The sequence below is a fragment of the Caulobacter sp. AP07 genome (assembly GCF_000281955.1).
Classification (GTDB): Bacteria; Pseudomonadota; Alphaproteobacteria; order Caulobacterales; family Caulobacteraceae; genus Caulobacter.
In genome coordinates this window covers 1-90687 of record NZ_AKKF01000008.1, presented here as the reverse complement: position 1 = coordinate 90687, position 90687 = coordinate 1, and the positions used below count along the sequence as shown (strand labels likewise).

The following is a 90687-nucleotide window of genomic DNA, read 5'->3' as shown; positions in this document are numbered from 1 at the left end:
CGGGCGCCGTGGCCGCCGCTGCCGCCGCCGCGATGGGGGCGAAGGCGCAGACGTTGCCGATCAGCGCGAGCCCGAGAACGGCTACAAAGGCGCGCGAGCCTCGGGGGCGCGTCGTCGCGCCGCGTTTCGAAACAGGATTACCCGCCAATACTTTGGTCGTCGTCACTCTAAACTCCCTTCTGACGGTACGTATCGCGGAGCCGGAGGCTTTCGATCCCCAAGGCCGCGTCATTTTCGCGTCTAGGTGGCAGATATGGGTGAGCGAACGGCCCAATTCGTTAACAAACAACTAACGAAAACACCTGGAACAGGGCGTTGATAGCGATAACACCTCCAAAAATCGGTCAATCTTCAGAATGTCTATACTATATATTTAGTATACTTCAAAAGTACACACAATATATACTTCAATAATATTCAGCACCACTTCGACACCGCCGAAACTCGAAGGACAATTTTCCTTTCAAATCCCTACTGAGGGGCTCCATGGGAGACTATCTTCGCGAAACAGAAATGAACGTTTCTCGAAAATTACAAATCCCAGGCCGCCGACAAGCTAAACCGCTTCTGTAGAATTTACGGCTGCACTCGCGATACAATCGCTCCGATATACATAATGTATATGAATAATATCGGCATGAATCGATATAACGTACCGAGCCTTACATTCTTACATTTCTAAATTTATAGATATTGATGATAATTCAAATGGAATTCGCAGATTTTCATCGCTTTAAGCTGAAACTATGCTCGTAACTTTGAGCGCATCATCTGCCGATCGACGCTAGCCGAGGCGATATAATTAACCGACATGCTCCAGTGACCCCAAAATGCCGAAGCTTAAGCGGAAATGTAAAATTTCGTATATATTTCACGCCGCGTCACGCGGGAATGTCGCCAACAAAATATGAAATCAACTGTACAAATTTGAATATACAAACAATACACGACAATCAAGATAAAATGCTTTAGGTAATAGATTTGTTTTTACATAGAATTCGGCCAAATTTCCTCTGAATGAGCCAAATCAATTTCCGATCAACTCGGCGCCACCAAATTTTTTCGGCCAAAGATCTTTTTTGAACGCAAGCCGGACTCGGCGCAACCTGTAGGCAAGACAGGGGCAAAACAATCAATCAAGGCGCGTGTCACGTGGGGCGGGCGAATCCGCCGCCCCTTCAGTTCAGAACCCGAACCTTTCGCGCGATCTGGTCGTCACCGCCGAGGCGTCGGTCCGATCATTTCGGCCGCCATGGCGGGCGCCGTCGAAGACGGACCCGCTGGCGCCATGTGGTCGAAGTCAACTGTCCTTCGTGCCGGCCACCTGGAACTTCGGTGCCGGCAGGCTGAGCCGGGTGTCGGCCACGGCCTCGCCGCGGAAGAACCGCACCAGCAGGGCCTGCACGTCTGGATGGGCCTCGAAGACGTTGTGGCCAGCGTTCTCGACGATCACCCGGGACTTGCGCCGGAACTGGGCCGCCACCTCGTCCTGTTCGGGCATCGGCGTGCGGCCGTCCAGCGTCCCGGCGACCAGCAGGGCGGGATGGTCAATGCGGAGCGGCGCCCGGAAACCTTCGCCCAGGTCGACGCCCGGGACCACGCCCAGCAGCTGCGGCATCGGGAAGTTCAGCGCCTCGCCCAGCACGGCGGTCCTGGCCTCGCGCCGCACCAGGGCCAGGCGAGCGGGCGAGATCCCCGACGCCAGGTCCGTGGCCTCGGGCATGCCGGCGATGCCGAGCGTGTTCGCGAATTCGCCCATGAAGGGCGCCAGAACCTCCGTCTTGCCGGCGTCGAGCGCCAGGTAGAGGCCCGGCAGCATGACCAGGGTCTGCGGATTGGCGATCAGCCCGCCCGCCATGAGCTGGATCGCGAAGCCGCCCAGCCGCAGCTCGACCGGCGCGCCGTTCAGCTTGGCGGTCATCCTCACCGGCGCCGCCTCCAGCTTGGCGTGCACCCGCCGCATCAGGGCCGGCAGGTCGGGGATCGCCGCGCGGACGGCGGGGTCGGCGGCCAGCAGGCCGTCCACCTGGCGCAGGAGGGCGTCGATCGCCGCCGGCCGCTTCACCGTCTGGTCCTGGCCCTCCAGGCTGGCCAAGGCCACCCGATTGACCCTGTCGCCATGCCGCTTGAGCATGCTGAGCGCCAGGTGCGTGCCGTAGCTGATCCCCCAGAGGTCGACCTTTTCCGCGCCCAGGTGACGGCGCAGGTCGTCGATGTCGTCGGCGTTCTGTTCGGTGTTGTAGCCGGTCATGGCCACGCCGGCCTTCGTCCAGTCGGCCCAGGCGCTCTGGAAGTCCTCGCGGAAGTAGGACGTCAGCCCGGCCTCCGTGAACACCGGCGGCGGGCGCGTCGAGGCCGGCCGCTCCGGGATGTGGTTGGACAGGCCCGTGCCTCGCTGGTCGAAGGCGATGACGTCGGCCACCTCGCGCAGGGCCATGAAGATCGGAAAGCGCGGTCCGCCCGCCGCCCGCGTCGCCATGCCGCCCGGTCCGCCGGCCAGGTAAACGATCGGCGGACCCGGCCTGGCCGCCGTCGAGGCGAACCGGACATAGCTCAGCCGGATCTTCCGCGAGCCGGGATCGCGGCGATCCTCGGGGACCTCGAAGAAGCCCCGCTCGGCGTCGGTCTCCTGGCCCTGCCAGCCCTTGAAGCGGAAGGGGCCGGCCTGCGGCGGAGACGTCGCCGGAGCGGGAGCCTGGGGAGCGGAGGCCTGGGCGAACGCCAGGGCCGGAAGGGCGAGGCCGGCGGCGGCGAGCACGGCGCGGCGATGGAGCGAGGTGTGGGTCATGGCGACAGCTGAGCCGTCCGCGGCGCCGTCCGCCACCCCGCTTCGGTCAATGGCGCCCGGTCATCGGCGAATGGCGGCGCATCTCGGCGAGCGGCGTCCTATAGGGTGACGCCATGTGGCGAATCTTGCTTCTCGGCCTGCTCCTGACAGGCCTCACGACCCTGGCCAGAGCCCAGGATACGCCGTGGCAGGCCTGCCATGGCGTGATCGGTCCGCGCGGTCCCGTGCTCAGCGACTGCCGCCCGATCCAGGGTTTCGTCGATCCCCAGGGCCGGGAGCTCTGGATCCGTTCCACGATCGGCGCCCCGAGTGACACTCGGCCGCGCGCCCTCTATGTGGCGGGCGTCGCCGCGTCCGAGGCCTGGCTCAACGGCCAGCGCCTGGGCGTCAACGGCCGTCCCGGCGCCATGGCGCGGGAAGAGGTTCCCGGGCGATACCAGGCGGTTCTTCCGATCCGCGAGACCGTCTGGCGGCCCGGCGAGAACATGCTGGTGCTGCACCTGTCGTCCTTCCATGGCGGCCTGCGTTTCGCCCGCCCGATGAGCGCGATGGTCGTCCTGCCCTATCCCTATCCGTCGCGCGTCGCGCTGCTGGCGGTCACCTTCGTGGCGGCCGGCGCCCTGCTGGCGGCGGCGTTCGGTTTCGGCGTCATCCATGCCATGCGCCGCACGGGATCCAGCCTGGTCCTGGCCGCCGTGGCCGGGGTCGCGGCCCTGCAGGCCACCGTCGAGACCCTGCGGTCGATGTTCGACTACCCCTATCCCCTGCACGCCTGGCGGATGGGCGCGATCTGGCTGTTGGCGGCCGCCTTCGCGGTGCTGCTGGTAAGCTATGTCGCCACCCGGTTCCTGCCCGGGGCGCGCCGCCTGATGATCGGCGTGGCCTTTGGTGTGGTCGGAGCCACCGTCCTGTTGCCCGGCTTCGACATAAAGACGGTGTGGGCGCTGATCCTGGGGGTGGCGCTGGCCGCCCTGCCGGCCGCGGCGGGGGTGCGTGACAGACGGCCTGGCGCGCGGCTGACCCTGGCCTATCTGGCGCTGTTCCTCACAATCGCCGTCGGGTTCCCCGAATGGCTGGCCGACCTCTCCTACTTCCTGCTCGCCGCCGGTCTGGTGCTGCCGCTGCTGATGGTCGAGGTGGTGCGGCTGGGCCGCGACGACCGCGGCCGCGAGGCCGCCCTGACCCGCGCCGCCAGCCGCCCCGATCGCCTGACGGTGGCTTCGGCGCGCGGGGTCGAGCTGGCGCCCATCGCCGAGATCCTGGCCGTGGTGGGGGCCGACGACTATGTCGAGCTCCGAATGGTGGGGGGCCGCAACTTGCTGCACGCCGCTCGCCTGGACGGTCTGACGACCCAATTGCCGGCGAACTTCCTGCGCATCCACCGGTCGGTGATCGCCAACCTGGCCCACGCGCAGCGCCTGGAGCGCGATGGCGACCGCTGGCGGCTGCACCTGAGCGAGGGCGCGCCCCTGCCCGTCAGCCGCTCCCGCCAGCCCGCCCTGCGCGAGGCCCTGGACGTTCCTCCCCCCGTGGGAGCGGTGTCGGCCTAGCGGTCGTTCTCGCCGTCGGCCTCGCTCGCGTTCCGCGAGCGGACGAACTCGGCGCCCGGCCGGTTCCAGACGGGCCGGGTCGAGAAGCGCCGGGCGACGGCGCCGCCCGCGCGTCAGGGCGCCAGGGGGCGCCCCCGCCAGCCCGCCGCCCAGCGGGAGGGCTTGGGTCCCATCACGAAGGCCAGCTCGCCGCCGGCGACGATCTGCTCGTAGGTGACCAGCGGCGCGTCCAGCCGCTTGCCGTTCAGGGTCGCGGACTGGATGTAGGGGTTGGCCTCGCTGTTGTTCGCGGCCTTCACCGAGAAGCGCTTGCCGTTGGGCAGGTTGAGCGTCGCGCCGGCATAGAGCGGGCCGCCGATCATGTAGTCCTTCGACACCGGATTGACCGGATAGAACCCCAGGGCCGCGAAGATATACCAGGCGGACATCTGTCCGCAGTCCTCGTTGCCCAGCACGCCGGTCGGCGTGTTGCTGTAGGCGTCTCGCGCGATCTGGCGAACCCGGGCCTGGGTTTTCCACGGCTGGCCGCCGAAGTCGTAGAGGTAGCTGTAGTGGTGGCTCGGCTCGTTGTCGTGCCGGTTGTGGCCTCCGGCGAAATGCTCGTCGAGCTTGGCGTTGAACGCCGCCTCACCGCCCAGCAGCCGGATCGTGCCCGGAATGTCGTGCAGGGCGGAGAACAGGTAGACCCACTGGTCGCCCTCTGTCCAACCCTCCTGAGGAGACGCCCAGCTCCCGTCGAGATTGCGGGCCTGCATGAAGCCCCGGGCCGAATTGAACAAGGTCTTGTAGCCGAGCGCGCGCGCGGTGAAGCGGCGATAGCCCGCCTCGTCGCCGGCGGCCTTGGCGACCAGCGCCACGGCGTGGTCGTCATAAGCCTCCTCCAGCGTGCTGGAGGCGGATTCCGAAACCTTGTCGGCCGGGATGTAGCCCAGCGTGCTGGACCAGGTAAGGCCAGCGCGGGCCTCGTAGGGAACGCCCGGCTCGCGGTCCAACCAACGGCGCGTGGTGTCGCCCTCGGGCGGAACCGTCGCGTCCTTGAGGACGGCGGCGTAGGCCAGCTTGAGGTCGAAGCCCTTGAAGCCCTTGGCGACCGCCTCGGCCACAAGGGAGTCCGCGTGCGTGCCGATCATGATGTTGGTGTAGGAGGGGTTGGGCCATTTGGGCATGTACCCGCCCTCCTGGTAGTCCTGCAGCAGCGCCCGGACCATGCCGTCGATCCGCTCGGGCGCGATCAGGGTCAGCAGACTGTTCTCGGCGCGGAAGGTGTCCCAGATCGAAAAGGCGGTGTAGGCCTCGCCGGCGTGCACCTTGTCGTCGAAGCCGCTGTAGTAGCGCCCCTGCTCGGAGAAGAGCTTGGGATACAGCAGCGCGTGGTAGAGGCCGGTATAGAGAATACGCCGCTGGTCGTCGCTGGCGCCGTCGACGGTGATCTGGCCCAGCTTGCCGTTCCAGGTGGCCTTGAGCGCGGCCACGGTGGCCTCGAAGTCCCATCGCGGCAGCTCGGCGTCGAGGTTGGCGCGGGCCTGCTCGATGCTGATGAAGGACGTGCCGACCTGGGCCTCGACCACCGGATCGTCGCCGTCGTCGAAGCGCGCGAAGGCTCCGACATTGTCGCCCTCGATCTCCGTTCCCGGCGCCGAAAGCGGGCCTTGGTAGACGCCGGCCTCCGACATCGCGCGCCGGAAGCGAACGACGAAATAGCCCCTGAAGTTGGGCAGCTTGATCGTGCTCAGATGGGCGTCCATCCGGTCGGGGTTGTAGCCGACGATTTCGCCCCGGGCGGCGTCCGCCTTGACCCAGCCGCGCGTGCCGGCGCGCGTCGCCTCGATCAGGACGGACCGCTTGGTTCCGGCGGGGAAGGTGAAGCGCAGATAGCCGGCGTGGTCGGTGGCGGTCATCTCGGCGAAGATGCGCTTGCCGGTCGCGACGTCGCCCATGCGGATGGAATAGTAGTAGGGCGTGACGACTTCATCGGCATGGCTGAAGCGCAGCCGGCGATATTCGGGGCTGGGCTGCAGCGAGCCCATCTCGGGCATCAGCGTGACGTAGCCATAGTCCCCCATCCAGACGGCGGGCTGGTGGGTGCCGATGAAGCCGGTGATCCATTGATCTTCGTAGGCGTAGGAACTGACGCTGATGCGGTTCTGGCGGGTCTGGGCTGTCCAGTTGGTCATCCCGAAGGGGGTGGTGACCAGGGGCATCGTCCCGGCGTATTCGGGCCCGGCTTCCGTTCCGCCCGTGCCGATATAGGGGTTCACCCAGTCCACCGGGTCTGGCTGGGCCCGCACGGCCGTGCCGCCCGCCATCGCCGCCGTGGCCAGGAAAAGCAGGCACGCCGTTCGGATCCACGGCGCCGCATGGCTGCGCGCCGGAACCATCCTCGTGTTCTTGGTCATGTTCATGCCTCTTGCGCGCCCTTCGCCAAATCACCGCCAAACGAGAGCGCTGAATCCACCGAGCGAGGATCACCGGTGAGTCACTCGCTGAGGAACATGACGGTGTCGGGCCAGGCTTTGTTTCGCAAGCTCGACTTGACGCGCCCGTCGATCTTGGGCCGCCCGCTGCTGGCGTGTCGTCAATCCGTCACTCAAGCCGATTAGTCACACCAGGATCGGTTCGCGTCGGCGAAGCCGGAGATCCTCGCGCGCAGCATGCAACGCAAATTCGATGGTCGCACCGGGCTGCTCACGATCATCGCGGCGGCGACCGCTGCGTTCCCGGCGCAAGGCCATGCACAGGTTCGCCGGGACCTGGGCGCGGCCCTGACCCAACTGGCTGTTGAACGTGACATACAGATTCTTTTTCAACCTCGTCTTGTCGAGGGCAGGCAGGCCGGACAGGTCCGTCGCGGGGCCGATCTGGCCCAGAGCTTGGCCGACCTTCTGGCCGGACAGGGCCTGGCGGTGCGCAAGGTGCGCCCTGGAATCTATGCCCTCGAACCCGCCGTGGCGACGCCGCCCGCGCGACGCCCGGTCCAGCCGGAGCCGGAAGGCGCCGCGCCGGTGGACGCCATCGTCGTCACCGCGCCCTACGCCGCCAGCCTTGGTCGCGCCATCACGCTCAAGCGTCAGGCGGCCTACAGCCTGGACGCCGTCAGCGCCGAGGACATCGCACGCCTGCCCGCCGTCAACGCCGCCGAGGCCCTGCAACTGGCGCCCGGGGTCAGCCTCGAACGCCATCGCGGAGTGGGGCTCTATGTCAGCGTTCGAGGCCTCGGCCCGCAGTTCCAGAATGTGCTGCTCAACGGTCGCTCGGTGGCCATGAACGACCTAGTGGAGAACGGCGGGTTTCGCGGCCGGCAGTTTCGCTTCGAGATGCTGCCGGCCGACGCCATCGACCGGATCGAGGTGGCCAAGACCACGACGGCCGACATGGACGAAGGCGCGCTGGGCGGAAACATCGACGTGCGCACCTTCAGGCCGCTGGACCAGGGCCGGCGCGCGGCGATCTCGGTTCGCGCTTCCGTGGGTCAGGGCGACAGGGCTGATCCCTCCGCCTCCGGAGTCTGGAGCTGGATCGACGACAGCGGCCGCCTGGGCCTGCTGGCCGCCGCTGTCGTCGATCGTCGACGCATCCGCAACGACCGCCTCTACCAGACCGGCTGGAACCTGGATCGCTTCACGGCGGTCCTGGGTCCGGGGCTCTACACCCCATCGCGCACGCGGCCGACGATCGAGCTGGAGGACCGTCGCCTGATCTCCGGCGACTTCGCGCTGCAGTGGCGCCCCTCCGCGGCATGGCAGACCGACGTGGACCTGCTGCTGACCCGCCTGAACGCCCACTACGACGAGTTCGGCCTCGATATCTATCCGGACGACGCCACCGTCTCGGCGCCCAGGTTCGTTCCGGGAAGCCAGACCGTGGTCGGCGACACCGTTCAGGCCGGAACGATCGACAATGTGCGGTGGATGGCCTCGCGCGAGACCAGCCTCAACCGCCATGACCTGGTCGCGTTCGGGGTGCATCAGCGTTGGAGCCAGGGCCCCTGGGCCTTGGAGGGCGACTACGCCTATTCGCGGGCCCGCAGCTACCACCCGGACGGCCGCGGCACGGTGCGCGCCCGCGTGGCCTTCTTCGCCCCCCTGCGTTACGACTTTGGCGGCGGCCGCCACGCTGGGCCGACCCTGGCCACACCGGTCGACTACGCCGATCCCGGCCAGTTCGTCGGCCAGGCGTTCGACTACACGTGGAAGGATTCCCGCGACACCGACGAGGCGCTGAAGCTGGATGTCACGCGGACCTTCGGCGGCGAGCTGGGAAAACTCAGCGCCGGGGTCGAGCAGCGCCGGCGGGTGCGCGACTATCGCCGCCGCGACTGGATCCTGAACACCGTGGTCGGCGCGCCGCTGACCGGCCTGGGATCGAGCTATTACGGCCATTCGCCCTTCTCGGACTTCCTGGCGGGAACCGCCGGCGACCTGCCGCGCCGTTGGGTCGCGCCGAACGCCAGGGTCTTCTACGATCGCCTGTTCACCTCCGACGTCGCCGTCCGGCCGCCGTCGGTGTCGGATCTGCGCAACTCGTTCGTTGTCGAAGAGAAGATCTATTCGGCCTATCTGCGCGCCGATTTCTCCAGCCGGTGGTTCGGACGGACCGTCGATGGCGACCTGGGCGTCCGCTACGCCCAGACGGACCAGATCTCCAAGGGCGTGCTGTCCAGCGGGGTCGATCCGATCCCCGCCGAATGGCGCAAATCCTATGGGAACTGGCTGCCCAGCGCCAATCTGCGCATCGCCCTGGCCCCTGACCTGCTGCTGCGCCTGGGCGCCTCGCGGGTGGTCAACCGGCCCAACGTCGTCGACAACGCGCCGCGCATCACCCTGGCCCGCGACACCCCGACCGCCAATGGCGGCAATCCGGACCTGGACCCGTTCCTGGCCACCCAGCTGGACGTCTCGCTGGAATGGTATTTCGCATCAGGCGGCGCCTTGACCGGCGCGGTGTTCGACCGCCGGCTCGACAACTACATCACCGCCCAGAACACCTTCATCCAGGCGCCCGGTCGCGGCGAGATTCTGCTGTCGACCAACGTCAACGGCGGCGATGCGCGGATCCAGGGCGTCGAGGTGGCCTACAGCCAGACCTTCAAGGCCCTGCCCTCTCCGTTCGACGGCCTGGGGGTGCAGGGGTCGCTGACCCTGGTGCGCAGCCGCGCCAACTATTTCGCCGGCGACCGGGTGATCCGCAATGCGCTCCTGGGCCTGTCTCGCACCAACTACAGCCTGCTGGCCTTCTATGAGCACGGCCGGGCTTCGGTCCGTCTCGGCTACGCCTGGCGCGGCCCATACCTCGCGACGATCGGCAGCTCGATCACCGCCCCGTCACACGTGGAGGCCTTCGGCTCGCTCGACGGCGCGGCGTCATGGCGGATCGATCGTCAACTGACCCTGTCGCTGGAGGGCGTCAACCTGACGGACGCACGCAAGTACGTCTATGGCGAGACCCGAGACCAGCCGATGGAAACCCATCACTGGGGCCGATACCTGTCCGCGAGGCTGAGATGGGCGTTCTGACCTTCCCCACGCCGACCCCGGACGGCGCCCTCCAGGGGCCGGCGCCAGACGCGGTCCAGCCGGCGGTAAGCGCGCCGCGGTTCGACACGCTCGTCTCACGCTATCGTCGTCCCCTGCTGAGCTTCTTCCAACGCCGCGCGGTCGGCGTCGAGGACGCCGAGGACCTGACCCAGGAGGTTTTCATGCGCCTGTCACGGCGATTTTCCCGCCTGCACTGGGGCAATCCCGACGGCCTGGTCTTCACGGTGGCGGCCAACGCCCTGGTCGATCACGAACGCCACGAACGCTCGCGGCGGCGCGGCCATCACGTGGAGGTCGACCCCGCCCTCCCGGCCGACGAGCCCTCCGCCGAGGCCGCGCTCAGCGGCCGCGAGCGCCTGCGCACCCTGGTCGCGGCCCTCGACACCCTGCACCCCAACGTCAAGGCGGTCTTCGTGCTGTGCCGGTTCGAAAACCTCAGCCAGGCCGAGGCCGCCATGCGCCTGGGCCTGTCGGTGAGCGCGGTGGAAAAACACATGATGACGGCCATGGCGCGGCTGCGCCAGGCGATCGGATCCAAGCATGACCTCTAACGACACCCCCACCGGAGCGCCTGGTCCCGATCCGCGCCAACTGCTCGCCGCCAGCCTGTCGCGACCGTTGACCGAGATGGAGCAGCTCAGCCTCGACGCCTGGGCCGCCAGTTCGGTCGCGGCGCGCGACGAGATCGCCCAGACCCGCGAAATCTGGCTGGCCGCCGGCCTGGCCGCGGAGGATCCGACGGTGCGCCAGTTGCGACGCTCGGCGCGCCTGGCCGCCGGCCTCGATCAGTCCGTCCATCGTCGCCGCCCGCCCGTCGCCCGTCGCTGGCTGGCCGGCGGCCTTGGGCTGGCCGCCGCTGGCCTGGTCGCCGGCGTGGTGCTGGTCGATCACCCCCACACGGAGCGGTTCGTCGCGCCCGAGCACGCTATCGCCCACCTGGCGCTTGAGGATGGAAGCCATGTCGCGCTCAGCCCCGGCGGCGTCCTGGCGGTCCGACTGTCGCGGCGCGAACGCGCTGTGGCGCTGGTCGATGGCGACGCCTTCTTCGAGGTCAGCCATGACGCTCGCCGCCCCTTCACCGTCGCAACGGCCGGCAGGACGCTCAAGGTGCTGGGCACCCGCTTCAACGTCACCGGCGGTCAACGCCTGACCGTGTCCCTGGTGCAGGGATCCCTGCGGGTCAGCGCGCCCGGCGCGCCCGATGTGTTGCTCAAACCGGGTGAACGCTATGTGGGGGCCCAAACGGGCGGCCGGATGGAGAGGGCCGACGTCGTCAATGACGCGGCGTGGAAAGACGGCCGGTTGGTGTTCGCCGACACCAGCCTCGCCGAGGCCGTCGAGCGACTGTCACGCGCGGCGGGCCGACGCTTCGTCCTTGGCGATCCGGCGCTGGGCGCCTTGCGGCTTTCCGGATCGATGAAGGTGGGTCGGATCGAGGATGCGCGCGCGGTGCTGGAGGCCAGCCTGCCGGTGGCCACGCGTATCGCGGCCAATGGCGACCTGATCATCACCGGGACCGGCGAAACTCGTCCTTGAACGGATAAAAGTCCCGACTTTTCAACAGGCTGTCGCAAATATTTCACCGCCGCGCGACTGAGGGCGCGCCCTCGAGCTTTCGTTCTTCCTCCCCGACCCGCCTCCCTGCGGGCCCAAATTCCATCGGGGGATAAATGATCCGCTCCAAGTTCAAGCCGGCGCGCTGCGCGGGCGCCGTCGCCATTCTCGCCTTCGCCGCCCAGGGCGTCTGGCTCGCCCAGGCGCACGCCGCCGAGCCCGCCGCGGCCCCGGCCGCCGAACCCGCCGCCGACGCGTCGGCCGTCGAAGAGATCGTCGTCACCTCCTACGGCAAGAGCCTGCAGGCGGCGGCGGCGCTCAAGCGCTCGGCGGCCTATGACCTGGACGCCATCAACGCCGAGGACATCGGCAAATTCCCGACCCGCAACGCCGCCGAGGCCCTGCAACTGGTCACCGGCGTGACCATCGACCGCCAGCGCGGCGCGGGCCTCTATGTCAGCGTCCGGGGCTTGGGCCCGCAGTTCCAGTATGTCGAGCTCAACGGCCGCTCGATCGCGGTCAACGAGCTGATCGAGAACGGCGGCGCCAAGGGCCGCCAGTTCCGCTTCGAGGTGCTGCCGTCCGAGCTGATCTCGCAGATCGAGGTGGTTAAGACCCCGACGGCCGACATGGACGAAGGCGCCCTGGGCGGCAACATCAACATCAAGACCTTCAAGCCGCTGGACGTCGGCCACAAGGCCGCCTTCTCGATCCGCGAGACCTATGGCGACGTGCGCAAGAAGGCCGATCCGTCGGCCTCGGCCCTGCTCTCCTGGACCAACGCCGACAACACCCTGGGCCTGCTGGCCTCGGGCCTGTACGACGAGCGCCACGTGCGCAACGACCGCCTGTACCAGGTCGGCTGGAACCTCGATAAGTTCAAGTCGGTGCTTGGAACGGGCCTCTACACCCCCGCGCGCACCCGCCCGACCATCGAGACCGAGCATCGCAAGCTCTATTCCGGCGCGGTGACCGGCCAATGGCGGCCCAACGGCGACTTCCAGACCGACGTCGATGTGCTGGTGACCCGCCTGGACGTCGACTACGACGAGTTCGGCCTCGATATCTACCCGGACGACACCACCTTCCGAACCCCGGTCTTCGTGGCCGGCAGCCAGAAGGTCGTCGGCGACACGGTGGTCGGCGGCACGATCAACAACGTGCGCTGGATGGCCTCGCGCGAGGCCAGCCTCAACCGCCACGACCTGACCGCCGTCGGCCTCAAGCAGGCCTGGACGCCCGGCGCTTGGAACTTCAACGCCGAGTACGCCTTCTCGCGCGCCCGCAGCTATCACCCGGACGGCCAGGCCACCAAGCGCAACCGCATGGCCTTCTTCGGCCCGCTGACCTACGATTTCTCGCGCGGCTACAAGTCGATCCCGCAGTTGACCACCACGGTCGACTACACCAACCCGGCCAATTTCGTCGGCCAGGCCTTCGACTACACGTGGAAGGATTCGCGCGATACCGACGAGACCATCCGCCTGGACGGCGGGCGCACCTTCGATGGCTGGCTCACCAAGATCGCGGCCGGCGTCGAGCGGCACAACCTGAAGCGCGACTATCGGCGTCGCGACTGGATCTTGAACGGCGCCCTGAACGTCCCGGTCACCACCCTGGGCTCGGCCTACTACGAGGCCCTGCCCTATTCGGGCTTCCTGTCGGACTTTGACGGCGCCACCCCGCGTAACTGGGTCACGCCGACCACCACGGCCTTCTACAACAGCCTGTTCACGCCGGCCGTCGCCGCCCAGCCGATCTCGGCCGCCGACGCGCGCAACTCGTTCGTCGTCGACCAGAAGATCTCCAGCGCCTATGTCCGCGGCGATTTCGCGTTCCAGGTCGGCGGCCTGCCGGTCAGCGGCAATCTGGGCGTGCGCTACGCCAAGACCGAGCAGGTGGCGAGCGGCACCCTGACCAGCACCGACACCAACAACAATCCCGTGCTGACGCCGGTGTCCTATCCGCAGGACTACGGCAACTGGCTGCCCAGCCTGAACGTCAAGGTCGAACTGCGCGACGACCTGATCGCCCGCTTCGCCGCCTCGCGGGTGATCAACCGGCCCAACGTCGTCGACAGCGCGCCGCGCATCAGCATCTCGCGCGACTCGCCCAACGGCTCCGGCGGCAACCCCGCCCTGAAGCCGTTCCTGGCCGACCAGTTGGACGCTTCGCTGGAATGGTACCCGGCCCCGACCACGGCCCTGACCGGCGCGGTGTTCTACAAGAAGATGGACGACTACATCACCCAGCAGAACACCACGATCCAGGCGCCCGGCCGCGGCGACATCCTGCTGTCGACCAGCGTCAACGGCGGCGACGCCAAGCTGACCGGCGTCGAAGTGGCCTACAACCAGAGCCTGGCCTTCCTGCCGGGACCGTTCGATGGCCTGGGCGTCCAGGCCTCGCTGACCCTGGTGGACAGCAAGGCCAACTACTTCGCCGGCAATCGCGCGATCAAGGACGACCTGATCGGCCTGTCCAAGACCAGCTACAACCTGGTCGGCTACTACGAAAAAGGCCCGCTGGCCGCCCGCCTCGGCTGGTTCTGGCGCTCGCGTTACCTGTCGGGCACCGGCAGCGTCACGACCGCCGAGTCCTATATCGACGCCTACGGCTCGCTGGACGGCTCGATCTCCTACGACCTGACCAAGAACTACGCCCTGACCTTGGAAGGCTCGAACCTCACTGACGAGATCCGCTACGTCTACGGCAAGACCAAGGACCAGCCGATGGAGATCTATCACTGGGGCCGCACCGTCTCGCTGACCCTGCGCGGCAAGTTCTAACCCTCCCCCTGGGCGGCCTCCGCGGGCCGCCCGACCTCCCGGATCGGTGCGCGGCGACGCGCGCCGATCCGTCCTTCCTCCCGAGCGACGAGACCGTCCATGCGCCTGCCTGCCCTGCTGCTTTCGATCGCCCTGCTGACGCCGGCGGGCGCGAGCGCGGCCGACGCGCCCAGGCTCAACGCCATGCGCGTGCTGGGCTCGCACAACAGCTATCGTCCCGAGCTCGACCCCGTCGCCCTGGCCCATCAGCGCCAGGTCATGGGCGAGCGCTCGACCGGCGTGGAATACGGCCATCCGCCGATCAAGACGCAGTTGGACCTGGGTCTGCGGCAAGTCGAGTTTGATCCCTATGCCGACAGCGCCGGCGGCCTCTACGCCGCGCCCTACGCCCAGGACCCCGCCAAGCTGGCGGTGATGAGCCGCCCTGGCGCCAAGGTCCTTCACGCGCCGGTGCTGGACGCCCGCACCCACTGCCTGACCCTGGCGAACTGCTTCGGCGAGGTGGCCCAATGGTCACGGGCCCACCCTGGCCATGATCTGATCGTGATCTTCGTCAACACCAAGGAAGAACCGTTCAACACGCCGGCCATGCCCGATCCGCCTCTCTATACCGAAGCGGACCTAGCGGGCGTCGACGCCGACGCTGTCGCCGCCTTCGGCCGCGACCATATCGTCACGCCCGATGACGTGCGCGGCGACGCCGCCAGCCTGCGCCAGGCGGTCGTCGCCGGCCGTTGGCCCACCTTGGAAGCCTCACGCGGCAAGGTCCTGCTGGTGCTGGATTCCAACCCACGCGTCTCGCAGCTCTACCGCCAGGATCATGCATCGCTGAAAGGTCGGGTGATGTTCGGGCTCTACGACGCCGCCGAGCCCGAGGCCGCGGTGTTCAACATCCAGGATCCCAAGGCCGAAGAGATGCGGATCAAGGCCCTGGTCAGTCAGGGCTTCCTGGTGCGCACGCGCAGCGATGCGGACACCAGGGAGGCGCGCGCTCATGACCAGAGTCGCCTGCAGGCGGCGCTACGCTCCGGCGCCCAGGTGATCAGCAGCGACTACTATCCTGGGGCGCCCGATCCGCTCGGTCTGGGGTTTGTCGTCGCGCCGCCATGGTTCAGGCCTGCTCCCCGCCCGTGATCCATCGCAATCCGGCGACGAGTTGACCTGGAAGACGAGGAACTGGCTGCGCGCCTTGTCGTCGAAATTGTCGTCCGCCGCCAGGACCAGGGTGCGCGAACCGTCCGCCACGAAAAAAGGGGCGGACCTTTCGGTCCGCCCCAGCGGGAAAACAGATCACACGTGGGCGACAGGCCCTAGAACTGCGCGCGTACTCCGACCGCATAGCGCGCCCCGGTATCGACGTAGCTCAGGAACTGGTTGGCGTACTTGCCCACGGTCTGGGTCTTTGTGTCGCCGACATTGGTGCCCTCGAAGAAGACCGAGAACTTTTCGGAGACCGCATAGCGCGCTTGCAGATCGATCTGCCCCTGCCCCTTGGTGTAGATGGGGTCGCCGCCGGTGCCGTTGGATGCGGTGCTGATGAAGCGGTCACGGTGATTGTAGGCCACGCGCACCTCGATCGGCCCCTTGGCGTAGAAGCCCACGAGGTTCTGGCTGTCACCCAGGCCTTCCAGCACGAACGGCGTTCCGGTCGCGGTCTGGTTGGCCTTGCTGTCCACGATGGTCGCGTTGGCGGTGATCCCCAGACCGTCGAACGGCGCGGGCAGGTAGTCGAAGGTGTGCTGGAAGCCGATTTCCACGCCGTAGACGTCCGCGCTCTGGGAGTTGCGCGGCCGCAGGACCTGCACCGGCAGGATGCCCCCGGGATAGAGACCGGCGGAGTTGGCGATGGTGAAGTTCTCGGTGGCCAACGAGTTGAGGATGAAGTCGTCGATGCGCTTGTAGAACGTGCCAACCGTCAGGAAGCCGGCCTTCTGATAGTACCACTCCAGCGACGCGTCGAAGTTGGTCGACTTGAACGGCCGCAGATCCGGGTTGCCGCCCGCCGCCGTGAGATTGCCGGGTCGCAGGGTGGTGAAGGCGATACGCGGCGCGACATCGGTGAGATTGGCGCGAGACAGGGTCTTGGTGGCGGCGAAACGACCGACCAGTTCCGGCGTGAGGTCGACCTTGACGTTCAGGCTGGGCAGGAAGTCGTTGTAGGTCGTGGTCTTGGAAACCGGCGCATTGGCGTCGGCATAGACCGCCGTGTAGGACGTGCTGTCGCCCGCGATCGGCAGGACGTCCAGCAAGGTCTGCTGGGTGCCGCGCGACGTCAGCTCGGTATGGACGTAACGGACGCCCAAGGTGGCGGTCCAAGGCAAGCCGCCGATGTCGGCCGCGAAGTCACCTTGGATATAGCCGCCCGAGATCTTCTCCTTGACCGAATAGGCCGAGGGTTGCAGATGGCCAACATAGCCGCCCTTGGAGGCGATATAGGCCGCGGTCGAGCCCACAGGGCGATCGGGATCGTTGCCCGCATTGTACGCCACGTCCTGGGCGTTCCCGGCCGCCGGAGTCTCGAGGAATTTGAAATAGTCCTCGGCGTTGAACGAGAGCCATTGGCGCGGGAAGTCGCCGCTTTCGCCGTCGAGGAAGGAGCCCGGGTTGAAGGGTTTCAGCAGTCCAGCCGGCACGGCGATGCCGTAGCCGCAATAGGAGCAGCCGACGTTATTGTCGGTCCGCACCGAAGCGTTGTCCTTGGTGCGGTCCGTGTAGATGGCGCCCATGCGCAAGGCGGTGAAGACCTCGTAGTCGGTCTTGAACACGCCATCCAACCGCGTCTCATAGACCGTCTCCGAAACGTTCGAGCCCTCGCGGGTCGCGAAGTGCGCCCGACCGACGCTCGGATCGGTGAAGCCTTTCGCGGCCGTCAGGCTGGGCAGACCATTGCCGGTATTGCTGTACTGAACCGCGTTGGGAAAACCGATCACGGCGAAGATCTCGTTGCCGCCGTTGTTCGACGCCGCCTTGGAGTAGGACGTGTCGAACTTCACGTTGATCTTGTCGGTGGGGTTCCAATCGGCGTTGAAGCCCAGGGACCGCAACTTGGTCGGTCGATTGAAGGTGCGGCTGATGTAGTCGGTGTGGCCGTTGGCGTTTTGCGAGAAGCTGGTCACGGTCCGGTTGCCGTCCAGGACGGCGTTGCTGATATCGGCCGGCGAGAACCAGTGGCCGATGCTGTTGGCCTGGGAGGTGACGGTGAACTTGTTGTAGAGGCCATCGACCGTCAGGGTCAGGTCGTCCGTCGCCCGAAACTGGACCGTGCCGGTGACGCCAATGCGTTCGCGATCCTCCCGGTCCGAGATCTGGTCGTAGTTCTGGGGCACGGTCGCAACGATGGCGCCGGCGCCCGAGCCCACCGTGGTGGAATAGTAGCCGTTGGTGGCGGCCGTGTTGATCAGCGCCTTGCGTTTTTGATACGACAACGAGGCCAGAACGCCGATGCGATCATCGGCCAGGCGGGTGGAGAACAGCGCGAAGGCGTCGGGCGAGGTCTTTTCCGAAAGATCCTCGTAGTTGGCCTTGGCGCTGAGGATGACCTTGCTGCCACGGATATCGAAAGGCCGTGCGGTCTTGACGTTGATCGTGGAGCCGATGCCACCTTCCTGCAGCGTGGCGTTGTTGCTCTTGTAGACGTCCGCGCCCGAGATCAATTCAGCGGCCAGAAGGTCGAAGCTGAACTGACGGCCGGCGTTTTCGGTGGCCAGGGTGCGGCCGTTGACCAGCACGTTGTTGAACGAGGGACCAAAGCCCCGAACCGTCACGAAGCGCCCTTCGCCGCCGCTACGGTCGATCGAAACCCCCGTGATGCGTTGCAGGGACTCCGCGACGTTGCTGTCTGGAAACTTGCCCAGATCTTCCGACGCGATGGAATCGACGATCACGGCGGCGTTGCGCTTGACGTCAATGGCGCGGCTCAGGCTGGCGCGCAGTCCGGTGACCAGGATCTCCTCGACCGTGTCGGTGGCGGGGGTGTCGCTGGCGGGCGCCTCCTGAGCGTTCGCCGCGGAGGCGATCATGCAAAGGCCAAGCGCACCCATGCCGGCGCTGATCATCAATCGACGCGCGAACGCGCGACCCCGACTAACTGTCGTTGCCTCGGTCATACTTCCCTCCTGGTGTGAGGGCCGCCGCGCTGAAAGCCGGGCGACCTCGTTATTCTTCAACCGACCTCGCCGGCATTAAGATGATAAATCATAAGAATGATGAGTGGTCAAACCAAACCCATAAGGAAATCCACATGTTAGCGCTATCAAGTTGCTGGAAAATTTCATTTTCCTGAACAAGTTCTGGCGGTTGCCATTCCGAAATAAAACAGTCGCACGCCGCCACGACAGGCGGACCACATCGCTTACGGGCCTTCCGACTCGGATCGTCGGGTCCCCGCCTAGACCCGCTCCGCGAGTCGTATGGACGCTGAACAGCGATCAACTATCTGTTGCGACGGACGGGCAAATTTGACAGCAGTGATTCATGAGCGCCAGCGACCCTTCGGACGTCCGCACCTCTTTGGGTCGCAACCTGACCTATGGCCTGCTCGACGTCCTGGGCAGGATGATCGTCACGGGCGCCTATGACGGAAGACCCTTCCCGATCGAAGCCGAACTCTCCAAGGAGCACGGCGTCAGCCGGTCGGTGACGCGGGAGGCGGTCAAGATGCTGGGCGCCAAGGGCCTGCTCACCGCCCGGCCACGCCAGGGCACGATCATCACCCCGCCGACCAGCTGGAACTGGTTCGATACGGATGTCCTGAGATGGCTTCTGGAGCGCAAGTTCTCACTCGCGCTCCTGCGGCAGTTCACCGAATTGCGCCTGACGATAGAACCCGGCGCGGCGGCCTTGGCCGCGCAGTACGGGAATGCGGAGGGCCTGGCGCTCATACAGGACGGCTACGCGCGGATGGAAGCGGCCGAAGCGGGTCATGGCGACCCCTTGATCTCGGATATCGCCTTTCACGTGGCGATCCTGGAAGCTTCGGGCAATCCCTTCTACGCCCAGTTCCGCGACGTCGTGGCCACCGCCTTGCAAACCTCGATCCAGTTCACGAACCGGTACCGAGGCCGCAACGCCAGCCTGCCGGGACACAGGGCCGTCGTGGACGCCATCATAGCGCGCGATCCCGACGGCGCGGCCGAGGCCATGCGGGCGCTGATCGCTGATGTCATGAGCCTTATCAGGGAGGCGACCGAGCGCCAGAACGCCGGGCAGCCTCTCATCCAGACCTCGGTTGAGCAGGCCTAGGCCCTGGTCCGAGGCGTGGCCAACGCCGCCGATACTTGCCGCATTCGGGCGAGGCCAAGCCCCCTCGCCCGCTGAACCGAACCCTTTTCGGTCAAACCCGAATTGACAACGCGCCGAAAAAATCGATTTATCAGATAAATAATAGGATGAGGAAACGCCGATGCCACCACTCATGATGGATCGCAGACTCGCGTGCCTGAGCCTTCTGGGCGGCGCGATCGGGTGGACGAGTCAGGCCGGCGCGGCAGGGTTGTATGACGAGAAGACCAAGGTCTTCCGGCTGGATGGCGGCGACGTCACCTACGCCTTCGGGATCAACGCCAAGGGGCAGGCCCAGGCGCTCTACTGGGGCGGCCGGCTAGCGCCCGGCGACGCGCTCGCCGCCGCCACCGCCCTCCCCGACCACTCCTCTTTCGAACTCTCCACATCGATCACGCCGCAGGAATTCCCGGCTCAAGGCGGTGGGATGTTCGTCGAACCGGCGCTGAAGGTGGCCTATCCCGACGGCGTTCGGGACGTGGTCCTGAAATATGCCTCGCACCGCCTGACCGACGCCGGCGTCACGGTTCGCATGAAGGACATCGACCGCGAACTCTATGTCGAACTCCGCTACGTCATGGATGGCGAGACCGGCATTCTGGGCCGCTCGGCGGTCGTCGAGAACCGTACGCGTGCGCCCGTCCGGATCGACCAGTTCGCGGCCGGCGCCCTGACCCTGCCGATCGAGACCGACTACCGCCTGCAATATCTGACGGGCCGCTGGGCGGGCGAGTGGACCCTGCAGAGCCGGCCAGTGACCGCGGGCTCGACCGTCCTGGAAAGCCGTCGCGGCTCTACCGGCCACCAGAACAATCCCTGGTTCGCGATCGACCGCACCGGCGCCTCCGACGAGGAGTTTGGCCCGGTGTGGTTCGGGGCCCTGGCCTGGAGCGGCTCGTGGCGGATCAGCGTCGACACCGATTCGATGGGCAAGGTCCGCATCGTCGGCGGCTACAATCCCTACGACTTCGCCTACCGGCTGCAGCCCGGCGAAACCTTGGAATCACCCGTGCTCTACGCCGGTTATTCCGGTCAGGGCATGGGCGGCGCCTCGCGCCTGATGCACCGCTTCCAACGCCAGAACATCCTGCCGGGCGGCGCCAAGGCCCGGTTGCGGCCGGTGCTCTACAATTCCTGGGAAGCCACCGAGTTCGCGGTCACCGAGCCTGGCCAGATCGCGCTGGCGGAAAAGGCGGCGACGATCGGCGTCGAGCGGTTCGTCATGGACGACGGCTGGTTCGGCGCGCGCAACAACGACAAGGCCGGCCTGGGCGACTGGACGGTCAATCGCGCCAAGTTCCCCAATGGCCTCAAGCCCTTGATCGACAAGGTCCGCGGCCTGGGCATGGAGTTTGGCCTGTGGGTCGAGCCCGAGATGGTCAATGCCGACAGCGACCTCTACCGCGCCCATCCCGACTGGGTGATCAACTTCCCGACCCGGCCTCGCACCGAGGGCCGCAACCAGATGATGCTGAACCTGGCGCGCAAGGATGTGCGCGATCACCTGCTCAAAGTGCTCGACGACCTGGTCAGCCAGAACGACATCGCCTTCCTGAAATGGGACCACAACCGCAACTGGTCCGAGCCCGGCTGGTCGGAGCAATCCCCCGACGACGAGCAGAAGATCTATGTCGCGGCGGTCCGCAACCTCTACTGGATCCTGGCCGAGCTGCGCCGGCGCCACCCCAAGCTGGAGATCGAATCCTGCGCCGGCGGCGGCGGTCGGGTCGACATGGGCGTCATGGCCCTGACCGACCAGGTCTGGCCGTCGGACAACACCGATCCCTATGACCGCCTCACGATCCAGGACGGCTTCACCCACGCCTATACCCCCGCGGTGATGATGGCCTGGGTCACCGACTCGCCCAATTGGGTCAACCAGCGGACCACCTCGCTGGAATACCGCTTCCTGGTTTCGATGCAGGGCGGCCTGGGGATCGGCGCCAATCTCAACCACTGGAAGGACGAGGACTTCGCCACGGCCAAGCGGCTGATCGCCGAGTACAAGACGATCCGCGCCACGGTGCAGCGCGGCGATCTCTATCGCCTGGTCTCGCCCCGTGATGGCTCCGAGCGCTCGGTCACCCTGTCCGTATCGCCCGATCGCAAGCAGGCGGCGCTGTTCGCCTTCGTCCACTCGACCAGCAAGCTGCAGCCGCCGCCGCTGATCCAGCTTCGCGGCCTGGATCCCAAGGCGACCTACAGGCTGCGAGCCATCGCGGGCGTGAACGATCCTTCCAATCCCGCCCAGGCCAGCGGCGCCTTCTGGATGGAATACGGCCTCAAGACGTTCCTCAGGGGCGATTTCCAGGCGGCGGGCTTCGTGCTCGAGGCGACGGCCTAGGCCCCTTTCCTGATCTTCGGGCGGCGACGCAGGAGCGCGCCGCCCACGCTCTCTTTGCTATCGGAACCCCTTCGATGACCGGTCTTTCCACGCGCCTGATGCTGAGCTCGGCGCTGATCCTGGCGCTCGGCGCCGTCGGCGCCCAGGCCCAGACTCCCAGCCCGCCGCCCAAGCCCATTCAACCGCAGATCTCGGCCGATCGACCCGACTGGGAAAACCCGGCCGTCTTCGCCCGCAACAAGCAACCCGCCCGTTCCACAGGCTTTCCCTTCGAGTCCAGGGACCTGGCTCTGGCCGGCGACATGTCGGCCTCGAAACGGTTCAGCTCGCTGAACGGCGACTGGAAGTTCGCCTTCTCGCCCGGCGTCGATCAGCGCCCCAAGGATTTCTGGCGCGACGACTTCGACGTCTCCGGCTGGAAGTCGATCAAGGTCCCGGCCGACTGGCAGGCGGAAGGCTATGACCAACCCCGCTACAACAACATCGTCTATCCGTTCGCGGCCAACCGTCCGCTGATCCCCCACGCCACCAACCCCGTCGGCTCCTATCGCCGTGATTTCACCGTTCCCGCCGACTGGAACGGCAAGGACGTCATCCTGCATATCGGCGCGGCCAACTCGGCCTTCTACGTCTGGGTCAACGGCAAGTCCGTGGGCTATTCCGAAGACTCCAAGCTGCCCTCGGAGTTCGACGTCACGCCCTATCTGCGGGCCGGCGCCAACAACGTCTCGATCGAGGTCTATCGCTGGTCCGACGGCAGCTACATCGAGGATCAGGACTTCTGGCGGGTCAGCGGCATCGAGCGCGACGTCTGGCTGATGGCCGCGCCCGCGACCCGGGCCCGCGACGTCTTCGCCAAAGCCTCGCTCGACAAGACCTACCGCAACGGCCAGTTGTCGGTCGACGTCGACATCGCCCGGCCCAAGCCCGGCACGAAGGTCCGCGCCACGCTCCTCGACGGCGATCGCGTGGTCCTGACCCGCGACGCCAAACCCGCGACGGACGGCAAGGCCTCGATCACGGCCACCGTGCCCGACGTGCGCACCTGGAGCGCCGAGACGCCCAATCTCTACACCCTGCTGATCGAGACGGTCGGCGCCGACGGCGCGGTCCTGCCGGCCACCTCCAACAAGGTCGGCTTCCGCACCGTGGAGATCAAGGACGGCCAGGTGATGGTCAATGGCCACCCCATCATCATCCGGGGGGTCAATCGTCACGAGCACGATCCAGACACCTTCCACGTCATCTCCGAAGCCTCGATGCGCAAGGACATGGAGTTGATGAAGCGCAACAACATCAACGCCGTACGCACCTCGCACTACCCCAATGACGAGCGCTGGTACGCGCTGGCCGACGAGTACGGCCTCTATGTGATGGACGAGGCCAACATCGAGTCCCACGAATATCTGTCGATGGGGGAGGACAAGCCCGCCGAGCGCGAGATCTACGAGCTGGGCTTCGATCCGGCCTGGGAAGCCGCCCATGTCAGCCGCGTGGCCAACATGGTCGAGCGCGACAAGAACCACCCCTCGATCATCTTCTGGTCGCTGGGCAACGAGGCGGGCACCGGTCCGACGTTCGAAAAGGCGGCGGCCTGGATCCGCAAACGCGACCCCAGCCGGCTGATCAGCTTCCTGGGCTGGAGCGTGCTGGACGACACCCACTCTCCCAACGCCTATGCCGACATCTACGCGCCCATGTACGACCAGTTCGACAAGCTGATCGACTACGCCAACGACCCACGCTTCACCCAGCCGTTGATCCAGTGCGAATACGCCCACATGCAGGGCAACAGCGGCGGGGTGCTGAAGGACTATTGGGACGTCATCTACGCCCATCCGAAGAAACTGCAGGGCGGCTTCGTCTGGGACTGGGTCGACCAGGGCATGAACGGCAAGGACGCCGAAGGCCGACCGTTCTGGAAGACCGGCGGCGACTACGGCCCCAACCCCGGCGGCGACATCGAGTTCGGCGACGGCCTCAACCAGCCCGACCGTACGCCCAACCCGCAACTGCATGAACTGAAGAAGGTCTATGCCCCGGTCGCCTTCGAGGCGGTGGACGCCGCCGCGGGCCGCTTCAAGCTGACCAACCGCCACGACTTTCGCGACCTGTCGGGCTTCGATCTTCAATGGGAGCTGCTGGAAGACGGCAAGCCCGTCGCCCATGGCCAGCTCCCTCCTCTGAAGACGGCGGCCCGGGCGACGGAAGATCTGACCATCACCCTACCCGCTCCCAGCGCACCGGGCGTGGAGCGCATCGTGACCCTTCGCGCGCGCGCCAAGGCCGACAGCATTCCGCTGGTGCCGGCGGACGAAGTCGTCGCCTGGGATCAGTTCGTGTTGCCGACAACGACATCCCGCCCAACGCCGCTCGCGCCCAAGGGCCAGGTCGTCGCGACACAGGACGCGCAAGGCGTTCGGCTCGCGACCAAGGACGCCGAATTGGTGATCGACCCCAAGACGGGCCTGGTCACCCGCTACGTCCTGGCCGGCAAGACGGTGCTGACCGGCGGCGCGCCCAACTTCTATCGTGCGCTGACCGATAACGACCTGGGCGCCGGCGTCGACAAGACCCACGCCGCCTGGCGCCGCTATTCGGAGGAGCGCGACGTGCGTAGCGTCACCGTCCAGCCGCTGCCTGGCGGGGGTCAAGCCGTCGCGATCGAATATGTCCTTGGCGCCGGCGCGGTGCGCTTCCTGAGCACCTACGCCATGGCGAACGACGGCGCCGTCACCGTCACGGGCCGCTTCACACCCGCCAAGGAGGACCTTCCCGATCCCCTGAGGGTGGGCCTGGCGTTCAGCATGCCGACGACCATGACCGACGTCGCCTGGTACGGCCGCGGCCCGCACGAGACCTATTCGGATCGCAAATGGAGCGGCGCCTTCGGTCTCTGGCACGGCAAGATCGCCAACCAGAACCACGACTACATGCGCCCCCAGGAAACCGGCAACAAGGTGGACGTCCGCTGGATGGACATCGGCAACGGCCAGGCTCCGGGCGTGAGGATCACCGGCGCCGCGCCCCTGTCGATGAACGTGCTGGCCTTCCCCTACGAGGACCTGCAACGTCACCCGCCGGGAACCTGGCGCTCCTCGGACATCCGCCCCCATGACCATGTCAGCCTGTTGGTCGATGCGGCCCAGGTCGGGATCGGCGGCGACGACACCTGGAGCCTGAAGGCGCGGGCCCACATGAAGTACCGCATTCCACTCGCGCCCCAGACCTTCAGCTTCACCCTGTCAGCCTCGACGATCGATAGAACCGCGACGGGACAGGGCGGCGGCGCGGATTGAGGATAAGACCGCCGTCGTTCGCCGCCCACGAAGCGGCGAGCGACGGGACGCCAGGGGGATCAGCCTGTAGTCCAGTCGCGACCCTTGGAGGCCGCGACATCGACAGTCGACCAGGAAAATATTCCTTCCTCCACGATCCGCGAGCCTGGCTCGCGGATCGTGGCGCCCGTTAGAAGGACCAGCGCAGGCCGACCAGCGCGCCTTGCCGTCCTCCGTCGCCGAACTCGCCGGCATAGGTCGCCGACACGGTCAGGCCACGGGAGATGTCGTAGCCCAGCCCGGCGCCGACGGTCGCCAGGGTTCCGTCGCGGTTCAGGCCCGAGACGGTCAGCGGCGTGGGCAGCCCGGCCAGCGACGCGGAGGCCGTGGCGTCGTCACCGCCCGCCCGCGTGCGGAAGCCCACCGAGGCGTAGGGGTGCAGGCGCTCGTCGGCCGCCTGCCCGCCCAGCACTTCCACCTGCCCGTCGACGAACCAGCTGGTGGTCTTTTCGCTCTGGACGGTCAGGCTGAAGGCGCCGCCGCCCCGTTCGACGAAGCCGTCCCGGTTGGCGTGGACATAGCTGACCCCCAGGCGCGGCTGGACGGCCCAGTCGGCGTTCAGCTTGGCGCGGTAGGTCAGGTTGACGTCGCCAACCCAGCTCTTGAGCTTGTAGCCGCCGAACGCCGTCGCCCCGCCCGGCGCGGCGCGGCGGGTGTCGGCGTCGGCGGCGTCATGGGCCGCCATCACGCCCAGCGCGAAGCCGCCGAACCGGACCTGGCCCTGGGCCCCGACCACGAAGCTGTCGGTGTCGGTGCGCGCGTCCAGGGCGTCGATCCGCTGGCGGCCGCTGAGATAGCCGGCGAAGGCCCCGATCCAGGCGTTCTTGGCGCCGTAGCCGACACCGCTCAGCCCGCCCGTGCTGTTGATCTTGCCTTCGGCCACGCCGCCGGCGGCGTCGCCGTCGAGGGTGCGGCGGCTGGCGATCACCTGGCCGAAGCCGAACGGGCCTGGCGTGTCCGGCGCGAACCGGGCCTGGCCGCGCGAGGCGTCTACGATCGACAGACCGTCCTCCGTCGCCAACTGCGAGGCCGAGGCGTAGGCCTGCGGGGTGAGCCGGGCCAGGGCCTTCGGAGCGCTCTTGCCTGTCGTCGCATCGACCAGAAGCGGCAGGGCGGCGATCAGCGGCGCGCCGACCTTGTCGCCGATCAGGGCGGCGTTCAGCGTGGCGACCACGCCCGACACCTGGGACGAGAAGGTTGTGTCGGTCGAGAACAGCCCCAGAACCCGCAGGCGCGTGGGCGACTGCCGAACGTGAAGGTTCAGGGCCTGGGCGCCGTCGATGGTCGAGAACGACCCGGTGATCCCGCCGGCCACGATCAGGTCGCGCGTCTGACCCGGGACCAGGACCGCGGAGCTTATCAATTTCAGGGTCGCCCCCGGGGCGATGCTCACCGTTCCCGAGACCACCAGCTGGTCGCTGACCGTCGGGGTGAGTTCGAACAGGGTCGTCGAACCCGAGGCCAGGGCGACGTTGCCCACCACCGTCATCGTGCCCGGCGAGGCGCCCGGGCTGAGCGTGCCGGCCACGGTGATGTCGCCGGTCACCAGGCCGGCCGACCCGAAGGTCGCGCCCTGGGCGACGGTGATGGTCCGCGCGGCCAGACGCGAGCCGGCCAGGCCGATCAGGCGTCCGTTCGAAACCTGGATGGTGTCGAAGCCGTAGTCGCCGGCCAGGCTGACGACGCCCGATTGCAGGCTGAGCGTCTCGAAACCCGAGAACGGCGTGGCGCCCAGGGCGATCGGCGCGGCGTCGGCGCCGCCCAGCGCCAGTTCGAGCCGGTCGTTCCCGGTCCCGCCATTGGCCGAGCCCGTGAGGGTTCCGCCGGTGGTCAGGCGCAGGACGTCGTCGCCGCCTCCCAGGTTCAGCGCGCCCGAGAACGCGCCGCTGACGATCATGATGTTCGCCGCGCCGTCGAACGTCAGGTCCCCGGCGTCCAGGCTGGAGCCCGCCGCGACGACGAGGTTCTGGCTGGCGGTGAGCAGGTGGTCGAACTTGGCCGCGCCGCCCGTGAAGTTAAGCGCGCCCGTGCCCGTGACCTGCAGGGTCTCGAACTGCCGTAGCTGGTCGCCGCGTAGCGACAGGTCGGAGATCAGATCGATGGCGACGAGGTCGTTTCCAGTCCCGCCCAGCACGACGCCGAGCAGTTGGCCGCCCGCGGCGAGCCTGAACACGTCGTCGCCGGCGCCGAGGTCGACCGTGCCGTCCAGCTTGCCGCCGGACAGCACCGACAGCGTCTGGCCGCCGCCCGTGAAGGCGAACGCGTCGCCGCTGGCGCCAAGGACGCCCGAGACGTTTAGCTGATTGCCGCCGGCCAGGGAGATCGTCTCGAAGCCCGTGATCGAACCGCTGACGGTCACCGTGTTGGCGGTCGTGAAGGCGAGAGCGTCAGTCCCTGTCCCGCCGGCATAGGCGCCGGCGAAGGCGTCGCCGCCCAGGGTCAGGGCGTCGTCGCCGCCCGCCAGGTCGACCTTGGCGACGTCACGATCCAGGGTCACGATTTCGGCCGTGTCGCCACCCGACACGCCGCCGACCGTGAAGGTTCCCTGCTGCAGGGTCAGGCCCGTGCCGGCCAGGCTGATCGCGTCCCAATTCTGGTCCAGCGCCAGGGTCAGCCTTCCCGTGCCGATAACGCCCAGGCGCTCGAAACCGGTGCGAGTGTGAAGGCCCGTGCGGTCGCCATCCAGTTCGGCGATGTAGCTGTCGCCACCCGCGCCGCCGTCGATGGCGCCGGCCACGGTCGAGCCCGCGCCCTCGGTATAGACGTCGTCGCCCGCGCCCAGCAGCACGGCCGCGCCGATGGCGCCGCGGTTGGTCACCGTGTCGGCGCCGCCGCCCAGCGACACGCCGCCCGAGATCGTTCCGCCGATGGTCACTTGCTCGGAGCCGCTCGTGCCCAGGAATGTCGTCGCGCCCGGCGCGGTGAGGCTGGTTCCGGCCAGCACCTCGGCCCCGCCGCCGGCGATGACGATGGGCCCGCCCAGGAACACGCCCGAATAGCTCAGACTGCCGCCGCCGGTCTGGCGGAAGGCTTCGAAGTTGACGAACTGGCTGGAAGAGACACTGCCGCCCTTGCTGGAGTCGAGGGTCAGGATGTCCAGACCGTAACCGCCGTCGACGACGCCCTTGATCACGCCGTTGACGCTCAGGGTGAAGCTGTCGTTGCCGTCGCCCAACGCCACGTCGCCGATGATCGTGCCGTTGTTGATCACCACGTCGTCGCCATAGCCGGTGGCGATGTCGCCGGTAATCGTTCCGGTGTTCTCGATCTTGTCGGCGCTGAAGCCCCGCAGGCCGATGTCGCCGGTGATCGTTCCGGCGTTGACGATGTGGACGGCGTCGCCCGAGCTCGTGAACGCGTAGCCGGTCGTGCTCTCGATGACGCCAGTGACGCTATTGGTCAGCTCCAGCTTGGAATAGCCGCCGCTGACGGCGTCCGCGCCGGTGCTGCGGATCACGCCGCTATTGGCGACCGTGAGAGGGGCGTTGCCGAAGCCGTAGAGGCCCACGGCCAGGCCGCCGGTCTCGATCGTTCCGCTGTTGACGACGGCCGCCACGTTCTGGACTCCGATCGAGAGTCCCGGTCCGGGTGTCTGTTTCAGGGTTCCGGTGTTGGTGAAGCTCGTCGCGCCGCTAATGCCGATAGCGCTCGACAGGTTGATGACGCCGGAATTGATCACCGCCGCGCCGCCATAGATTCCGACGGGCATGGAATAGGTGCTCGGATCGCCGCTGATCGTCAGGCTGCCGGCGTTCTCGAACGTTGAGTCGGCCGCCAGAGTGACGCCCGAGGCGTAGTAGTACGGGGCTTGGGTGATGGTCAGGGCGCCGCGGCTGATCACCGACAGTTTCCCCGGGTTCGAACCATAGCCGAACTGCTCCGCCGAAGCCGCCGACGGACCGAACAGACTGATTGCGTAGCTTCCCTTGCTGACCGAAATGTCCGCGGTCAGATCCAGGCTGCCCTCGCCCGTTAGGGACAGCGTGCTGGTCAGTGGCCGGTCGAGGGTCAGCTTGAGCGCCGCGCCGCCGGCGAGGTCGAGAGCGAGCTGCTCGAAGCTGTCGGGCATGGTCAAGGTGCGGGTGGCGTCTTCCGTGACGGTGAGCAGCAGGGTGTCGACCCCCGCGCCGCCGCCGGCGTTGACCGTGCCGGTGACGCCCGTGAACTTGCCGTTCACCAGGCGCGACAGATCGGTGATCACCGTGTCCCAGCCGGTTCCCATGGAAAGCGAGCCGTTCAGCGTGCCGCCCTTGTCGGCATAGAGGTTCGGGCTATCGGACGGCGTGAAGGCGTTGCGCAGGTCGACGTCGCCGTTCAGGACGCCGGCGTTGAGCACGGCGGTATAGAAGCCGTCGCCGCCGTCACGTGACACCGACGCCTTGGTCCCGGTGATCACACCGCCGGCCTGGTTGTCGATCCTGGCGTAGCTGCCGCTCTTGACCCCGACCCCGTTGCTGGCCCGGATCGTTCCGGTATTGGCCAGGATCGTGCTGTTGACGGCCGCGCCGATGGTGACGCCTTCGATCGTGCCGGTGTTGGTCGAGATCGCGGAGCCGCTCCACACGGTCAGGCCCGCGCCCTGGGTCGAACGGATCAGGCCGGTGTTGTTCAGGCCGCCGTTCAGGTTCAGGCCCATGCCCGTGGCGATGATCGAGCCGCTGTTCTTCAGCACCCCGGTATAGTCCATGTAGGCGGTGACGCCGTTGCCGCCCTCCGAGGTGATCGTGCCCTCATTGCTGAAGGATTTGATGCTGCGGACATCCAGGGCGTAGTCGTTGGCCGTGGGAGGATTGAAGGTCGCGACGATGCTGCCGGTGTTGGTGAAGTTCAGGGGCGACGGGTAGTAGAAGCCCAGCTTGAGGGCCGTGCCGTTGGTGGTCACCACGCCGCTGGTCGTGAAGCTGCCGGTCCCGTTGACCATCAGGCCAGACGGCGCGTCGCCAGTCAGGCTGACCTTGGCGTCATTGCTCAGATTCAAGGCCAGGTTCTGGAAGTTGGTCGGCAGCGCGACCGCCCCGAGCAGGGCGTCGACATTGGCGTCCTGCGCCAGGTCGAACCGCAGGGTGTTGACCCCGCCGCCGCCGTCGACGCGGCCCGCGATCCCGGCCAACCGGCCGCTGGCGCTGTCCCAGCCGGCGACCAGGGTGTCGTCAGAGGCGCCGAACAACAGGTCACCGTTCAGGGTTCCGCCCATCGTGTCGAAGGTCGCCTGGTCCGACAGGACGACCGAGCCGTCGATCGCGCCGCGGTTGACGAAGGTTCCACCGCCCGCGCGGATGGCGACGCCGCCAGCCGATCGGATCAGACCGCCCGCCGCGTTGGTCAGGTTCAGGCGGTTGGCCGCGTCGATGGCCTCGCCGGGCCCGGTGTTGACGATCTGGCCGCTGTTGGTGACCGTCAGCCAGCCGCCCTTCAGATCAAGCGTAGCCTCGTTGTAGCTGGCGGTCATCACGCCGGAATTGTTGACCGACTGCGGGATGATGGCGTAGCTGCCCGAGCTGGGCAGCTCGTAGGCGGCGTCGATGCCGCCATCGATCAGGCCGGCGTTGGTCAGGTACATCACCGAACCGAAGATCGCGCCGTACGCGCCCCGGATCACGCCGGTCGCCCGGTTGTTGACCGACAGGAAGCCGCTGTGCTGCGCGTCGGAGCTCGTAAGCCCCTCGTCGGACCCCTGCACCAGGCCGCTGTTGTCGAGCGTCGCACCCGCCGTGTTGTAGCCGGGCGCGCCTTGCCAATGGGTCAAGACACCGACGCGCCCGACGATCACGCCGCCCTGCCCCACCTTGATGTCCAGGCGGGTGGACGGATAGTTGAAGTTGGGAACCGTGCCGCTCAGCACCACCACGCCGCCCTGCCCCAGACCATTGACCAGGCCATCGACCTGCAGGCTGGCGACCGTGCCGACCGTGCCCAGCGAAGTGAAGGTCATCGCGTGCTCGTAGAGCGCGCCCGCGACGCTGGCTCCGGCCTGAACCGTGACGTTGGTGCTGGTCGAGATCGCCACGCCGCCGACGGTAGCGCCGGAGCAGAGGATCGGCCCCGCGGGCGCCGGGGTGGGAAGGCAATCGGCCTGTGCGGCGCCAGCGACGGCGGCGGCAAGCGCCACCAGGCTGCAACCGAGCAGTCGCAGCCGCAGCGACCGCGATGGCCGCTGGTTCAAATTCGTACGCATGACGCCCCCAGGAACAACTTATGGGTGCCTAGCTTGACCTTGACGACCGTGTCGAGACTTTTTGTCGGAACCCGCGACCGGACGGCGACCTGATCAAAAAGCCCGCTCCAGGACGCCGCGTCGCATCCCGCCTGGTCCGGTGCGGATACCCGCGAATGGTCGCCTCCCTCCGCGCCCTAGGAGAATATTCCCCCCATCGCGCCAAGCGAGATCATCTCGCTGAGCGGCATCGACGCGGCGGGATTTCCGCCCCCGGCGGCGACCTGGCGGCAGACCGAAATCTCCTTCAGACCGTCTGAGCCGCCACCAGATCCATGACCGCGCGCCCCAGGACCCCGATGGAGACGGGTTTACGCAGGAGCACCGCGCCCTCCACCTTCTCGAGTTGGGCCGTGTCGGAGTAGCCGCTGCAGAACACGATCGGCAATCCGGGCCTCAGGGCCCGGGCGCGCCCGCCGACCTCGGCGCCATTCATGCCCGGCATCGCGAAGTCCACCACCAGGGCGTCCGGCGACCGGCTCTGCAGCGCGGCCAGGCCGTCGACGCCGCCCGCGGCTTCGATGACGTCGAAACCTTCGACGCGCAGGCCGTCGACCAGGACCTGGCGAACGGCGTCGTCGTCATCGACGACCAGCACCTTGATCCGTCCCGGATCGACCCGGCCGCCGCGCGCGACGGATATGTCGGCGGGCCGCTCCTTGACCTCGGCCGCCGGAGCCTCGATGCGCGGCAGGACGATCCGCACCGTCGCGCCCGCGCCGGGCGCGCTTTCGATCGAGACCTCACCCTTGCACTGATGGGCGAAGCCATAGACCTGGGTCAGGCCCAGGCCCGTGCCCTTGCCGCGTTCCTTGGTGGTGAAGAACGGCTCCAGCGCCCGGGTCGCCGTTTCCGGCGTCATGCCGCAGCCGTCGTCACGCAGCCAGATGACCGCGGCCGGCCCATCCCCGGGCGCGACGCCCAGCACGACCTCGCCGCCGTCGGGCATGGCGTCACGCGCATTCACCGCCAGGTTCACCACGGCGAGCTCCAGCTGGTCCCGATGCGTCTTGGTCCAGATCTCGCCGGGCGCGAAGTCGAGCCTCAACGAAATGGTCGGCCCCAGCGCGTGGGCGATGATCGGCGCGGCCTCCCGCAACGCCGCGCAGGCGTCGATCGGCTGCAGCTCGATGCGCTGGGTGCGCGAAAAGGCGAGAAGCTGGTTTGTCACCCGCGCGCCCCGCCGCGTCGCCTCGCGCGCACCCTCGATATATTTGCGACCGACATGGTCGGGCTCCAGGCGCTTGTCGAGGAGGTGCAAGGCGCCGTCGATGGCCATGAGCAGGTTGTTGAAGTCGTGGGCGACGCCGCCGGTCAGTTGCCCGAGCGCTTCCATCTTCTGAATCTGCATCATGGCCTGCTCGGCCCGCAGACGCTCGGTCGTCTGGTTCTCGACTTCCCGAAGCGCCTTCTCCCGTTCCGCCGTGCGCTCGCGGACGCTGCGTTCCAGCGCGGCGTTCTCCAGCCGGAGTGTGCGCATGGTCAGCGCGCGCGACAGCACGGGCAGGATGGCGCCAAGCTTGAGGGGCTTGAGGATGTAGTCCAGCGCGCCGGTCTTCATCGCCTCCACGGCGGAGGCGATGCTGCCCTCGCCGGTCATGATCACACCGACTAGGTTCGGATCAAGCGCCTGGGCCCGCTGCAGCAGCTCCACGCCACCCATGTCCGGCATCCTGAGGTCGGTCAGCAGCAGGTCGAACCCGCCCTGCTTGAGCGCCGCCAGCGCGGCGGTCGGATCGGTGAACCCCTCGGTCTCGTAGCCCTGGTGGCCCAGGGTGACGCGCAGCGCCGTCAGGTTCGCGGCCTCGTCGTCGACGATGAGGATGCGGGGCGGAGGTGGCTCGGTCGCGGCGCGGTTCGTCAAGGCGTGGCCTCCGGACACAGGTTCGCCAGGGCTTCCCGAATTTCCCTGAGCTTCGGCGGCTTGCTCAGGAGTTGATCGACATGTCGCGGCATGTCGGCGTCCGCGAGCAGGCCCTGCCCCCAGCCTGTCAGCAGGATGACAGGCGTGGACGGGGACAAGGCCTTGATCTCGGCGGCCACCTTCCACCCATCGATCTTGGGCATGCCAAGATCGGTGATGACCGCGGCGAATCGAGTCTCGCCGTCGTTCGCCGCCGCGAAGGCGTCGATCCCGGCGCGGCCATCGTGGGCCGTGGTGACGACGTGACCGTCAGCGCTCAGCGTGTCGCCCAGCGCCTTGAGGAGCACCGGATCGTCATCGACGAGCAGCAGGCGCAACCGCTGTGGCATGATGTCCTGGTCGCCCTTGGCGGCCGCGATCGTGACTTCAGCCGGCGCCGGAAAACTCAGGCGAACCGTCGTCCCCTCGCCGGGAGCCGACCTGACATCCAGCTCGGCGCCATGGCGCTGCGCGACGCCGTACACCATCGCCAGGCCAAGCCCCGTCCCGCGTTCGCCCTTGGTCGTATAGAACGGCTCCAGGCAACGGCGGCGCGTCTCATCGTCCATGCCGGAGCCTGTGTCCTCGATCTCGACCTCGGCCACGCGACGCGCCCGCCCCTTCCCGCCCACCGCCGGCTTGATCCGCAGCGTCAGGGTTCCGCCGTCAGGCATGGCGTCGATGGCGTTGAAGACGAGGTTGATCAGCGCCTCGCGGATTTCGCTCTCCACGCCCAGGGTCGGCGGCAGGTCGTCCGCGAGCTCGGTCCGGACGTCGATGACGGCGCCCCGCCGCATGGCCATGTCGCTCCAGCGCGCCTTGGTCAGATCCAGCACCTGTTGGACCAGTTCGTGCAGCCTGACCGGCGCGAGGATGAGCTGGGGCTCGCGCTGCCGGTAGAACTCCTTCATTCGCGCGATGGTGTGGCTCACGTCCTCGACCGCGCGCTGGATGACCTGGAGATTGCCCCGGGCCTCCGCCGAAAGGCCCGTTTCGGTTTCTAGCATCGACTCCGTATAGAGCGCGACCGGCGACAGGGCGTTGTTGATGTCGTGGGCGATACCGCTGGCCATCTGGCCCAGCGCGCGCAGGCGCTCCTGCTGCAGGATCGTCTGCTGCGATAGGCGCAGATCGTCGTAGGCGTCCTGCAGCGCCTGATGCAGTTGGGCCTGGTGTACGGCCAGCGCCACATGCTCGCTGAGCTGCCGCAGGAACTCGCATTCGCCGCTGACGAAGCTCTCGGCCGCGAAACGCGCCACGATCATCACGCCGAAGACCTTGCTCTCGGCTTGAAGCGGCGCGGCGACTAGGGCGCGCAACCCGCCGCGCGCGAGGCGTTGGGGGAACGGGAAAGGGATGTCCGCGATGTCGGCTTCGTAGACGAGCTGGCCCTTGACGCAGCGCGAGAGGCCGTTCTCGTCGATTTCGATGCGCGCGCGCTCGGGCATGGCCAGCTCGAGCGCCAAGGCCTGGCTGTTGACGCCCACCGCCGCGACCGTCAGCGTCCGATCGAGGCCGTCGTACAGACAGAGACATGCGAAGTCGGCCGGAAGCTGGCTTTCGATGCTGCGCACGACCACCTGGAAGATGCTCTCGATGTCCTGGCGCAGACCGATGGCGCGGGTGATCTCGTCCAGCAGCGCCAGCCGTTCAAGTTGGGTCTGGACCCGGATTTCCGCCTGCTTGCGTTCCGTGATGTCGGTCGAAATCCCGAAGACGGCGTACGGCTGGCCGGCATCGTCCCGGAGCGGCGACTTCACCGAGAGGTAGGTGTGAAGGCCGTCGTCGTGAGGGGCGACCTCCTCTTCCAGGAGCGGCTGCCCCGCCTCGGCGACGCGCTCGTCCATGGCGCGAAACGCGTCGGCCGTGTCCTGCGGGAAGATGTCGTAGTCGGTCCTTCCGACCATCCCATCGGCGTCGACGTGAAAGATATCGCCGTAGCGGCGGTTGACGAGCAGGTAGCGCCCTTCGAGGTCCTTGACATAGATGACGGCCGGAGAATTCTCGACAATGGCTTCAAGCAGGCGCTGGCTTTCACGGCGGGCCTTGATCTCCTGCTCGAGCGTGCTGTTGGCCGCCATGAGTTCGCCGGTCCGCTCGCTCACCCGCTGATCGAGTTCAGCGTTGAGCCGGGACAGCCCCGCTTCCGCGCGGATGCGCGCCTGCAGGTCGCTCGAAGCCATCCGCAGGAGAAACAGGAGCAGCGTCATGTCGCCGGCGATCTTCCCGAGATGGGCGACCATCGCCGGTCCGTCGGCCGGCGCCCGCGAATAGAGCATTATGATGTTGGCGACCGTCAGCACCGCGGCCGTGGTCGGAAGCGCCGAGGCGACCTGGTCTCGTCCTCTCAGACGCCAGGCGACACCGCCGGCCGCGATCCACAGGACCGGCGCGAACACCAGCGCGGGACGCGTGACGCCAAGGAAACCGGGAGCCGCGTAGGTCGGCGCGTAGTGAAAGACGGCGAACAACGCCGCCGCGATCACGGCGACGCTGGCGGCGAACGACAACAGCGCCAGCCTTCCCCGCAGGGGCCAGAGCAGGGCGCCGAGCACCGAAAGCGGCAGGAGATGCGACGGTGGCGGCCAGGTGGAGGGCCGCAGCGTCCCCTTGGCGGCGGAAACCGCCGCGAACGCGCCGGACCACTCGATGGCCACCAGCACATGCACGAGTTCCATCACGCCGGTGACGGCGAAGCCGATCGCCAATCGGCGGGCGACCTCGCTTTGCAGATGCTCTCCCGTGTCCCAGAGCATCAGCGCCAGCACCACCGACAGCAGCGCCATGCCGGTGTCCAGAACCGTATGGAGCTCGGGATAGCTCCCCGGCCCGATGGTCAGAAGCGCCACGCCGATCAGGGCGCATGCGATCAGCATGACCGGAGCCGTCCTGGGCAGCCTCACGCTGACCGCTGTTTCATCCATCGTGGCCTGCCCCGCTCGTTCGGCGCCCGCTAGGGCGTTGGTTCGGTCACCTCGGCTGAACGTCCGTCGCAAGCCAGCCGCTCGCGCCTCGGTGATCGCGCCAACACCTCACAATCTTAGCCTATCGCGATGGCTTCACCAGCGGGCATGATCCGCGAACGCTCAAGCGGCTTGAACGGGTCGTGACAAGGGCGTCAACCGCGCCTACACATGGCTCTCGTTATCGATCTTCGATTTCGTGGAGCCGGCAACGGAATGACCCTGCGTGCTGGAGCACCACGATCTTCTCGCCGGCCTGATCCGGCTGCACGTTCTGCACCATGCCGCCGACGGCGAGATCTATGGACAATGGATGATCGAGGAGCTTGGCCATCACGGCTACAAGCTCAGCCCCGGCACGCTCTATCCGATGCTGCACGGGATGGAGCGCAACGGCTACCTCTCGTCGCGCAAGGAACAGATCGGGCGGACGTTCCGCCGGCTCTACCGCGCCACGCCCTTGGGGCTGGAAGCGCTGGCCGTCGCCAAGGCGCGGGTGCGCGAACTGGTGCGCGAGGTTCACGACCCGGCGCCGGTCGACCAGCCGTGACCCGCGCGTGACGGCGGCGCCTCCGGTCCCGCCGAGTCCGCGCCGACCATCAGCCTTGGAAGTCCTGGGGGTCTCGCTGGGCCTGGGGCTGACGTCATTTGGCGGCCCCATCGCCCACCTCGCCTATTTCGAACGGGCCTATGTCCAACGCCGCCAATGGCTGTCGGCGGACGAATACGCCGGCCTGGTCGCGCTGTGCCAGATGCTGCCCGGACCGGCCAGCAGCCAGGTCGGCGCCTTGATCGGTCTCAAGCGCGCCGGATGGCTGGGCGCCCTCGCGGCCTGGATCGGCTTCACCCTGCCATCGGCCCTGGCGCTCTATCTGTTCGCCCTGGCCGCCCCAGGCCTGAAGGATCCGCTGACGCTGGCGGGCTTGCACGGCCTCAAGCTGGTCGCCGTCGCGGTCGTCGCCCAGGCGGTGTGGAGCATGGGACGCAAGCTGTGCCCGGACCTGCCCCGCGCCGGCCTGGCGCTCGCGGCCACGGCCCTGTTGCTCGTGGTCGGCGGCTCGGCCATGCAGCTGGGCGCGCTGGCGCTCGGCGCCGTCGGCGGCGCCGTGTTCTGCCGCGGCGTGGACCTGCCCCCGTCGCCGCCCGCCCTGCCCGTGCGCCGACGCGTCGGGGTCGGCGCATTCGCGGCCTTTGTCGCGCTTCTCGTCGGACTGCCATGGCTGGGCAGCCTGGCGCCCGGTTCGACGACCGACCTGATGGGGGTCTTCTACCGGGCCGGCGCTCTGGTGTTCGGCGGCGGACACGTGGTCCTGCCGCTGCTGCACGACGCGCTGGTTCCCCAGGGGTGGCTGACCGAAGACCGGTTCCTGGCCGGCTATGGCGCGGCCCAGGCCGTCCCTGGCCCGCTGTTCACCTTCGCGACCTATCTCGGCGCGGCGGCCGGTTCCCCGCATGGCGCCGCGGTGGCGGCGCTGTGGGCTCTGATCGCCACCCTCTTCATCTTTCTCCCGGGCATGCTGATCGTGCTGGCGGGGGTGCCGCTCTGGAGCTGGATCAGCCGGCGCCCGGGGGCAAGGGGAGCCTTGGCCGGGATCAACGCCGCCGTGGTCGGCGTCCTGGCGGCGGCGCTCTACGACCCCGTCTGGACCAGTTCCATCCGCGATGGGCGCGACGTCGCCATAGCGGCGACCGCATACCTGCTCCTGGAGCGCTGGAAAGTCCCGCCGCTGGGGGTCGTGATCTTCTGCGTCGCCAGCTCGGTGTTCGTCGGGATCATGAGCTGATCCCGGCCCTCCGCCTTGGTCACGACAAATCGGCCGTTCGCGGAACCGGTCGCGCTGGAGCCCCGTCGGCGCGACCTCCGCGATGGGTCAGCAGTTGTCGGGCCAGGCACACTCCCACCAGTCCGAGTACGGACGTGACATAGGCGGCGGCGCTGAGAAAGCCGCTCCAGGCCAGGTCCAGGCTGGCGAACGAGCGCACCAGCAGCAGGACGACGCTGCCGACATAGCCGCTGGAATCGGCGACATAGATCAGGAACCCCGCCGTGCCGACACTGCCGGTCGCGGCGATCATCCGGTCGAACAGCACGCCGTTGAAGGGGGTGTAGGCCATGTAGAGGCCCGCCCCCACCGCGATCATCCAGGCGACCGGCCCCAGCAGGCCCAACTGGTGGCCCAGGGTTGAAACGCCGAGCAGCCCCAGGCCCAAGGCGACGAAGCCGAGATTGAAGCCGACGGCCCGCTGGTTGTCGCGCACCCGCATCAACAGGGACAGGCCGACCAGCACGATGACCGCCACGGGGATTTCCGACAGGGCGAAGATCGAGGCCGCGTCCTTGTAGCCGAGCTCGGTCCAGATCTCGGCCGAGAAGTTGTCGCGGAAATCCCGCAGCGCGGTCAGCAGCACATAGACCGCCACCAGCAGGATCAGCGCCGGGGCGTGGGCGGCGAAGAGCGCGGCGCGGGCCTTGGCGGTCATCGGGGCGCGCCTGACGCGGGCGGCTTCGTCGGCGGCGTCGGGCGGCGGCAATTGCGCGAGGCCTGCCACGGCGACCAGCAGCAGCGGCGCGAAGATCAGGCCGGTCAGGGCCGGCATCCAGCGGTCGTCGACGCCGTGCAGGAGCAAAGCCTTGCCCACCGACTTCACCACCCCGGAGGCCAGGATGAAGCTGGCGCAGAGCATGGCGCCCAGGACTTCCGACAGCCTCCGCCCTTCGAGGAAGCCGAACACCAGGCCCCAGATCATGCCAAGGCCGAGGCCATTGGCGAACAAGGCTAGAGGTCCGAACACCGGAGGCGCGAGCGCGAACGCCAGCAGCGACAGTTCAGCGCCGCCGATCAACAGAAGAATGCCGAGGGGCCGCCGTTCCGGCCGCATCTCCGAGATCACCTTGACACCGATGATCTTGGAAGCCGCGTAGCCGACGACCTGGGCGATCACCAGCACCACCTTGAAATCGATGGCGAAGGGCCAACCGGCCACGTGCGCGTAGCTCGCCGCCGTGAACGGCTTGCGATAGGCGTACATGGCGAAATAGGCCGCGAAGGCCGCCAGCCCGCCGTAGAGGGCGAAGACCCAGGACGGCGCCCGGCTCAGCCAACGGGTGACAGGACCCGCACCGACGGTCATCGCGCGCCACGCCCGTCCGGCGTCTCGCCCGCCGCGATCCGGGCGCCGATGTCTTCCAGCACCGGCCCCAGGTCCGCGACGGTTTCCACCACGTAGTGCGCGCCGGCCTCGCGCAGCGCCTCGGTCGCGGCGGCGATGCGCTGCTCGCGATCGGGAGCCGGCAGAAGGTTCAGCGCCTCCCACGACAGCCCGACTCCGTTCCCCGAAGCCGACAGCCCGACGGTCCAGGCTCCGGCGGCCAGGCCCTCGCCGATCCCGACCACGGCGTCGTCCACTTTGACGCAGGCGCCGGCCGGCCAGGCGCCCAGCTCGACCAGGGCCTTCCACATCATCAATGGCGAAGGCCGTCCCTCCAGCGTCTCGCCGGCGCAGACCACCACCTGGGGCGCGTAGCCCTGTTCGGCGGCCAGCGGCAGGATGTCGGCCATCATGGCGCGGGTGTAGCCGGTGGACGAGCCGACCTTGACGCCCGCCGCGCCCAGTCGTTCGGCCAAGTCGGCCGCGCCAGGGATCAGCCGCGCGCAGTCCTTGGCCGCCGCGCGCATCATCGGCTCAACCGCGTCGTGCAGGCGCGAGACGTCCGCTTCGCCGGCCGCGCCATGAACCGCGCGCCAGGCGTCGGCGACGCGCGGCAGGGCCAGGAGCGCGCGGATATGGTCGCGCTTGGCCTTGCCCATGTCGAGCCGGGCCTCGGCCTCGGTAATCTCCACCCCGGCGTCGGCGAAGACCCGGCGCAAGGCGACAACCGGGGCGCGGCAGCCAAAATCGATCATCGTGCCGGCCCAGTCGAAGACGACGGCCCTGATGGCTTGCAGGCTCATGCGGCGACTCCCGACTTCAGGTCATAAAGCCCGGCGATGACGTCTTCAGCCAGGGCGAAGGCGGTCGAGGCGCCCGAGCCGCTGGTCACCGTCACCAGACGGACGTGGCGCATCGGCGCCTCCACCAGGCTGTGGCCGCGCGCCGAGGCGTAGGTCCCGGTCCAGCGCTCGACCACCGGCGGCGGGGCCTGGCCGAACACCGCGGCGAACTCGTCGAGGATCAGCTGGTCGACGTGCTCATGAGCGAAGGGATCGGGCGTGGCGGCATAGTGGTGGCTGTCGCCGACCACCAGCGAACCGTCGGCGCTCTGCACCACGATCAGGTGGACGCCGTGCTCCAGGTGTTCGGGCTGCTCGGCCTCAAGCCGCCGCAACAGCGGCCCGGCCTGCGGCAGGTCGGCATAGCCCAGGTAGCGCACCAGGCTCAGATCCGACATCACCGGAGCCGGCAGCCGCCAGCCGGGATCGGCCAGACGCAACATCTGCAGCTTGCATCGGGTCACCAGCGCCTGGGCGAACTGGTCGGGGAACAGCGTGCAGAGGTCGTCGCCGGGACAGACCACCACGGCCTCGGCCCGGACATCGCCGTCCGAGGTCTCCAGACGGCCGGTTTCCACGCCGCGCACCGCGACGCCGCGCAGAAAGGTCACGCCATGGACCGCTTCCAGCCAACCGGCCAGCCGAGGGATGGCCTCTCGGGACTCCACGCGCAGGTCGGTCGTGCTGGTCAAGGCCCCCTGCCCGCGCGCGCCGTTCGGCAAGCGTCCGTCGAGCTGGTCGGCGTCCAGCCATCCGCAGCCTTCGCCCATCTCGGTGTCGAGAAAGGCTTCCAGCACGGTGCGGGCCTCGGGTCGCTGGGCCAGCAGGGTCAGGCCGCGCTGGACGACCGGAATGCCGGCCGCGAGCGCGACCTCGTCCCAGATGGCGCTGGTGCGGCGCGCCCGGCGCCAGACCTCGCCACGCGCCTGGCCCGTGACCGTCACGAAACCGAAGTTGCGCACCGAGGCGCCATTGGCCTGGGCGTCGCGATCGATCACCACCACGCGCTTGCCGAGCCGGGCGGCCGCCAGGGCGTGGGCCAGTCCCACAATGCCCGCGCCGACCACGGCCAGATCGAAATGCTTTTCCGACACGATCTCTGGTCCTTTGCCGTCCGAGGAGACGGCGTCTTCACAATGGGAGGCGACCGCGCGGGGATCCAGGGGTCGGGACCCCCGCGCGGCCGGTGGCGGCCTAGAAGCTGAAGCTCAGGGTCGCCGAGACGGTGCGCGGCGCGCCGCGCGTGTAGAGCTGGGTGAACTCGTCCAGCATGCCGCCGATGTACTTCTCATCGAACAGATTGGTGACGTTCAGCTGCAGGTCGGCGTTGCGACCGCCCTCCAAGGGCAGGCGGTAACCGGCCGACAGGTCCACCAGCGTATAGGCCGGCAGGTAGAGGTTGGGCGTGTTGGGCGCGTCGCCGGCGGTCTTGCCGGTGTACTTGGCCCGAACGCCGGCCCGGAAGTTTTCGTGGCTGTAGTCCGCGCCCAGCGAGACCAGGGTGGTCGGAGCGCCCGGCACGTCGTTGCCGGCCTTGACGGGCTTGTCGGTGCCGGCGTTGGCGGTGCCGCCCAGGAACCCCGCCTTGTAGGTGGAGTCGTTCAGCGTCAGAGCGCCGAACAGGCCAAGCTCGTCGGTCAGGTCGAAGTTGACGCTGGCCTCGACGCCCTTGCTCTCGATGCCCTTGCCGGCGTTGGCGTAAGCCCCCGAGGTGCCCGCGGTGTAGTTGATGCCGCCGGTGGAACCCGACGGCCCGCCCGAAATGAAGTCGGCCGAGTAGAAGGTGATCGCGTGCTCGTAGTCGATGAAATAGGCGGTGACCTGGGCCGAAAGGCGCGGGCCGCGATAGCGCAGGCCGGCCTCGTAGTCGTTGGCCACCGAAGACTTCAGCTTGGAGGTGTCGGTCTGGGTCTTCTCCAGCGCCCAGTCACCCACCGCGCCGTAGTTCTGCGAGAAGCCGGCGAAGGCCTGCAGGCCGGCGTTGACCTTGTAGAGCGCCCCGACGCTGAACAGCAGGTCGGAGTCGGCGTTCAGGCTGGTCTTCAGCGGCGCCACCGGCTTGCCGTAGGCGTCCCAGCCCTCGGTCTCGCCGTCGATGTCGATCAGGTACTTCTGGACGCCGCCGGTCAGGGTCAGGTCGCCCAGGGTCCAGCTGTCCATCGCGTGCAGCTTCCACTGCTTGGTCTTGAAGTGCTGTTGGAAGTCGATCAGCTGGGGGCTTGTGTAATAGGCCGGCCCTTTGCGGATATCGACGATCTGGCGCCAGGCGCGGCCAAAGTCGCGGTCCAGCTCCTCGTACCAGGCCCCGACCTGCACCTGGTGCTGGCCGAAGGTGAAGTCGCCCTTCGAGGTGAAGCCGTAGCGGTCGTGCTCGTAGAGGCTGGTGCGATAGGTCTGGAGCGGCGTGCAGGTGGCGATCACCGAGCCGTCGGGATTATAGCAGAGCGACGCGTTGATCTTGGTTCCGTCGATGTCGGTGTAGTCGACGCCCTTGACCACGACGCGCTGGCGGCCGGCGCTGTCGGTCCAGCCGTAATAGGCCTTCTTGCGGCTGGCGCCCGGCGCGGTGCCGCCGGTGATGGTGCGGGTCAGGGTCGGGTCCAGCGCGATCTGCTGATAGGGCGGCGCCCAGTCGCCCTGCCCCTTCTGGTGATGGTAGTAGGGCGCGACCTCGAGCTTGACCGCGTCGTTCACGGCGTAGTCGAACTTGACGTAGCCCAGCGTGTTCTCGCGGTGCGCCGACCAGGCGTGGGCCCAGTTCTCGTTGACGCCGGCCGGGGTCGTGCCGGTCCAGGCCGGGACCGAGGCGTCGCCGGCGGTGGTGGCGTCCAGGAATTTCCGCGAGGCCTCGATCAGCGGGTCATCGACCGCCTTGTCGTAGGACAGGCGCGCGGTGACGGTCAGCTTGTCGAACTCGCTGACCGACTTGGCCTCGGCGTGCCACTCGTCGGCGCCGCTGCCGTCGCTGCAGCTGTGGACCCAGCGGCAGGCCGTGAAGCGGGCGACGCCGGCATAGGCGCGGGTGTTGCCGAAGATCCGGCCGGTGTCATAGACCCCGGCGTAGCGACGGGCGTCGTTGTCGCCGACGCTGACCGAGATCAGGCCGCCGGCCTCTTCCTTCGGGTCGCGCGTGACATAGGCGATGGTGCCGCCCAGGGCCGAGGCCGAGGCCGAGCCGACGCTGGTCGTGCCCTGGTCGATCTGGATGTGGTCGACCGTTTCGTTCATCAGGAACTTCTGGGCCGGCGCGCCGCCCAGATAGTACGAGGCGTTGTAGGCGGGCATGTCGTCGATGGTCTGGCCGATCTTCGACGAGCGCAGGTTGACGTCGAAGCCGCGGATGTTGACGCCGTAGGTCCACGGATCGGCGTTGAAGGCGTCCGATCCGCGGATGGACACGCCCGGCACGTCCTGGATGGCGTTGATGATGTTCATCGCCGCCGGCTGGGCGGCGATGGTCCGGTTGGAGACGATGGTGTTGCCGCGCGCCACCGTCGCGGAGGTGACGACGACCTCGTCGACCATGCTGGCGTCGCTGGGCGCGGCGTCCTTGGCGGTCGTTTCCTCGGCCCATGCCTGACCGCCGGCCAGCGCCATCGCCGCCGCGCCGTAGCAGAGCAGCGTCCTGAATTCGGGTTTCATCGGTTTCCCCTGATGTCCGTGAGCGGGGGCGCATCGCCGCCTCGCCGGACGGCTTCATGGGGCGCCGGATGGTCTGTCGGCCAAGCGTTTGGTTGTATGCGGCACATAGGCGCCGCCTATGGACGGCGTTGATGACGGTTTGACCGTCACGGCCCCGTCACGGCGATCGTCTAGTCACGTCCCTGTCATGGCCGCCAATTTCCAGCATCTGCGCGCCTTCCACGCCATCGCCCTGGAAGGCGGCGTCACCCGCGCCGCGCGGCGCCTCAACGTCGCTCAGCCGACCTTGTCTCAGCAGCTGAAGGCGCTGGAGGAGCGTCACGGCGTCAGCCTGTTCGAAAGCCGCCGCTCGCCGCTGAAGCTGTCGAACGCCGGACGCGACCTGCTGGCCCTGACCGAGCGCCTGTTCTCGGCGGCGGCCGACGTCGACGACATGCTGGGCGAGGCCACCAGCCTGGCTGGAGGCTCGCTGCGCCTCGGCTCCGACTGCCCGCCCCAGGCCGCCCGCATGGTCGCGCACTTTCGCCGCGAGAATCCCGGCTCCACCGTCCAGGTCCGGATGGGCAACGCCCGCCAGGTCATGCGCTGGCTGGGGGACTCGGAGATCGACGCGGCGATCGCCAGCGACCCTCCGGCCGACGGCCAGTTCACCTACGACCCGCTCTTTACCGACAGCCTGTGGATGGCGATGCCCAGCGATCACGCCTGGACCCAGGCCGAGACGACGCCGATCGCCTGGCTGGCCGAGGCGACCTTGCTGATCCGCGAGCCGAGTTCCAAGACCCGGGCCTTCACCGAACAGGCGCTCGCCGCGGCCGAGGTCGAGCCGACCGACACCCTCGAACTGCAGAGCCGCGAGACCATCCGCGAGGCGGTCGCCCTGGGCCTGGGCGTCAGCGCGTTCTTCTCGTCCGAATGCCCGCCCGACCCGCGCATCGCCTACCGCCCCCTCAGCGGCCTGGTGCGCGAGCAGCCCCTGCGCGGTTATCTGGTCTGCCAGCAGGAGCGCCGGCGCAGCGCCCTGATCCGGGCCCTGCGCGCCATCGCCGTGGAGTTGGGCGTCGACGCGAACTGACGCCCGCCCGGTCCAAGGCCGAACGCCTCGGTGGCGCCCCGTTCAGGCGCCGCGACAGCTACTTCGGCCCTCAGCCGAGGCGACGCCGCCGGCCCCACGCCACATAGACTCCGCCCATCAGCGAGAACCAGACGACAGCGGTGTAGAACACCGGCCGACTGCCTGGATCCAGCGCCATGATCGCCACCACCACCACGATGAACAGGATCACCAGGCCGTTGGCGACGGGATAGATCGGCATCGGAAAGCGCGTCTTGCCGGTTTCGCCCGCCCGGGTCCGCTGTCGACGGAAGTTGAGGTGGGCCAGGACGACCATCAGCCAGGTCCACAACAGCAGGGCCGCGACCAGGGCCATGACATAGGCGAAGAGCTTATCGGGGAAGACGTAGTTCAGCCCCACCCCGACCAGCATCGCGCCGCTCGAGAGGTTGAGGGCGTTGAGCGGCAGGCCGCGCGCGTTCAGCTTGGCCAGCGACCGGGGGGCCTGATCGCGCTCGGCCATGGCCGCCAGCACGCGGCCGGTGGCGTAGACGCCGCTGTTGCAGGTGGAGATCACCGCCGTCAGCACCACGAAATTGACGATGCTCGCGGCCGCCGGCAGGCCCAGACGGTCGAAGACCATGACGAAGGGGCTCTCGCCGCCGCTGAAGGTGCTCCAGGGCGCGATGGCCATGATCACCGCCAACGACCCGATGTAGAACAGCAGGATGCGCAGGATCACGCCGTTGATGGCCTTGGGCAGCGCCTTTTCCGGCTCGGCCGTCTCGGCCGCGGTGACCCCGACCAGTTCGGTGCCGCCGAACGAGAACAGCGCCACGGGCAAGGTCGCCAGCAGGCCGGCCACGCCATGCGGTGCCAGGCCGAACTTCCAGAGATTGGCCAGGTCGGCGGGCTGCCCCGGCGGGCCCAGATGCATCACGACCATCGCCGTTCCGCCCAGGATCAGCGCCAGGATGGCGACCACCTTGATGAGGGTGAGGCCAAATTCCATCTCGCCGAACAGCCGCGCGCCGTTGCGGTTGATAAGGTACAGCGTCACGAGCGTGATGAGCGCCGCCAGCCATTGCGGAAAGTCGGGCGCCCAGAAGCGAAGGAAGACGCCCACGGCGGTGATCTCGGCGATGCCCACCAGCACCCAGATCAGCCAATAGCTCCAGCCGGTGATGAACCCCGCCCAACGCCCGACGCAATCGTCGATATGGCCGGCGATCGACGGCGCGCCGGGCCGGTTCAGGGTCAGCTCGCCCAGGGCGCGGGCCATGAAGAACACGGCGAGGCCGGCCAGGGCGTAGGCGACCATCACGCTGGGGCCGGCCTGCGCTATGGCCTGGCCGCTGCCCAGGAACAGTCCGGAACCGATGGCACCGCCGATCGCGATGAACTGGATGTGGCGATTGTGGAGCACCCTGGCGAGGGACGGTGCGGCGCCCTGGTCCGGGCCGGTTTCTGCCGACGGCTTATGCAATGAGGTCTCCTTGTCGACGTCTATTGCCGTCTCCCGGGGGCGCGTGACAAGCAGGATCTGGAAAGGATGGAAGGCGCGTGGCCTTCGGCCCTGGTGGCGAGAAGCGTCCTCTTTCGGCGCCGGGCGCTCTTGCGCCGTGCGCGCAGCCACTGAAAATCAAGGTCGAGCAGAATCGGCGGTCTTCGACCAAACTCCCCTCCCCAACCGCCCTTCGGGCTGCCACCTTCAAGCCGCATTCAGAATGGGCCTCGCGCCTCGTTTCAGACCAGACAAGCTGCGCAAGGCGGCGAACACTTCGGAGGGATCGCTATGGTAGACGCCGCCATCAAGCCGGCAACGGGCGCCAAGGGGGGCAAGGAGGTCGGTCGCAAGGATGCCCTGGTGATCGGCGCGGCTTCCGTCGGCACCGTGTTCGAGTGGTACGACTTCTATCTCTACGGCTCGCTGGCCACCTACATCACCCATCACTTCTTCTCGGGCGTCAACGAGACGACCGGCTACATCTTCGCCCTGCTGGCCTTCGCGGCCGGCTTCGCGGTGCGCCCGTTCGGGGCCCTGGTGTTCGGACGCCTGGGCGACCTCTGGGGTCGCAAGAACACCTTCCTGGTCACCATGCTGCTGATGGGCCTGTCGACCTTCGTCGTCGGCCTGCTGCCCAGCTATGGCCAGATCGGCATCATCGCCCCGATCCTGCTGGTCGTCATGCGCCTGGTCCAGGGCCTGGCCCTGGGCGGCGAGTACGGCGGCGCGGCGACCTATGTGGCCGAGCACGCCCCGCCCGGCCGTCGCGGCCTCTACACCAGCTTCATCCAGATCACCGCCACCTTCGGCCTGTTCCTGAGCCTGATCGTCATCCTGCTGACCCGTTCCTCCGTCGGCGAGGACGCCTTCAAGGCGTTCGGCTGGCGCATCCCGTTCCTGATCTCGATCGCCCTGCTCGGCGTGTCGCTGTGGATCCGCCTGCAACTGGCCGAAAGCCCGTCGTTCGTGAAGATGGTCGAGGAAGGCAAGGGTTCGAAGAAGCCGCTGGCCGACTCGTTCGCCAAGTGGGGCAACCTGAAGATCGTCCTGCTGGCCCTGGTCGGCCTGACCGCCGGCCAGGCCGTGGTCTGGTACACGGGCCAGTTCTACGCCCTGTTCTTCCTGGAGAAGATGCTCAAGGTCGACGGGGCCCTGACCAATTCGATGGTCGCCATCTCCCTGCTGATCGGCACGCCGTTCTTCGTGTTCTTCGGCTGGCTGTCGGACAAGATTGGCCGCAAGCCGATCATCATGCTGGGCTGCGTCCTGGCGGCGCTCACCTACTTCCCGCTGTTCAAGACCCTGACCGTCGCGGCCAACCCCCAGCTGGCCGCCGCCGTCGCCACCGCGCCGGTGACCGTCGTCGCCAACCCCGGCGACTGCGCGTTCCAGTTCGACCCGATCGGCAAGACGGTGTTCAACCACTCCTGCGACCTGGCCAAATCCTACCTGGCCAAGGCCGGCGTCACCTACACCAACCAGGCCGCTCCGGCCGGGACGCTGGCGACGATCAAGATCGGCGACAAGGTCATCCCGTCCTTCGCCGGCGAGACCCTCGACAAGGCCGCGTTCACCGCCAGGAAGACGTCCTGGGAGAAGGACCTGGGCGCCGCGCTCAAGACCGCCGGCTATCCCGCCAAGGCCGACAGCGCGCTGGTCAACAAGCCGCTGGTCATCGCCATCCTGACGATCCTGGTGATCTACGTGACCATGGTCTACGGCCCGATCGCCGCCATGCTGGTCGAGTTGTTCCCGACCAACATCCGCTACACCTCGATGAGCCTGCCCTACCACATCGGCAACGGATGGTTCGGCGGTTTCCTGCCGACCACGGCCTTCGCCATGGTCGCCGCGACGGGCAATATCTATTACGGCCTCTGGTATCCGATCGTGGTCGCGGCGGTCACCGCCGTGGTCGGAATCCTGTTCCTCAAGGAAACCAAGGACGTCGATATCGAAGCCTGATCCAGGCGCGACGAACCTGCCAAACCTGGGGCGGTCCCGGCGGGCCGCCCCTTCCTTGTCCGCAAGGCAAAGGGAAACCAGACCACTGAACCCGGCCGCTCGCCGCCCTAACGTTCAAGCCGCCGCCTTCCTAGATATGGTCTGTTCATTGGGAACCACCCCTGCCGACGCCGGTTGTGCAGCAACGGCAAGGGCCGCGCCTGGGAGATGACCGATGACCAGTCCGATCAAGACCCTGTCCGAAGCCGGCCAAGGCGTCTGGCTGGATTTCGTCGATCGCAAGTTTCTCGCGGACGGCGGCCTCGACGCGCTGATCGCCCAGGACGGCCTGACCGGCGTCACCTCCAACCCGTCGATCTTCGAAAAGGCCATCGGCCACGGCGACGCCTATGACGAAGGCCTGCACGCCTTCCTCGAGGCCCACCCCGACGCCAGCGCCGTGGACGCCTACGAGAGCCTGGCCATCGCCGACATCCAGTCGGCCGCCGACAAGCTGCGTCCCACCTACGACCGCCTGAACGGCAAGGACGGCTATGTCAGCCTGGAGGTCTCGCCCTACCTGGCCAACGACACCGACGCGACCATCGAGGAGGCCCGGCGGCTGTGGAAGACCGTCGACCGTCCGAACCTGATGATCAAAGTGCCCGGAACCAAGGCCGGTGTCCCGGCCGTTCGCGCGCTGATCGAGGCCGGCCTCAACATCAACATCACCCTGCTGTTCGCGATCGAGGCCTACCAGGCGGTGGCCGAAGCTCACCTGGCCGGACTGGAGGCGCGGGTCGCCAAGAGCCAGCCGATCGATCGGGTCGCCAGCGTCGCCAGCTTCTTCGTCAGCCGCATCGACTCCCAGATGGACAAGAAGATCGCCGACCTCGAAGCGGCGGGCGACCCGAAGGCGGCGGAGGCGAAATCCCTGGCCGGCCGGATCGCCATCGCCAACGCCAAGCAGGCCTACGCCTGGTATGAGGAGATGATCGCCGGCGACCGCTGGAAGGCTCTGGCCGCCAAGGGCGCCATGCCGCAGCGCCTGTTGTGGGCCTCGACCGGGGTCAAGAACCCCGACTATCGCGACGTCCTCTATGTCGAGCCCCTGATCGGCCCCGACACCGTCAACACCCTGCCGCCCAAGACCCTGGACGCCTTCCGCGACCACGGTCGCGTGGCCCAGACGCTGTCCGAAGGTCGCGCCGAGGCCGAGGCCGTGCTCGACAAGGCTCAGGCCTTGGGGCTCGATCTGCCTGGGGTCACCGCCGCCCTGGTCGTCGACGGCGTCAAGCAGTTCTCCGACGCCGCCGACGCCCTGCTCGGCGCGGTGGAGGACAAGCGCGCCGCCTTTGTTCAAGACCTCCGGAAGTGACCGGCGGAACGATCGCCGCGAACGCAACAGCTTGAAGGATCTCGGATCATGAAGATCGGTGTGATCGGCCTTGGCCGCATGGGCGCGAACATCGTGCGCCGCCTGATGCGCGGCGGCCATGAGGTGGTGGTCTACAACCGCTCGCCCGAGCCGGTGCTGGAACTGGCCCAGGAAGGCGCGATCGCCTCGGACGGCCTGGCCGACATGCACGGCAAGCTGGACGGTCCGGCGATCTTCTGGGTCATGCTGCCGGCCGGTCCGGTCACCGACGCGACGATCGACGAGATCGCCGCCCTGGCCAAGCCCGGCGACATCGTCATCGACGGCGGCAACAGCTTCTACAAGGACGACATCCGTCGGGCCAAGGCGCTGCGCGAGAAGAGCCTGCACTATGTCGACGTCGGCACATCGGGCGGCGTCTGGGGGCTGGAGCGCGGCTACTGCATGATGATCGGCGGCGACGAGGCCGTGGTCCGCGGGCTCGACCCGATCTTCGCCACGCTGGCCCCGGGCTACGGCTCGATCGTCCGCACGCCGGGCCGGGACCCGGCCGACGACCGCGCCGAGCGCGGCTACATCCACGCCGGTCCCGCCGGGGCCGGCCACTTCGTGAAGATGATCCACAACGGCATCGAATACGGCCTGATGCAGGCCTATGCCGAGGGCTTCGACATCCTCAAGGGCAAGGCGTCGCAAGCCCTGCCCGAGGACGAACGCTTCACTCTGAACCTGCCCGACATCGCTGAGGTCTGGCGGCGGGGCAGCGTGGTCAGTTCCTGGCTGCTCGACCTCAGCGCCATCGCCCTGGCCAAGGACGGCGCGCTGACCCAGTTCAGCGGCCACGTCGCCGACAGCGGCGAGGGCCACTGGACCATCGAGGCGGCGATGGAAGAGGCGGTGCCGGCCAACGTGCTGTCGGCCGCCCTCTATGCGCGCTACCGCTCGCGGGTCGACCACACCTTCGGCGAGAAGCTGCTGTCGGCGATGCGCTTCGGCTTCGGCGGCCATGTCGAGGCGCCGAAGTGAGCGGGACGCCGATCAAGCTCTTCGTTTCCGACGTCGACGGCACGCTGGTGCGACACGACAAGAGCCTGGCGCCGGCCACGGTCGACGCCTTCGCTCGCCTGCGCGCCGCCGGCGTCCAGGCCACACTGATCAGCGCCCGACCGCCGAGCGGCATGCTGGCCCTGGCCAGGGCCCTGGACATCCAGGGTCCGTTGGGCGCGTTCAACGGCGGCACGATCCTGCGCGCCGACGGGACCATCGAGAGCGCCCAGCGCCTCGACCCGGCCGCGGCGCGCGCGGCCCTGGCCCTGCTCGAACAGGCCGGCGTCGAGATCTGGCTGTTCGCCCACGGCCTCTGGTACGCGCGCTCGGCCGAGGGAATCCGCGTGCCGCACGAGCGCTTGGCGGCCGACCTCGAGCCGACCCTGGTGTCCGACTTCGACGGCCTTGACCAGGTCGACAAGATCGTCGGGCTCAGCGAGGACTTCGCGGCGCTCGAACGCCTGGAGGCCGTGGTCAGCCAGGCCGTCGGCCCGGCCGCGACCATCGCCCGATCACAGCCGTACTTCCTCGACATCACCGCCCCGGCCGCCAACAAGGGCGATGGCGTCGCGGCGATCGCCCGGGCGGCGGGGGTTCCCCTGCCCCAGGTGGCGGTGATCGGCGACATGCCCAACGACCTGCCGATGTTCGCCCGCGCGGGCCTGTCGATCGCCATGGGCCAGGCCCCGGAGGCCGTTCGCGCCGCCGCCGGCTTCGTGACCAGCTCCAACGAGGAGGACGGCGTCGCCGCCGCCATCGACCGCTTCGTGCTGCGCGTCGAGGCGCCGGCCTGAACCTGCCCTACCCGGCGGCCGGTTCGCGCCTGATCCGCCGCAGCGTCGCGATCGTCGCGTGGCAGGCCAGGGCGGCTTCCCGCCCCTTGTTCTCGGCGTCGTCGCGGCTGCGGATCACCGCCTGCTCGTCGGTATAGGTCGTCAGCACGCCGAAGGTGATCGGCGTTTCGGTGGTCAGGCCCGCCGCCATCAAGCCAAGGCTGGCGCCCAGGCTGATGAACTCGAAGTGGGCGGTGTCGCCCTTGATGACGCAGCCCAGGCAGACCACGCCGTCATAGCGGCCCGTGCGCGCCAGGGTCTGGGCGATCAGCGGCAGCTCGAAGGCGCCGGGCGCGTCGATCACGTCGGTCGGCGCGACGGTCACGCCCTTGGCCGTCAGGTGATCGAGCGCGCCCTTCAGAAGGCCGTCGGTGACCTCGGGGTTGAAGCGGCTGACGACGATGGCGATGCGGCTAGCCGCGATGGGATCTGTCATGGGGAACTCGTGTCAGGAGGCGCGCGCCAGGCGGTGGCCCAGCTTGTCGCGCTTGGTGTCGAGATAGCCGGCGTTGTGCGGCGTGGACGGTATGGTCAGCGGCAGTTCCTCGCTGACCGCCAAACCGTTGGCGCGCAGGCCGGCGGCCTTGCGAGGATTGTTGCTCAGCAACCGAATACGTTCGACGCCCAGCGCCTTGAGGATCTGGGCCGCGACGCCGTAGTCGCGCAGGTCATCGGCGAAGCCCAGGGCGTGGTTGGCCTCGACCGTGTCCAACCCTTGGTCCTGCAAGGCGTAGGCGGCGATCTTGTTGGCCAGCCCCACGCCCCGCCCCTCATGGCCGCGCAGATAGAGCAGCACGCCGTCGCCGCTGTCGCCGATCCGTTTCAACCCCTCCCGCAGCTGCGCGCCGCAATCGCAACGCTGCGAGCCAAGGGCGTCGCCGGTCAGGCATTCGGAATGCGCCCGCACCAGCGGGGCGCCGCTCAGCGGTCCCCGGATCAGGGCCAGATGCTCACTGCCGTCGACGCGACTACGGAAGGCGCGGACCTGGAAGGGGCCGGCGCCGTGCACGGACGGAAGCCGGGCGGCGGCCACCTCGTCGACCAGGACCTCGGTCGCCATCCGATGGGCCGCGACCTCGGCGATGGTCAGGATCGGGATGTCGTGGCGGCGGGAGAAGGCCTCCAGAGCCTCCATCCGCGCCATGGTCCCGTCGTCGTTCATGATCTCGCAGATGACGCCGGCCGGCGCGAGGCCCGCCAGCTTCATCAGGTCGACCGAGCCTTCGGTGTGACCGGCCCGGGCCAGGACTCCGCCGGGCACGGCGCGCAGCGGGAAGACGTGGCCCGGCGAGACGAGATCGCCGGCCTTGGCCCCCGGCGCGATCGCCGCGGCGATGGTCCGCGCCCGGTCGAAGGCCGAGATGCCGGTGTCGACGCCGGTCGCCGCCTCGATCGAGACGGTGAAGGCCGTCTGGCGGCTGGTGCGGTTGTCGGCGACCATCGGCGGCAGGCCCAGGCGATCGACCGCCTCGCCCTCCAGGGTCAGGCAGACCAGGCCGCTGGCCTGGCGGGCCATGAAGGCGATGGCCGGGCCGTCGGCGAACCGCGCGGCCATGACCAGGTCGCCCTCGTTCTCGCGGTCCTCGTCATCGACGAGGATGATCATCCGGCCGGACTTCAGGCGTTCGATGGCGTCAGATAGGCGTGACATAGCCGCTCCACGTATTTGGCCAGCACGTCGACCTCGACATTGATCGGGTCGCCGACGGCGGCGTGCTGCAGGTTGGTGTGGGTCCAGGTGTGGGGGATCAGGGTGACGCCGACCGCGAACCGGCCGTCCGCGCCCGCCGCCTCGACGCTGTTGAGCGTCAGGCTGATCCCGTTGAGGGCGATCGAGCCCTTCTCGACGCAGAAGCCGCGCAGGCTTTCGGGCAGGGTCAGGCGCAGGCGCCACGAGCCGCCGTCGTCGATGATCTCGGCCAGACGGGCCTCGCCGTCGACATGACCCTGGACGAGGTGGCCGGACAGCCGCGTGGCCAGGGTCACCGAACGTTCGAGGTTGAGGCGGGTCCCGGCGACGATCGCCTCCAGATTGGTGCGGGCCAGGGTCTCGGGGCTGACGAAGAAGTCGGCCTGGCCCCCGTCGTCGTGGCGGACGACGGTCAGGCAGACGCCGTTGACGGCCACGCTCTCGCCCAGTTCGAGATCGGGAAAGCCCGTCTCGACGGTCAGCCGTCGCGAACCGTCACCCTCGGGAACGATGGCGGTCACCTGGCCGATCTGTTCGACGATTCCGGAAAACATCGGGTCTCCTTGCGCTTCAGGCGGCCAGCCGGTTGAGGATCTCGACCGTGTCGGGCTCGCCGGGACGGGGGCTCTGGCGGATGGTCACGTGCTCGTCCCAGAGGTCGGCGGCGCGGAAGGCGTCGAGCAGGGTCGGGCCGCATTCCACCAGGGCCTCCAGCACGCCGCTGGCGGCGAGGTCGGCCAACAGCGCGGGAATGTCGTCATGCAGGCTGACCTCGAAACCATGCCTTCGCGCCGCATCGAGATAGGCGGCCGGGGTGCGTCGCCGACGATCGAGGACGGCCAGCCGCCGGGGCGCCCGGCGGGGGTCGGGCACGTGGCGCACGGTAAACAGCGGGGCGTCGGCCAGGATGGTCCCGGAACCGGTGACGATCGCGTCGGCCCGCCGCCGCAGCTGGTGGGCCAGGGCGAGCGAGGCCTGCGACGTGAAGGTCCTTGCGCCGGCCGGCGGGGCCATGCCGCCCTCGGCGGTCAAGGCCTGTTTGACGGTCAGCCACGGTCGTCCGTGGACAGACCATGTGACAAACGGGGCGATCAGGCGTGCGGCCTGGCGGGAAAGGCCCGTGGCGTCGCGATGGTCCAGGTCGCCGGCGAAGGCGACCTCCAGGCCCGCTCGGGCCAGGCGCGCCCCGCCCTCCCCGGCCACCGCCGGGTTGGGGTCGCGCGCTCCGATCCAGACGGCCTGGACGGGACTGGCCAGGATCGCCTCGACGCAAGGCGGGGTGCGGCCGTGGTGATTGCAGGGTTCGAGGGTGACGATCAGCGTATGAACGCGATCGATCAGGCCCGTCTCACGACAGACCGCGAGCGCGGCGGCCTCGGCATGGAGGCCACCGGCTTGCTGGTGGGCCGCGCAGGCCAGCACCACGCCCCGAGCGTCGAGCACCGCGCAGCCGACCGGCGGATTTGGCGCGGTGGCGCCGGCGAAGGCTTCGGCGGCGGTCAGGGCCTGGCGGAAACCGTCGGCCACGGCGTCCGCCGGCACGGGAGGGCAAGTCGTCATGCCGGCGAGTTAGGGCGGAAGGCGCGACCCGGCCAAGCGCGCGTTCGTTTTCGAAACTCTTACATTTTAGACGCCGCGAGAAATGACCTCGGCGGTTTTTGCGCCTAGGAGCTTGACGATGACCTGCTCGACCCCGCCTCGGCCATGAAAGGCCCCCTCAACAGCGTCGAGCCGCACGGCGACTGGGCGCCGGGCCTGCAGAAGGCGCGGCTCTACGACCTGATCCTGATGGACATCATCCTGGGCGAACTGGCGCCCATGCAGGTGCTGGAGGAGAAGGCCCTGGCCGCGCGCTACGCCGGCGGGGTCGGCGGGGTGCGCGACGCCCTGGGCCGGTTGGCCCTGGAGGGCCTGGTCATGCGACGCCCGCGGGTGGGCACCATCGTCGCCCCGCTGGACATCGCCGAGATCGAGCACGCCTTCGAGGTGCGGCGGATGCTGGAAGGGCGGACGGCGGCGCTGGCGGCGCGCAACGCCCGGCCCTCGGACCTGGTCGCCATCGCCGGGGCCTTCGACGGCGCCGAGGCGGCGATCGCGGCCGGCGACTTCCGCGCCATGCTGGCGATGGATCACGCCTTCCACCGCGCGGTCGCCTTCGCCACCCACAACCCGACCCTGGCTCGCTTCGTCATCGCCCTGCAGAACGTCGCGACCCGGTTCTGGATCTGGCAGATGGAGAAGCAGACGCCAGAAGACCAGTTGAAGGACGTGATGCTGCACAGGGCGATGGCCCGGGCCATCGCCGACCGGGACCCGGTCGCGGCCGAGGCCACCTGCGCCCTGCTGATCGGCGAGCCGCCCAGCGCGCAACACGGTTGAGAAGGACGACGTGCGAAGGGGCGCGTGTGTCCGACGCCAGCCATCAAACACAAGCTCTAATGCCCCGTTTCTTAGAACTCCACCTGCAAGCGGGCCTGGGCCACGGTGACGTCGGCGTCCAGTTCGGCGCCCCCGATGCTGCGATTGTCGATCTTCGCCCGAGTCAGGTTTCCGGTCAGCCGGACGTAACTGTAGGGGTACCAATTGGCCCCGACCGTGACGGCGCGGTAGATTCCCGCCGTGGCCAGGCCGGTCTGCAGCGATGGAGCCACCGCCGTATTGGCAGCCATGTCGCTGAGGTCGGCGTAGTCGTAGCGGGCCGCCAGCTCCAGCGCGCCCAAGCCGCCCTTGTCGAGCGGATGGGCTACCTTGATCCGGCCGAACGAACCGTTGGGATTGTAGGGGCGCGTCTCGCCGGTCGGGAACCAGCTGGCGGCGGCGTAAGCGGTGACGATGTCGAAATTGTCGCCGCCCAGGGTCGGGCTCAGGCTGGTGGCGATACGGTCGACCCGGATCTGGGCGGCTTCGGCCTGCAGCGACAGGGCGCGGTGCATCCAGGCGCCTTCCAGGGCCAGGGTGGTGTCGCTGTCGCCGACCGCGCCGGTGCTCAACAGGGTCGCGCCTGACGCGGTCTGCGGCCGGAAGGCGGTGTTGGCGGCGGTCGAATAGGTGAAGCCGGTCTCGCCGCCGCGGTCGCGCCGGCGCGCCCAGACCCCCAGATGCAGGCGGTCGCTCTCGGACAGCTTGGGCGACCAGGTGGCCCGCACCGTCGCGCCCATGCGCTCGACCGCCTGGTTGGGATCAAAGCCGCCGGTCACGTCGGCCTTGTTGATGCTGTCGCCCTGCAGGGCTGCCCACAGCGACCAGTTGGGGCCCGTACGCACCGCCTCCAGCGCCAGGGTGTATCCGGCGTCGATCAGGTCACCATAGGCGCCGCGCTCCATGAAGGTGATCGACTTGAATGAGGTCAGGCCCTCCAGTGAGGCGGCCTTCTGGTTGCCGGCCAGCAGCGAGGTCTGTTTGTCGAGCTTGTATTCGATGATGGCGTCGTCCCAGCCCCAGGCGCCGCCGCTGACCGCGCCGCCCTCCAAGCGATAGGCCCAGCGGCCGGTCTGACCCTCGACGCCGAGGAACAGCTGGCGGGCCTTGAATTGGCGGGCATGGTAGTCGGCCAGGCCGTCGCGCTCGGTGGTGGAGTCCACCGCGTCAAGCGACATCCGCCCACGCAGCTTGAAGGTCGCGCCCGAGCCGTCGGTGAAGCGCGGCGAGTTCTCCCAGCGGATCGGCTCTACCGCCGGCTTGGACGCCAAGGTGGCGATGGGCGTGCCTGCGGCGGCGGGCGCGGCCGTTGGCGGCGCGGTCGGGGGCGCTGCCTGGCGTTCGAGCACGTCGAGCCGCGCCTGCAGCGCCTGGATCTGCGCCTTCAGCGCGGCGAGGTCGGGATCTTCGGCATGAGCCGCGCCGGCGAGGCTGGCGGCGACGAGGGCCGTGGTGGCGAAAAGGATGCGCATGATGGAGTCTCCCCTCTCCGGCGCCGCGCGCCGGAAGACGGTCAGGATCAGGATCAGGATGGGAAAGAAAGGCCGCCGAAGCGGCCTCCAACCGGGGGGAGCGCCTATTCGGCCGCGATCGTGCCTGGGTCCGGCGAGGGCTCGACATGACCGGCCAGGGCCGCCTCCAATTGGTCCGCGTCCAGGCCGCGCTCCCAGCGCGAGACCACGATGGTGGCCACGGCGTTGCCCATGAAGTTGGTCAAGGCCCGGCATTCGGACATGAAACGGTCGACGCCGAGGATCAGGGCCATGCCGGCCACCGGCACCGAGGGCACCACCGACAGGGTTGCCGCCAGGGTGATGAACCCCGCTCCCGTGACGCCGGCCGCGCCCTTCGAGCTCAGCATGGCCACGCCCAGTAGCAGCAGTTGGTCGCCCAGCGTCAGGTGGACGCCGGTGGCCTGGGCGATGAACAGCGCCGCCAGGGTCATGTAGATGTTGGTGCCGTCCAGATTGAACGAATAGCCCAGGGGCACGACCAGCCCGACGACGGACTTGGGGCAGCCGGCCCGTTCGAGCTTCTCGATCAGGCTGGGCAGCGCCGCTTCCGAGGAGCTGGTGCCCAGCACCAGCAGCAGTTCGGCCTTCAGGTAGCGGATCAGGCGGAAGATCGAGAAGCCGTTGGCCTTGGCGACCAGGCCCAGGATCACGACCACGAACAGAAGCGAGGTCAGGTAGAAGGTCCCCACCAAGGCGGCCAGATTGACGACCGAACCGATGCCGTACTTGCCGATGGTGAAGGCGAAGGCCCCGAAGGCCCCGATCGGCGCGGCCTTCATTAGCACGTGCACCAGCTTGAAGAACGCCTCGCCCACCGAGTTCAGCAGGTCCAGCACCGGCTGGCCGCGATCGCCGATCAGGGCCAGGGACAGGCCGAACAGGATCGAGAAGAACAGCACCTGCAGGATCTCGCCCTCGGCGAAGGCGCTGACCACGGTGTCCGGAATGATATGCAGCAGGAAGCCGACGATGGTCTGGTCGTGAGCCTTGGAGGCGTAGGAGGCCACGGCGTGGGGGTCGAGGCTGGCGGGGTCGATGTTCATGCCGGCGCCCGGATGGACGACGTTGGCGACGACCAGGCCAATGATCAGGGCCAGGGTCGAGAACACCAGGAAATAGATGAAGGCCTTGAGGGCGACGCGGCCGACCTTGTCCAGGTCCCGCATGCCGGCGATGCCGGTGACGACGGTGAGGAAGATCACCGGCGCGATGATCATCTTGACCAGCTTGATGAAGCCGTCGCCCAGCGGCTTGAGGGACTCGCCGACATGCGGCCAGAAATGCCCGATCGTCGCGCCCAGCACGATGGCGGTCAGCACCTGGAAGTAGAGGTGCTGGTAGAAGCGTTGCGGCCGCGCGGGCGCGGTGGGGCTGATTGTCTTCACTGTCGCCTCATGGGCTGGCCCGAGGGCCGCGTTTCCGTTCCCGCGTCCCTTTGCGAAGGCGCTTGGTTAGACGATCCTTGCTGAACGAAAGCGGCGCAAGCACAGCAGACGGAAGCCATTAGGTATTGATTTTGTTGACTTTTGCTTCTCCCTATCCACCTAGGCGCGTAGAGGGGGCGGCGATTTTCCGCCAACGCGGAGGCATTGTGTGCGAAAATCCGCACACATCTTCACGGATCGCCGCATGACTCCGCCGCCGCCGCCGCCCCTGAGAGACCCGATCACCCGGCGCTGGACGGTGTTCGTCGCCGTTTCGCTGGCGCTGCTGGTCGCCGCCGTGTGGACCGCCGGCGCCGTTGCCGAACGACGGGCCACGGCCGACCTGTCCCGCCAGGCGCGGGCCTCCGCCGCCCTGCACGCGGCGGTGCTGCGCAGCGAGCTGGCCAAGCACCGTTCCCTGCCCTTCGTCCTGGCCCAGGACCCCGACGTGGCGTCGGTCCTGCGCTCGACCGATCCCGCCGGGATCGGGGCGCTGAACCGCAAGCTCGAGACCCTGAGCGAGGGCACGCGCGCCGCGGTGATCTATGTGCTGAACGCCCGGGGCGTGACCATAGCCGCCAGCAACTGGCGACAGCCCACCAGCTTCGTCGGGTCCGACTACAGCTTTCGCCCCTATTTCCGCGACGCCCAGCGGGCCGGCGTCGCCGAGCTGTTCGCCCTGGGCACGGTCAGCCGTCGCCCCGGCCTGTTCATGTCGCGCCGGGTCGACGGCCCGGACGGCTTGCTGGGCGTGGTCGTGGTCAAGGTCGAGTTCGAGCAACTCGAGGCCGACTGGTCGTCGGCGGAACCGGCCTTCGCGGCCGACGCCGAGGGCGTGATCCTGGTGACGTCGATCGCGCCCTGGCGGTTCTCGACGCTTTCGCCCCTGCCCGCCGCCGAGCAGCGGCGACTGCGCGCCGAGCACCGGTTCGGCGAGGCGCCGTTCACGGTGTTGGACCTCAAGCCCCCCGTGGCGGCCGCCCGAACGCCGGCCCTGGTCTCGGTCGCTCTGCCCGGCCAGCCGTCCGCCCGGTTCATGGCCGCCAGCGCCGACCCCGGCGCGGCGGGCTGGACGGTGTTCACCCTGACGCCGACCGGCGCGACCCTGCGCACGGCGGTGGCCGCGGCCCGGGCCGTGGCCCTGCTGATCGGCCTGGCGGCGTGCGGCCTGGGAGCGGCCCTGTTGCGGTGGCGCGGCCAGGCCACGGCGCGCGCCGCCCGCCAGGAGGCCGCGCGCGCCGAGCTGGAAGCCCGGGTCGGGGAACGCACGGCCGAGCTGCGCAAGACCAACCGCAAGCTGACGATCGAGATGGAGGAACGGCGCCGGGCCGAGGCGCACGTCCACCTGATGCAGGACGAACTGGTGCAGTCCAACAAGCTGGCCACCCTGGGCCAGATCGCGGCGGGCGTGGCCCACGAGATCAACCAGCCGGTCGCGGCCATTCGCGCCTATGCCGACAACGCTGCGGTGTTCCTGGAGCGCGCCGATCCGGAGACCGCGCGCAGCAATCTGGGCCTGATCGCCGGCCTGACCGACCGGATCGGCCTGATCACCGACCAGCTCCGCGCCTTTGCCCGCAAGACCAGCGCGCCGCTGGCCCCGGTGACGGCGCACGAGGCGATCGAGGGCGCCTTGCTGCTGGTCGGACCGCGCATGCGCCAGCAGGGCGTCCGCGTCGTGCGGTCGGAAGCGGACGAGGACCTGCAGGTCATGGCCGAGCGCTTCCGGCTGGAACAGGTGCTGGTCAACCTACTGCAGAACGCCATCGAGGCGCTGGACGGCGCGGCCGATCCCGAGATCGCGATCCAGGTCTCCTCGCGGCGCAACCAGGTGCGGATCGTGGTCGCCGACAACGGCCCCGGCCTGTCGCCTCAGGCGGTGAAGACCCTGTTCACGCCCTTCGCCACCACCAAGCCGCGCGGCCTGGGCCTGGGCCTGGTCATCAGCCGCGACATCGTCACCGAGTTCGGCGGCGAACTGACGCTCGAGCCCGGCCCGGGCGCGCGCTTCGTCATCACCTTGCCCAAGGCCCGCTAGATGCCGCTTTCCGTCAATCAGGTCGCCTTCATCGACGACGACGACGCCCTGCGCGGGGCCAATGTCCAGACCCTGCAGCTGGCCGGCTTCGACGTCCTGGCCTTCGCCTCGGCCGAGGACGCCCTGGCCGATCTGTCCGACAGCTTTCCCGGCGTGGTGGTCAGCGACATCCGCATGCCGAGGATGGATGGGCGCCAGCTGTTCCGGCGTCTGCGTGACCAGGACAAGAACCTGCCGGTCATCCTGATCACCGGCCATGCCGACGTCGCCGAGGCCGTCGAGGCCCTGCACGAGGGCGTCTACGACTTCGTCGCCAAGCCCTATGCGCCCGAACGCCTGGTCTCCAGCGTCCGGCGGGCCCTGGAGACCCGCCGCCTGGTGCTGGAGAACCGCCGCCTGCGCGCCGCCGCCGACGCCGCCCAGGGCGACGGGCCCCTGATCGGCCAGACGGCCGTGATGGAGCGCCTGCGCTCCACCCTGCGGCAACTGGCCAACGCCGATGTCGACGTGCTGCTGGAGGGCGAGACCGGCGTCGGCAAGGAGCTGGCGGCGCGCGCCCTGCACCTGTGGGGACGCCGGCGCGACCGCGAGTTCGTGACCATGGATTGCGCCGCCCTGCCGTCCAGCATGCTGGAGAGCGAGCTGTTCGGCCATGAACTGGGGGCCTTCAGCGGCGCGGTCCGCCAGCGGGTCGGACGCATCGAACAGGCCGATCGCGGCACCCTGTTCCTCGACGAGATCGAGACCCTGCCCCTCGACGCCCAGGGCAAGTTCCTTCGCCTGCTGGAAGAGCGCGAGATCGTGCCCCTGGGCTCCAACCGCCCCCGCACCCTGGACATCCGCGTGGTCGCCGCGGCCAAGACCAACCTCGGCGCGGCCGTCACCTCCGGACTGTTCCGCGAGGACCTGTTCCACAGGCTGGACGTCGTGCGGATTCGCATTCCGCCGCTGCGCGAGCGGCGCGACGACATCCCGCTGCTGTTCGCCCACTTCCTGGCGCGAGCGTCCGAGCGGCTGGGCGGGTCGCCGCGGGCCGTCGACGACGCCGTCCACTGGCGACTGCTCAACCACGACTGGCCGGGCAATGTGCGCGAGCTCAACCACTACGCCCAGCGCGTCGCCCTGGGGCTCTCCGACCAGGCCGGCCTGCCCCAGGCCGCCGACCTCGGCTCGCTGCCGGAACGCGTCGCGACCTACGAGGCGCACCTCATCGAGGAGGCCCTGACCAGCGCCGGCGGAGACGTCCGCGCGGCGCTCGGCCTGCTGCGCATTCCGCGCAAGACCTTCTACGACAAGGTGGAACGCCACAAACTGAGCCTGGACAAGCACCGCCAGCGCGCGAAGTGACCTCCACGGAAGGGATATAAGGATATCTTTATGTCCCCATTGACGCGGCGCGCGGATTGGTCCCAGATAGGGTCGTCGTGGTTCTCCGGGGTCTTGCGATTCCGGAGCTAAGAGGGAAGTCGGTGAGGGCGTGAAAACCCGAGGCCGGCGCTGCCCCCGCAACTGTGAGCGGTGAGCCGCTGTCCGATGAGTGTCACTGACACGCCGAGCTGGATCGGTGGCGTGTCGGGAAGGCCAGGACAGGGGCGTCGACCCGTGAGCCAGGAGACCTGCCCCGACAGATAACGTCCTCCGGCGGGGTGCCCGGTCTGGTCGCTAGCAAGGCGCGACCGGGCCGCGATGGCCCGTGCGCGATCCGTCGCGCGCGCCCCGACCAGCCTCTCGCCGCAACACCGGCAGAGGCTTTTGAACATGACCGTCACCATCGCCACCCTGGGCTTTCCCCGCATCGGCCCACGCCGCGAATTAAAAAGCGCGCTCGAGGATCACTGGGCGGGCAGAACGGACGCCCCCACCCTGCTCGCGACCGCCGCCAGGCTTCGCGCCCAGACCTGGGAACGCCAGAAGGCGCTGGGCGTGAACCACGTGCCCAGCAATGATTTCTCGCTCTACGACCATGTGCTGGACACCAGCGTCATGGTCGGCGCCATCCCGTCGACCTACGGCTGGACCGGCGGACCGATCGACACCGCCGCCTATTTCGCCATGGCTCGCGGAACCCAGGGGGCCGCGAGCGAGGAAGCCTGCGCCCACGGCCATTCCCATGACCACGGCGCCGGCCTGCCGGCCATGGAGATGACCAAGTGGTTCGACACCAACTACCACTACCTGGCCCCCGAGGTGTCGCGCGACCAGGCCTTCGTCCTGGCCTCGACCAAGGCGATCGACGAGTTCCTCGAGGCCAAGGCCCTGGGCATCCACACCCGGCCCGTGCTGCTGGGCCCGGTGACCTTCCTCAAGCTGGCCAAGACCCGGGACGCGGGGTTTGATCCGCTTTCGCTGCTTTCGGCCCTGGTCCCGGTCTATATCGACGTCCTGCAGCGCCTGACGGCGGCCGGCGCCGACTGGGTGCAGATCGACGAGCCCTGCCTGGCCCTCGACCTCACCGACTTCGAGCGGGCCGAACTGCGCCGCGCCTATGGCGCGCTCAGCCACGCCACGCCCGGCCTGCGCCTGATGCTGACCAGCTATTTCGGCGGCTATGGCGACAACCTTTCGACCGCAGCCAACCTGCCGGTCGACGGCTTGCACGTCGACCTGGTCCGCGCCCCGGAACAGCTCCACGCCGTGCTGGCGCACTGCCGCGACAGCCTGGTCCTGTCGCTCGGGGTGATCGATGGCCGCAACGTCTGGCGCGCCGACCTCGAAGCGCTGCTCGACCGCCTGGACCCCATCGTCTCGGCGCGGGGCGGCGACCGGGTCATCCTGGCCCCGTCCTGTTCGTTGCTGCACACCCCGATCGACCTGGAAATCGAAACGGCGCTCGACCCGGAGGTCCGCCAGTGGCTGGCCTTCGCCGTCCAGAAGATCGAAGAGCTCGCCGTGCTGGCCACGGCCTTGAACGAGGGGCGGACCCGCGTCGCCCCGGCCCTGGCGGCCAGCACCACGGCGGCCCAGGCCCGCCGGACCTCGCCGAAGATCCACGACGCGGCGGTGGCCGCCCGCCTGGCCGCCACGACGCCGGCCATGGCCCGTCGCCAGTCCGGTTTCAGCCGCCGGCAGGCCCTGCAGATCCCGCGCCTGAACCTGCCCGCCTTCCCGACCACCACCATCGGCTCGTTCCCCCAGACCGAAGCGGTCCGCAAGGCTCGCTCGGCCCACGGCAAGGGCGGGTTGAGCGACGCCGACTATGCGGTGTTCCTGCGCGAGGAGACCGCCCGCGCCGTCGCCTGGCAGGAGGAGGTCGGCCTGGACGTGCTGGTGCACGGCGAGTTCGAGCGCAACGACATGGTGCAGTATTTCGGCGAGCAGCTGTCGGGCTTCACCTTCACCAAGCATGGCTGGGTGCAGTCCTACGGCTCGCGCTGCGTGCGCCCGCCGATCCTCTATGGCGACGTCTCGCGTCCCCGGCCGATGACGGTGGAATGGTGGCGCTACGCCCAGAGCCTGACCAACCGGCCGATGAAGGGCATGCTGACGGGGCCGGTGACCATCCTCAACTGGTCGTTCGTGCGTGACGACATCTCCCGCGAACAGGCCTGCCGGCAGATCGCCCTGGCGATCCGCGACGAGGTCGTCGACCTGGAAGCGGCCGGCGCCAAGGTCATCCAGATCGACGAGGCGGCCCTGCGCGAAGGCCTGCCGCTGCGGCGCGGCGACTGGGAGGCCTACCTGTCCTGGGCGGTCGAGTGCTTCCGGCTGACGGCCTCCGGCGTCGCCGACCACACCCAGATCCACACCCACATGTGCTATTCGGAGTTCAACGACATCATCGCCGCCATCGGCGCCATGGACGCCGACGTCATCTCCATCGAGACCGCGCGCTCGAAGATGGAGCTGCTCGACGCCTTCGCCAGCTACGCCTATCCGGCCGAGATCGGGCCCGGCGTCTACGACATCCACTCGCCGCGCGTGCCGGCGGTCGAGGAGATGACGCAACTCCTGAGCGCCGCCCGGACCCGGCTGTCGGCCGGCCAGCTTTGGGTCAATCCCGACTGCGGCCTCAAGACCCGCAAGTGGCCGGAAACCCGCGCCGCGCTCGTCAACATGGTCGCCGCCGCCAAGGCCGCTCGCCAGACCCTGAGCGCGGAGGACAGGCCCGTTCCCGCCTGATCGGCCTCAGGTCACGAACGGAAACGGCGACAGGGCCTTGCTGGATTCCTCGACCAGCAAGGTCCTGTTGATCGGCGCCGCCGCCCGCTGCGGACAGGCCGGCCGCTCGCAGATCCGGCAGGACGGGCCGATCTCGACCGCGACCGGGGCGGCGATGTCCAGCCCGCGCGCATAGGCCAGCTTGGCGGCGTATTTCAACTCGCAGCCCAGGCCGATGACCAGTTCGTCCTCCTGGCCGGCCTGCAGGCCGGACACCCGGCGAACCGTGCGCGACAGGGTGAAGTAGCGCTCGCCGTCCGGCGTCTCGATCACCTGGGTGAGGATGCGCCCCGGGGTCTTGAAGCTGTCGTGGACGTTCCAGCGCGGACAGGTGCCGCCGAACCGCGAGAACGGGAAGGCGCCGGCCGCGAACCGCTTGGAGATGTTGCCGGCCGCGTCCAGCCGGACCATGAAGAACGGCACGCCGCGCGCGCCCGAGCGGCCCAGGGTCGTCAGTCGCTGGGCCGCCTGTTCGAAGCTGATGCCGAACCGCGACCGCACCCGCTCGATGTCGTAGCCGCTGGCCTCCAGCGCCGCCAGGAATGGTCCGTAGGGCATCATGATCGCCCCGGCCAGATAGTTGCCCAGGAACACCTTGAGCAGCTGGCGACTGGCGCGGTCGGGAGCCTTGAAGCGGTCGGCCAGGGCGGTCAGGTCATCGCCATATTCCAGCAGGCCCAGCTGATAGCACATCGCGAAGATCCGGCTGGCCGGCGCCAGGGTCTCCGACAGCATCAGCCGCTTGCGGTGGTGGTCGTAGCGACGCAGCGAGCTGCTCATCACCTCGACCGGCATCACCCGGGTCTGCACGCCATGCCGGGTCTGCAGGCGCTCGCGCACCGCCGGGCCCAGGTCCTGCGGGTCCGCCTTCAGGAGGGCGACCACAGCCTCGGCGCAGGTTTCGAGCTCGGGGAAATAGTTGCGCTGCGAGCTGACAAGGTCTCGCACCCAATCCGTCGGCTGCAGGGTGGCGACTCCCGAGGGCGCGATCCCTTCCACCCGGTCGAAGGCGCCCAGGTCGATCAGCCGCTCGCGATCGATATAGGCCCGGTAGAGCCGCACCACCGCCTCGGTGACCGCCGGCGACACCTCGGCCACCTCGGCGGCCTCGTGACGCCCGATGCCCAGATCGGCGAACATCTTGTCGCCCAGCACCTCCTCCAGTCCGGCCCCGCCGCCGGGATCGTCGGCCGCCAGGCTGCGGAAATCCAGGTCGTAGGCGTCGGCCAGGCGCAGCAGCATCTGGGCCGTCACCGGCCGCTGGTTGCGCTCCAGCAGGTTCAGGTAGCTGGCCGAGACCTCCAGGTCCTCGGCCATGCGGGTCTGGGTGATGCCCAGGTCGCGCCGCAGCCGCTTCAACCGGCCGCCGAGAAAGAGCTTCTTGTCCGAGGTCGCCATTCGGTCATGTTGTCACAGATTTACAGAAATCACAAAGTCGATTTGTGACAAATCACCTTCAATAGGTTCGCGTCCGTCGCGGCGGGCGGGTTAGCTCCGAGACACAAACCCTCCTACTCGACCGCCTTCTCGGGACCAGACACATGACGCCGCGCAAGACCTACGCCCAACATCGCGAAGCCCTCCTGAGCCGCTATCCCCAAGGCGTGACACCCGGCGGCATCGCCGTCGACGACATCATCCAGCTGAAGCTGCAGAACACCTTTTCCACCCATCTCGACATCGCCCGTTCGATGGCCGGTGTGATGCGCGCCGACATGGCCGACTACGACCGCGACAGCGCCCAGTTCACCCAGTCGCTGGGCTGCTGGTCGGGCTTCCACGCCCAGCAGATGATCAAGTCGGTCAAGCGCCTGCGCGGCACGACCAAGGGCGCCTATGTCTATCTGTCCGGCTGGATGGTGGCCGGCCTGCGCAACCGCTTCGGCCACCTGCCGGACCAGTCGATGCATGAGAAGACCTCGGTCGTCGACCTGATCGAGGAGATCTACGTCTCCCTGCGCCAGGCCGACGAAGTGGCGATCAACGACCTCTTCAAGGTCCTGCGGACGGCGCGCGACGCCGGCGACGCGGCGGCCGAGCGGGCGGCGATCGAGGCGATCGACGGCTTCGAGACCCATGTCGTTCCGATCATCGCCGACATCGACGCCGGGTTCGGCAACGAGAACGCCACCTACATCCTGGCCAAGGAAATGATCAAGGCCGGCGCCTGCTGCCTGCAGATCGAGAACCAGGTGTCCGACGCCAAGCAGTGCGGCCACCAGGACGGCAAGGTCACGGTTCCCCGCGAGGACTTCATCGAGAAGCTGCGCGCCTGTCGCCTGGCCTTCGAGGAACTGGGCGTCGACGACGGCGTCATCGTGGCCCGCACTGACAGCCTCGGCGCCGGCCTGACCCAGAAGGTCCCGGTCAGCCAGGAGCCCGGCGACCTGGCGTCCGACTACATCAAGTGGCTGAAGACCGAGGCCATCATCGCCGAGAACCCGATCCAGGACGGCGAGGTCGCGCTCTACAAGGACGGCCAGTTCGTCAAGCCGGTGCGGATGCCCAACGGCCTGTTCGCCTTCCAGGACGGCACCGGCCGGGCCCGGGTCATCGAGGACTGCATCGCCTCCCTGACCCAGGGCGGCGCCGACCTGCTGTGGATCGAGACCGACACCCCCAATGTCGACGAGATCGCCGCCATGGTCACCGAGATCCGCCAGGTCGTGCCCAACGCCAAGCTGACCTACAACAACTCGCCGTCCTTCAACTGGACCCTGAACCTGCGCAAGCAGGTGCGCGACCAGTGGATCGCCGAGGGCAAGATCCACAAGGACTCCTATCCGGACGGCGCGGGCCTGATGTCGGCCGATCTCGACGCCACCGACCTGGGCCGCGAGACCGACGCCCGCCTTGCCCGCTTCCAGGCCGACATCTCGGCCCGGGCCGGGGTGTTCCACAACCTGATCACCCTGCCGACCTTCCACCTGACCGCCAAGAGCATGGACGAGCTGTCGCGCGGCTATTTCGGCGACGACCGGATGAAGGCCTACGTCAATTCCGTCCAGCGCGAGGAAATCCGTCGTGGCGTCTCGGCCGTGAAGCACCAGCACGAGGTCGGCTCGGACCTGGGCGACACCTTCAAGGAAATGGTCGCCGGTGAGCGGGCCCTGAAGGCCGGCGGTCACGGCAACACCATGAGCCAGTTCGCCGCCGAATAGCTCTACCCGCCCCCTCCTCCGGGAGGGGGCGACCAACCCCGCCAACCCGATCGAGGATCACCCCATGTCCGCGCCCCAATTCACCCCCGCCGCCATGCCCAACGCGTCCGCCCAGGAACGGGCCGTGGACCGGGTGGCCGAAGCGTCCCATCGCCTGAACGAAGCGGTGCGACGCGCCATCGACGCCGGCTATTCGGTCGAGCTGGTCCGGTCTTCCCGTTTTCATGACGGCGCGGGAAACTGGGGCGACCAGATCGTCCCGACCGTCCGGGAAAAGGGCGCCGTGAAAAGCGCCTGACTTTCGATACCCGCCACAATAATTCACCTCCCGCGCCCTTGGCGTGGGAAGGCCAAGACCGAACTCTCGCAGGACCCGCCATGCCCCTCGACATCGCCGCCAATGTTCAGATCACCGGTTCCGTCGAGGGCCGCGCCGTGGAAATCCTCACCCCCGAGGCCGTGGCCTTCGTAGCCGACCTGCATCGCCGGTTCGACGCCCGCCGTCGTGAGCTGCTGGCCCTGCGCGTCGCCCGCCAGGCCCGCTTCGACGCCGGCGAACTGCCGGACTTCCTGGCCGAAACCGCCGAGGTCCGCGCTGGCGACTGGACGGTCGCGCCGATCCCGGCCGACCTGCAGGATCGCCGCGTCGAGATCACCGGCCCCGTCGATCGCAAGATGATCATCAACGCCCTCAACTGCGGGGCCAAGGTGTTCATGGCCGACTTCGAGGACGCCACCTCGCCGACCTGGGCCAACCTGATCGAGGGCCAGGTCAATCTGAAAGACCGCTGGGCAGGCGACCTGACCCATGTCGACGCCAACTCCGGCAAGCGCTACGCGCTGGGAGCCAACCCAGCCGTCCTGGTCATTCGTCCCCGTGGGTGGCATCTCCCCGAGCGCCACCTGGAGGTCGACGGCCAGCCCATCAGCGGAGCCTTGTTCGATTTCGGCCTCTACCTGTTCCACAACGCCAAGGCCGCGCTGGCCCAGGGCTCGGGCCCCTATTTCTACCTGCCCAAGCTGGAGAGCCATCTTGAGGCGCGGCTGTGGAACGAGGTCTTCGTCCATACCCAGCAGGCGCTCGGCCTGCCCGTCGGCACGATCAAGGCCACGGTGCTGATCGAGACCATCCCCGCCGCCTTCGAGATGGACGAGATCATCTTCGAACTGCGCGACCACATGGCCGGCCTCAACTGCGGTCGCTGGGACTACATCTTCTCGTTCATCAAGCGCCTGGGCCGCCGGCCCGCGTTCCTGACCCCCAACCGTTCGGCCATGGTCATGGGCCAGGCGTTCCTGGGCGCCTATTCGCTGAAGCTGATCCAGACCTGCCACCGCCGCGGGGCCTTCGCCATGGGCGGCATGGCCGCCCAGATTCCGATCAAGGGCGACGAGGCCGCCAACCAGGCCGCCTTCGCCAAGGTCCGGGCCGACAAGGAACGCGAGGCCGGGGCCGGCCACGACGGCACCTGGGTCGCCCACCCCGACTTGGTGCCGGTGGCCATGGAGGTCTTCGACCGCCTGATGCCGACGCCCAACCAGCTGGACCGCAAGCTCGCCGACCTGACCATTACCCAACCCCAGATGTTGGAGTTGCACGACGGCGTTCGCACCGAGGACGGCGTGCGCGAGAACATCCGGGTCGGCGTGCGCTACACCCAGGCCTGGATCGAGGGCCGCGGGGCCGTGCCGCTCTACAACCTGATGGAAGACGCCGCGACGGCCGAGATCTGCCGCACCCAGCTGTGGCAATGGATCAAGCTGGCCGCCGAGCTCGACGACGGCCGCACCATCACCTCGGAGCTGTTCGTCGGCCTGCTGACCCAGGAGATGGCCGGCCTGCGTCGCGACTTCCCGTCGCCGCGCCTGGAAGAGGCCGCCCATCTGTTCTCGCGGATGGTGCTGGCCGACACGCTGGAAGAATTCCTGACCCTCCCCGCGTATGAACTGATCAGCTAGCGCTAGCCGGCCTTCCGGGGCGCGAGGGTCCGCGGGCCGTCGCGTCCCGTCCTCGCGACGGGGTCGCCGACGATGGACCGACGGCTGACGGGCTTCACGACGGGCAGGAAGGCTTCCAGGAACCGCCAGGTAGCCTCGTCGTGATCCAGGTGATGGGTCAGCAGGCCGAGCGGTTCGTCCCAGAGCCCCTTGCGGCGTCGCTCGGTCAGCAGACGACGGGTCCGCGACAGGAACCGCGCCGCGCCCCGGAAGCGAGGCCCGGGCTTCCAGCGCAGGACGTCCAGATGGGCGTCCAGGCGGGCCGGTTCGTCCACATTGCGCAGATCGCCGTAGCCGGAAAGCTCCAGGCCGTGCAGCGCCAGCGCCGCCCTCAGGGTCGGATGGATGTTGTTCCAGGGCGGCACGAACAGACTGGCCGGCGTCCCGGCGCGCCTGAAGACGTCCAGCGCCGTGCCCAGTTCCAGCACCACGTCGGCCAGGCGATCCAGGTCGTTGACCTCACCCGAAGGCCGCCCCGGCGGCGCGCGATTTTCGTGTCGGAAGCCGTGGATAGCCAGTTCGACCCCGCCGGCCGCGCGGCAGGCCTGGGCCAGGGCCTGGATGTCGCCGTCCGGCACCGCCGCCAGCGTGATCGGCGCTTCAAAGCGGCTCGACAGGGCCAGCAAGCGATCCAGGGCCGGGGTCGGACGGCGCGCGTCGTCATCCCGCCACCAGACCACGGGCGCGCGCGCCCGCGCCTTCCAGCGCGCGAGTTCCGGCCCGAGGATAGCGGTGATCAGGAGACGGTTGAGCCACATCGGACGGTGTCTAGGCCGAATGGCCCAGCCTCGTATCCTCGCCGTCCAGGTTGATCACCGCGGCGCGTCCGGCGCGCACGGTCCGGACGTCCTGCCCGTTCAGGAAGCGGATCTCCCGCGCCTTGAGGTTGGACAGCAACGGATAGAGTCCGGCCATGACCGCGATCAGGAAGCCCAGGTCGCCTTCCTGGTACCCCTTGCGCGAGACGTAGCACTTGTAAAAGCGGCGCACGCCCCGGAACAGGTCGTCCCACAGGCTCTTGATCTTGCCGCTGTCGGCCAGGTCCTGACCGCGCAGCGCGGTATAGCGGTTGAGGCGCTGGACCATGTCGGCGATGTCGTCGTCGACCTTGTGCAGGATGGCATGCTGCAATCGGCCGCCATAGACGCCGGTGAAGGTCGTACCCGGATGGACGCGCTCGCTCTTCCAGCTCTTGACGCCCTTGCGGAACAGCCGCGCCACCGACGAAGCGCCGAACGAGCCGCCCCAGCCGTGGCGCACCAGCCGCTCGCCCACGAAGTTGTCGACCGGAACCTGGTACCAGTCGCCGGCGTCGGCCTTGGCGATCGTCTCCCGGATTTCCAGCGCCAGGGCGGGCGTCACAGCCTCGTCGGCGTCCAGTTCCATGATCCATCGGCCGCGGCAGGCGGCGACGCCGGCCGCCTTGCGCAGGCCCTCGACCGGAAAAATCCCCGAAACGATCCGGGCGCCCATCTTGCGCGCGATGGCGACGGTGCGATCGGAGCACCGGTCGGCGACGACGACGATCTCGTCGCAGAACGCCAGGCGTTCAAGGCATTGCGCGATACGCGCTTCTTCATTGTGGGCGCAGACGAGCCCCGACAGCACAGGCATAACTTTCCCCGACTTGGGGGCGCCGCGCTAGCGAGCGTGACCCCATCAAGAGGTAGACGCCGCCGTTTTGAGGGAACCTCAGAAGATTTTTCGCGTTTCGCGCGCGGGTTGATCCAAAATAGGCCTGTGAAATCAAACTCGACCGCCAGGGTCAGAAGACGCGGGAGACATCCAGGCTCCAGGTGCGCGGGCGCAGGGGCGTGACCTGGCGCACCTGGCCGAAGCTGAAGGGGTTGCCATAGGCGAAGGTGTCGCTGGACGCATTGGCGGGATTGGTGACCGCGAAGGTGAAGTTCCAGGTCGGTGTCGCCACCTCGGCCGACAGGCGTCCGGTCACGTAGTCGCCCATGGACGGCGAAAATCGCCGGTCGAAGGTCAGCCGCGAACGGCCGACATATTTCATCTCCGCGGTCAGCACGAGGCGCCGGTCCGCGGCCAGGTCTCGCTGGTAGCGGGTCATGGCCCCGGCCGAGACGTCCGGAACGCCGGGCAGTTCGCTCTGGGCCGCCGACGCGAAGTTCTGGTCCACCCTGCTCAGGCGCGGTCGGCTGAACAGCGCATTGGCCTCGACCGTGAGGTTTGGGCTGACATGCGCCGTGCCCTCGAGTTCCAGGCCCGTGTTGCGACCATCGCCGACATTGGCCGTGTAGGACAGCCCCGAGCTCAGATACTGGTCGGTCTGGATATCGGTCCACACGTCGTGGAACAGCGCGGCGCGCAGGGTCACGCGACCTTCCAGCGGGCTGGCGCCGACGCCAATCTCGTAATTGCGCAGATGGTCGGGCTTGAACGAGTCGCGCAGAGCCGACAGCGCGACGAGTCCTCCCGTATTGAACCCGCCGGACCTGTACCCCTCCGAGGTCAGGAGATAGACAATCCCACCCGAGCCCCACGTTCGTTGCAGCGACAACTTGGGAGAAACGCCCGTGAAAAGGGCCTGCCGTTCGAATCTGCGGGATTGTCCGGGGGCCGGCGCCGTGATCGCCGAGGTCGTGCGTACAGCGGTGCGGAAGGCCCGACCGCCCAGGCTCACGGTCCATCCGCCACCCAGGTCATAGGCGGTCTCGCCATACAGGGCCAACTCCCGACGCCTGTCACGCCGGTCCTCCAGGTAGAGCAGCCGCGAGGGGTCCTTGGCGATGCGGGCCCGCAGTTCGCCGTCGCTGTCCTCCAGGCTGGCCAGTCCGTAGAGCCCGAGCAACCACCGGAAACGGCCGCTGTCGGGCGAGGACAGCACCGCGTCCTCCACCAACAGCCTGACCTTGCTGGCCTCATCGAACAGGCCGACGTCGACGGCCGAGACGCTCGCCGGGTTCAGGGCCGCCGTGGCGTCGAAGCGGCTGGCGAAGCGGTGACGGACATAGCCGGTGGACGACTCGAACCTTCCCCAGGACCCCGTCCCGGTCAGCGTCACCGCGCCCTGCTGCAGCACGTTGTCGTGGGTCTCCCGCACCTGGTTGGCGCGTTTCTGACCACCCAGGCTGGGCGTCGTGTATTGGCTGTCGGTGGCGTGCAGGTCCTGACGCGCCCCCGAGATCGTCAACGACCAGTTCTCACCGAGCACGGCGGACAGCGCCGCGCGACCGCCGGTCCGGGTCGTGCGATCGACGTTCGAAAGGCGCAGGTTGACGTCGTCGACATAGCCGCCGTCCACGTCGCTATAGGCCGCCAACCGCAGCGCCGCTCGCCCCGTGACGAGCGGCAGGTTGACCACACCCTCCAGGCGACCGCTGGGAGAGCCGGACTCCGTGGCGGCCGCGCCGACCTTCACCGCCCCCGACCATTCGTCCAGCACCGGCTTGCGCGACACGATCCGGTAGACCCCGCTCAACGACCCGCCGCCGTAGAGCGCGCCCTGGGGACCGCGCAGGATCTCGACGCGATCGACGTCGATCAGCCGAAGGTCGGGGTCGGGGGCGTTGTAGGTCAGCGGGATGTTGTCGAGATAGGTTCCCACGGTCTGCTGGGTGCGGCCCGTGAAGGCGCCGTCCGACAGGCCGCGCAGCATGATCTTGTTGCGGGCCGCGCCGAGGTTGGTGGTGATGAAGCCCGCCGTCTGCTGCGAAATGCTCTTGGTGTCGACCGAGCCGGCGTCGTGAAGCCGTCCCGGGCCAATCACGCTGACCCCGCCGGCCGTCGCGCCGAGCCGTGTCGCGCGCTTGGTGGCGGTGACGATCACGCCATCGACAGGCAGGGCCGGTTCGGCCGCCTTGGGCTGCGCCGGGCGCGGCGCGGGGCGTTCGGGCGCGATGCTGACCGTGGCGTCGCCGAGAATCTCGAACCGGCACGGCGCGCCCGACGTCACGGCGTCCAGGGCCTGGCGCAGCGTCAGGACGCCGACCACGGCCGGGCTCCGCCCCGGGCAGGACGAGGCTCCGCCAAGCGTGACGCGCGCCTGGACGCCAAGATCGATCAGCGCTTCCGACCGGGCCTTGGCGGGAATCCTGAAAGTGTAACGGGTGGGTTCGGCGTGGGCCTGCGCGACCAGGGTCAGGCTTGAAACCAAGGTCAGGGCGAAGACGGAACCTGAGGTCAGCAGGCCGGCGGCCGACCGCGCCCCGGGCGAGCCTGGGCTGTCAGAACGGCGTCGAAACGGAAAATCCGCGTCCGGGATCATCAGGCTCCAGCTCTACCCCCCTAGAGCTCAAGCTTCGCGCTTCGAACGATTCCGGTCCCGTCGGCAAGGCCTTAGCGCGCCCGGATCACGATAGCGTCGTTGGTCGTCGTCGTTCGAACGGGAAGCAGATGTGACAGTCGGCCGACCATCGCATCCTGCTCATCGACGATCAACACGCCGGACAGTCGCATGTCGGCGGCGCGCGCGTCAGCCAGCTTCACCGGACGGGGGAAAAGCCGGTTCAGGTCGCCGACGATCTCCGACAGCGGCCGGTCCCGATAGATCAACCGCCCCTGACGCCAGCCGGTGACCTCATCGACGGGAACGGTCGCGACGCGCGCATCGTCCTGCCCCTCGACGTGGGAAAGTCCCTGCCCGGGCCGCAGGCGGACCGGCGCGGCGCTGGCCGGGCGCACCTCGACCAGGCCGCGCTGGACGGCCACCGCGACCTGTCCGTCCCGATGGCGGACGTCGAACCGCGTGCCGACCACCCGCACCTGGGTGTCGCCGGCCTCGATCAGGAACGGACGCCGCGAATCCTTGGCGACGTCGAAGAAGGCCTGGGCGTCGTCCATCCGGACGTGCCGGGCATTGCGCTCGAACCGGACGGTCAGGCGTGAGGCGGCGTTCAACTCGATGCGGGTGCCGTCTTCGAGGGCGATGGTCCTGCGCTCTCCGACCCCGGTCACATAGCGGGTTTCCCGGCCGCCCAGGAGACCGCTGCCCGGAAGCAGGACGGCGCCGGCGACGAACGCCGCGGCGATGGCGCTCCCGGCCGACCAAAGCCAGACACGACGGGTGGGGCGCAGGGCGATGACGTTTGTCGAGGCCGTGGCCGTGACCGATGGCGCACGTTCGACCAGACGGGCGTCGAGATCCAGCCGCTGGTCGAAGGCCTGGGCCTGGTCATAGGCCAGCGCGTGAGCGGGCGACGCCGTCAGCCAGGCGTCGAAGGCGCGCCAGTCGTCCTCGGTGACCGTGTCCCCCTGCAGCAGGACCAGCCAGTCGATCGCGACTTCGATGTCCGTCTGGGACCGCGTCATTTCGCTCCGTCCTGACGCCGCGCGGCGTCCTTGCAAGGGTATGACGTCGCCAAAGCCCCGCAACCTCCGAAACTCGTTTTCAAGGTCGCAAAATTCTTCATGGCAGCTTCGCCATCAACGCCTTCAAGGCGGCGCTCACATGCTTCTCGATCGCGCTGCGGCTGACCCCCATGGCGACGGCGGTCTCGGCGTGGCTGAGCCCGTCCAGCTTGTGCAGGGTGAAGGCCTTGGCCACCTGGGTCGGCAGGGTTTCCAACGTCGCCATCATCACGTCCAGTCTCTGCCGGCCGGCCACGACGTCCTCGGCCGAAGGCGCGTCGGCGACCGGCTGGTCGCCCAGGGTGGTAGTCTGCAGGCCACGCCAGTTCTCGTCGCGCGCCCCCGCTCGGGCCTGGCTGCGAAGCCGGTCCAGCATCAGGTTGTTGGCCATCCGAAACAGCAGCGCCGAGCCGTCGCCCTCGACCTCCAGCTCGCCCAGGGCCTGAACCTTGAGGAAGAGGTCCTGGACCAGGTCTTCGGCCTCGGCGACCGACCTCAGCCGCGCGGCGAAGATGCGCACCAGATTGGCCCGCCTCTCACCGTACAGCCGGATCATCGGCGTGATCGATCGCGGCGTAGCAGGCAGAGCGGGAACTCCAGGCAGGTCGATCGCAGAGGCGGGCGATCGCGACGAATCTCGAACCTATGCCGCTGACAGGTATGGGTCCAGCATACGTAGTTGAGATTGACTCGCAACAACGCTTGCGTCTAGATATTGATAATGACTCGCAACAAGAGAGTCCTTCCCAGCCGATAGAGGCCGCAATGACCCCCTCCCCCGCCGCCATGTGCTGGTCGTCAGGCCCGACCCCCGGCGAAAAGCTGCTGCTGAGCGCGATGCGTCAGTGGGCGGCGCTGAGACTGACCGACGAGCGCCCCAATCGCCGGGTGGCCCAGGCCCTGTCCTTTCGGTCGTCCAATCGTGTCGCCGGCCTGTTCGTCGCCTGGATGCAGTCGGTGGAGGCGACCCTGCGGCATCCGATCCAGATCCAGTGTCCGGTCTGCGGGGGCATCTCGACGGACGAGCAGCGGCTCGTCGTGTCCTGCGGCCTGGCGGGAACGGCGACGGCGGTCGGCGAGACGCTGCTGGAGCCGCTGCTGATCGACCCGCAGCCCGTCATGGTGCTGGCGCGGGCGCTGAACGCCGCGCTCAATGTCGACGGCTATCCCCTTCCCGCCCGGCTGCGTGAAGCGCCGGCCGAGCATGTCGACGATCGCGCGACGGTCCATTGAACGGCGTCACGGGGCCGCGCGGCCGGCGCCTCGCCGCTAGTGTTGGTGGGCGGCCGCGACGTCGGGCGCGGCCAGGCGCAGGACCTCGATCTGGCTGACCATCCGCGCCGAGCGGGCCGGACGCAGGTCGCCCTCGGCCACCACCTTGAACGCCCCGTCCTTGCCGCCCAGCGGCGCGCCGTCGGCCTTGTCGGCCAGGATGATGCGGTTGGGACGAGTGCCGGGATCGAGCTCAGCCAGGCCGAACACCACCTGGTAGCCGTCCTGGGCCTTGACCAGGACCGCGTCGGCCATCTCCGGCCCGTGGATCGCCTTGCCGGTCGGCGTTCCGACCTTGGCCAACACGTCGATCAACAGCGGGCCCTCGTAGACGTGGGTCTCGCCATGGCTGTCGAACGCGAAGCTGACGCGCGGCAGGCTTGCCAGGTCCGCGACGCTGACCGTCGCCGTCTGACCCGTCGGCCCCTTGAGCGCGAGGGTCTGGGCGGTCGCGCCGGTTGACAGGCCGACGAAGCAGAGGGCGAACACGAGGGCTTTCACGGGCGGAATCCTATTCGACGGCGAGGATGACGTTGGAGGGTTCGATGATCGCGACGACACGGTCGCCGAGCGCCGGAACGACCGCGCCTCGCGACACGGTGGCGACCAGGGTCTTGCCGGCGGCCAGGGTCAGGCTGATCTCGCTGGCGGCGAGGCCGTCCTCGCGGTCGACGACCACACCGGCCAGGCGATTGACCCCGCCGTCGAGGGGGGCCGCGGCGGCCAGGCTCACGAAGCTGGACTTGATCAGGGCGATGGCCGGTTCGCCGACCGCGAGACCCAGCTCGTCGCGGCTGCGCCGGGTGATGATCGAGACGATCTCGACGCCATCGCCCAGCGACAGGGTCACCGTGGCGGTCACCTCGTCGTCGGCGATGCGGGCGACCATTCCCCGCAGCGCGTTGCGGGCGCTGGTGCGCAGGCCCAGGCTCCAGAACAGCTCGCCCAGGTCCTGGCCCGGCGCCGCGAGGCCCGCCTCCAGCCGCGACAGGGCGGCGCCGATCTCGCGTTCGACCTCGCGAAAGGCCTTGATCACGGCATGGCCGCGCGCGGTGACGACCGCCGCCCCGCCCGCCTTGCCGCCGGCGTTGGCGATGATCAAAGGAGCGTCGAACAGGTTGTTGAGGGCCTGCACCCCGTCCCAGGCCCCCTTGTAGCTCAGGCCCAGCCGCTTGGCGGCGGCGCTGATCGAGCCAAGGTCACCGACCGCCTCGATCAGCGCGATGCGCTCCAGCCCGACGCGGGCCAGCGCCCCGCGCCGCAGGATCAGGGACGCGCTGAGATCACCATCGACGGACATCTAGAATCTCACGCGCAGATCGGCCCTGAAGTTGCGGCCCTCCTCGGGAAAGCCGTCGACCAGTTGATAGCGCTGATCGAGCAGATTGCGAGCGCCGAGCATCAGGTCGATCTTCGGCGTGATCGCCACCTGGGCCGAGAGGTTGGCCAGGATGTAGCCGCCCGTCCTGTAGTGGCGGACGGGCGAGACCAGCGAACTGGAGGTCACCGTCCAGCGCGTCGAGGCGGCCTCGATGTTCGGCGTCAGGGTCAGGCGTCGACCCAGGCGCCAGTCGGCATGGACGAACAGCTTATGGTCCGGAACGCCGGTCGGCCGGAAGGCAGCGTTGGTCGGATCGGTCAGCGCGCGGTGCAGATAGGTGTAGTTGCCGCCCAGGGTCAGGCTCGGCGAGAGCTGGGCGGTGATCGCCGCTTCGACGCCGTAATATTCGCCGTCTCCGGCGTTGCGGGTCTGGCTGACCGTGCCGAACGGCGGGCCGAGAGCGACCGGGATCTGGATCAGGGCGTCCTGGACGTCGCTGTAGAAGGCCGCGCCTTCGACCGAGATGGCGGGCGTCAGTTCGACCTTGCCGCCGACCTCATAGTTCACCGCCCGCTCGGCCTTGACGCTGGGATTGGGGATCGCCGTGCCGAACCGCGAGCTGTAGCGCTCGAACAGGGTCGGGAAACGGGCCCGCGACGAGATGCTCGCATGGAGTTGGCTGGCGTCGGTCGGCCTCCAGATCAGCGCCGCCTGGCCGTTCCAGGCGCCGTCGTCGGTCAGAGGGTAGTAGACGAAGGCGTTGGAATTGTAGTCCTGGGCCATCGACAGGTCGCGGTGGTCGTACGATGCGCCGACCACCAGATCGACCCGCGCGCCGAAGTGCTGAGTGTCCTCCAGGGCCAGGGAGGTGGTGTCTTCCGTGGTCGTCTGGCGCGGCTCGGTCAGGGCCGGAGCGAAGGTCCGTTGCCACTCCACGTGCTTGTCGCGGCGATAGAAGGCGGCGGCCTTCAGGGTGTTGGACGCGGTCAGGCCGACGCCCAGCTCGACGTTCCCGCCATACGCGACATCATCGTAGGAGGAGCGGAAGGCCCGCCCCAGGGTCTGGGTGTTCTGACGGGCGTTGTCGTAGGAGAACAGGCCGTTTTCGAACGTGTTGCGATAGAAACGGGTCTTCACATAGGCGTTGTCGGCGACCTGGGTCTTGGTCAACAGCGCCACGCTGTCGAGGTTCCAGTAGGGCCAGGTCCAGAAGCGGGTGCTTGCGGTGTCGGTGACATGGAACGGCGCGTTCTTCTCGCCCTTCTGCCGGGTGTAGGTCAGCGAGTATTCATCGGTGTCGTTGGGCGTGAACCCGACCTTGGCGTTGACGCGCCAATCTTCGCTGTCGGAATGATCGCGATAGCCGCCGTTCTCCAGCGTGGTCGAACGATAGCTGTCCGGCAGCGCCCAGTGGGTGCGTGCGTTCCGTGCGCCGCTGACCTGGGCGTAAAAACGGTCGGTGCGACCGCCAATCCGGCCCGAGACGGCGTCGCTGTTCAGCGAACCGTCGGCGTCGAAACCCGCGCCCAGGCGGATTTCCCCCTCGAAGGGTTCTGAAGGCTTGCGGGTGACGAGGTTGATCGCCCCGCCGATCCCGCCGGGCCCGTCCAGCACCGAGACATAGCCCTTGGAGACCTGAACCTCGGAGAGGTCGGCGGTCAGGAAGCGGGCGAAGTCGATGCGGTTGTCGGCCGGCAGGAACACCCGCACGCCATCGATCGACAAGGTGGCCTGGAAACGGTCGAAGCCACGGATGTACACCAGCCGCTCGTTGCGCGAACCGCCGCTATTGCCGGCCACGGCGCCGGGGATCAGGTCCAGGGCCTGGTCGATGCTGACCTTGTCGAACCGGCGCAGGTCTTCCGAAGGGATCACCGAGCCCCCGACCATCGCCCCGGCCCGGTCACGCGCCGTGACCCGCACCTCGCCCAGGGCGTAGACGTCGCTCGACATGGCCTGACTCGAAACCGCCTGAGCGTGCGCCGTCCCGGCCAGCAGCGAACTGGCCAGCAAAAAACCCCTGAACAACATGCGAAACCCCGTTATGTAGACTTACTACATAACCGAATAGCCCAGCTCACGCCATGTACGCCCGGGGATTCCAACCATGCTGAACCGCCGCCCCTTCCTGGCCGCAGCCCTCGCCGGCGCCCTGTCGCTGGCTCTGGGCGCGGCGTCCGCCGTCGCCGCCGAGACCAAGGTCGCGGTCGCCGCCAACTTCACCGAACCGGCCAAGGAGATCGCCGCCAGGTTCGAGGCCGCCACCGGTCACAAGGTCGTGCTCAGCTTCGGGTCTTCCGGCCAGTTCTACACCCAGATCGCCAACGGCGCGCCGTATGAGGTGTTCCTGTCGGCCGACAGCGAGCGCCCGGCCAAGGCCGAGGCCGACGGCCTGGCGGTGGCCGGCACGCGCTTCACCTACGCCACCGGCCGCCTGGTGCTGTTCAGCAAGACGCCGGGCCTGGTCGACGCCAAGGGCGCGGTGCTGAGGACCGGCAAGTTCGAGAAACTGGCCATCGCCGACCCCAAGGCCGCGCCCTACGGCCAGGCGGCGGTCGAGACCCTGACCAGGCTCAAGCTCTATGACACGCTGAAGCCGAAGGTCGTCACCGGCGCGTCGATCACCCAGACCTACCAGTATGTGCAGACCGGCGCGGCCGAGCTCGGCTTCGTGGCCCTGTCGCAGGTGGCCAACGAGACCGGCGGCTCGCGCTGGCTGGTCCCCGCCGCCGACCACACGCCGATCGACCAGCAGGCGGTGCTGCTGAAGACCGGCGCCGACAGCGTCGCGGCCAAGGCCTTCCTTCAGTTCTTGAAGGGCAAGGACGCCAAGGCCATCATCAAGCGCTACGGTTACGAGGTTCACTGATCATGCTCGATGTGGCGTGGCTGACGGTCAAGCTGGCGGGGATCACCACGGCCCTGCTGCTGATCCTCGCCACGCCCCTGGCCTGGTGGCTGGCCCGCGGTCGTTCGCGCTGGAAGGCGCCGGTGGGGGCGCTGGTCGCCCTGCCGATCGTGCTGCCGCCAACCGTCCTGGGTTTCTACCTGCTGATCGCCCTGGGGCCGCACAGCCCGCTGATGACCCTGCTGCACCCGTTCGGTGTCCGCACCCTGGCCTTCACCTTCGAGGGGCTGGTGATCGGTTCGCTGATCTATTCCCTGCCCTTCGCCGTCCAGCCGCTGCGTAACGCCTTCATCGCGATCGGCGACGAGCCGATGGAGGCGGCGGCCACCCTGGGCGCCTCGCCGTGGAACGCCTTCCTGCGCGTCGCCCTGCCCCTGGCCCTGCCCGGCTACGCGGTCGCCGCCATCCTGGCCTTCGCCCATACGGTCGGCGAGTTCGGGGTGGTGATGATGCTGGGCGGCGGCATTCCGGGCGAGACCGAGGTGCTGTCGATCGAGATCTACCGCCTGGTCGAGGCCCTGGAGTGGGACAAGGCCCACCAACTTTCGGCCGCCCTGCTGGCCTTCGCCTTCCTTGTGATGCTGACGCTGCTGTTGATGGAGCGCCGCATCGACGCCGGACCGCGCCTGTCTCGATGAGGTCCGGCGCCGGGGTCAGGCCGCGACGTCGCGCTTGACCGCGTGGCGGTTGACCGCGAAATCGACGCCCAGATTGCCCCGGAAGGTCGTGGACTCGTAGTCCTGGCGATAGATGCCGCGAGCCTGGAGGATCGGCACGACCAGCTCGACGAACAGCTCCAGCTGCCCCGGCACGGACTCGAACAGCACGAAGCCGTCGGAGCCGCGTTCCTCGAACCACAGTTGCAGGGCGTCCGCCACCTGCTCGGGGGCGCCGACGAAGTGGCCGCGCGGCGTGGCGAAGCGCAGGGCGACCTGGCGCAGGCTGAGGTTCTCGGCCTTGGCGGCGGCCAGGATCTTCAGCGAGGCGCTCTGGTTGCTGTTGGCGCCGTGCTCGGAGACGTCGGGGAACGGCGCGTCGAGGTCGTGAACCGAGAAGTCGTAGTCGTTGAACGGCCGCCCCAGCATCGACAGGGCGTTGTCGATCGACACCAGATTGATCAGTTCCTGGTACTTGGCCTCGGCCTCCTCCGCCGTGCGGCCGACCACCGGACGGGCGGCCGGCAGGACGTGAAGCTGATCGGGATCGCGGCCGAAACCAGCGGCTCGAGCCTTGATGTCCTTGTAATAGGCCTGGGCGGCGTCCAGTTCGTCGTGCGAGACGAAGATGGCGTCGGCCCGCTTGGCGGCGAAGTTCTTGCCGTCCTCCGAGGCTCCGGCCTGGAAGATCACCGGCTGGCCCTGCGGCGAGCGCGCGATGTTCAGCGGTCCCTTCACCGAGAAGAATTCGCCCTTGTGGTCCAGGGTGTGCAGCTTGGCCGGATCGAAGAACTGGCCGCTGGCCTTGTCGAAGGTCAGGGCGTCGTCTTCCCACGAGTCCCACAGGCCCTGGACGACGTCGAGATACTCGCCGGCCAGCCGGTAGCGGACGTCGTGGGCGTAGTGCTTTTCGCGGCTGTAGTTGGCGGCGCTGCCCTCGAGCCACGAGGTCACGACGTTCCAGCCGGCCCGGCCGCCGCTGATGTGGTCCAGCGACGAGAACTGCCGCGCGACGTTGAACGGCTCGCTGTAGCTGACCGTCAGGGTGCCGACGAGGCCGATGTTGTTGGTCGCGCCGGCCAGGGCCGACAGGATGGTCAGCGGCTCGAAACGGTTCAGATAGTGCGGGCTGGACTTCTCGGTGATGTAGACGCTGTCGGCGACGAACAGGAAGTCGAACTTGCCGGCCTCGGCGACCTGGGCCTGGCGCTTGTAGAACTGGAAGTCCGTGCTCGCCGTCGGCTGGGCGTCGGGATGGCGCCAGTCGCCCCAGCCGGGACCGACCCCGTGCAGGATGAAGCCCAGCTTGATCTGACGCGGTTGGGACATGGGGCGAGGCCTGTTCTGAAAATGACAGGCCGTAGGTAAGGGGCCGCGACCCGGCAATCTAACGATATTGCCTCAAGCCATTGATAAGCCCGGGCAATATAAACCCAGGATCACCTCAATACGGCACGTCGCCCTGGATGGTCACCCGCTCGACGGTGCGCTCCTGCGGCCAGTAGTCGAGGATGGCGTAGTGCTGGGTGGCGCGGTTGTCCCAGAACACGATGGCGTTGGGCGTCCAGCGGAAGCGGACCTGGTACTCGGGGGTCTTCACCCGGTCCAGCAGGTCGGCCAGCAGGCGCTTGGCCTCGTCTTCGGGCAGGCCCAGGATCCGCGTCGTGAAGACCTTGTTGACGAACAGGTGCTTCTCGCCGGTCTCGGGATGGGTGCGGATCACCGGATGGGCCTGGAGCGGATAGGCGGCGCGCAGTTCGGCCCGCTTGGCTTCGTCGACCCGGTAGCCATAGCTCTGCAGGATGTCGTGCTCGGCGGTCAGGGTCGCCAACTGGTCCTTCAGCGCCTGCGGCAGGTCGCGATAGATGGCCGCGGTGTCGGCGAACAGGGTGTCGCCGCCCAGCGGCGGCAGGTGGCGGGCCCGCAGCACCCCGCCCATCGACGGCGCGGGCCGGAAAGTGACGTCGGTGTGCCACTTGTTGGCCACGCGAACCAGCGGCACGATCTCCTCGCGCAGTTTCATGCCGTCGGCGGCCTCGATGTGCAGGATCTCGGGAAAGCCGGGCACGTGGGCGGTGACAGGATGTCCTTCCAAGTCCCCGAAATAGCGGCCGAAACGGACATGGTCCTCGTGGCTGATGTCCTGGTCGCGGAAGAACACCACCTTGTGGCGCAGCAGGGCCGAGCGGATCGCGGCGACGATTTCCGGCGCCAGCGGCTGGCGAAGGTCGAGACCGGAGATTTCCGCGCCCAGCACCGGGCCGGCCGGCGTCACGGTCAGGCCGGCATAGTCGGGCGTCTCGCTGGCCGCGATGGGGGTAAAGGCGTTCATGGCGTCCTCCCGGAGCGCCGCCCGTCCGCGCGAACGGCGTCTCTGTTACCCGCACCTTAGACTTGGGATAACGCCGCTCAACCTAGTTTTTCTCCGAAACCCGCCAGCCTATTTCAGCTTCAGGGTCAGCCCGGCCACCACCAGGGTCACGGCGTCGGCGGCCTGGGCCAGGGCCTGGTGCAGCCGTCCGGCCTCGTCGCGGAAGCGGCGGGCCAGGGCGTTGTCGGGTACGATGCCGAAGCCGACCTCGTTGGACACCAGCCACAAGGCGCCTTCGAAGCGGCCGGCCGCCGTCGCCAGTTCGGCCGCCGCCGTCGCCACGTCGCGGTCGTCCAGCATCAGGTTCGACAGCCACAGCGTCAGGCAGTCGACCACCACCACGTCGCTCGCGCCCAGCCCCTCCAGGGCGGCCGACAGTTCGAACGGGGCCTCCAGCGTCGTCCAGCCTTCGCCGCGATCCAGACGATGCCGGGCGATGCGCTCGGCCATCTCGGCGTCGAAGGCCTGGGCGGTGGCGATCATCACCAGCCGTCCGCCGCCCCGCGCGGCCTGCGCCTCGGCGGCGGCCTGCGCGAAGGCGCTCTTGCCGGATCGGGCTCCGCCGAGGACGAGGGTGAACGACAAGATGCGCTCCAGATTGACCGTGTGCGACGCAACATATAGTGCAGCTCTCGCGACAGGTTCCTCGAAAGAGGATGAAAAGGGAACTCGGGTGTGAAACCCGGGCTGCCCCCGCAACTGTAAGCGGCGAGCCCGCGTGTCATTAGCCACTGATCACTTTCTTCGGAAGGCGGCTGGGAAGGCGACGCGCATCGGCATTGACCCGTGAGCCAGGAGACCTGCCCGTCGCAGTCGTCCTTCGTCCGGCCGGGGTGCGCCGAACGATGGGGTTCTTTTCCCCCGAGGCGACATCGTCGGGCCGGTCCGAATCTTCGGGCCAGCCTTCGTTGCCGCGCTTGAAGGATTGAACATGCGCTCTATTTCCGTCTTGGCCCTGGTGGCCGCCCTTCCCGCCCTCGCCTTGCCCGCCCTCGCCCTGCCCAGCGTCTCGCTGGCCGCCGAAACCGCCGAGGCGTCGAGCGAGGTCGACCAGATCGTGGTCACCGCCGGTCGCGCCGCCGACAAGCTGTCGGAAGTGCCGGTCAGCATGACCATCATCGACGCCGAGGCGCTGCGCAGGCGCCAGGCCGTGGTCGTCTCCGACCTGCTGTCGCACACCCCCGGCGTCACGGTGACCCGCAACGGCGGCGTCGGCGGCTCGACCCAGGTGCGCATCCGCGGCGCCGAGAGCGACCAGACCGCCGTGCTGATCGACGGCGTCAAACTCAACGACCCGTCGACCACCGGCGGCGGCTACAACTTCGCCACCCTCCTGGCCGGCGACGTCAGCAGCATCGAGGTGCTGCGCGGCCCGCAGTCGACCCTGTGGGGCAGCCAGGCGATCGGCGGCGTCGTCAACCTGATCACCAAGACCCCCGATGGCCCGCTGGCCGGAACCGCGACGCTCGAAGGCGGTTCGCGCGCCACGGCCTATGCCCGCGTGGGCGTCGGGGCCGGCGGCGACTGGGGCGGCTGGCGACTGGCGGCCGGCCAGTACACCACGGCCGGCATCTCGAACTTCGACAAGGCCATGGGCGGCAAGGAGAAGGACGGCTACCACAACACCGCGATCAGCGGCCGCGCCGACATCAACGTCACCGACTGGGCCAGCCTCGACGTGCGCGCCTCCTACGCCGCCGGCCGCAACGAGTACGACAGCTCGCTTCCCGCCCCGCCCTACGCCCTGGGCGACACCGCGGACTACGGCAAGACCCGGGAGCTGGTCAGCTATGTCGGGGTGCGCCTGTCCAACTTCGACGGCGCCCTGAAGAGCCGGGTCGGCTACGCCTACACCCAGACCGACCGGGACAACTACAATCCCGCCCAGAGCGCGCCCAAGACCTTCGACGCGCGCGGCACCGACAACAGCCTGGAATATCAGGGCACCTGGACGATCAATCCGATCTGGCGCGCGGTGTTCGGGGCCGAGACCGAGCGGACCTGGTTCCGCACCGCCTCCCCGTCGTTCAGCACCAAGGTCGACCGCCACGCCACCGGCATGGACAGCGTCTATGGCCAGCTCCAGGCCAAGCCGATCGCCGGCCTGGCCCTGACCGCCGGCGTCCGCCACGACGACCACGACACCTTCGGCGGCGCCACCACCTACCAGGCCGGCGCGGCCTGGTCGCCGAACGACGGCGCCACGGTGCTGCGCGCCAACTATGGCGAAGGCTTCAAGGCGCCGTCGCTGTACCAGCTCTACAGCGACTACGGGAACACTACCCTGAAGCCCGAAGAGGCCAAGAGCTGGGACCTGAGCGTCGAGCACAGCGTGCTGGAAGGCCGCCTGCGCGGCTCGATCACCTATTTCAGCCGCGACACCAAGAACCAGATCGACTTCCTGTCCAACAACACCCCGCCCAACTTCGGCGGCTACGCCAACACGGCCAAGACCAAGGCCGACGGCGTCGAGGTCGAGGCGTCCTACGCGATCAATTCGATCGTCACGGTGTCGGGCAACTACACCAACCTGGACGCCACCAACCGCTCGCCCGGCCCCAACTACGGCAAGGACCTGACCCGCCGGGCCGGTGAAACCGCCAATGCCGACCTAGCCATCGATCTGCCCAGCGGCCTGAACGGCGGGGTGTCGCTGCAGTATGTCGGCCACAGCTTCGACAACGCCAGCAACACCCGGCGCCTGAAGAGCTATGTGCTGACCGACGTGCGGGTCGCCTATCCGATCAACGACACCTTCGAAGTCTATGGCCGGATCGAGAACCTGTTCGACCAGCAGTACGAGACGCTCTACCGCTACGGGACCCTGGGTCGCGGCGCCTTCGTCGGCGTGCGGGCGCGGTTCTAGCCATGGCGACGCCGGCGGCCCTGCTCGGCCACGGCGGCCGCCTCGGCGCGGCGCGGCCCCTCTATCCGGACGCGCCGACGCCCTGGCTGGACCTGTCGACGGGGATCAATCCCTGCCCCTATCCGGTCCCACCCGTGGCGTCCGAAGCCTGGTCCCGCCTGCCCGACCCCGAGTCCGCCCGGGCTCTGGAGCGGGCGGCGGCGGGCGCCTTTGGCGTCGAGGATCCGGCGAGGGTGGCGGCGGCGGCCGGCAGCGAGGCGTTGATCCGTCTCCTGCCGCGCCTGCTGCCGGCCCGGCGGATCGGTGTCGCGACACGGACCTACGGCGGCCATGCCGAGGCCTGGCGCGAGGCCGGGGCGATGCTGTCGGCCGACGCCGACGCCGCCATCGACCTGCGCGTGGTGGTCAATCCGAACAATCCGGACGGACAGGCCCTGTCGCCGGATGAGGTGCTCGGCCTGACGGACGAAACGCTAATCGTCGACGAGGCCTTCGCCGACACCGAGCCGGACCTGTCGGTCGCCCCCCTGGCCGGCGCGCCCGGTCACCGGCGGCTGATCGTGCTGCGCTCGTTCGGCAAGTTCTACGGCCTGGCTGGCGCGCGCCTCGGCTTCCTGATCGCCGAGCCCGGGCTGGCCGCGCAGGTCCGCCACGCCCTGGGCGACTGGCCGGTCTCGGGACCGGCGATCGCCGTGGGCCTGGCCGCCTATGCCGACCCCGCCTGGGCGATCCGGACCCGCCAGCGCCTGGCCGAGGACGCCGCGCGGCTGGACGCCCTGCTCCGCGTCGCCGGGTTCGAGATCGTCGGCGGCACGTCGCTGTTTCGCCTGGCCCGCGCCGCCGACGCGCCGCGCCGCTTCGAGGTCCTGGCTCGCGCCGGCATCCTCACCCGCCCCTTCCCCTGGGACGAGACGCTGATCCGTTTCGGCCTTCCCGGCCCCAAGCCCGACTGGCTCCGCCTCGCCGCCGCCCTGGAGAGACTCCGATGACCGACGACATCAACGCCAAGCACGCCGAAGCCATGCGCGCCCTCAAGGCCGAGCGCGAGGCGATGATGGAGACCAAGACCCTCGAGAAGGGCCTGCTGCTGGTCCACACCGGCGACGGCAAGGGCAAGTCCTCGGCCGGCTTCGGCATGGTCGCCCGCCACCTCGGCTGGGGTCTCCAGGTCGGAGTGGTGCAGTACATCAAGGGCAAGTGGAAGACCGGCGAGCGGCTGTTCTTCAAGAAGTTCCCCGACCAGGTGCGCTACGAGGTGATGGGCGAGGGCTTCACCTGGGACACCCAGGACCGCGAGCGCGACATCGCCGCCGCCCGCGCCGCCTGGCTGGTCTCGCAGGAGATGATCGCCGATCCCAAGCTCGACTTCGTGCTGCTGGACGAGATCAACATCGCCCTGCGCTACGACTATCTCGACATCGACGAGGTGGTGGAGGTCCTCAAGGCCCGCCCCAACGACAAGCACGTCTGCCTGACCGGCCGCAACGCCAAGCCGCAGCTCATCGAGATCGCCGACCTGGTCACCGAGATGACCCTGGTCAAGCATCCCTTCGAACAGGGCTTCAAGGCCCAGCGGGGGGTCGAGTTTTGACCGGCCTGACCCGGCGGGCGGCGGTCGGGACCGGCCTGGCGGTCGGGCTGGCGGGCGGGGCGGCCAAGGCGCGCGCCCTGCCCCGGGTGGTCTCGCTCAATCCCTGCACCGACGCCGTACTGGTCAATGTCGCCGACCGTAGCCAGATCCTGGCGCTCAGCCACTATGCGCGCGACGCCCAGCAGTCGACGATCGCCGGCGTCGCCCGGACCTATCCGATCACCTACGAGAGCGCCGAGGAGGTGATCGCGCTGCGCCCCGACGTGGTGCTGACCGCCGCCCATTCGTCGCTGGCCACCCGCGCGGCGCTGAAGCGCCTGAAAATCCGCACCGAGCTGTTCAAGGTGCCCAACAGCTGGATCGAGAACCAGGCCCAGATCCGGTGCATCGCCGACGCCGTCGGCCACCCCGATCGCGGCGAGGCGCTGATCGCCCGCGTCGAGACGGCCATGGCCCAGGGCGCGCCCCGCCCCGGCGCCCGGCCCGTGACCGCCCTGGTCTTCCAGCCCAACGGCTTCGCCGCCGGGCACGGCACCCTGGTCGACGAGATGATGCGCCGCGCCGGCTTCGTGAACGTCGCCGAGCGCTATGGCCTCAAGAAGTGGGGCAATGTCTCGCTGGAGCGCCTGCTCGACGATCCGCCCGAGGTGCTGCTGGCCGGCCAGGCCACGCCCAACGCCCCGACCTGGGCCGAGCGCATCCTCAACCATCCGGCCCTGGCCAGCGTCGGCCCGCGCATGCGGCGGGCGGTGTTCCCCGAGCGGCTGCTCTATTGCGGCGGACCAGTGCTGATCCAGACCGCCGCCGTCCTGGCCACCGCCCGGCGGCAGGTTCTCGGAGAATCCGCATGACCGCCAGGCGACTTTTGCTGATCGCGGGGCTCTGCCTCCTCGTCCTGCTGCTTGCCGCCGTGTCGCTGATGGCCGGACGGGTCTGGGTCCCGTGGAGCGCCTGGTCCCAGACCGCCCACGATCCGCGCTGGGCGATCATCTTCGAGCTTCGCCTGCCGCGCACCGTCCTGGCCGTGACGGTCGGCGCGGCCCTGGGCCTCTCCGGCGCGGCGATGCAGGGCTATACGCGCAACCCGCTGGCCGATCCGGGCGTGCTCGGCGTCTCGTCCATGGCCGCCCTCGGCGCGGTGATGACCATGTATCTGGCCATGGGACTGAGCACGCCGTGGATGCTGTTCGCGGCGGCCATGCTCGGCGCGGGGGTCGGCGTGGCGGTGATGCTGGCCCTGGCCGGCGGAACCGGCGGGACCATCACCTTCATCCTGGCGGGGGTGATCCTCAACACCGTGGCCAGCGCCGGCGTCGCCCTGGCCCTGAGCCTGGCTCCCAGCCCGTGGGCGGCCCAGGAGATCATCAACTGGCTGCTCGGCTCCCTGGCCGACCGCAGCGCCGACGACGTCTGGATGGCCTTGCCGTTCATCGCGATCGGCTGCGGACTGCTGCTGTCGCTCGGCCGGGCCCTGAACGCCCTGACCCTGGGCGAGACCGGCGCCAGGGCGCTGGGGATCAACCTGGCCCTGACGCGGGTGCTGCTGGCGGTCGGGGTCGGCATGGCGTCGGGGGCCAGCGTGGCCGTGACGGGCATGATCAGCTTCGTCGGCCTGATCGTGCCGCACCTGATGCGGCCGCTGGTCGGCCACCAGCCCGGGGCGCTGCTGGCGCCCAGCGCCGTCGCCGGGGCCGTCCTGGTCCTGGTCGCCGACATCGTCGTGCGGCTGACGCCGTCGGCCGCGGAGGTCCGGCTCGGCGTCGCCATGGCTTCGGTGGGCGGACCGTTCTTCCTGGCCCTGTTGATCTCGATGCGCCGGAGGCTGGCATGAACCTGGGCGACAACGGCGATCTGGTCGCCGACGACCTCACCGTCGCGTTCGGCGGCCGGGTCGTCCTGGACGGGATCAGCGCCCGGTTCCGGCCGGGCGAGGTCACCGCCGTCGTCGGGCCCAACGGCGCGGGCAAGTCGACCTTTCTGGCCTGCCTGGCCGGCCTGCGCCGCCCCGGCGCCGGACGCGTCACGCTCGGCGGCCGGCCGCTCCTGGCCACGCCGCATCGCGAGCGCGCCCGCCACGTCGGCTTCCTGCCCCAGACGCCCGAGGTGGCCTGGGCGGTGGACGTCGAGACCCTGGTGGGCCTGGGCCGCATCCCCCACAGCGGGGCCCTCGGCCTGACCGAAGCCGATCATGCGGCGGTGCAGGAGGCCTTGATCCAGACCCGCATGACCGGCCTGGCCCACCGCGACGTCACCACCCTGTCGGGCGGCGAGCGGGCCCGCGCCCTGCTGGCCCGGGTCCTGGCCGGCGAGCCGTCGTGGCTGGTGGCCGACGAG

General features: G+C 68.5%; 62 protein-coding genes and 2 riboswitches. Of the genes, 32 read left to right on the top strand and 30 right to left on the bottom strand.

The genetic code is table 11. The features are described 5' to 3' along the window. Window positions 1–1300: 1300 nt before the first annotated feature. On the bottom strand, window positions 1301–2824 hold the full coding sequence (locus tag PMI01_RS00950; RefSeq protein ID WP_085954815.1) for an alpha/beta fold hydrolase: 1524 nt from the start codon (window positions 2822–2824) through the stop codon (window positions 1301–1303). A gap of 77 nt (window positions 2825–2901) precedes the next feature. On the opposite strand from PMI01_RS00950, the gene PMI01_RS00945 reads away from it, so the two are divergent. Further along, entirely contained in the window at window positions 2902–4338 is a 1437-nt protein-coding gene (locus PMI01_RS00945) for a LytTR family DNA-binding domain-containing protein (RefSeq protein WP_007661807.1), read from the top strand. 113 nt (window positions 4339–4451) lie between these two features. Here PMI01_RS00945 and PMI01_RS00940 read toward each other — a convergent pair whose 3' ends face one another. Together PMI01_RS00940 and PMI01_RS27690 are read right to left on the bottom strand one after the other, a co-directional pair. Then, window positions 4452–6734: a GH92 family glycosyl hydrolase gene (locus PMI01_RS00940; protein ID WP_007661806.1), complete on the bottom strand. Its 2283-nt coding sequence runs from the start codon at window positions 6732–6734 to the stop codon at window positions 4452–4454. 204 nt (window positions 6735–6938) lie between these two features. Next, window positions 6939–7145, bottom strand: a complete 207-nt coding sequence (locus tag PMI01_RS27690) for a hypothetical protein (RefSeq protein ID WP_238536982.1) — start codon at window positions 7143–7145, stop codon at window positions 6939–6941. A gap of 63 nt (window positions 7146–7208) precedes the next feature. Here PMI01_RS27690 and PMI01_RS00935 point away from each other — a divergent pair, with 63 nt between their 5' ends. The 5 genes from PMI01_RS00935 to PMI01_RS00915 all read left to right on the top strand — a co-directional run bounded on the left by PMI01_RS00935 (window position 7209) and on the right by PMI01_RS00915 (window position 15349). Then, entirely contained in the window at window positions 7209–9851 is a 2643-nt protein-coding gene (locus PMI01_RS00935) for a TonB-dependent receptor (protein ID WP_238536981.1), read from the top strand. Further along, window positions 9839–10423, top strand: coding sequence for an RNA polymerase sigma factor (locus PMI01_RS00930; RefSeq protein WP_007661804.1), 585 nt, complete (start codon window positions 9839–9841; stop codon window positions 10421–10423). Before PMI01_RS00935 ends, PMI01_RS00930 begins: the two co-directional genes overlap by 13 nt. Beyond that, window positions 10413–11408, top strand: coding sequence for a FecR family protein (locus PMI01_RS00925; protein ID WP_007661803.1), 996 nt, complete (start codon window positions 10413–10415; stop codon window positions 11406–11408). The genes PMI01_RS00930 and PMI01_RS00925 overlap by 11 nt, the downstream gene beginning before the upstream one ends. Before the next feature lie 134 nt (window positions 11409–11542). After that, a complete protein-coding gene (locus PMI01_RS00920) occupies window positions 11543–14215 on the top strand; it encodes a TonB-dependent receptor (protein WP_007661801.1) in 2673 nt (890 codons plus the stop codon). A 99-nt stretch (window positions 14216–14314) separates the two neighbouring features. Next, a complete protein-coding gene (locus tag PMI01_RS00915; protein WP_007661800.1) occupies window positions 14315–15349 on the top strand; it encodes a phosphatidylinositol-specific phospholipase C domain-containing protein in 1035 nt (344 codons plus the stop codon). A 176-nt stretch (window positions 15350–15525) separates the two neighbouring features. On the opposite strand, the gene PMI01_RS00910 is transcribed toward PMI01_RS00915, so the two are convergent. After that, window positions 15526–18234: a TonB-dependent receptor gene (locus PMI01_RS00910; RefSeq protein ID WP_238536980.1), complete on the bottom strand. Its 2709-nt coding sequence runs from the start codon at window positions 18232–18234 to the stop codon at window positions 15526–15528. A 454-nt stretch (window positions 18235–18688) separates the two neighbouring features. Between PMI01_RS00910 and PMI01_RS00905 the strand changes: the two genes are divergently transcribed. From PMI01_RS00905 to PMI01_RS00895, 3 genes are all read left to right on the top strand, one after another. Next, window positions 18689–19456 (top strand): FadR/GntR family transcriptional regulator, encoded by a 768-nt coding sequence (locus tag PMI01_RS00905; protein WP_007661795.1) that lies wholly within the window; start codon window positions 18689–18691, stop codon window positions 19454–19456. Between the two features lie 160 nt (window positions 19457–19616). Beyond that, entirely contained in the window at window positions 19617–21839 is a 2223-nt protein-coding gene (locus PMI01_RS00900) for an alpha-galactosidase (RefSeq protein WP_007661793.1), read from the top strand. 74 nt (window positions 21840–21913) lie between these two features. Further along, complete coding sequence (locus PMI01_RS00895) at window positions 21914–25138, top strand: glycoside hydrolase family 2 TIM barrel-domain containing protein (RefSeq protein WP_007661791.1); 3225 nt, start codon at window positions 21914–21916, stop codon at window positions 25136–25138. A 169-nt stretch (window positions 25139–25307) separates the two neighbouring features. Here PMI01_RS00895 and PMI01_RS00890 read toward each other — a convergent pair whose 3' ends face one another. The 3 genes from PMI01_RS00890 to PMI01_RS25900 form a co-directional block, all read right to left on the bottom strand. Next, a complete protein-coding gene (locus PMI01_RS00890; protein WP_007661789.1) occupies window positions 25308–31352 on the bottom strand; it encodes an autotransporter domain-containing protein in 6045 nt (2014 codons plus the stop codon). Window positions 31353–31638: 286 nt separating this feature from the next. Further along, the gene (locus tag PMI01_RS00885) at window positions 31639–33255 is read right to left on the bottom strand and encodes a response regulator (RefSeq protein WP_007661786.1); all 1617 of its coding nucleotides are present in this window, start codon (window positions 33253–33255) and stop codon (window positions 31639–31641) included. Next, entirely contained in the window at window positions 33252–36170 is a 2919-nt protein-coding gene (locus PMI01_RS25900; RefSeq protein ID WP_007661779.1) for a PAS domain-containing protein, read from the bottom strand. Before PMI01_RS25900 ends, PMI01_RS00885 begins: the two co-directional genes overlap by 4 nt. 316 nt (window positions 36171–36486) lie before the next feature. Here PMI01_RS25900 and PMI01_RS00875 point away from each other — a divergent pair, with 316 nt between their 5' ends. Continuing rightward, window positions 36487–36807: a PadR family transcriptional regulator gene (locus PMI01_RS00875; RefSeq protein ID WP_035033824.1), complete on the top strand. Its 321-nt coding sequence runs from the start codon at window positions 36487–36489 to the stop codon at window positions 36805–36807. A gap of 55 nt (window positions 36808–36862) precedes the next feature. Then, a complete protein-coding gene (chrA, locus tag PMI01_RS00870; RefSeq protein WP_007661775.1) occupies window positions 36863–38041 on the top strand; it encodes a chromate efflux transporter in 1179 nt (392 codons plus the stop codon). 19 nt (window positions 38042–38060) lie between these two features. Here chrA and PMI01_RS00865 read toward each other — a convergent pair whose 3' ends face one another. The 4 genes from PMI01_RS00865 to PMI01_RS00850 all read right to left on the bottom strand — a co-directional run bounded on the left by PMI01_RS00865 (window position 38061) and on the right by PMI01_RS00850 (window position 43891). After that, window positions 38061–39389, bottom strand: a complete 1329-nt coding sequence (locus PMI01_RS00865) for a DUF5690 family protein (RefSeq protein WP_007661774.1) — start codon at window positions 39387–39389, stop codon at window positions 38061–38063. Continuing rightward, window positions 39386–40210 carry a phosphonoacetaldehyde hydrolase gene (gene phnX / locus PMI01_RS00860; protein ID WP_007661772.1) on the bottom strand — a complete coding sequence of 275 codons (825 nt, stop codon included), beginning with the start codon at window positions 40208–40210 and terminating at the stop codon, window positions 39386–39388. The genes PMI01_RS00865 and phnX overlap by 4 nt, the downstream gene beginning before the upstream one ends. Next, window positions 40207–41343: a TIGR03364 family FAD-dependent oxidoreductase gene (locus tag PMI01_RS00855; protein ID WP_007661770.1), complete on the bottom strand. Its 1137-nt coding sequence runs from the start codon at window positions 41341–41343 to the stop codon at window positions 40207–40209. The genes phnX and PMI01_RS00855 overlap by 4 nt, the downstream gene beginning before the upstream one ends. A gap of 100 nt (window positions 41344–41443) precedes the next feature. Then, entirely contained in the window at window positions 41444–43891 is a 2448-nt protein-coding gene (locus tag PMI01_RS00850; protein ID WP_007661768.1) for a TonB-dependent receptor domain-containing protein, read from the bottom strand. A 187-nt stretch (window positions 43892–44078) separates the two neighbouring features. On the opposite strand from PMI01_RS00850, the gene PMI01_RS00845 reads away from it, so the two are divergent. After that, the gene (locus PMI01_RS00845) at window positions 44079–44966 is read left to right on the top strand and encodes a LysR substrate-binding domain-containing protein (protein ID WP_007661766.1); all 888 of its coding nucleotides are present in this window, start codon (window positions 44079–44081) and stop codon (window positions 44964–44966) included. A gap of 70 nt (window positions 44967–45036) precedes the next feature. Here the strand turns inward: PMI01_RS00845 and PMI01_RS00840 are convergent, their stop codons facing one another. Then, the gene (locus PMI01_RS00840; RefSeq protein ID WP_007661764.1) at window positions 45037–46431 is read right to left on the bottom strand and encodes an amino acid permease; all 1395 of its coding nucleotides are present in this window, start codon (window positions 46429–46431) and stop codon (window positions 45037–45039) included. 309 nt (window positions 46432–46740) lie between these two features. On the opposite strand from PMI01_RS00840, the gene PMI01_RS00835 reads away from it, so the two are divergent. The 4 genes from PMI01_RS00835 to PMI01_RS00820 all read left to right on the top strand — a co-directional run bounded on the left by PMI01_RS00835 (window position 46741) and on the right by PMI01_RS00820 (window position 51615). Then, the gene (locus tag PMI01_RS00835; protein ID WP_007661753.1) at window positions 46741–48417 is read left to right on the top strand and encodes an MFS transporter; all 1677 of its coding nucleotides are present in this window, start codon (window positions 46741–46743) and stop codon (window positions 48415–48417) included. Window positions 48418–48631: 214 nt separating this feature from the next. Beyond that, window positions 48632–49774, top strand: a complete 1143-nt coding sequence (gene tal, locus PMI01_RS00830; protein ID WP_007661752.1) for a transaldolase — start codon at window positions 48632–48634, stop codon at window positions 49772–49774. A 48-nt stretch (window positions 49775–49822) separates the two neighbouring features. Next, window positions 49823–50800, top strand: a complete 978-nt coding sequence (gene gnd, locus PMI01_RS00825) for a phosphogluconate dehydrogenase (NAD(+)-dependent, decarboxylating) (RefSeq protein WP_007661743.1) — start codon at window positions 49823–49825, stop codon at window positions 50798–50800. Continuing rightward, window positions 50797–51615, top strand: coding sequence for a Cof-type HAD-IIB family hydrolase (locus PMI01_RS00820; RefSeq protein WP_007661741.1), 819 nt, complete (start codon window positions 50797–50799; stop codon window positions 51613–51615). The genes gnd and PMI01_RS00820 overlap by 4 nt, the downstream gene beginning before the upstream one ends. Window positions 51616–51622: 7 nt before the next feature. Here PMI01_RS00820 and ribH read toward each other — a convergent pair whose 3' ends face one another. Genes ribH through ribD form a run of 4 tightly spaced genes read right to left on the bottom strand, consistent with a single transcriptional unit; the run spans window position 51623 to window position 54871 of the window. After that, entirely contained in the window at window positions 51623–52090 is a 468-nt protein-coding gene (gene ribH, locus PMI01_RS00815) for a 6,7-dimethyl-8-ribityllumazine synthase (protein ID WP_007661740.1), read from the bottom strand. Window positions 52091–52102: 12 nt separating this feature from the next. Next, window positions 52103–53305 carry a 3,4-dihydroxy-2-butanone-4-phosphate synthase gene (gene ribB, locus PMI01_RS00810; protein WP_007661738.1) on the bottom strand — a complete coding sequence of 401 codons (1203 nt, stop codon included), beginning with the start codon at window positions 53303–53305 and terminating at the stop codon, window positions 52103–52105. Further along, complete coding sequence (locus PMI01_RS00805) at window positions 53272–53898, bottom strand: riboflavin synthase (RefSeq protein ID WP_007661736.1); 627 nt, start codon at window positions 53896–53898, stop codon at window positions 53272–53274. Before PMI01_RS00805 ends, ribB begins: the two co-directional genes overlap by 34 nt. Before the next feature lie 16 nt (window positions 53899–53914). After that, window positions 53915–54871 carry a bifunctional diaminohydroxyphosphoribosylaminopyrimidine deaminase/5-amino-6-(5-phosphoribosylamino)uracil reductase RibD gene (gene ribD / locus PMI01_RS00800; protein ID WP_007661734.1) on the bottom strand — a complete coding sequence of 319 codons (957 nt, stop codon included), beginning with the start codon at window positions 54869–54871 and terminating at the stop codon, window positions 53915–53917. A gap of 177 nt (window positions 54872–55048) precedes the next feature. Between ribD and PMI01_RS00795 the strand changes: the two genes are divergently transcribed. Continuing rightward, entirely contained in the window at window positions 55049–55723 is a 675-nt protein-coding gene (locus tag PMI01_RS00795) for a GntR family transcriptional regulator (protein WP_007661732.1), read from the top strand. 71 nt (window positions 55724–55794) lie between these two features. Here the strand turns inward: PMI01_RS00795 and PMI01_RS00790 are convergent, their stop codons facing one another. Together PMI01_RS00790 and PMI01_RS00785 are read right to left on the bottom strand one after the other, a co-directional pair. After that, a complete protein-coding gene (locus tag PMI01_RS00790) occupies window positions 55795–57234 on the bottom strand; it encodes an OprO/OprP family phosphate-selective porin (RefSeq protein ID WP_007661730.1) in 1440 nt (479 codons plus the stop codon). 104 nt (window positions 57235–57338) lie between these two features. Beyond that, window positions 57339–58661 carry a dicarboxylate/amino acid:cation symporter gene (locus PMI01_RS00785; protein WP_007661727.1) on the bottom strand — a complete coding sequence of 441 codons (1323 nt, stop codon included), beginning with the start codon at window positions 58659–58661 and terminating at the stop codon, window positions 57339–57341. Window positions 58662–58905: 244 nt separating this feature from the next. Here PMI01_RS00785 and PMI01_RS00780 point away from each other — a divergent pair, with 244 nt between their 5' ends. The 3 genes from PMI01_RS00780 to metE all read left to right on the top strand — a co-directional run bounded on the left by PMI01_RS00780 (window position 58906) and on the right by metE (window position 64857). Beyond that, the gene (locus tag PMI01_RS00780) at window positions 58906–60738 is read left to right on the top strand and encodes an ATP-binding protein (protein WP_007661725.1); all 1833 of its coding nucleotides are present in this window, start codon (window positions 58906–58908) and stop codon (window positions 60736–60738) included. Further along, the gene (locus tag PMI01_RS00775; RefSeq protein ID WP_007661723.1) at window positions 60739–62085 is read left to right on the top strand and encodes a sigma-54-dependent transcriptional regulator; all 1347 of its coding nucleotides are present in this window, start codon (window positions 60739–60741) and stop codon (window positions 62083–62085) included. 71 nt (window positions 62086–62156) lie between these two features. Continuing rightward, a riboswitch (cobalamin riboswitch) is annotated at window positions 62157–62377 on the top strand. A 119-nt stretch (window positions 62378–62496) separates the two neighbouring features. Then, window positions 62497–64857 (top strand): 5-methyltetrahydropteroyltriglutamate--homocysteine S-methyltransferase, encoded by a 2361-nt coding sequence (gene metE, locus PMI01_RS00770; protein ID WP_007661722.1) that lies wholly within the window; start codon window positions 62497–62499, stop codon window positions 64855–64857. Window positions 64858–64863: 6 nt separating this feature from the next. On the opposite strand, the gene PMI01_RS00765 is transcribed toward metE, so the two are convergent. Then, a complete protein-coding gene (locus PMI01_RS00765; protein WP_007661721.1) occupies window positions 64864–66294 on the bottom strand; it encodes a helix-turn-helix domain-containing protein in 1431 nt (476 codons plus the stop codon). A gap of 143 nt (window positions 66295–66437) precedes the next feature. Here PMI01_RS00765 and PMI01_RS00760 point away from each other — a divergent pair, with 143 nt between their 5' ends. From PMI01_RS00760 to aceB, 3 genes are all read left to right on the top strand, one after another. Further along, window positions 66438–68057, top strand: a complete 1620-nt coding sequence (locus PMI01_RS00760; protein ID WP_007661720.1) for an isocitrate lyase — start codon at window positions 66438–66440, stop codon at window positions 68055–68057. A 64-nt stretch (window positions 68058–68121) separates the two neighbouring features. Further along, entirely contained in the window at window positions 68122–68355 is a 234-nt protein-coding gene (locus PMI01_RS00755) for a hypothetical protein (protein WP_007661719.1), read from the top strand. Between the two features lie 80 nt (window positions 68356–68435). Then, a complete protein-coding gene (gene aceB / locus PMI01_RS00750; protein WP_007661718.1) occupies window positions 68436–70016 on the top strand; it encodes a malate synthase A in 1581 nt (526 codons plus the stop codon). 2 nt (window positions 70017–70018) lie between these two features. On the opposite strand, the gene PMI01_RS00745 is transcribed toward aceB, so the two are convergent. The 5 genes from PMI01_RS00745 to PMI01_RS00725 form a co-directional block, all read right to left on the bottom strand. Continuing rightward, window positions 70019–70813, bottom strand: coding sequence for a polysaccharide deacetylase family protein (locus PMI01_RS00745; RefSeq protein ID WP_007661716.1), 795 nt, complete (start codon window positions 70811–70813; stop codon window positions 70019–70021). Between the two features lie 10 nt (window positions 70814–70823). After that, window positions 70824–71669 carry a glycosyltransferase family 2 protein gene (locus tag PMI01_RS00740; RefSeq protein WP_007661715.1) on the bottom strand — a complete coding sequence of 282 codons (846 nt, stop codon included), beginning with the start codon at window positions 71667–71669 and terminating at the stop codon, window positions 70824–70826. Between the two features lie 151 nt (window positions 71670–71820). Next, a complete protein-coding gene (locus PMI01_RS00735) occupies window positions 71821–74286 on the bottom strand; it encodes a TonB-dependent receptor (protein WP_007661714.1) in 2466 nt (821 codons plus the stop codon). A gap of 71 nt (window positions 74287–74357) precedes the next feature. Next, window positions 74358–75329 (bottom strand): FecR family protein, encoded by a 972-nt coding sequence (locus tag PMI01_RS00730; protein WP_007661706.1) that lies wholly within the window; start codon window positions 75327–75329, stop codon window positions 74358–74360. A 97-nt stretch (window positions 75330–75426) separates the two neighbouring features. After that, a complete protein-coding gene (locus tag PMI01_RS00725) occupies window positions 75427–75924 on the bottom strand; it encodes an RNA polymerase sigma factor (protein WP_007661704.1) in 498 nt (165 codons plus the stop codon). A 209-nt stretch (window positions 75925–76133) separates the two neighbouring features. Here PMI01_RS00725 and PMI01_RS00720 point away from each other — a divergent pair, with 209 nt between their 5' ends. Then, on the top strand, window positions 76134–76601 hold the full coding sequence (locus tag PMI01_RS00720; RefSeq protein ID WP_007661702.1) for a hypothetical protein: 468 nt from the start codon (window positions 76134–76136) through the stop codon (window positions 76599–76601). Window positions 76602–76637: 36 nt separating this feature from the next. On the opposite strand, the gene PMI01_RS00715 is transcribed toward PMI01_RS00720, so the two are convergent. The 3 genes from PMI01_RS00715 to PMI01_RS00705 are packed head-to-tail and all read right to left on the bottom strand — an operon-like array spanning window position 76638 to window position 79992. Continuing rightward, the gene (locus PMI01_RS00715; protein WP_007661701.1) at window positions 76638–77141 is read right to left on the bottom strand and encodes a hypothetical protein; all 504 of its coding nucleotides are present in this window, start codon (window positions 77139–77141) and stop codon (window positions 76638–76640) included. A 10-nt stretch (window positions 77142–77151) separates the two neighbouring features. Then, window positions 77152–77940 carry a TOBE domain-containing protein gene (locus PMI01_RS00710; protein ID WP_007661699.1) on the bottom strand — a complete coding sequence of 263 codons (789 nt, stop codon included), beginning with the start codon at window positions 77938–77940 and terminating at the stop codon, window positions 77152–77154. Further along, on the bottom strand, window positions 77941–79992 hold the full coding sequence (locus PMI01_RS00705; RefSeq protein WP_035033805.1) for a TonB-dependent receptor plug domain-containing protein: 2052 nt from the start codon (window positions 79990–79992) through the stop codon (window positions 77941–77943). A 76-nt stretch (window positions 79993–80068) separates the two neighbouring features. Between PMI01_RS00705 and modA the strand changes: the two genes are divergently transcribed. Together modA and modB are read left to right on the top strand one after the other, a co-directional pair. Beyond that, complete coding sequence (modA, locus tag PMI01_RS00700; RefSeq protein ID WP_007661694.1) at window positions 80069–80830, top strand: molybdate ABC transporter substrate-binding protein; 762 nt, start codon at window positions 80069–80071, stop codon at window positions 80828–80830. A 2-nt stretch (window positions 80831–80832) separates the two neighbouring features. Continuing rightward, entirely contained in the window at window positions 80833–81507 is a 675-nt protein-coding gene (gene modB / locus PMI01_RS00695) for a molybdate ABC transporter permease subunit (protein WP_007661692.1), read from the top strand. A gap of 15 nt (window positions 81508–81522) precedes the next feature. Here modB and PMI01_RS00690 read toward each other — a convergent pair whose 3' ends face one another. From PMI01_RS00690 to cobU, 3 genes are all read right to left on the bottom strand, one after another. Further along, window positions 81523–82854, bottom strand: coding sequence for an LLM class flavin-dependent oxidoreductase (locus PMI01_RS00690; protein WP_007661690.1), 1332 nt, complete (start codon window positions 82852–82854; stop codon window positions 81523–81525). Window positions 82855–82969: 115 nt separating this feature from the next. Continuing rightward, complete coding sequence (locus tag PMI01_RS00685) at window positions 82970–83857, bottom strand: TauD/TfdA dioxygenase family protein (protein WP_007661688.1); 888 nt, start codon at window positions 83855–83857, stop codon at window positions 82970–82972. A 108-nt stretch (window positions 83858–83965) separates the two neighbouring features. Beyond that, the gene (gene cobU, locus PMI01_RS00680; protein WP_007661687.1) at window positions 83966–84481 is read right to left on the bottom strand and encodes a bifunctional adenosylcobinamide kinase/adenosylcobinamide-phosphate guanylyltransferase; all 516 of its coding nucleotides are present in this window, start codon (window positions 84479–84481) and stop codon (window positions 83966–83968) included. 37 nt (window positions 84482–84518) lie between these two features. Continuing rightward, a riboswitch (cobalamin riboswitch) is annotated at window positions 84519–84719 on the top strand. Between the two features lie 108 nt (window positions 84720–84827). Between cobU and PMI01_RS00675 the strand changes: the two genes are divergently transcribed. The 6 genes from PMI01_RS00675 to PMI01_RS00650 form a co-directional block, all read left to right on the top strand. Further along, window positions 84828–86762, top strand: coding sequence for a TonB-dependent receptor plug domain-containing protein (locus PMI01_RS00675; protein ID WP_007661685.1), 1935 nt, complete (start codon window positions 84828–84830; stop codon window positions 86760–86762). Between the two features lie 2 nt (window positions 86763–86764). Continuing rightward, window positions 86765–87751, top strand: coding sequence for a threonine-phosphate decarboxylase CobD (gene cobD / locus PMI01_RS00670; protein ID WP_007661683.1), 987 nt, complete (start codon window positions 86765–86767; stop codon window positions 87749–87751). Next, window positions 87748–88353, top strand: coding sequence for a cob(I)yrinic acid a,c-diamide adenosyltransferase (gene cobO, locus PMI01_RS00665; RefSeq protein ID WP_007661681.1), 606 nt, complete (start codon window positions 87748–87750; stop codon window positions 88351–88353). Before cobD ends, cobO begins: the two co-directional genes overlap by 4 nt. After that, complete coding sequence (locus tag PMI01_RS00660) at window positions 88350–89204, top strand: ABC transporter substrate-binding protein (RefSeq protein WP_007661679.1); 855 nt, start codon at window positions 88350–88352, stop codon at window positions 89202–89204. Before cobO ends, PMI01_RS00660 begins: the two co-directional genes overlap by 4 nt. Continuing rightward, complete coding sequence (locus PMI01_RS00655) at window positions 89201–90184, top strand: FecCD family ABC transporter permease (RefSeq protein WP_007661677.1); 984 nt, start codon at window positions 89201–89203, stop codon at window positions 90182–90184. The genes PMI01_RS00660 and PMI01_RS00655 overlap by 4 nt, the downstream gene beginning before the upstream one ends. Continuing rightward, the coding region (locus PMI01_RS00650) for an ABC transporter ATP-binding protein (protein WP_007661676.1) at window positions 90181–90687 on the top strand (507 nt) is incomplete at its 3' end. The genes PMI01_RS00655 and PMI01_RS00650, both read left to right, overlap by 4 nt.

Coding starts and splice junctions, on each gene's coding strand:
- PMI01_RS00945 (WP_007661807.1), top strand. CDS start 2,902: ATGTGGCGAATCTTGCTTCTCGGCCTGCTCCTGACAGGCCTCACGACC.
- PMI01_RS00940 (WP_007661806.1), bottom strand. CDS start 6,734: ATGACCAAGAACACGAGGATGGTTCCGGCGCGCAGCCATGCGGCGCCG.
- PMI01_RS00930 (WP_007661804.1), top strand. CDS start 9,839: ATGGGCGTTCTGACCTTCCCCACGCCGACCCCGGACGGCGCCCTCCAG.
- PMI01_RS00925 (WP_007661803.1), top strand. CDS start 10,413: ATGACCTCTAACGACACCCCCACCGGAGCGCCTGGTCCCGATCCGCGC.
- PMI01_RS00920 (WP_007661801.1), top strand. CDS start 11,543: ATGATCCGCTCCAAGTTCAAGCCGGCGCGCTGCGCGGGCGCCGTCGCC.
- PMI01_RS00915 (WP_007661800.1), top strand. CDS start 14,315: ATGCGCCTGCCTGCCCTGCTGCTTTCGATCGCCCTGCTGACGCCGGCG.
- PMI01_RS00910 (WP_238536980.1), bottom strand. CDS start 18,234: ATGATCGCCTCCGCGGCGAACGCTCAGGAGGCGCCCGCCAGCGACACC.
- PMI01_RS00905 (WP_007661795.1), top strand. CDS start 18,689: ATGAGCGCCAGCGACCCTTCGGACGTCCGCACCTCTTTGGGTCGCAAC.
- PMI01_RS00900 (WP_007661793.1), top strand. CDS start 19,617: ATGCCACCACTCATGATGGATCGCAGACTCGCGTGCCTGAGCCTTCTG.
- PMI01_RS00895 (WP_007661791.1), top strand. CDS start 21,914: ATGACCGGTCTTTCCACGCGCCTGATGCTGAGCTCGGCGCTGATCCTG.
- PMI01_RS00890 (WP_007661789.1), bottom strand. CDS start 31,352: ATGCGTACGAATTTGAACCAGCGGCCATCGCGGTCGCTGCGGCTGCGA.
- PMI01_RS25900 (WP_007661779.1), bottom strand. CDS start 36,170: ATGCTGATCGCATGCGCCCTGATCGGCGTGGCGCTTCTGACCATCGGG.
- PMI01_RS00865 (WP_007661774.1), bottom strand. CDS start 39,389: ATGACCGTCGGTGCGGGTCCTGTCACCCGTTGGCTGAGCCGGGCGCCG.
- phnX (WP_007661772.1), bottom strand. CDS start 40,210: ATGAGCCTGCAAGCCATCAGGGCCGTCGTCTTCGACTGGGCCGGCACG.
- PMI01_RS00850 (WP_007661768.1), bottom strand. CDS start 43,891: ATGAAACCCGAATTCAGGACGCTGCTCTGCTACGGCGCGGCGGCGATG.
- PMI01_RS00845 (WP_007661766.1), top strand. CDS start 44,079: ATGGCCGCCAATTTCCAGCATCTGCGCGCCTTCCACGCCATCGCCCTG.
- PMI01_RS00835 (WP_007661753.1), top strand. CDS start 46,741: ATGGTAGACGCCGCCATCAAGCCGGCAACGGGCGCCAAGGGGGGCAAG.
- tal (WP_007661752.1), top strand. CDS start 48,632: ATGACCAGTCCGATCAAGACCCTGTCCGAAGCCGGCCAAGGCGTCTGG.
- gnd (WP_007661743.1), top strand. CDS start 49,823: ATGAAGATCGGTGTGATCGGCCTTGGCCGCATGGGCGCGAACATCGTG.
- ribH (WP_007661740.1), bottom strand. CDS start 52,090: ATGACAGATCCCATCGCGGCTAGCCGCATCGCCATCGTCGTCAGCCGC.
- ribB (WP_007661738.1), bottom strand. CDS start 53,305: ATGTCACGCCTATCTGACGCCATCGAACGCCTGAAGTCCGGCCGGATG.
- PMI01_RS00805 (WP_007661736.1), bottom strand. CDS start 53,898: ATGTTTTCCGGAATCGTCGAACAGATCGGCCAGGTGACCGCCATCGTT.
- PMI01_RS00795 (WP_007661732.1), top strand. CDS start 55,049: ATGAAAGGCCCCCTCAACAGCGTCGAGCCGCACGGCGACTGGGCGCCG.
- PMI01_RS00790 (WP_007661730.1), bottom strand. CDS start 57,234: ATGCGCATCCTTTTCGCCACCACGGCCCTCGTCGCCGCCAGCCTCGCC.
- PMI01_RS00780 (WP_007661725.1), top strand. CDS start 58,906: ATGACTCCGCCGCCGCCGCCGCCCCTGAGAGACCCGATCACCCGGCGC.
- PMI01_RS00775 (WP_007661723.1), top strand. CDS start 60,739: ATGCCGCTTTCCGTCAATCAGGTCGCCTTCATCGACGACGACGACGCC.
- metE (WP_007661722.1), top strand. CDS start 62,497: ATGACCGTCACCATCGCCACCCTGGGCTTTCCCCGCATCGGCCCACGC.
- PMI01_RS00765 (WP_007661721.1), bottom strand. CDS start 66,294: ATGGCGACCTCGGACAAGAAGCTCTTTCTCGGCGGCCGGTTGAAGCGG.
- PMI01_RS00760 (WP_007661720.1), top strand. CDS start 66,438: ATGACGCCGCGCAAGACCTACGCCCAACATCGCGAAGCCCTCCTGAGC.
- PMI01_RS00755 (WP_007661719.1), top strand. CDS start 68,122: ATGTCCGCGCCCCAATTCACCCCCGCCGCCATGCCCAACGCGTCCGCC.
- aceB (WP_007661718.1), top strand. CDS start 68,436: ATGCCCCTCGACATCGCCGCCAATGTTCAGATCACCGGTTCCGTCGAG.
- PMI01_RS00745 (WP_007661716.1), bottom strand. CDS start 70,813: ATGTGGCTCAACCGTCTCCTGATCACCGCTATCCTCGGGCCGGAACTC.
- PMI01_RS00740 (WP_007661715.1), bottom strand. CDS start 71,669: ATGCCTGTGCTGTCGGGGCTCGTCTGCGCCCACAATGAAGAAGCGCGT.
- PMI01_RS00735 (WP_007661714.1), bottom strand. CDS start 74,286: ATGATCCCGGACGCGGATTTTCCGTTTCGACGCCGTTCTGACAGCCCA.
- PMI01_RS00730 (WP_007661706.1), bottom strand. CDS start 75,329: ATGACGCGGTCCCAGACGGACATCGAAGTCGCGATCGACTGGCTGGTC.
- PMI01_RS00725 (WP_007661704.1), bottom strand. CDS start 75,924: ATGATCCGGCTGTACGGTGAGAGGCGGGCCAATCTGGTGCGCATCTTC.
- PMI01_RS00720 (WP_007661702.1), top strand. CDS start 76,134: ATGACCCCCTCCCCCGCCGCCATGTGCTGGTCGTCAGGCCCGACCCCC.
- PMI01_RS00710 (WP_007661699.1), bottom strand. CDS start 77,940: ATGTCCGTCGATGGTGATCTCAGCGCGTCCCTGATCCTGCGGCGCGGG.
- PMI01_RS00705 (WP_035033805.1), bottom strand. CDS start 79,992: ATGTTGTTCAGGGGTTTTTTGCTGGCCAGTTCGCTGCTGGCCGGGACG.
- modA (WP_007661694.1), top strand. CDS start 80,069: ATGCTGAACCGCCGCCCCTTCCTGGCCGCAGCCCTCGCCGGCGCCCTG.
- modB (WP_007661692.1), top strand. CDS start 80,833: ATGCTCGATGTGGCGTGGCTGACGGTCAAGCTGGCGGGGATCACCACG.
- PMI01_RS00690 (WP_007661690.1), bottom strand. CDS start 82,854: ATGTCCCAACCGCGTCAGATCAAGCTGGGCTTCATCCTGCACGGGGTC.
- PMI01_RS00685 (WP_007661688.1), bottom strand. CDS start 83,857: ATGAACGCCTTTACCCCCATCGCGGCCAGCGAGACGCCCGACTATGCC.
- PMI01_RS00675 (WP_007661685.1), top strand. CDS start 84,828: ATGCGCTCTATTTCCGTCTTGGCCCTGGTGGCCGCCCTTCCCGCCCTC.
- cobD (WP_007661683.1), top strand. CDS start 86,765: ATGGCGACGCCGGCGGCCCTGCTCGGCCACGGCGGCCGCCTCGGCGCG.
- cobO (WP_007661681.1), top strand. CDS start 87,748: ATGACCGACGACATCAACGCCAAGCACGCCGAAGCCATGCGCGCCCTC.
- PMI01_RS00655 (WP_007661677.1), top strand. CDS start 89,201: ATGACCGCCAGGCGACTTTTGCTGATCGCGGGGCTCTGCCTCCTCGTC.